The following is a 114087-nucleotide window of genomic DNA, read 5'->3' as shown; positions in this document are numbered from 1 at the left end:
CGCAAAGCTTACGAAGCTGTCCCCGGCCTGCCCGCACCCGATCCGATCATAACCAACGAGCGCGACGTCACACCGAACGAGATGCCCGGCACCGAGGGTCGCTGGTCCACGACGCGGTTCGCCGATCCACAGGATTTGCGCCATGACATGCACGTCAACATCGTCAATTTTGAACCCGGAGGCGTGATTCCCTTTGCCGAAACTCACGTGATGGAGCACGGGCTGTATGTATTGGAAGGCAAAGCGGTCTACCGGCTGAATCAGGATTGGGTCGAGGTCGAAGCCGGTGATTATATGTGGCTGCGCGCCTTTTGCCCGCAGGCTTGTTATGCGGGTGGACCGGGGCGGTTTCGGTACCTGCTGTACAAGGATGTGAACCGGCACATGCCGCTGACGTTGCCCAAACGCTAGGCTTTTAAACGCTTTTTTTCACGCAGGGCTTCACAGAAGCCCCTGAATCTGGTGAAATAACATCGGTTTTTAGCACTGGAGATTGTTCAATGGTACTGCGCGTAACGATGCTGGCACTTGCAGCAGGAATTGGTTTGACAGCATTTGATGCAACGCCTGTCGCCGCAAAGGAAGAAACCAAACAGGTGTTCGTGATGAGCCGCACCTGGGCGGTAACGCAGGTCTCGGACGCTCCGGTCGTGTACCGTGCGACGCGCGACAACAACAACCTGAACCCCTTTGGCCCGCCACCACGTCTGCGTACTCTTCAGGCCATCGCTGCCATTCAGCAGGCGACCGGATGCCGTCCCATTGTGGGCAGCATGTACCAGAATATTTCGGGCCAGTTTTTCTCGCAGGTCAGCTGCAACTGACCACAGGTCACAACGGGCATTGAGCTATTGGCAGCACGCTGCCATAGCTTGCGCATGAAACTTGCAATCAACGGATTCGGCCGCATCGGCCGCACGATCCTGCGGCAGCTGCTGGCTTTGCCGCAGGATACAGATATCGAGCTGGTACTGATCAACGACATCGCCCCGCTTGAGACCTGCGCCTATCTGTTCAAATACGACAGCACGTTTGGCCCCTACCCCGGCACTGTAGATCAGGGCGACGCCGCGCTTGTGGTCGATGGGCGTTCGTTTCCGATGACGCACAGCCCCAATCTGGCGCATGTCGATCTGTCGGGTGTCGACGTTCTAATGGATTGTACAGGCGTCGCACGCACCTCGGATGTGGCCAGCCAAGGGTTGACCGCCGGGGCCGGCAAAGTGCTGATCTCTGGCCCCTCGCCCGCGACGGAAATCACCGTTGTTCTGGGTGCCAACGAAGATCAACTGGGCAACGCGCGCATCGTGTCCAATGCCTCATGCACAACGAACGGGCTTGCGCCTCTGGTCAAAGTGCTGGACCAGATCGGCGGCATCGCCTCAGCGCATATGACGACGATCCACTGCTACACAAACAGTCAACCGATGGTCGACGCGCCCCGCGGTGATCTGGCCCGATCCCGGGCCGGGGCGCTGTCGATGGTGCCGACCACCTCCAGCGCGACGCATCTGATTGATGAAGTGATGCCCCATCTGGCCGGCCGCATTACCGGCGCGGCGGTGCGGGTTCCAACCGCCAGCGTGTCTGCCATCGACCTGGTGGCAACGTTAGAGCGCGGTATGTCAGCCCAATCATTTCAGGCGGAACTGCGGGCAGCTGCTCAAGCATCGCCCATTCTGGGCTGGACCGATCAGCCGCTGGTCTCGACCGACCTGCGAACCCGGCCTGAATCGCTTGTGATCGCTGGCCCAGAAACGCGCATGGTCGAGGACCATCAAGTCCGGGTGTTTGGCTGGTATGACAATGAATGGGGCTTTTCGGCCCGCATGCTGGACGTTGCCCGCCTGATGACCCGGCACTGAAGTTTCGAAGGCGCTGCGTGCGGGCTTGCCTGCGCGCTGCCCGGCCCAACGGGTCACAAGCATCTTTGATGCGCCGGGACCGGGCGGGAGCGCCCTAGCCTTCCGCAACCTCAAACGGGGTTTCGAACCAGTATTCCTCGAGATTGCTGCCCTCTCCGATCCGGTCGATCACGGCAAACAAGCCCGGCCCATGCAACGGCGTCAGCACGCCGTGCCAGGTGCCCCGAAAATAGTTCACGCCCTGTCCGGGCTTAGTGACAAACGCCTTCGGCTGCCCCGGTCTACCGCCCTCATCCGCAGCCACAATGACCAGAAAAGGCTGATACGTCATCGGGATGAACGCCTGACTGCCCTCTGGATGTCGTTCGACCATATCCAATACATAGGGCAGCGCCCTTGGATTGGCGTTGAACAAGCTTATCCCTGCGCGCCCGTCCACGAAATCCAGACGTGCCAGATCGTGATACCGGCCACATTGCCCCTGATTGATGATCTTGTCGGGGTCGCCTGTGACCTCCAGTACATCCCCGAACGGAGAGAATGCCTCAGCCGTCAGGGGCGCGGTCGTGATACAGGCGCTCATGAGGGCAAAATGTCCTGCAATCGGAACGCGGCAATCCGTTCAACCTGACGGCAGGCCTCGGCAAATTCGGTGTCGCGGTCCTGTTCAATCCGGCGCTGAAACGCCTGCAGAATCGACGCCTTGTCGTGATCGCGCACAGCAATGATGAACGGAAAGCCGAACTTCTCGGTATATTTCCGGTTCAAATCGGTGAACGCCGCCCGCTCTTCATCCGTCAGCGCATCCAACCCAGCCGACGCCTGTTCGGACGTGCTTTCCTGCGTCAACCGTTTCGCCTGCGCCAGCTTTCCAGCCAGATCCGGGTGCGCGGTCAACACGCCTAGCCGCTCCTCTTCAGAAGCCGACCGGAACATGCGGGTCAGAGCGTTATGCATTCCACCCGCCGTGTTATGTGCGGGCCCCAACTCCAGATCATAGGCCCTCTCGGCGATCCAGGCCGAGTGCTCAAAGATGCCACCAAAGGTCGCCACAAACTCATCCCGCGCCATCTGCGACGGTTTCGGATGCCGCACAGGTGGATGCGTTTCGGCCCAGTGTTGGGCAATCTGCAACCGCGTCGCAAACCAGACATCGGAAAAGCCGCGCGCATAGTCCAGGAACCGTTTCAAGGCCATCACCCGGCCCGGTCGCCCAATCAGGCGGCAGTGCAAACCGATCGATAGCATCTTGGGCGCGCCCGTCTCTCCTTCGGCATACAGCGCATCGAAACTGTCTTTGAGGTAAGAGAAAAACTGATCGCCCGAGTTGAACCCCTGCGGTGTGGCAAACCGCATATCATTGCAGTCCAGCGTGTAAGGCACGATCAACTGATCGCAACCATCCGTTTGCATCCAATACGGCAGATCATCCGCATACGTGTCGGCGACATAGGCAAAGCCACCCTCTTCGGCCACCAGCCGTACAGTGTTTTCTGAACACCGACCCGTATACCAGCCGCGAGGGCGCTCACCGACGACCTCGGTATGCAGGTGGATTGCCTCAGCGATCTGCGCACGCTCTTCGTCCTCGGGCATATCCTTGTGCTCGACCCATTTCAGCCCGTGGCTGGCAATCTCCCAACCTGCCGATTTCATCGCGGCGACCTGATCGGGCGAACGGGCCAAGGCGGTTGCAACGCCATACACCGTAATCGGAAGGTCGTGCATCAACCGGTGCAATCGCCAGAATCCCGCACGCGCTCCGTATTCATAGATCGATTCCATGTTCCAGTGACGCTGACCGGGCCATTGCGCGGCACCCACGATTTCGGACAGGAACGCTTCAGACGCGGCATCGCCGTGCAACACGCAATTCTCGCCACCCTCTTCGTAGTTCAGCACAATTTGAACAGCCAGCTTGGCACCACCAGGCCATTTTGCGTCAGGCGGGTTGGCACCGTAGCCGATCATGTCACGAGGATAACGAGGGGGCTGCATGGCTTCTTCCATTCTTGAACTTCAGGACAGCTTTAGCCCAGAAGCGCGTCAATGATTATCAAATCAATCCGAACGCTGTTTCCGGTTCTTTCGGCATTTCAACTGTTTCGGACTTTGCGCCAGACTGCGACAAAGCAAAAGACAAATCAAAGGAGACACCCGTGGCTGGCTATCTGACAACCCATGTTCTGGACACAGCGCGCGGCTGCCCGGCTGAAGGGTTGAAAATTTACCTCTACCGCGTGTCCGGGAATTCTCATCGCAAGATCGCCGAGACGGAAACCAATGCGGACGGTCGCACCAACAGCCCGATCCTGCCGCAAGACTCTTTTAAAACCGGCACTTACGAGCTGGTTTTCTTCGCCGGAGACTACCTGCGCGCAACCGGGCAAGTTGACGAAGACCCGCTGTTTTTGGATCAGGTGCCCATCCGCTTTGGCATGTCCGAAACGGACGCGCACTACCATGTGCCGCTGCTGCTATCGCCCTATGGGTATTCGACCTATCGGGGCAGCTGAACCAAGCTGTCAGGGCTCCCGCCCGTCCTTCGCCCCTGACGGGGCTCCTCCGGTTGGGCCAAGCGCCACTCCTATCGGGTGTAGCGCGGTCGCGCGACTATTTCGTTTCGCCTGAAACCCCGCTGACGCACCGCGGCTTTGCCGCGGTGCCCAGCCCAACGTTGTGTAGCGCCCGCAGGGCGCAAACAACGGCGGGAGCTTTAGTTCGTTGAGACTTCTGAACCACGCACCACTTTGCTGATCCGTTCAATCATGAAATCCATGAACAGCCGCGCTTTGGGGTCCTGGTGGCGTCGGTGCGTGTAGAGGCAGGCCATTTGCACGGACACCGGCGGCGTTTCGACCGCCACGGGAACCAGACGCCCTGAGCTGAGATGCTCGGCCACTTCAAACACCGGCTTCATCGCGATCCCCTGCCCGGATAGCGCCCAGTCCGTCAGTACATCGCCGTCGTCGCATTCAAAGCGACCGGACACCGGGAACCTCTTCGGGCCATCCGGCGTCGCCAACTGCCATTGAAACTCGGTCGCGCCGGGAAACCTCAGATTCAAGCATTCGTGCCGTTGCGATATCAAGTCCGCACCCGTTGCTGGCATACCCCTGCGTTCGACATAGGCCGGTGAGGCGCAAAGCACGCGCTGGCAGTCGGCGATTTTGCGAATGCGCAAGGTGCTGTCTTCGGGTTGGCCGATGAAAAAGGCCAGATCCAGACCTTCGGTCGTCAGGTCGACCGATCTGTCTGTCAGTCGCAGGCGCACGTCGATTTCGGGGTATTCCGACAGGAAATCAGGCACATGCGGCGCTAAAACTCTGCGCCCCACACCCAGCGGAGCCGCAACAAACAGCGATCCGCGCGGGGCTTCTGTCAAATGGACGACCTGCGCTTCGGCGTCATCCACGGCATCCAGAACGGCCACTGCACCTGGGTAAAACGCCCGCCCTTGCTCGGTGGGGCTGAGGTTTCGGGTCGTCCTTTGAAACAGACGCACGCCCAAATGATCTTCCAACTGGGAAATGCGCGCCGACGTCACTGCGGGCGAAATACGTAGGTCTCGCCCGGCGGCGGACATGCTGCCCAGATCATAGACACGGACAAAGGTGCGGATATTGTCGAGATAGGACATCTTTTCGTTTTTTTTGATACAGTTTGACAATATCCGGGAATACCGAAGAAAGTGCCCGTTGCCTAGTGTGGCGGCAAGCAACCGGAGAGCTTTCGCATGTACGACTTCGCCGTGTTCTGGGACTGGATGGCTTTTGCCGTGCGCTGGCTGCACGTCATCACCGCCATCGCATGGATCGGATCATCCTTTTACTTTATCGCGCTGGACCTTGGCCTGAATCGCGACATCCCCGGCCCGGCGGATGGCGAGGAATGGCAGGTGCATGGCGGTGGCTTCTACCACATCCAGAAATACCTTGTCGCGCCGGAACGCATGCCGGACCACCTGACCTGGTTCAAATGGGAAAGCTATGCGACATGGCTCAGTGGGGCGGCCCTGTTGATGATCGTGTATTGGGTTGGTGGAGAGCTGTATCTGATTGATGCACAAAAGGCCGATCTGGCACTGTGGCAAGGTATTCTGATCTCGGCGGCCTCGTTGACCATCGGCTGGCTGATCTACGATTTCCTGTGCAAATCAGGGCTTGGCGAGCGCCCCACCCTGCTGATGGTGCTGCTGTTTGTGCTGCTGGTGGCGATGGGTTGGGGGTACAACCAGATCTTCACGGGTCGGGCGATGATGCTGCATCTGGGCGCCTTCACCGCGACGATCATGACCGCCAACGTGTTCTTCATCATCATGCCGAACCAGCGGATTGTGGTGGATGATCTGAAAAACGGCCGCACGCCTGATCCGAAATACGGCAAGATCGCAAAGCTGCGCTCGACCCACAACAACTACCTGACATTACCGGTCGTGTTCCTGATGCTGTCGAACCACTATCCGTTGGCATTTGCCACCGAATACAACTGGATCATCGCAGCGCTGGTCTTCCTGATGGGCGTGACCATCCGGCACTATTTCAACACGCGCCACGCGCGGGCGGGTGATCCGACCTGGACCTGGCTTGTGACAGCGCTGTTGTTCATCGCGATCATGTGGCTGTCGACCGCCCCCATGTACAAACCGCTGGAAGAGGCCGAGGCACAGCCGCTGACGCCTTACGAACAGAAGTTCGCCGCCGCCGATGGGTTCGAAGAGGCGCATGACGTCGTTCTGGGTCGCTGCTCCATGTGCCACGCCCGCGAACCCGTCTGGGAGGGCATCCTGTGGGCACCCAAGGGTGTGCTGCTGGAAACCGAGGGCGATATCGCCCGAAATGCCCAGCAAATCTATCTGCAGGCAGGCGTCAGCCATGCAATGCCGCCCGCGAATGTCACCTACATGGAACCCGAAGACCGCGAAGCCATCATTCGCTGGTTCCGCAACGCCGGATCCTGATCCCGAGACCGATCCACCACACACGCTGCAAAATTCGCCCGGCGCAAGATAATCTCTTTTCCTGCACCATCTCTAATGCTCTAACATGAATATTAGCAGCCGTCGGTTTTCATAAGACGGTCAAAGAGATTTCGACTTGGGGCAGTTGGAGCTATCACATGCCGGGGAGCAGGCCACGCGCCTTATTCAAGACTTGCCTTCTCGGCGCGTTTGCAATGGCCTTGCCAACCGCTTTGGCTGCGCTGGAAACCACGTTGACGGTTCCGGGCGGCTCGAAAGAGGTTGTGGAACGGCTCGAGGAAAACTCATCTGTTGCAACTGCTGAATCCCGGGGTTTGGATACCCCGCTGGAAATCCTGTCAGCCGCGCTGTCGGATTACCGAACAATAGTGCAGATCCTCTATGATGAGGGCTACTTTGGCCCTGTCGTCAGCATCAAGCTGGACGGGACAGAGGCCGCCGAGATCAGTTCGCTCAGCGTACCAGCCCAGATCAACCGCGCGGTGATCACGGTTCAGACCGGCCCTAAATTCACCTTTGGCGAGGCAATCGTTCAGCCGGTCACACCTGAGACAGAGTTGCCCGAAGAGTTCGCGGTTGGGAAAGTGGCCACGACCGGCGCCATTCAGCAGGCCGCATCCGCGGGCGTGCAGGGCTGGCGCAACGCCGGACACGCCAAAGCCGAAGTCGGCAGCCAAAAGGTCATCGCCCGCCACGCACAAGACAAGCTGGATGCCCAAATAGACCTGGCCCCCGGCCCTCGTCTTCGGTTTGGCAAGATGATCATTCAGGGTGATACGGATGTACGCCACAGATCGATTGAGAAAATCGCCGGATTTCCTGAGGGCGAGGTTTATTCACCAGAGAAAATCCAGAAAGTTGGCACCCGATTGCGTCGGACCGGCACGTTTAACGTTGTCGCCCTTGAAGAGCGTGAAACGCCCAACCCGGATGGCACGCTTGATTTCGATGCTACGTTTGAAGACCTTCCCAAACGCCAACTGACCTTCGGGCTTGAACTTGCATCGCGCGATGGGATCGACCTGACCGCAACATGGACCCACCGCAACGTGTTCCGCCGCGCCGAGCGCCTGCGGTTCGAGGCTGCCATCCGCAACATCGGCGGTGCCGAGGATATCGACGGGCGGATTGGCCTGCGACTGGATCAACCCGATCGGCTGGGGCCTGACGACAACACCTTCTGGAACGCCTTGTTAGAGCGGCGAAACACCGAGAACTACAACGTGACCGTGGCCTCGCTGGGCTATGGTGCCCGAAGGACGTTCTCTGACCGCCTGTACGCAGAAGCTTCGGCCGGTTTCCAATGGTCCAGCGCCGATGACGCCTATGGTGACGACCGCCGGTTCCGCTATTTCGTCCTGCCGTTCCGGTCAGAATGGGATCGACGGGACAGCAAGGTCAGTGCCACGCGCGGATTTTACCTCGACTCGCAGGTCACGCCCTTTGCGGGAATATCCGAAACCGAAAGCGGTATCCGACTGTTTTTCGATGGGCGCGGGTATACGCGCGTTGGATCAAGCGACAGGCTGGTTCTGGCTGGCCGCGTCCAGCTTGGGTCGGTTCTTGGCCCCTCGCCCGACGGTGTGACCCCGGACTTTCTGTTTTTCTCAGGCGGTGCTGGTACCGTGCGTGGTCAGCCTTATGAAAGCCTTGGGATTCCGGTTGGCACTGGCGTAGCAGGCGGTAAATCGTTCCTTGGACTGTCCGCCGAGGTTCGAGGCAAAATCACCGAGGCCATATCGCTGGTCGGATTTTACGACTACGGTACGGTCGACACGTCCTCGTTCATCGGCAGCGGGGCAGAATACCATTCGGGTGCCGGGCTTGGGGTCCGGTACGATCTGGGTGGATTTGGCCCACTTCGACTTGACCTTGCCGTCCCAGTTCAGGGCGATACGGGCAACGGGTTGCAGTTCTATATCGGGATCGGGCAGGCATTTTGATTGGACGTCGCGCATATCCTTTCTTGATTTCGGGTCTGGTTGTGACGACCCCCCTGCCGCTTGCTGCGCAGGAAGAGGGCGGCAGCATGCTGGAACGCTTTCTGCAGGATACGCTGTCAGGGGATGACCAGAATGTCACCGTGACCGGTCTGCAAGGTGCCCTGAGCGCCCGCGCGACCATCGCCGAGATCACCGTGGCCGACGATGAAGGCGTATGGTTGACCATCAAGGATGCCGAGCTGGATTGGAACCGATTGGCATTGATCCGGGGTCGGTTCTCGGTCAACGCGCTGACGGCACAGGAAATCGACATCGCCCGCGCCCCGGGCACAACCACCAAGGAAGAGCCGCCTGCATCCGTCGAAACACAACCGTTTCAGTTGCCCGAACTGCCGGTCTCTATCGAAATCGGTGAAATCCGGGTGGATGAACTGTCGTTGGGCGAGCCGTTGATTGGCGTCGCCGCCGACCTCAGCGTGACGGGCAACCTGTCGCTGGCCGATGGTGCGTTGGACACCAATCTGGACATCATCCGATTGGATCGTGCGGGCGATGAAATCAAGCTGACCGCCGGGTTTCAGAACACCTCGCGCGAGATCAATCTGGATTTGCAGGTCAACGAGGCTTCGGGCGGGCTGATTTCCAGCGCGCTGAGCATTCCCGACAGTCCCCCAATTGGCCTGACGGCCCAGGGCGCGGGGCCATTGACGGACTTTACAGCCGATATCGGGCTCAGCAGCGACAACCAGATGCGCGTCACAGGTCAGGTGCGGCTGCAGGCTGCCGAAGGCGGGGCGGCGGATGGCATCGCCTTTACGACAGATTTGAACGGTGATCTGACCCCGTTTCTGGGCCCTGAGATCGATCCGTTCTTTGGCCCCAAATCGCGGCTCTTCGTCGATGGCCAAACCAAACCCGAAGGCGCACTGGATATCTCGGACCTCGAGCTGACGACACAAGCACTGGACCTGAAGGGTGAGCTTCAGCTGGCAGAAGGGGGTACGCTGCAACTGGCGGCCCTGCAGGGGCGCATTACGCCACCGGATGGCGAGGCAGTCGTCCTGCCGGTCGCGGGCGGAGATACCTCGATCCAGTCGGCGCAACTGTCCGCTCTGTTCGATCGCCAGAACGGCAACCTTTGGGATCTGAGCCTGACTGCAAATGATTTTCAGTCCCCGCAGGCCAATCTGGACGACGCAAGGATCACCGCGCAGGGCACATTGGACCAAGGCGAGGTTCTGACGGTTGATGGCGACGTTCAGGTTGCAGCCAATGGCATAGACATGGCGGATCAGGCGCTGACGACCGCGTTGGGTCAGCGCATCACCCTGGACGGCCAGTTCGAATACAGCAGCGACCAGTCGCTTAACCTGTCTGGATTCGAGCTTGTGGGTTCGGATTACACACTGGCATTGGATGCTTTGATCGCCGGATTGAACAGCGGCCTGACAGTCGACGGAACAGCCAAACTGGACGCGACCGATCTGTCGCGCTTTTCGGATCTGGCCAAGCTGGAACTTACCGGACAGGTCTCGGCCAGTGTAACCGGCAAGGGTTCGCCCCTGGAACAGAGCTTTGACGGTAAAGTCATCGTAGAAGGTCGCGATCTGTCCACGGGCCGCGACGATATCGACCCTGTGATCACCGGAGAGACCACGATCACACTGGACGGTAGCCGAGGCACAGACGGCATCACCATCCGCGAGTTTGATCTGGATAGCGAAGCCGCCAAGGCCGTCGCCAGTGGTGTCGTGACCACGCCGGACGGCAATCTGACCATCGACGGCCAAGCTCGGGTCAGCGCGTCGGATTTGTCCGTCTTTTCGGGCCTGGCGAAACGCGAGCTGAGCGGATCGGTTCAGGCCACCGCAAAAGGCAAAGGCAGGGTACAAACGCTGGAGTTTGACGGCACGGCCAGTGTGATTGGCCAGAACATCAAGACCGGACTGGCCGATATCGACCCCCTTTTGACGGGGCGCACCCAGATCGAATGGGACGGGGCCAGAACCGCGGACCGCATCGACATTCGTAATGCCGCGGTCAATGGCCGCGCGCTGACTGCCCAGGTGCAGGCCGTGGTGGACGACCCGACCGGCGACCTGTCCGCCGATGGGCAAGCGCAACTGAACGTGCCGAACCTGTCCCTGTTTTCCGGCTTGGCCGGGCGTGATCTGGCCGGGTCGATCTCGGCCAACGTGCAGGGTAACGGCACGCTGTCCAGCAGGGAATTCGACGTTCAAGGCGATCTGGATGCCAACAACATCCAGACAGGCATCGAGATTGTCGACAAGCTGATCCAAGGCCGCACAACCCTGGACGTCGATGCCGCAAACGAGGCGCAGGTCATCGACATTCGCACCTTCCGCCTGAACGGAACAGCCATTACCGCGACCGCGTCGGGCAAGCTGGACCGTCAATCGGGCGGGCTGGATTACTCGGTCCGGCTGGATGATGTTGCGCGCGTTCTGAACACCCTCTCTGGCCCGCTGACACTAGCCGGTAATGTGGCCCCGACCTCTTCCGGGTTGGAGGGCACTGTGAACCTGAACGGCCCCGACAGCTCTTACGCCAAGCTTGAGGGCACAGTTGACAGCGATGGCTCGGCCGATCTGGACTTTGATGCCAAGTTCAACCGGATCGAACGGTTCGCGCCCGAATTCCCCGGCACCATCGCCGCTACGGGCACGGCCAAGCGCAACAAGGGTGTCTGGACGATCGACACACAAGCCGAAGGCCCTGCAGAGATCAACAGCAACATCACGGGTACCTTCGATGAAGGCAGCGGCGAAGCGGACTTGTCCGCGACCGGTGGCGTCAATCTGGGTATCGCCAATCTGTTCATTACCCCCAACAAAATTGATGGCACTGCCCGCTATGACCTGAAACTGTCCGGCAAACCTGCGCTGGAGTCTCTGTCAGGCTCGATCACGACTTCTGGCACGTCCATGGCCCTGCCGGATGTTGGACAAACGATTACGGGCATCAGCGGCTCGGTCGAGCTGGCCCAAAGCCGCGCCACGATATCGCTCAGTGGCGGTCCCCGTGCCGGCGGCAACTTTACGGTCAGAGGTCCGGTTGACCTTGCGCCGCCATTCAATGCGAACATAGTCGCCGCGCTCAACAGTTTGGTGCTGACGGATAAGCTGCTTTTTGAAACGACGCTGAACGGCGAAGTTGCAATGACCGGCGCACTTGCGGGGAATAGCTCGATTGCCGGTCAGATCACGTTTGACGAAACTAACATCAACCTTGCAGCCGCAACCGGTGCATTGGGGGCCGCGCCTATCCCCGAGATCCAGCACGTGAACGAAACCAGCGCTGGTTTCCTGACCCGTGAACACGCGGGCCTCGTTGAAAAAGAGGGCGGGCAAAAAAGCAACTCGCGCATCGCGCTGGACATCAGTCTTCTGGCCCCCAAGGCCGTGTTCGTGCGCGGGCGGGGGGTGAATGCGGAACTGGGTGGCCGTATCAATATCGGCGGCACCACGGCCTCGGTCATCCCGTCTGGCCAGATCGAATTGATCCGGGGCAACTTCGACATTCTGGGCCGCAGGCTGGCCCTGACCAAGGGTTTGGTGACACTTCAGGGCGACCTGACCCCGTATATCGAGTTCGAATCCACGACCAGCACATCCGACGGGTCGGCCACCATCGAAATCGCAGGACCATTGGACGCGCCCGAGGTCAACGTATTCTCGGATCCGGAACGCCCCGCCGAAGAGGCCCTGGCGATGCTGCTGTTCGGCAACCGCTTCTCGGAATTGTCGCCGTTTGTGATTGCCCAAATGGCGGCCTCACTGGCCCAGCTAAGCGGTGCAGGCGGCGACGCCACAAAAGGCCTGCGCGACTCAACAGGGGTCGACACGGTGGATATCGGCGTGTCCGAAGGCGGCGCGGGCCGGTTCGGGGCCGGGGCCTACCTTAGCGACAACCTCTACACCGACTTTACCGTCAACACCGAAGGCGACACCGAGGTAAACCTGAACCTGGACGTGACCGACAATTTCACCGTCAAAGGCACGGTGGACGGTCGGGGTGAAACCGGGGTCGGGATATTCTTTTCCCGCGACTACTAAGCAGGCTATTTCTTTCGAATGCCGATCTGCTGTCCAACTTCCGTGGCTGGCTCCAGCGCGGCGTGGTCCTGAACCATCTTCTGTAGCCGGGTGACCGCCCAGTCCGGATAGGGAACCGACCGCCCTGTTGTGTGGCTGACATTCATGAAAAGCGCTTCTTGGGTGGCGCAGACGACGCCATCCTTTTCTGAAATCATCTGCGCAAAATAATGACCGCGTTTGTGATCGGCATCCAATAGGCGAAACCGGATGCTGAATGCTTCACCTTCCAACACTTCGCGCAGAAAATTCATGTGGGATTGCAGGATGTAAGGCCCCTGCCCCATCGCGTTGACCTGCGCCTCACCCAGGCCAAGGTGGTCGACCATCAAAAGTTCAAGCGCGTTGTCAAAAGCCACGCCGTAGTAACCAACGTTCATATGGCCGTTGTAGTCGATCCATTCGGGCCGGGCCGTGAACCCGCGAAACTCGACCGGTGCATCATAAGGCCCGTCATGGCCAGCGCGTGTTTCAGGCGTCATTTCCATCGGGGTCTCCTTGTTGACTTTCAAAGATCGCGACGGCGCGGACAAACCCGGCTGAGGCCCCTTTGATCTTGAACGGGAAACAGGAAATCTCGAATCCCGTCGGAGGAAGGGTTTCAAGGTTGGTGAGCTTTTCCATGTGACAATACCCGACCTGCATCGAGGCCCGATGCCCTTCCCAGATTATCGATGCGTCCTGCGTTTCAGCATATTCCTGCGCGGTCAAGGGAAACGGTGCGTCCCAACTCCAGGCATCGGTTCCGGTCACGCGCACGCCGCGTTCGGTCAGATATAAGGTCGCCTCGCGCCCCATGCCGCACCCTTTCATCAGGTAGTCAGGCTGCCCGTATTGCGTTCCGGCCGAGGTATTCACCACCACAATATCCAACGGGCGCAGCTCGTGCCCAATTCGTTTCAACTCTGCCTCAACATCTGCGGCGGTCGCGACATAGCCATCGTCGAAGTGGCGAAAATCCAGTTTCACGCCGGGGTTCATGCACCATTCCAGCGGCACCTCGTCGATAGTAATCGCCCGCTCACCGTTGTTCATCGTCGAATGGTGGTGGTAGGGGGCGTCCAGATGCGTGCCGTTGTGGGTGGCGATTTGCAGACGCTCGATCGCCCAGCCCTCGCCGCCCGGCAAATCGTCTTTCTTGAGGCCCGGAAAGAAGGACATGACCTGCTCGGCCGTCTGGTCATGGGTCAGGTATTCGATTTCGGGCAGCATGATCGGCGGATCGGACACAATCCCGGTTTCCAGCGGAACGGACAAATCGACAAAACGGCGAGCCATGTGCACCTCCTTCAGGACCCGTGACAGGGTTGGCCGCAGGTAAGCGTCTGTCAAGCAAAGAAAAAGGCGGCCACAGAGGCCGCCTTTCTTGCATATCGTCAGTATATTTATTCTGCCACGATGGCGTCTTCGATCTTTTCCACCCGGATCGCCGAGAATTTGAACTCGGGGATTTTACCGTAGGGATCGATGGCCGAATTGGTCAGGATGTTCGCCGCCGCCTCGACATAAGCGAAGGGGATGAACACCATGTCTTCGGCAATGGCCCGGTCCGCGCGAACCATGATCTCGATCGAACCACGACGGGTGGTCAGACGGATCATCTCACCCGGCTCGATACCCATCAGCTTAAGCTTGCGCGGGTTCATCGAACAGTTCGCCTCAGGCTCAACCGCATCCAGCACCTTGGCACGACGGGTCATCGACCCGGTGTGCCAGTGTTCCAGCTGACGACCCGTGGTTGCGATCATCGGGTATTCTTCATCCGGTGCTTCGTCCGGCGGGATGATGCTGGCCGGGGTGAACCGGGCCTTGCCATCCGTGCGCGGGAAGCCATCGCCGAACACGATGGACTGGCCGGGATCGGTTTCGCTGAGCGACGGATAGGTGATCGACTCGGTCTCAAGCCGTTCCCAGGTGATGTTATTCAGCGATTCCATGGTCAGCTTCATCTCGGCAAAGACTTGCGAAACATCGGTGTAATCCCAGTTCAGACCGATACGCTGCGCCAATTCGACCGTGATCGCCCAATCCTCGCGCGCCTCACCCGGAGGTGCCACCGCCGGACGAACCCGCTGAACCTGACGGTTGGTGTTCGACACCGTGCCGTTCTTTTCGTAGAGCGCCGAGGCAGGCAGGATGATATCCGCATAGTTCGCCGTTTCGGTCAGGAAAATGTCCTGTACGATCATCAGATCCAGCTTGGCCAAGGCTTCGCGCGCGTGATTCACATCCGGGTCCGACATAGCCGGGTTTTCGCCCAGAATGTACATACCTTTGATGTTGCGCGCATAGATCTGATCGATGATCTCGGTAACGGTCAGGCCCTTCTCGTTCGAGAAATCGTCCGAACCCCAGACATCCGTGAACTGAGCGCGGATGTTGTCATCCGTGACCGTCTTGTAATCCGGCAGGAACATCGGGATCAGACCCGCATCCGAGGCACCCTGCACGTTGTTCTGACCACGCAGCGGGTGCAGACCCGCGCCGGGCTTTCCAACGTTGCCCGTCATCAGTGCCAGGCTGATCAGGCAGCGCGAGTTGTCGGTGCCGTGGATATGCTGGCTGACACCCATACCCCAGAAGATCAGACCGGCCTTGGCCTGCGCAAAGGTGCGGGCCACACGGCGCAGCTGATCTGGTTCGATGCCACAGATCGGGGCCATCGCCTCGGGCGTGAACTGGCGCAGATGCTCTTTCTCGGCTTCCCAGTTCTCGGTCCACCGGTGGATGTACTGGCTGTCATAGAGCTCCTCTTCCACGATCACGTTCATGATCGCGTTGAGCATCGAGACATCAGCCCCCGGACGGAACTGCAGCATCTCATCGGCGAACTTGCGCATACCGACGCCGCGCGGGTCCATCACGATCAGCTTGCCGCCGCGCTTTGTGAACTGCTTGAAATAGGTCGCTGCGACGGGATGGTTTTCAATCGGGTTGGCCCCGATGATGATCGCCACATCGGCGTTTTCGATCTCGTTGAAGGTCGCCGTTACAGCGCCCGAACCCACGTTCTCGATCAGAGCCGCCACCGACGACGCGTGACACAGACGGGTGCAGTGGTCGACATTGTTGTGCTTGAAGCCCTGACGGATGAACTTCTGGAACAGATAGGCTTCTTCGTTGGTGCATTTGGCCGAGCCAAAGCCTGCAACGCTGCGCGGGTCTTCTTCGCGCAGGGCTTTCAGCTTGGTTGCGGCCAGATCCATCGCCTCTTCCCATGTCGCTTCACGGAAATGGGTCGACAGGTCCGCGGGATCAACGTTCAGGCCTTTGGCAGGCGCATCCTCGCGCCGGATCAGCGGCTTGGTCAGGCGATGCGGATGGTGGATATAGTCAAAGCCAAAGCGACCTTTGACACACAGACGGCCTTCGTTAGCGGGGCCGTTGATCCCCTCAACATACTTGACCTTGCCGTCCTTGACCTTCAGCGAGACTTTGCATCCCACACCGCAGAACGGGCAGACGCTTTCGGTCTCAGAATCATAGTCCTTGCTATCGCCCTTTTGCTGATCATCCAGCACGGTGGCGGGCATCAGGGCGCCGGTCGGGCAGGCCTGAACGCATTCGCCACAGGCCACACAGGTTGAATCACCCATCGGGTCGTTCTGGTCGAATACCACCTGCGCGGTGTGGCCACGACCAGCCATGCCGATCACGTCATTCACCTGCACGTCACGGCACGCGCGAACGCAAAGGTTGCAGTTGATGCAGGCATCCAGATTAACCCGCATTGCAACGTGGCTGTCATCCAACAGCGGAATCTTCTCAGCCTCTTTCGCCGGGAAACGGCTGTCGCTGACATCGTTCAGTTTGGCCATGTCCCAGAAATGGCTGGAGGCATCATGCGGCTGCTCGGGCTGGTCGGCCACCAGCAGTTCCATGACCATCGCACGCGATTTCTCGGCACGGTCGGTGTCGGTCTTCACGACCATCCCCTCAGCAGCAGGACGGATGCACGAGGCGACCAGAGTGCGCTCGCCTTCCACTTCAACCATACAGGCGCGGCAGTTGCCGTCCGGTTTGTAACCAGGTTGCGGCTTGTGGCACAGGTGCGGGATCGTGAACCCCTGGCCCTTGGCGGCTTCCCAGATGGTCCAGCCTTCGGGCACGGTGACATCTTCGCCGTTCAGGTTGAAGGTGACGGTCTTGGTTGGGCTTGCATCAAGCATGGCTCTGTCTCCCTCAGATTTCGTCAGCGAAATGTTTCATGACCAGGCGGATCGGGTTCGGGGCCGCCTGCCCCAGACCGCAGATCGAGGCGTCGCCCATGACCTGACACAGGTCCTCCAGCAGGTCCTGATCCCACTTGTCCGCCTGCATCAGCTTGACCGCCTTTTCGCAGCCCGCCCGGCAGGGGGTGCACTGACCGCAGCTTTCATCCTCGAAGAAGCGCAGCATGTTCAGCGCTGCATCGCGGGCGGTGTCCTGGTCGGACAGGACCACCACGGCGGCGGATCCGATGAACGTGCCATGCGGTTGCAACGTGTCGAAATCCAGCGGGATGTCATCCATCGATGCAGGCAGTAGGCCCGAGGATGGGCCACCGGGCTGATAGGCCTTGAAGGTCTGCCCTTCGACCATGCCTCCGGCAGCCTCGATCACGTCCAGAATGGTCGAGCCTGCAGGCAGCAGGTAAACTCCCGGCTTCGCCACACGGCCCGAGACCGAATAGCTGCGTAGGCCCTTGCGACCGTTTTTTTCAGTGCTGTTGAGGCATTCCGGCCCCTCACGGCACACTTTGGTGACCCAATAGAGCGTCTCGACATTGTGCACCAAGGTCGGACGGTTAAAGACCCCAACTTGCGCCACGAACGGAGGACGGTGGCGCGGCAAGCCTTTCTTGCCCTCAATCGACTCGATCATCGCGGATTCTTCACCGCAGATATAGGCACCAGCACCCCGGCGCAGGTCGATATAACCCTGCTCGACAATCCCCGCTTCTTCCAGCGCGGCAATCTCGCGGCGCAGGACTTCTAGCACCGCCGGATATTCGTCACGCATGTAGATGAAGCAGGTTTCGGCCTCGACCGCCCAAGCGGCGATCAGCATGCCCTCAAGGAAAACATGCGGCGTGCGTTCCAGATAGTAGCGGTCCTTGAACGTACCAGGCTCGCCCTCATCGCCGTTGACAGCCAGATACCGTGGGCCTTCGTTCATGCGCACAAAGCCCCATTTCTTGCCCGACGGGAAGCCAGCGCCACCCAGACCGCGCAAGCCCGAGGACAGGACGTCTTCCTGCACCTTTTCCCAGTCGCCACCGTCGCGCAGCTCTTTCAGCTTGGCGTAGCCGCCGTTTGCCTCATAGGCGGCAAAGGTTTCGTAGTCGGGCAGATGAGCGTGGGTATCACCGGCAGCAATCGCGGCCTGCACCTTTTCGGGGGTCGCGTGGTCGATGTGGTTGTGACCGATTTCAAGCACCGGAGCAGTATCACATCGGCCCATGCAAGGGGCGCGGACAACGCGGACTTCAGCCGGGTCCAGCCCATCTTCCAACGCCTTCTGCAACTGCTGGGCACCGGCCATTTCGCAGGACAGGGAGTCGCAGACACGGATCGTCAGCGCGGGCGGAGGCGCCTCGTCCTCTTTCACAACGTCGAAATGGGCATAAAAGGTCGCGGTTTCGTAAATCTCGGCCTGACCGATCCGCATCTCAACCGCCAAGGCGGCGATGTGGTCGGCACTGATATGGCCGTGAGCGTCCTGAATCAGGTGCAAAAATTCGATCAGCAGGTCGCGGCGGCGTGGGCGATCGCCCAGCAGGCGTGCGATTTCAGCCTGCGCCTCATCCGTGAACTGACGGCCTTTGGGCGTATGCCGCCCTTTGCCTTTACCTGACTTCCAGACGCCCTTTGGTGCGCCTGATGGCTTGGTATCTAATGGTGCCATGATGCCCTCCGATTGAGGCTCCGTGTCTCATCAGAATAGCATATCGTCAAATCGCATATCGCAATCGCACGATAACGACAGTTTATCACCGTAAAGACGTCACCACGGCACGCAAAGCCGCGACCGTGGGCAATTCCGGGTCCCTTGTCAGGGTCGCCAGACAAATCGGTTTGCTGACAACCGGATCGACCAGAGGCAGTACTTTGGTTCCCTTCAAATCGCCCAGCGCACGAACCAACACCCTGGGCACTACGGTGGCCGCTAAGCCCTCTCGCGCCATGACCATCGAGGCGGTAAAGCCGCTGGTCTCGGCCACGACATCCGGGTGCAGACCCTGTTCGGCGAAAATGCGATCCAGAATACGACGGTTCTGCATCTGCGGCTCCAAAAGGCTGAGCGGAAATTCGGCCACGCGCGCCCAGGGGATCGGGCCAGTCTCATCGGTCATATGAGACGGGACCAGCAGCACGTAGGTCTCTTCGTAAAGCGACTGAACCTGGCGCAGATCGGTCCCGATGCTGTCGCCATAGGTGATACCTGCATCCAGACTGCCCTCGTCCAGGCGATGCTGGATTGCCGTCGCGGACATGGTTTCGATCCGTGTGACAATGCGGGGATGCGCATCGCGCAAACGTTTGGTCAAACGCCCGGTGAACGCAATCGCGGTGGGGATTACCCCCAAAATCAATGTGCCCGTGATCTCACCTTTTGAGGCAAGTACCTGCTGCTCAAGCGCCTTCGCGTCATCCAGAATACGCCGCGCGCGCTGGACGATCATTTCGCCTTCTTCGGTCAGGCCCTGGAACCGGTTGGCACGCCGAACGATGGAAACGCCCAACCGATCCTCGAGGTTACGAATGCGCATTGAGAATGCAGGCTGAGAAATCCCGCATTCTTCAGCCGCCTTGGCAAAGTGCTGATGCCGCGCCAGGGCGTTGAGCAATTGAAGGTCGCGGATTTCGATCAAGCGTCACTGTCCTTGGTGCATGTCCGACCCGAACCCTATCCGCATAATCCTAACGCAAAAAGAGGTGCTTTTGCTCTGACAAGGAATTCAGTTAAGAACCGCAATCGCAAGATTGAGCGCTGCGGCAAAGGTGACCCAGCCCAAGTACGGCACCAACGCAAGCGCCGATACCCGGTCCCGACCCCAAAGGCCTGCAACCAAGGCCACTATCACGACAAAAAGCATCGCAATGATGCCGAAAGCGACCCACGGCAGATGGAGGACAAAAAAGACCGGAGACCAAATGAAATTCAGGCCCAACTGCGCCCACCAAAGCTTCATCCGCACGGTACCGCGATCCCATGCGTATAGTCGCCAGCCAACCATGGCGATCAGAATGTACAAAACAGTCCAAACCGGCCCGAAAATCCAGTTCGGAGGATTGAAAACAGGCTTGGTGAGCGCGGCGTACCACGCTCCGGGCGCTGTCAGCGTGCCGATCAGGATGCCCCCGCCCATCACCAGCAAGAGCAACCCAAGCCGCGCAGACCAGGGGATCGGGGACGTGGCCTCGTGGGCATCTGTCATAATGCAAGTCTCCAACAGGCTTTAGGGCAGCCGCGTCGTATAGCTGCCACCCCCAAGACATATAGGCCGAGGCGCATCTGTCCAGACTTCGCCAAACGCAGGTATGGAACCTCTGGGACGCTTTTGGCGTCAGGTATTGAACAAGAAGTGCATCACATCGCCATCCTTGACGATGTAGCCCTTACCCTCAGCCCGCATCTTGCCCGCCTCTTTCGCACCCTGCTCGCCATTGGCGGCGATATAGTCGTCATAGGCGATGGTTTCGGCACGAATGAAGCCCTTTTCGAAGTCACCATGGATCACGCCGGCGGCCTGTGGCGCGGCGGTTCCGGTACGGATCGTCCAAGCGCGGGCCTCTTTCGGGCCGACGGTGAAATAGGTTTCCAGTTTCAGCAGGTCGTAACCAGCGCGGATAAGACGGTCGAGACCGGGCTCTTCGAGACCCATCTCGGTCAAGAACATCTCAGCCTCGTCCTCTTCCAGCAGGCTGATCTCTTCCTCGATCTTGGCGCTGATGATGACGTGGGAATTGCCCTGTGCGGCGGCCATTTCGGCAACCTTTGCAGAGTATTCGTTGCCTTCGGCGGCTTCTTCCTCGGACACGTTGCAGACATAAAGCACCGGCTTGGTGGTCAGCAACTGCAGCATCTTCCAGGCTTTGGCATCTTCATCGGACACTTCGACCAGACGCGCGGGTTTGCCGTTTTCCAGCATCTCTTGCGCTTCGGCCAGTAGGCGGTCCTGCTGTTGCGCCTCTTTGTCATTGCCTTTCAGCTTGCGCACCAGATTGGCGCGGCGCTTTTCGATGCTTTCCAGATCGGCCAACATCAGCTCGGTCTCGATGGTGTCGGCATCGGCTACAGGGTCCACGCGGCCGTCCACATGGGTCACGTCCCCGTCTTCGAAACAGCGCAGCACGTGGGCGATAGCGTCGGTCTCACGGATATTGGCCAGAAACTGGTTGCCCAGCCCTTCGCCTTTCGAGGCCCCCTTCACCAGACCAGCGATATCAACGAAAGTCATACGCGTCGGGATAATCTGCTTGGAACTCGCGATGGCCGCCAGTTTATCCAGCCGGTCGTCCGGCACGGCCACATCGCCCACATTGGGTTCAATCGTGCAGAACGGGAAATTCGCCGCCTGCGCAGCTGCGGTTTTGGTCAGCGCATTGAAAAGGGTCGACTTGCCCACATTCGGCAGACCCACGATTCCCATTTTAAAGCCCATAACGGCCTCCTGCATACCATTCGAGCGCAGCTTCTATGCAGGTCGGGGCCAATGCGCAAGCCAAGGCGCGCCTTGGGAACCCAGAGGCGTTTTGACAACACCGTTTTACTGTCACAGATTTGTGCGCTTGCGCACATTGAAACGTGACCACTAGAATCACCAATTAGCGATTTAGAAGTAATCAATTAGTGAAACACTGCCATGAGATCTTTCATCCTTGCCCTTGGGGTCCTTTTCGCGGCGACAACCGCGCAGGCACAATCCGTTGTATTCGGAGCTGGATATGCGGACTTTTCCGACAGCAACTCAAAAGACCAGGCTGTCTTTGCAGTCGAATACCAACACCGCCCTTTCTATGAGGCAACACGCCTGTCCGCGACATGGGGCGGCGCGTTGACCGTAGACGAATCTGGTGACGTTCACGTGGGTGCAGGTCTGATCGGCATCTACAGTTTTGCCGATCGCTGGTTCGTGGAAGGAAGCGTGATGCCCGGGTATTTCTCGGAATCCGAAGAGCTGAACGATTTGGGCGGCAGCTTCCAAATCCGCAGCCTGATCGGCGTTGGATACACACTGAACAATGGCAACAAAATCTCGCTGGCGATCACGCATAAATCCAATGCCAGCACGCAAGAGGAAAACCCCGGCGTTAACTCTGCGTTGCTCAGGTATCACCTTGCGTTCTGATAGCCCTGCGCCGAACCGGGATTGATTTCCGCGCCAACTTTCTGCACATCAGGCCTGAACCTGATTGCAAGGACTGCCTATGACCCGTATCGACGCCAAGTTCGCCGCTCTGAAGGAACAGGGAAAGAAGGCGTTCGTCGCCTATATCATGGCCGGAGACCCGGATTTCGAAACCTCGCTTGAAATCGTGAAGGGACTGCCCGGCGCAGGTGTCGATGTGATCGAGCTGGGCCTGCCTTTCACCGATCCGATGGCGGACGGCCCGACGATCCAAGCGGCTGGTCAACGTGCGCTGGATGGCGGCATGACATTGCAGCGGACGCTGGATCTGGCCCGTGCGTTTCGCGAAACCGACAACACCACTCCAATTGTGCTGATGGGGTATTACAACCCGATCTACAGCCGCGGCGTCGAAAAGTTCCTCATCGATGCAAAAGAGGCAGGCATCGACGGGCTGATTGTTGTCGACCTGCCGCCGGAAGAAGACGAAGAACTGTGCCTTCCAGCGCAAGCTGCCGGATTGAATTTCATTCGCCTGGCCACGCCGACCACCGATGACAAACGCCTGCCCCGTGTTTTGCAGAACACATCGGGCTTTGTGTACTACGTCTCGATCACCGGCATCACCGGTGCTGCCGAAGCGCAGGCAACCAATGTCGGTCCCGAGGTAGCCCGGATCAAATCCGCGACCGACTTGCCCGTCATCGTCGGCTTCGGGATCAACACGCCGGAAAAATCGCAAGCCATTGCTTCTGTCGCCGATGGTGCCGTGGTCGGTTCGGCCATCGTCAGCCAGATCGCAGCTGGCAAGCCCACGGTTGAAGTTCTGGATTTCGTGAAATCCCTGGCGGACGGCGCGCATTCGGCCTGATCCAGCTTCGCTTTGATCTGAACGCAGTCGGTGCCCTCCGGCTGCGTTTTTTGTTGTCCTTTCCCATATGGGATTGAATTGCGATTTCGCAGCGTTGCGAGCCCCTCAATTGATTGGTAAGCAAATAGAACCAATCCTGGGAAGGCCGAAGCATATGCCCGTTATCACCAATATCGACGACCTGAAACGCATCTACGAACGACGCGTGCCACGCATGTTCTTCGACTACACCGAAAGCGGCAGTTGGACCGAACAGACCTTCCGCGAAAACAGCTCGGATTTCGAACAGATCAGGCTGCGCCAGCGGGTCGCGGTGGACATGGACGGACGCTCGACCGCGTCGCAGATGATTGGCGAGGATGTCGCCATGCCCGTGGCCCTGGCCCCTGTTGGTCTGACCGGCATGCAGCACGCGGACGGTGAGATGAAGGCCGCCAGAGCGGCCGAAGCGTTCGGCGTGCCGTTCACCTTGTCGACCATGTCCATCAACTCGATCGAGGATGTCGCCGGATACACCTCCAAACCCTTCTGGTTTCAGCTCTATACCATGAAGGACCAGGACTACGTCAGCCGTCTGATCCAGCGCGCCAAGGATGCCAAGTGCTCGGCATTGGTCATCACCTTGGACCTGCAAATCCTGGGACAACGCCACAAGGACCTGAAAAACGGTTTGTCGGCCCCGCCGAAACTGACAGCCAAGACAATCGCGAACCTGATGACCAAATGGGCCTGGGGGATCGAGATGCTGGGCGCACACCGGCGCGAATTCGGCAATATCGTGGGCCATGCCGAAGGTGTCTCTGACGCCTCTTCGCTTGGCGCTTGGACTGCTGAACAGTTCGATCCCAGCCTTGACTGGAACAAGGTTGAAAAGCTTATGGAGCAATGGGGCGGAAAGGTGATCCTCAAAGGCATCCTGGACGCCGAGGATGCCAAGATGGCGGCCAAACTGGGTGCGGATGCCATTGTCGTGTCCAACCACGGCGGGCGCCAACTGGACGGCGCGCTCAGTTCGATCCGCGTTCTGCCCGAGATCATGGACGCGGTCGGAGATAACGTCGAAGTGCACTTGGACAGCGGAATCCGCTCGGGTCAGGACGTTCTGAAAGCGTTGGCGCTGGGGGCCAAGGGAACATATATCGGGCGCGCTTTCGTTTATGGGCTGGGCGCGATGGGTCAGAAAGGCGTGACCACCGCGCTGGACGTCATTCAAAAAGAACTGGACACAACAATGGCCCTGTGCGGAGAGAGAAATGTGAATGGTCTGGGCCGTCACAACCTGCTGATCCCCGAGGATTTCGGAGGTCGCTGGCAGGGCTGACCTGACGATTTCACCAGTGAAAGCCCTGTAACGGGGGCTCTGCCCCCACCGCAGCAAGCTGCAGTTCCCCCAGGATATTTTTAGCCAGATGAAGCAGGGGATCCGTACTTCATCTGGCCCAAAATATCCCGGAGCGCGAGGCAGAGCCTCGCAAAAGAACAAGACCGCCAAAAACCCCTTTCCAAACCGGATGAATCAAGCTAAGGACGCGGCTTCACGCGGGCATACAGCCTTGGAGGATGCCCGCCCTAACATTTGGAGATATATCATGGCTGGTGAGATTCCTGATCTCGTAGCTCTGGAACGGACGGGGACAGGCAAGGGCGCCGCTCGTCAAGCACGCCGCGACGGCATGGTTCCGGGCATAGTTTTTGGTGGCGATAAAGAGCCGCTGCCGATCAACATCCCGTTCAACGTCCTGTTCAAGCGCCTGAAAGCAGGCCGGTTCAAGTCGACCCTGTGGAACCTGAAGGTTGAAGGCCACGAAGACGTTCGCGTCATCTGCCGTGACGTTCAGCGTGACGTTGTCAAAGACCTGCCCACCCACCTGGACCTGATGCGCCTGCGTCGGACCACCAAGATCGCGCTGTTCATTCCCGTTGAGTTCATCAACGAAGAAGAAGCACCCGGCATTAAAAAGGGTGGCGTTCTAACCGTTGTTCGCCCGGAAGTCGAACTGATGTGTACCGCAGGCGACATTCCTGAGAAGATCACCGTTGATGTGGCCGGCCTGAACATCAACGACGTTGTCACCATTTCCTCGGTTGACCTGCCCGCAGGCACCAAGCCGACCATCGACCGTGACTTCGTGATCGCCAACATCTCGGCACCGACAGGCCTGTCGACCGACGACGATGAGGAAGAAGGCGAAGAAGTGGCCGCTGACGAAGTAGAAGTCGTTGGTCAGGAAGCTGAAGAATAAGTTCAGTCCTTACTGTTCTGAACGCGAAGCGGGGTCCTCTGGGGCCCCGTTTTTATTGAAAAATGCGAATTTTCGCATTTGACTGCCATCCATGTTAGGCTCTGCATCAGCGGTTCGATCTTTGAACCCTCCGCCCATCGAATATTTCTGTGGAGCCTCCGATCATGACATCTCAAGTTTATTCCCTGCCCGTTTTGCTTTCTGTCATTGGCTGTTTTACTTGCGCCACGACCTCCACCGCTCAGGTCCAGGACACGCTGCCCAGCAAGGATGAGGTCGCTGACAGGTTCACCTCGGATCATTTCTCTCCCTACGCGGGGCGAAACTTCCCGACGCGGCCATTGTGGGGGGACACCCATCTGCATACGGACGTTTCTGTGGATGCAGGAACGATGACACGCCTAAGTCAGGAAGACGCCTTTCGGTTCGCGCGGGGGCACGAAGTTACGACGACGCACGGTTTGCAGGCAAAACTGGCGCGACCGCTAGATTGGCTGGTGATTTCGGACCATGCCGAAATGTACGGTTTGATGCCGCAGCTTTTGGGTGGTGATCAGAACATCCTGTCCACGCCTCAGGGAAAGTCCTGGTACGACGCTCTGACCAGCAATGACACAGATACAGTCTTTGCCACCGCTATGGAAATCGTCGCATCGCTGTCCGGGGACGAGCCCCCAATCGACAACCCAAAAGCCGTTAAAGATGCCTGGCAGGACTACACTACGCTAGCGGATCGGTACAACGAGCCTGGCGTTTTTACAGCTCTGATCGGGTATGAGTGGACATCTGAGGGCGGCGACAACATCCACCGCAACGTGATTTTCCGCGACGGGGCCGCGAGGGCCAATCAGGTGCTTCCGTTTTCACAGTTCGACAGCAAGAACCCCGAAGATCTCTGGGCGCATCTGGCTGAGTACGAAGATCGGACAGGTGGGGACGTGCTGGCCATTCCACATAACGGTAACCTGTCTAACGGCCGTTTGTTCTCGGTCTCGAACTTTGACGGAACGCCGCTGACCGAAGAGAACGCACGCCTGCGTGCCCGGTTCGAGCCGGTCATCGAAACCACCCAGATCAAAGGCGACAGCGAGGCGCACCCGTTCCTCAGCCCGGACGATGAGTTCGCCGATTTCGACACATGGGACGCGTCTAACCTGAACGGAACCGAAGCCAAAACGCAGGACATGCTACAATACGAGTATTCCCGTGAGGCCTACAAAACCGGTTTGATGCTGGAAGAACAGCTGGGCATCAACCCATACAAGGTTGGCCAGATTGGCTCCACCGATGCCCATACAGGGATGGCTGCGGTAGAAGAGGAAAACTTCTTTGGCAAGCACTCCGGGGTGGAGCCGGAACCGAACCGCTGGGAGCATTTGGTGATTGAGGCCCCCGACCCCGAGTTTTCGATCTATGGCTGGAAACAGGCCTCGGGCGGCTATGCGGCAGTCTGGGCGATGGAAAACACACGCGAGGCGATTTTCGACGCGCTTGAGCGGCGCGAGGTCTACGGCACCACCGGGTCCCGGATTCTGGTGCGGTTCTTCGGCGGCTGGGATTTCGCGGAAGAGGATGCGCTGTCCCGCCTGCCTGCTGATCTTGGATACGCAAAAGGCGTTCCCATGGGTTCTGACCTGCCAGCCAGAACCGGTGATGGGGCACCGAACTTCCTGATTGCAGCGCTAAAAGACCCCTACAGTGGCAACCTCGACCGCGTTCAGGTCATCAAAGGGTGGTTGAACGCAGACGGCACGCGCGGAGAGAAAGTCTTTGACGTCGCGTGGGGCGGAGAACGCGCACCCGGAGCGGACGGCAAGTTGCCTGCGGTCGGGAACACGGTGGACGTGGAAAACGCCACTTGGACCAACACGATAGGCGCACCGGAACTGATCACCTATTGGCAGGATCCCGAGTTCGATCCGTCACAACGGGCATTCTACTATGTCCGCGTCATCGAAATCCCAACGCCTCGCTGGACGGCCTATGAAGCCAAGCGTTTCAATGTCCAGATGGACGCTGACGTACCGATGACCACCACTGAACGCGCCTATACGTCGCCCATCTGGTACACACCCGAGGGCTGAGAGCGACCTTCTGCCTCTGCCCCGTCTGGATTTCTGCGTCGTTTCGGGGCATGAGGGAGCAAAGCGAATAAGGACGCGCGGAGCAGAGCCATGAAACTTTTTGTCGGACTGGGGAATCCGGGTCAGAAATACGCCCGGAACCGGCACAATATCGGGTTTATGGCACTGGATCGGATCGCCGCTGACCACGGGTTCGGACCATGGAAATCCAAATTTCAGGCAGAGATTTCCGAAGGTCGGCTGGGCTCGGAAAAGGTACTTTTGGTCAAGCCGCAAACATTCATGAACCGCTCGGGTCAGTCCGTGGGCGAAGCCATGCGGTTCTACAAGCTCGATTCGACCGACGTGACCGTGTTTCATGACGAACTGGATCTTGCCCCGGGGAAGGTTCGCGTCAAAGCGGGCGGCGGACATGCCGGGCACAACGGGCTAAGGTCGATCCATGAACATATCAGCCCGGCCTATGACAGGGTCCGGCTGGGGATCGGGCACCCGGGTCGCAAGGAAATGGTCTCGCCTTACGTGCTGAGTGACTTTGCAAAGGCGGATGCGGACCGGCTGGATGACGTGCTGCGGGGTGTGTCCGACGGTGCCGGGTATCTGGCCGATGGAGACGGCGGTAAGTTTATGAACGCGGTCGCGCTGCGCACAGCACCGCCGCGGTCGTCCAAATCCCCCGCCGCGCCCAAGAAAGCGGCCGCCGAACCTGCGCCGGCCCCCGAAGCCGATAGCAGGACAGCAATGCAAAAACTGCTGGACAAGTTCAAATAGACCCGCTGCAGTTGCCGCCACGTCCTAATTGCGAACACAGGCCCGCCGCGTTCCAATGCGGCAGTCAAACGGGAGGTGACACATGCGAACCCTGATGAAATGGGTGCTGCGCATCGTTTTGATGCTGGTGCTGGCAGCGGTTGTTGTGGGCTTTTGGAAGCGCGAAGAGATTCAACGCCTTATGGCCGTGAACTCTTTGTTTTCCGAGGAAAAGATCGTTCAAAACTTTTCGCATATGGACCAGGCCTTCAAAACAGTCAGCCTGCCCCGCGGCGATGGACCCACCTATGAGCTGACCTATGGCTCTGGTTTTGATCTGCCCGAAGGTACGGATAGCTGGATTGAAGACCGCGCCGTAACCTCTTTGCTGGTGATGCAGGAGGGACAGATCCGGTTCGAAGAATACTATCTGGGAACCTCTCCGGATGATCGCCGGATTTCCTGGTCGGTTGCCAAAAGCTATCTTTCCGCCCTGTTCGGGATCCTGATGGCCGAGGGCGCCATCGACTCGCTGGATGACCCGGTGACCAAATACGCCCCTAAACTGCAGGGCACCGCCTATGACGGCGCGACAATCCGCAATGTGCTGAACATGGCCAGCGGGGTCACGTTCAACGAAGACTATCTGGACTATAACTCAGACATTAACCGCATGGGCCGTGTCGTTGCCTTGGGCGGAGAGTTGGATGACTTCGCCGCCTCTCTGAACGAGACATTCACAGCACCGGGCGACACTTGGCAATATGTCTCGATCGACACCCATGTCATCGGGATGGTGATCCGGGGTGCTACGGGTCGGCCCATAGCCGAACTGTTGACCGAAAAAGTCATCCAACCCTTGGGTCTTGAGCGCGATGGTTACTATGTCACCGACGGCGCTGGTGTGGCTTTCGTTCTGGGCGGGCTGAACTTTACGACGCGCGACTTTGCCCGGTTCGGGCAGATGATTCTGCAAAATGGCGTGCATGACGGCAAGCAGATCGTCCCTGCAGAATGGATCGCAGAGTCGGTCTTTCCCAGCGCCCCGACTGAAACCGGAAAGATTGGCTATGGCTACCAGTGGTGGATTCCCGTCGGCGCACATGAGGGCGAGTTTCTGGCCCGTGGTGTTTATGGACAATACATCTATTTTGATCAGCCACGCGGCGTTCTGATCGTGTCTACGGGTGCAGATCGCAGTTTTCGTGACAAAGGCGTCAACGAAGCTAACATAGAGATGTTCCGAAAGATCGCCCAAAGCCTGTGAGGTGCGGCCATGCAAAAACTGGATAGCGTCAACGTGCTGGGAGGCGTGCTTGCCCCCTGTTCCCGTGATCCGTTGACCGGGTTCTTCAGGGATGGGGCCTGCAACACCTGCGCCGAAGATCAGGGCAGCCACACGGTCTGCGCGGTGATGACGGCAGAGTTTCTGGCCTATTCAAAATATGTCGGAAATGATCTGAGCACCCCGCGCCCCGAGTTCAACTTTCCCGGCCTCAAACCCGGCGACCAATGGTGTCTGTGCGCGGGGCGCTTTCTGCAGGCCCATGACGAGGGCTGCGCGCCCAAGGTGTATCTTGAAGCTACGCATCAGCAAGCGCTGGACATCGTGCCGATTGGTATTCTGCGGGCAAATGCCGCTGAACCTGATTGACCTTTTCGTCAAAAACGCATCAAAGAAACCCGCCAGCCAACACTCAGTTTAGCAAGCGTGCAACCGTCAACAAACGAGGTAGGCTATGAGCTTTATCGCCATGAACCGCTTTAAGGTCCGTCTGGGCAGTGAAGCCGATTTCGAAACCGTATGGAAAGACCGCGAAAGCCGTCTAAAGGAACTGCCGGGCTTTCAAGAGTTCCGTTTGCTGAAAGGCCCCGAAGGCGAGGACTATCGTCTTTATTCCAGTCACGTCATCTGGGACAGTCGCAGCGATTTCGAAGCCTGGACCAAATCGGAACAGTTCCGTGATGTGCACAAGAATGCGGGCAACAGCAAGACCCAGTATGCCCTGATGGGACCACCTCAGTTCGAGGGGTTCGAAACCGTTCTGCACCAGAGCTGATTGATCCCAAGGTCAGATCGATGATCACACAGCGCGCGCGAGATAGCCGCGCGATGTGCGCGAAGGCGGACCGGTTGGGAAACTGTGCTCCGCCTCTAGTTCCCATCCCGCGTTGCCCAGCATCTCGGCCACCTGCCGCGGCCTGTAGGACCGGTGGCGCCATTGAAACCAGATAATCGCGTTGCACCAATGCGGTTTGCTGACGACCAACCATAGCCTTGCCGCGGGCGCGGCCAACGCCCGCAGGTGCCGCAATGCCTCGGTCGGGTTTTCGCAATGTTCAAGGACATGGGCCGCCAGAATACAGTCTTTCAGCTGGGCCGGTCGAAACTCCTCGAGGCGCGATTGCACCGCAGTTGCGGTAACGCCCTTCCTGGCCAAAGCGTGCTCTGCCTGTGCAAGCATTTTCCCGGACGGTTCCAACAAGGTGACTTGACCCTGCGGTTGTATTACCGCGCGGGCTTCGGCAAAGGCACCGGTGCCGCACCCTGCGTCCAGCGCGTTCTGTCCCAGATCCCGTGGCGACCCGATCGAAAGGAATCCCAAATACGCGTCGAAATAGCCCAACAGGCGCATTTTGTCCGCCCAGCCGGGAGCAGCGGCATCGTATTTCTGGTCGAGCTTTTCTGAACCGGAGACGTTCTGCATGCCACGCAGGTTGGCATGAAATACCCGGGGCGCAAAGCCCCGGGCCAGGCCTTAGTCGGCGGTGCGGCCCTCGGTATCGGACATGTCGAAGTTCAGATACTTCGCCACGGTCTGAACGTCCTTGTCGCCGCGACCACACATGTTCATGCAAATCAGGTGATCCTTCGGCAGGTCAGGCGCGATTTTCATCACATGCGCCAGCGCGTGGCTGGGCTCCAGCGCCGGGATGATACCCTCGGTCGCGCAGCACAGTTGGAAGGCTTCCAGCGCCTCTTTATCGGTGATCGAGACATAATTCGCGCGGCCAATGTCGTTCAGCCACGAATGCTCGGGGCCGATACCGGGATAATCCAGACCGGCCGAAATCGAATACCCTTCAAGGATCTGACCGTCATCATCCTGCAGCAGGTAAGTACGGTTTCCGTGCAGCACGCCCGGACGACCACCGGTCAGCGAGGCACAATGCTCCATCTTTTCGTTCACGCCCTTGCCACCGGCCTCAACGCCGATGATGTTGACATCTTTGTCGTCGAGGAACGGATAGAACAGGCCCATCGCGTTCGAGCCACCACCGATGGCGGCGATGATCGTGTCGGGCAAGCGGCCCTCGGCCTTCATCATCTGCTCTTTGGCTTCCTTGCCGATGATCGACTGGAAGTCGCGCACCATCGCCGGGTACGGGTGCGGACCGGCCACGGTGCCAATGCAGTAAAACGTGTCGCGCACATTTGTCACCCAGTCGCGCAGCGCGTCGTTCATCGCGTCTTTCAAAGTGCCACGGCCTGAGGTTACCGGGATAACTTCGGCACCCAGCAGACGCATACGGAATACGTTTGGCGCCTGACGCTGGACGTCATGCGCGCCCATGTAGACGATGCATTTCAGGCCGAACTTGGCGCAGACGGTGGCAGTGGCTACGCCATGCTGCCCTGCCCCGGTTTCTGCGATGATCCGGGTCTTGCCCATGCGGCGCGCCAGAATGATCTGGCCCAGCACGTTGTTGATCTTGTGCGCGCCGGTGTGGTTCAGTTCGTCCCGCTTGAGGTAAATCTTCGCACCGCCCAAATGCTCGGTCAGGCGTTCTGCATAATACAGCGGCGAGGGGCGACCCACATAGTTGGCCCACAGATCATCCATCTCGGCCCAAAAGGTCGGATCATCCTTGGCTTTGTTGTATTCCTCTTCCAGCGACAGGATCAGCGGCATCAGCGTTTCGCTGACAAAGCGCCCACCAAAGATGCCGAAACGCCCCTGCTCGTCAGGGCCGGACATGAAGGAATTGAAAAGATCGTTGGCCATGGGTGTCTCCCTCGTCGTACCCGTTGTTCATAGGAGGTGGCGGCAGGATTTGCCATGGGCAAAACGCATCAATTCGCAGCGTGATACCGTTGCTTCCAAATCCGCAATGCCTGTTCCTCGGTCGGCACGGCAATACACGGAAAATGGTGGAACTCATGGCTGATCGACAACTTCGCCGCGACCGCCATCGCACGCCGATGCGCACCAGAGTGCGCAAAGGTCAGCATCGCCTCGGCGTTCTGCCAGACGCTGAGTGAAAAGTAACGCCCCTCATGCGTAAACAACTGGGCGTGAAGGCACAGCGGATCGCCTTGCGCCTGCTGCAACGCCCGTCCAGCACGCCAGACAAACTCCGGCGCGTAGAACCAGTTTTTTAGGGAAACTCCGCCAATCGCTGCGAGCATCTCCTATCCTCCCCACGGTTATATACGGGGGAAAGCTTTGGATAGATCAACAGGCCGCTTGGATAAATTCAGAAATCTTCATAGGATCTTTAATCCCCGGCGCGCTTTCCACGCCTGAAGACACATCAACCTGCCTCGCACCGGTCATGCGGATCGCCTCGGCAACGTTTTCAGGCGTCAGCCCCCCGGCCAGCATCCATGGTTTTTGCCAGTACTTACGACCAGCCAGAAGCCTCCAATCAAAGGCCAGCCCATTGCCGCCCGGCAGCTCGGATGTCCGCGGTGGTTTGGCGTCGATCAACAGCTGATCGGCCACTTCGGAATATAGATCAATTGCGCTGAGGTCTTCTTCCTCGGCAACGCCAATCGCCTTCATAACCGGCAGACCGAACTTGCCACGAACCTCGGACACCCGCTCGGGCGTTTCCTTGCCGTGCAATTGAAGCATGTCCAAGGGTACCTCGGCCACGATGCGGTCCAGATCCTCATCCGATGCATTAACCGTCAGTGCCACCTTGGCCACCCCAGCAGGGACCAGTTGGGCCAGTTCAGCGGCCTTGTCCAGTTCAAGATGGCGGGGTGATTTCGGAAAGAACACGAACCCAACATACCGCGCCCCGGCCTCGGCCGCAGCGCGCACATGATCGGGCGCAGTCAACCCGCAGATTTTTACAGCGATGTCTGACATTGGAGTGCTTTAGCTGGCTTCGTCCAGCAGAGCCAGCACGTCGTCCTTACCTTCGTTCTGCTTCTTTTTGAGCTTCTTGACCTCACGCTCAAGCTTGCGCACCTCGCCGGTTTTGACAGAGGCATCGCGGCGATGCTTATGCTCGCGCAGCCATTCCCACAGGAATCCGATGATCAAACCGGCCACGACACCGCCCAGAACGACAATGAACAACGGCAGATTAGTCGAAAGGTTGAAGCCCAGCAATTCAGCCAAAGCATCCGGCATCAGCTTGAGTTCGACCATCTGGCGATTGGCCAGCGAGACGGACACAAGGACGATCCCGAGGATCGCCAGAAAAGCATATCGAAGGTAGCGCATCATAGTGTCAGGCTTTACCGTTCAATCGATCCCTTAGCAACTTGCCAGTCTTGAAGAATGGTACACATTTTTCTTCGACCTGTACGGTTTCGCCGGTTCTGGGGTTGCGACCAACGCGCGCATCCCGCTGTTTGACCGAGAACGCGCCAAAACCGCGCAACTCAACCCGGTCACCGCGGGCCATGGCATCCGTCACTTCTTCGAACACGGTATTTACGATCCGTTCGACGTCACGCTGATAGAGATGCGGGTTTTCATCGGCAATTTTCTGAATCAGTTCTGAACGGATCATATGCGTTACCCTCCCAGGCGACCGGTTAACCATGTCTAGTGTTCTGGGCAGTATAGGAAAAAACCGTGATCGGGGGAACGTTTACTCGAGGCGCAATGCCTTCATTTTGCTGCGAAGTCGGGCGATTTTTTGCTTGATCCGGCGGATTCTGCTCCAAAAGCATAAGCGACTCCCGGAACAAACCCAAATTTTGGAAGGTGTTGATTCGCAACAAAAACGGCCCCGCACATGCGTGCGAGGCCGAAATTCGTCTTTAGGATGCGCCTCGGACTTAGTCGCCCGATTTCAGCGCTGCACCCAAGATATCGCCCAGCGATGCGCCCGAGTCCGACGAACCGTACTGTTCCACGGCCTCTTTCTCTTCGGCGATCTCGCGTGCCTTGATCGACAGACCCAGACGGCGGGTTTTGCTGTCGACGTTGGTGACGCGGACGTCGACCTTGTCACCGACCGAGAAACGCTCGGGGCGCTGTTCGGCACGGTCACGCGACAGGTCGGAACGACGGATGAACGACTTCATGCCTTCGTACTCGACCTCGATGCCGCCATCTTCGATCGCGGTGACTTCGACAGTGATGACCGAGCCACGCTTCACGCCGCCCACTGCTTCGGCGAACTTGTCACCGCCCAGGGCTTTGATCGACAGCGAGATACGCTCTTTTTCCACGTCAACTTCCGAGACAACGGCCGAAACCATGTCGCCTTTGCGGTAGTTCTGGATCGCATCTTCGCCACGCTCGTCCCAGGACAAGTCGGACAGGTGAACCATGCCGTCGATGTCGCCTTCGAGGCCAATGAACAGACCGAATTCGGTGATGTTCTTGACTTCGCCTTCGACCTCGGTGCCCTCGGGGTGGGTTTCTGCAAACACTTCCCATGGGTTGCGCTGAGTCTGCTTCAGGCCCAGAGACACGCGACGCTTGGCGCCGTCGATTTCCAGAACCATGACGTCGACTTCCTGGCTGGTCGAAACGATCTTGCCGGGGTGGACGTTTTTCTTGGTCCAGGACATCTCGGACACGTGCACCAGACCTTCGACACCGGCTTCCAGCTCGACGAACGCGCCGTAGTCGGTGATGTTGGTGACGCGACCCTGATGGACCGAGCCCAGCGGGTACTTGGCAGCAACAAGATCCCACGGATCTTCCTGCAACTGCTTCATGCCCAGACTGATGCGGTGGGTTTCTTTGTTGATCTTGATGACCTGAACCTTGATGGTTTCGCCGATCGTCAGGATCTCGGATGGGTGGTTCACACGACGCCATGCCATGTCGGTGACGTGCAGCAGGCCGTCAACGCCGCCCAGGTCAACGAATGCACCGTATTCGGTGATGTTCTTGACAACACCCTCGACGGTCTGACCTTCGGACAGGTTGCCGATAACTTCGGCACGCTGTTCGGCACGCGATTCTTCCAGAATTGCGCGACGCGATACAACGATGTTGCCACGGCGGCGGTCCATTTTCAGGATCTGGAACGGCTGCTTCAGACCCATCAGCGGGCCAGCGTCGCGCACGGGGCGAACGTCAACCTGCGAGCCGGGCAGGAACGCAACTGCGCCACCCAGATCGACGGTGAAGCCACCTTTGACGCGACCAAAGATTGCACCTTCGACGCGCTGGTCGTCGGCATATGCTTTTTCCAGACGGTCCCATGCCTCTTCACGGCGGGCCATCTCACGCGAGATGACGGCTTCGCCACGGGCGTTTTCTGCGGCGCGCAGGTATACTTCGACCTCGTCGCCTACAGCGATTTCAGGGGCTTCGCCGGGATTTGCGAATTCTTTCAGATCAACGCGGCCTTCCATTTTGTAGCCGACGTCGATGATGGCTTGGCCGGCTTCGATCGCCAGAACCTTGCCTTTGACAACAGAACCCTCTTCGGGCGTGTCCATTTCGAAGCTTTCATTCAGGAGGGCTTCGAATTCCTCCATGGATGCGTTAGCCATGTGGCGTTGTTTTCCTTTACATAACGTTTTTGCTGGCCGAGCGGTTGTCTCCGCCGGTCTTGTTTCATGATGTCTTCAGGCGTGACCCGGTGCGCCCCTGAGCAAACAAACACAAAGGGCCGAGGTAACCCGGCCCTGCTCAGAAACGTCATCCGGACGTTGACCGCCCTTGTATCGACAGCGCGCGTATATGCGGATTCCCCAGCAGGTGCAAGTGGAAAGCCCTGAAACACAGGGGTTCGGCGGTCTTTGGGGTTAGCGCGCCGTCTCCCAAACATGTGCATCGCGTTGCAGCATCGACTGCTCAATCGCGTTTAGGCGGGAATAGGCCGTGTCGGGATCACGCGCGCCCCCCACCTTATCCCAAATCCGCAGGGCCGAGGCCGGGCTCCACGGCAGACACGCCGAAGCCAACCAGCGCCGCAACTCGGCGGGCAGTGCGTCGTATGCCTGCATCGGCGATCCCGCACGCCGACGGCGCTTGATCTGGGTGCGCAGGTTTCGGTTCTTTGTGCGGTTGGTCATCGCGCGCTCCGGTCATTTTGGCGCATGAACCTGCCTTGTTCGGTGTGGATATGGGTCGTCATGGTCGCTCGGAAATTTTGCTATATTATTACATTGTCGAAATTAGGCACGCAACCCGAACTCCTGCGCGATATCGGTCAGTTTTTTGGCGAATGTCGCGTTTCGAACAGCAATCCCTTCCCAGACAGCGAGGCTTACGCAAAGCCGGAGGACCCTATGAGCCAGCACCTGAACTTTCTCGTCATCATATCCGACGAACACCGCAAAGACGCGATGGGATGCGCTGGTCATCCCATCGTCAAGACGCCCCACCTGGATGCATTGGCGGAACGTGGCACGCTGTTTCAATCCGCCTACACGCCTTCACCCATGTGTGTGCCCACACGTGCTGCACTGGCGACCGGTGAGTGGGTTCACAAAACGGGAAACTGGGACAGCGCGACGCCGTACAATGGGCATCCGCGCAGTTGGATGCGGCAATTGCGCGATGCTGGACGCGAAGTGGTTTCCATTGGAAAACTGCACTTTCGGTCCGCTAAAGACGACAACGGTTTCTCTCAGGAAGTCCTGCCGATGCATGTGGTCGGCGGTGTTGGCTGGGCCGTGGGCCTATTGCGAGAAAACCCTCCGGCCTACGATTCGGCGTCCGAGCTGGCCGGGGATGTAGGTGTCGGGCCCAGCACCTATACCGATTACGATCTGGATATTACCGCGGCATCCGAGACCTGGCTGACCGATCCTGCGCGTAAAAACCAACCCTGGGCGGCGTTCGTTTCACTGGTCAGCCCGCACTACCCACTGACCTGCCCCAAGGAATGGTATGACCTCTACGATCCTGCTCTGATGGATCTGCCGGTCGGGTACGGCCAAGGGTTGCCCGATCATGAAGAGCTGCGCAATATCGCAGGTTTCTTCAACTATGACGACTACTTCGACGAACAGAAAATGCGAAAGGCCAAGGCCGCATATTATGGTCTGACATCACTGATGGACGATTGTGTGGGGCGCATAGTGAAGGCTTTGAAAGACAGCGGACAGGCCGAGAATACCGTTGTCGTCTATGTCTCGGACCACGGCGACATGATGGGCGATCAGGGGTTCTGGACCAAGCAGGTCATGTATGAGGCCAGTGCAGGTGTTCCCATGATCATCGCCGGTCCGGGCATTCCTGCCGGGCACCGGGTCGCAACGTGCACAAACCTAACCGACATCGCGGCGACGGCGCGGGATGTTTGCGGCGTGCCTGATGACGATGGCAATACCGGGCAGCCTGGCCAGTCTCTGATTGATCTTGCCAATGCGCCGAACGATCCAAATCGAACAGGGTTTAGCGAATACCATGATGGCGGCTCTAAAACCGGCAGCTTTATGGTGCGATGGGGCAATTGGAAATACGTCTACTATGTGGGCCAGCCGCCGCAACTGTTCGACCTGTCAACCGACCCGCATGAGCAAATCAATCGCGCGGTGGACCGGGCGAATGACCCGCACGTTCAGTCGGCATTGATCGAAGGAGAAAGACGGCTGCGTGAAATCTGCGACCCCGAAGAAGTCAACTCCCGCGCCTTTGCCGATCAGCGCAAGAAGATCGAGGAGTTGGGCGGAGAAGAAGCCTGTCGAACGGCATTTGTGTTCAATCACACGCCTACGCCGTCCGAGCAGGAAAAGTTAAGTGAAGGACCAGCGCTGTAGCTCAGATTCTGCGCTTTGGTTGCGTGACGGCCCCACCAACGCAGAGCCCCCACAGTTCTTAAAACAACTGCAAATCCTTGGAACCGCTTTGGATTTCGGCAAAGTTGGGCATGTTCTGGACCATCACAGGTGCCGGAGCGGTGCCCGGCATTGCCACCGTCGGCTGTGCGACCTGAGTCTTGCCAAATGCTGGCCGCTCCAACTCTCCCCGAATATCTCGCAACAGCGTTTTGTGATCCGGCATGGATTTGAGGATCTGCGCAAGGTCTATCTTGGCGCCTTTCCACCACTGGAACCAGATCGGCTTTTTAAGGGGCCGCAAACGGTCGCGGATGCCCTCGCCGTAGCCCGTGTCGTAGACCTGTTTGCCCAGCAGCACCGTCTGGTAGACACGGAAATTGAACAGCGTTGCGAACTCGATATCGTGTTCCATCGGCAAGCGGTGCTGCCACAGCTCAAGGTTCTCGGCCAGCCGGTCCGGTATCTTCATCTCAGTGCGGGCATCGATCCAGTATTGGTCGTCGGTGCGGTTACCCAGCCGATAGTGCAGACAGATAAAGTCCAGAACCTCATCATAAAGCTTGTCCATCTGCCGGTTGTATCTGGCCCGCAAGGCAGGCTCGATGTCTTTGGTCGGCAGATGCTCGGCGAACCAGCGCACCGCGTGGTCGATCATGTGGATCGCGGTACTTTCAAGCGGCTCAATGAAACCGCCGGACAACCCTATGGCAACGCAGTTCTTGACCCAGGCATGGCGCACGCGTCCTACCCGCATCGGGATCACCCTCGGCGTCAGGCCTTTGCCACTGTCGCCTAGCCATTCGAGGTATTCATCCGCAGCCTGATCATCCGTCCTATGCGCCGATGAATACACGTAACCCGTGCCTACCCGGTTATAGAGCGGCACCCGCCACGTCCAACCAGCCCCAAGGGCGGTCGAGCGTGTGACGCTTTCGATCTTCTCTGGGTCCGGGTGTTCGATCTGCAACGCCATGGCGCGGTCGTTGGGCAGATAGTCCGAGTAATCCATGAACGGCTCGCCCAGCGCCTGATTGATGATCAGCCCGCGGAAGCCGGTGCAATCCACGACCATCTCGACATCATGGCGGCCTTTGCGCTCCAGCATCAGGTGACTGACGTTACCCTGCTCATCCAACTCGACAGATTGTACCTCGTCCTGAATATGCTCGACGCCACGCTTGGTACAGACCTTGGTCAGCATGCCAGCGAACTTCACTGCATCCAGATGATAGGCATAGCCAAACCGCTGCTCGAACTCGGGCTGACCCAACTGGCGTGCGCCCTTACACAGGCGGGCCAGATCGTCATGGGGCGATATAGACTGCGTGAAATCCCGGTCCCCATTACCGAACCGCAGGAAGTACTCGGCGCTTTCCAACCCTTCCAACAACTGGCCGTGAGCAAACGGGTTTACATAATCAATGCGGTCGCCCTTGGCGTCCTTGTTCCAATTGCAGAACTTCACACCCAGTTTGAATGACGCATTGGTTTCCCGGAAAAAGTCGCGCTCGGAAATCCCCGCCTGGCGTAACGTAACCGGCATGCGTGGAACTGTGGCTTCACCAACCCCTACGGTCGAGATGTTGGGGCTTTCGATCAGGCAGATGCGCGGGCGATCCTTGGGCGCGGACGTACGTGACAACACCATTTCGAGGATCAGCGCGGTCATCCAACCCGCCGTTCCACCACCGACGATGGTGATCTTGCTCAGACGATTATTCATAATTTCGGTCCCTGTTGGCTCGGGGAATTTTGTAGCTGCCTGCCCCTTTTTCTTTGGGGTCTGTTCAGCTTTCCCTCTTGGCGTGTCAGCGACTATATCAGCTTTCCAGCATCCAGCTAGGGCCTATAAAGGGGCAACTTTTGTGCGATCAGGAAAAGCGCGCCTAACGGCGGCAATCAGATCTCTTCGCCTTTCTTCAAAAGCTCTTCGATCAACGCACGTTGAAGGTCCTGACTGTCGCCTCCACCGAATTCCGCCGCGCCGCCGGTGTAGAGCGTGCCATAGGTGTTGGCGATATTCACCGTCTGAGCCAGCCCCGAGATCAACTGCTCTTTGTTCAATCGCGACAGCGGGTGAATGAACGCCGCCCACAATGTGCCATTGGCAAGCGCGTAACGTGCATCCAGCGTACTGTCGAAATTCGCCTGCATCATGCGCTGCAGGTCGTCGGGCGACAGACCCTCGGCATTTCGGATTGCAACCATCGCACGCATTCGGTCAGCGTTGGTATCGGTTACGACCAGCACGGTTACATCGCCTACCTTCAGTTCGAACCCCGGTCCAAAAGGCTGAGCTTCGGGATCAAGCGCAAAGATGATCTTTCCCAACCGCTCATATGTCATTGGCGGTTCTGGTTCTGCCGCCTCTTGCGCCATCGCGCTGACGGCAAGAAAAATCATCAATAGGGCTAGTCTGATCATGGCATCGCTCCTGCAGGCTATGGATCAACAATAGGGACCCACCGCAGACCTGACCAAACACAGCTTGGTGAACAGCAAGGCCAAGTTGCTCGCAGCTTCGAGCGATCTGCAAGACACTTTGGGCTTCCCGCGATCGCTCGTTCAGAACCTTGATCTTAGCTTTGTGTCAGCGGCGGGCAAACCTGCTGGCCGGCTACTAAACCGGACAGAAAACACGCCATGAAATCTTTTGTTCTGAGCACACTCATTGCAACCTTGCAGTAGGCTCCGCCACCCATGACAGCACGTCCAAAACGGCTGACGACCAGTGGGCAAAGATCAAGGGCATTGCGATCAGTGAGCACTAAGCTGGCACTCGAAGGCCCGCGAAACTAAGGCTTTGCGGGCCGTGATTTTTCGATGATCTCAACCGCTTTTGCCAAAGCGTCTTCGATGCTCAGGTCCGATGTATCCAGCAAAACGGCATCCGCTGCCGGTTTCATAGGGGCCGTGCTGCGATCCGCGTCGCGTGCGTCGCGCTCTTTGACATCCGACAGCACCTGATCGCGGGTGACATCACTACCCTTGGCTTTCAGCTCAAGGAAACGCCTTTCGGCCCGAACCTCGGGGCTGGCGGTGACAAACAACTTCACCTCGGCCTCGGGGCAAATTACCGTACCGATGTCGCGACCATCCAGCACTGCGCCCCCGGTTCGGCGGGCAAAGGCCCGCTGGAAATCGACCAAAGCGGCCCGGACCTCGGGGATAACAGCGACTTTTGAGGCCGCCTGAGCAATCTCGGCTGTACGAAGATCGCCCTGCTCCAACTCTTCTGCCGTAAGTGCCTGCGCCCCCGCGATGGGTTCCATACCTTGTAGCGTTCGGCGCCCGACAGCCCGGTACAGCAGGCCCGTATCCAAATGGGCGAACCCGAATTTGGTAGCGACCGCTTTCGAGATCGTGCCCTTGCCTGCAGCGGCGGGGCCATCAATGGCGACCGTAAAGCTCATGTACGCTCGACCTTGGCGCCCAGCGATGCCATCAGCGGCTCAAAGATCGGAAAGGACGTAGCGATCGGACCGCCGTCGTCCACGGAAACCGGGGATTTTGCACCCATCCCCATCACCATGAAAGACATGGCGATACGGTGATCCAGAAAGCTCTCGCAGGTGCCGCCACCGGGGACGTTACCGATGCCCAGCCCTTCGACCGACCACCATTCGTCGCCCTCATCCACGGTCACACCGTTGGCACGCAGACCGCGCGCCATAGCATCGATCCGGTCGCTTTCCTTGACGCGCAGCTCCTTGACGCCGCCCATCATCGTGGTGCCAGTGGCATTGGCCGCAACAACGGACAGAACCGGATATTCGTCAATCATCGACGCCGCGCGTTCCGACGGTACGTTGATACCCTTCATGTTGGGCGAGTACTTGGCGCGCAGGTCGGCAACAGGCTCACCGCCTTCTTCGCGCTCGTTCTCATAAGTCAGGTCCGCACCCATCTCGCGCAGCGTTGTGAACAACCCGGCGCGGGTTGGGTTGAGGCCGATCCCCGGCACCAGAACGTCCGATCCGGGTGTGACCAGCGCCGCACAGACCGGGAAAGCCGCACTGGACGGATCGCGCGGAACGGCAATGACCTGTGGTTTCAGCTCGGGGCGTCCGGTCAGGGTAATAACGCGGCCATCATCCGTATCCTCGACAGTGATCTCAGCACCAAAACCCGCCAGCATTCGTTCGGAATGGTCGCGGGTGGCTTCTTTCTCGATCACCACGGTTTTGCCCGGTGCGTTGAGGCCGGCCAAGAGCACGGCCGATTTCACCTGTGCAGAAGGCACCGGAACTTCATAGCGGACCGGTGTCGGATCGGCTGCGCCGACAATGGTCATCGGCAAACGACCACCAGAGCGGCCCACCGATTGCGTGCCAAACAGTGCCAACGGATCGGTCACGCGCGCCATCGGGCGTTTGTTCAGGCTGGCATCACCCGTGAAAGTCGCTGTAATCGGAGACGTCGCCATCGCGCCCATGATCAACCGCACACCAGTGCCCGAGTTGCCACAGTCAATCACCTGATCGGGTTCTGCGAACCCACCGACACCCACACCGTGTACGGTCCATTCACCGCCGCCGTGATCCGTGACCTCGGCCCCGAAGGCGCGCATGGCCTTGGCGGTGTCCAGAACGTCTTCGCCTTCCAACAGGCCCGAAATCCGGGTTTCACCCACGGCCATCGCGCCCAGGATCAAAGACCGGTGCGAAATCGACTTGTCGCCGGGCACCTCAGCCGTGCCGGTCAGCGGGCCGCAGGGATGCGAGGTCATCGGGATAGGCGTGCCGTGTCCGGACATAGGGGCTCCTGTTTTCGCTATCAGTCCAAGGCGGATTAGCGAATTGGGGCCGGTTGGTCCAGCGGCAATCAGCCTTTGCGGCGGAAGGTCAGGTAATGCGGTGTTCGGCCTTCGCGCAGCGCCTTCTGCTCGTAACGGGTAGAGATCCAGTCATCCCAAGGCTCGCGCCAGTCTTGGGGGCGCTCGGCCAGCCATTCAAAACCCGCACGGGGAACCTCTTCCAGCGTCTGACGCACATAATCGGGGATGTCCGTTGCAACGCGGAAAATCGATCCCGGCTTCAGCGCTCGGGCCAAGGGTTCCAAGTGTTCGGGCGTCACAAACCGGCGGCGATGGTGCCGCGTTTTGGGCCATGGGTCGGGATACAGAAGAAAGGCGCGCGAGATGCTGGCCTCGGGAAGAACGTCAAATAAATCGCGGGCATCGCCGGGGTGCACCGCCAAGTTTTCGACCCCGGCTTTGCGAATCTTGCCCAGCAGCATGGCGACGCCGTTGATGTAAGGCTCGGCCCCGATGATCCCGATATCTGGATTGCTGGAGGCCTGATGCACCAGATGCTCACCCCCGCCAAAACCGACCTCTAGCCAGACGTCCTTGCCGCCGAACAGCTCATCCAGATTCAGCGGATGGCGTTCTGGGTTTGTCTCCCAATCAACAGCACCCGGAGACAGGGCATCGAGGTCTTCGTCCAGGTACGTCTTCTGACTCTGCTTCAGGGTTTTACCCTTAAAGCGACCATAGAAGTTTCTGCGGGGCCGTTGTGGTGTCTGGGTGCTCATGGCCGTGCCCATACTGTGCGGCAGCCGTCGGTTCAAGAGGGGCGCAGGGATCGTTGGCCAACAAAAAAGCGCGCCGGACCCGGCGCGCTTTGTAAGTTCGTGTCAGACGGCTGCTTTCAGCGCATCTGCCAGATCGGTACGCTCCCAGCTGAACCCGCCATCAGCTTCCGGGTCGCGACCAAAGTGGCCATAGGCTGCGGTACGCTGATAGATTGGCTTGTTCAGCTGCAAGTGTTCGCGAATGCCGCGCGGGGTCAGGTCCATCACCTGACCAACGGCATTCTCGATTGCAGCGTTCGAGATTTCGCCGGTTCCGTGTGCGTCTGCATAGATCGACAACGGTTTGGACACGCCAATTGCATAGCTCAGCTGGATGGTGCAGCGTTCTGCCATACCTGCGGCGACGACGTTCTTGGCCAGGTAACGGGCGGCATAGGCAGCAGACCGGTCCACCTTGGTCGGGTCTTTGCCCGAAAACGCTCCGCCACCGTGCGGCGCGGCGCCACCATAGGTGTCGACAATGATCTTCCGCCCGGTCAGGCCAGCGTCGCCGTCAGGGCCGCCGATCACAAACTTACCCGTTGGGTTCACGTGCCATTCCGTTTCATTGGTCAACCAGCCTTCAGGCAGAGTTTCCCGGATGTAGGGCTCAACAATCGCACGAATATCGGCCGAGCTCAGGGCTTCGTCCAGGTGCTGCGTCGACAGAACGATCGAACTGACACCGACGGGCTTACCATCGCGGTAGACGACAGACAGTTGCGACTTGGCGTCCGGGCCAAGTGCGGGTTCGTTACCATTTTTGCGCACTTCGGCGAGGCGGCGCAGAATCGCGTGTGAATACTGGATCGGAGCCGGCATCAAAGCAGGCGTTTCCGTTGTCGCGTAGCCGAACATGATGCCCTGGTCACCGGCACCTTCGTCCTTGTCAGCGGCCGCATCCACGCCTTGTGCGATATGGGCGGACTGCTCATGCAGCAGATTCGTCACCTCGACGGTTTCGTGGTGGAACTTGTCCTGCTCGTAACCGATATCTTTTACACAAGCGCGGGCGATCTCTTCGATGCGGCCCATGTAGTCGTGCAGCTTGTCCTGATCAGACAGACCTACTTCGCCACCTATGACGACACGATTGGTCGTTGCAAAGGTTTCGCACGCCACGCGCGCTTCGGGTTCTTCATTCAGAAATGCGTCAAGTACGGCGTCGGAAATGCGGTCACAAACCTTATCCGGGTGTCCTTCGGAAACGGATTCCGAAGTAAAAGTGTAGTTCTGTCGGGACATAAATGTGCTCCATTAAGTTTCTCCCATCACGTCAGGAAGCCGTTGTGACGGGCATGCCACCGGATACGCAGCCTGAAACACAGCGTCAATCCGAAACTAGTGTTGCCGCTGTGAAACGTTGCGCCAAAGCAGCAAAAACATGGCGACAAGCAGAACAAAAACAGGGAAATCCCCAATCCGCGCGTAGACGGTCAAAGCCAGAGGCGCGGGTAAATTGGCGTCGACAAAGCCCGCCTGCCCCAACGGCAAGGCATCGGTAATCCGGCCCAGCGGGTCGATCATCGCCGATACCCCCGTATTGGCCGACCGCATCATGGGCAGGCCTTGCTCAATCGCGCGCATCTGCGCTTGCGCGAGGTGCTGATACGGCCCCGAGCGGGTACCGAACCACGCATCATTGGTGATCTGCAGCAGGAAATCAGCCCGGCCGGGGGCCGACAGGACATCCTGTGTGAATACCGCTTCATAACAGATCAGCGGCAGCGCCATGCCCAGTTTCCCCGCATCCAGCAGGGCCGCGCCCGGTCCGGCGCTAAAGCCATTGCCAGTGGTCGCGGCCATTCCGTAGATACCGAACTGAGCCATCACATCGCCAAATGGAACATATTCTCCGAACGGGGCAAGGTGATGCTTGTCGTACAGCTGCTGCATCTGGCCGGTTTCATCGAGGTAGATCATAGAGTTGTAGATCCGTGGCCCGTCACCCCTTTGGATGCCAAGGAAAACTGGTGTGCCTTGGGCCGCTTCGGCCACGGCATCCAGATAGGGCTGCGCGCTGCCCAACCACGCCGGAACAGAGGTTTCAGGCCAGACGATCAGATCAGGCCGTGGGGTCGCCGCCGTGAATTCCAGCTGACGGGCAAAGAACAGCGGAGCATAATCCGGGTCCCATTTCTGATGCTGTGGCGCGTTCGGCTGAACAAGCCGAACAACATGGTCGGTGTCAGTGACAACCGGACGTGACGCGGCATATGCCAGCGAAACGGCGGTCGCCCCGACCGTCAGGGCCAGCGGCAGGACAAATCCGCTACGTTCAGAAAGCGCTGCGCCCAATGGCAAAGTCGCCAGCAGGGTCACAGCGCCTAGACCGTATGGCCCGAACAACGACAAAAGTTGCGCGACCGGCGTATCGACCCAAAGCTGCGCTATGCCAGCCCAGGGAAATCCCGTCAGGACATATCCGCGTGCAAATTCCAGCAGTGAGATTGAGATCGCCAGAAAAACCGCTTGTGTTACAGGCCGCCCGTTGGGTCGCCGTGCGATCCAAAACGCCACCGCCCAAAACAACGCAAGCCCGCCTGCCATGAAAGTCAGCGCAAACGGGGCCATCCAGCCATGGCGTTGTACATCAACAAAAAACGGCTCGACAATCCAGCTGAGCGCGTGGGCGAAGTATCCGGTCGCAAAAGCCCAGCCAAGCCAAGCTGCCCGCCCCCGCGTCTCGGTCGTCAGAAACAGCGGAGACAGCAGGATCAGAGCGGCAACGCTTGCGGGCCAAAACCCAAATGGGGCAAGGCCAAACGCTGCAACCGCGCCCAGCGCTGCCGCAGATAGTAATCGCAACCAAATTGGCCAGCCCCGTGCAGGGTTCATCCAACGCGATCCGGCAGCATGACACGCAGACGCTTGATGCGGCGCGGATCGGCGTCGATCACCTCGAACTCTGGGCCTTCGGGATGCAGGACAACCTCACCTCGGGCTGGAACGCGGCCGGACAGCATGAAGACAAGACCGCCCAATGTGTCGATCTCTTCTTCGTCCACATCTTCATGGCTGGTCAGAGATTGGCCAATCTCGGCCTCGAACTCTTCCAACGGCACACGGGCCTGCACGATGTAACAACCGGGCTTTTCCTGAACCCACAATTGGCTTTCGTCTGCATCATGTTCATCCGCAATCTCGCCGACCACCTGTTCAATCAGGTCCTCGATCGAGACCAGCCCGTCAACGCCACCGTATTCGTCAATCACCAGCGCCATGTGGCGGCGTTCGGTCTGCATTTTCGTCAGCAAAACGCCAATCGGCATCGAAGGTGGTACAAACAGCAACGTCCGCAGCATCGAGACCAAATCAAAATCCGATCCGGTGCCGTTAAAACCATGTGTCAGTGCAAAATCCTTGAGGTGGACGAACCCCAAGGGTGTATCCAGTGTTCCCTCGTACACCGGTATCCGGGACAGACCGCTTTCGCGGAACACCTGCGCCAGTTCATCTTTGCTGATCGTAGAGGGTACCGAGACGATTTCTGCTGTCGGGATGGCGACATCCTCAACCCGCATGCGCCGCAGGTTTATCATGCCCCTGGGCTGCACCTTGTCGACCTCGTGTCCGTTGGCCTCGTGAACCTGTTCCTCGCTCTGAGGCGAGAACGCGTCCACTATTCGAGAAAAGAAGCCCGCTTTTTCGCTGGCATTTTCACCGCTGTCCTTGGGTTGCGCGCTTTGCGCCGCCATAGAACTGCCGTCTGTATCGCCCATAATCCTGTTCCAAATGATCGGCCAATGCGGCCCCTATTACATACTATATGGGTCATCGATACCCAGTTTGCCAAGTATCTCGACCTCGACCCCCTCCATCAAAGTGGCGTCGGGGTCACGGATGTGATCATAACCCAGCAAGTGCAACGTTCCGTGAATAATCAGATGTGCGACGTGATCATCCATGGATTTTCCCGCTTCCGCCGCCTCGCGTATACAAGTGTCATAAGAGATCGCGATATCGCCCAGCGCGATCTCTCCGGTAAAGTCAGGGCTTGGTAGATCCGGAGTATCGCCGGCTTTTTCAGCAGCCAGATCCTCGGCTGGCCAGCTGAGCACATTGGTCGGCGTGGGCTTTTCGCGAAACTCGGCGTTCAGATCGGCGATTCGCGCGTCGTCGCACCCAAGCACACTGACTTCGCACAACTCACTTTGCAGACCGACATAGTCCAACACGGCATTGATTGCGCGTGCGGCCAGCGGTTCCAGGTCCTGCCAGCGCTCATCTTCGATTGTCACTTCAAGGTTCATCGCACCATATCCAAAGCCTTGCGGCGGAGATGGCTATGCAGTCTCGCGCCCCGAGTCGGCCTCATACGCCTCGATAATGGCAGCCACAAGCGGGTGACGCACCACGTCCTTGGAGGTGAAATAGTTGAAGCTGATGTTCGGGATGGTCTTCAGCAACCTTTCAGCATCGGCCAGACCCGACTGTACACCACGCGGCAGGTCAACTTGCGAGCGGTCACCGGTGATCACCATCCGGCTGCCTTCACCCAGACGCGTCAGGAACATCTTCATCTGCATGGTCGTCGCGTTCTGCGCCTCATCCAGCACCACAAACGCATTTGCCAGAGTACGCCCGCGCATAAAGGCCAGCGGAGCGATTTCGATTCGCTTTTCCTCGATCAGCTTCGCCAGTTGCTTGCCCGGCAGAAAATCGTTCAGCGCGTCATAGAGCGGCTGCATGTAAGGATCGACTTTGTCCTTCATGTCACCGGGCAGATACCCCAGCTTTTCACCGGCCTCGACAGCAGGACGGCTGAGGATGATCCGGTCCACGTGCCCCCCGATGAACATCGAGACACCAACGGCCACGGCCAGATAGGTCTTACCCGTACCGGCCGGGCCGATTCCAAAAGCCAGCTCATTATTGAACAGGGATTGCACATAGGCCTTCTGCGCGTCTGTGCGCGGCTCGACCAGCTTTTTGCGCGTTTTGATTTCGACGGTGCCGCCCTTGAACATCTCAAGCTGGTCGCCGTCGCGGGAGCCTGTATCGGTCTCGGACCCGCCCATACGCAACTCGCGATCCACATCGGCCGCTTCGACATCGCGCCCGCCTTCCAGACGGGTATACAGGGCTTGCAAAACCTCAATCGCCTGTTTCTGAGCGTCCTCGTCGCCCATGACTACCAGCTGATTCCCGCGGCGCACAATCTGCACGGATAGCTTGTGCTCAATATCCGTCAGATTGCGGTCATATTCGCCGCAAAGGTCTATTAACAATCGGTTGTCTGGAAACTCAACAAACGCTTCGCGCTGCGGCATTTCATCTTGCGGTGGGGTTAGGGCACCGATGGCCAATCCGCTCTCCTGATCTTGGCGTTTCACCCCGAGCGTAGACAAGAAATCTTGGTGGGCGCAAGCCACAGATTCATTTTTTCCGGACCGGATGGCAAATCCACCCACACGTGGTGGCCGAACGTCATGCCAACGCTCGGCCGGAGAATCAGAAACGGTAATTCAGACCGATCTTCAAACCGTGATATTTCGGCGTGGATCTGGTCGAGGTTCCGTTGTCGAAGCGGACATCCTCGGCGCTGAACTGAACGTATTCGTATTCGCCTGTAATCGACCAGTGTTCGGTCAGGTTATGCTCGGCCCCGATGCTGGCGGAAAAGCCACTGCGACGTCCACTGTCCTCGAAGGATTGGATGGCCGACCGGGTGGCCTGCTGACTTGTGGTTTCGATGTCACCGTTCACGTATCCGGCTGAAACATAATACAGAACAGTGCCACTGCGGTTGGTCAAACCGTTGCGCAGGCGAATCGAGAACACGTTCGAAACTTTGGACCCGCCGCTGACCGCATTGCCGTCCACCTGGCCCGTGGCCGTGTCGTCGAGCGAGCCGAATTCGTATCCAACCTCAAATCCGTAGACATAGTCACGACCACCTTTGGCCGGCAAAACACCGCGCCAGCCCGCACGCAGACCGCCCAGCGTACCACTCAGATCCAGCTCGCCGACCTCAGAGGTTCCGTTTGGCGTGTTCAGGCCAAACCGTTCATTTCCGCCAATGGCATAAAGACCTGTTGTACCAAGATAAAAAGCACTGACGTCGCTTCCGAACCGCTTGGGGTCGACGACAGGTGGATCAGAAAGCCCCTGGTCTAGATTCCCTGCCACTGTCGTTCCGGGAAGAACCGCAAAGGCAACTACAACCGACAGAGCGGATTTCAACAGCAGTCCACTAACACGTTCCAAAGTCTTCACTCGTACCCTTTCCATTGCCCGCACCGAACATCCGGCCCGAACAGATATGGTTCCCGAGAGGCCCAAAACCCTAGGCCCCCAGAAAAGCTGATTTTTCTCGGAACATAGTTCCAAGTGATAAATCAAGGGTTAATTTGGAATTAACAGATCACAATGGTTTCCAAACACCGGATAAATCCAGGGCTACAACAACGCACCGCCAAGTGAATTGGCACCGGACGAGGTGATCTGTACGTCTCTGAGCTCCCCAATGGTCACATCGGCGTCGGACACGTGAACCGAATGAAGATACTCGGATTTTCCGACCATCTGCCCCGGCAAGCGGCCCGCTTTTTCGAACAGAACTTTCACGTTTCGCCCAACCATGGCGTCCTGAATCTCGCGCTGATGGCGGGTGATCAGGGCTTGAAGGCGCTGCAGGCGGTCATCCGCCACCTCAGGATCAACTTGAGACCGCTCGGCAGCCGGTGTTCCGGGCCGGGTCGAGTATTTGAACGAATATGCATACCCGTATTTGACCTCTTCCACCAAATCCATGGTGGCCTGAAAATCCTCTTCGGTCTCTTCCGGGAAGCCCACAATAAAGTCGCCGGACATCACGATATCCGGCCGCGCGGCGCGGATACGTTCGATCAGGCGCAGATAGCTTTCGGCGGTGTGGCTGCGGTTCATTCGCTTGAGAATACGGTCCGAGCCAGACTGAACCGGCAGGTGCAGGTACGGCATCAGCTTTTCGCAGGTCCCGTGCGCCTCGATCAAATCATCGGCCATATCGTTGGGATGTGACGTGGTAAAGCGGATGCGTTCCAGCCCGTCGACCTTATTCAATTCCCAGATCAGACCGGCCAAGGTCATGTCACCGTTTGGCCCAGCCCCGTGATAGGCGTTGACGTTCTGCCCTAGCAGAGTGATCTCGCGCACGCCGCGTTCGACCAGATCCTGCGCTTCGCGCAGAATACGATCGGCGGGACGGCTGACCTCGGCCCCGCGCGTGTAGGGCACCACGCAGAACGCACAGAACTTGTCGCAACCTTCCTGCACGGTCAAAAACGCGGTCGGACCACGCTTGGCCTTGGGACGGCCTTTGAGCTTTTCGAACTTGTCCTCTTCAGGGAAATCCGTGTCCAGCGCCTTGGCCCCGGTGCGGGTCTTCGCCTCCATCTCAGGCAGGCGGTGATAACTTTGCGGACCGACAACCAGATCCACCATCGGCTGACGACGCATGATCTCTTCGCCTTCGGCCTGGGCCACACAACCCGCGACGCCGATCTTAAGGTCGGGTTTTTCGCTTTTTAGCCCCTTGAAACGTCCAAGCTCGGAATAGATTTTCTCGGCCGCTTTTTCCCGAATGTGGCAGGTGTTAAGCAGGATCATATCCGCGTCATCGGGCGTTTTTGTTTCCACATAGCCCTGCCCGCCCAAAGTTTCCGCCATACGCTCACTGTCGTAGACGTTCATCTGGCAACCATAGGTCTTGATGTACAGCTTTTTGGGTTCTGACATGAAAACGGCCTTTGCATTCGCGGGACCGGCGTCGTCTATACCCAACGAACGCCGCTTGCAATGGCGACGCGATTACCCGATTTTGGCCCGAAACTCCAGCAAGGCAGCAGCGGACAGGCAATGCAATACGATTCCCTCGACAGTTTCCTGCAAACAGGCAAGGCGGCGTTGGCCAAAGGGCCCGTTGCACTGGTATTTGTCGAGGATGAGGTCGAAATTGACAGCACGATCCGACATCATCTGAACCTTGGCTTCAAATCGCTGATCGTATTCATGCCGCAGGCCTTTGGACTGAACCCCGAGCTTTCTGACCGCATCCACCGTGTACAGCTCAGTTGCGTCCCCCGCACCGTCGTTTTTGAAGCGATCAACCGAATCATCGACGCGGCCCCGGGTCTTTGGATGTACTACTGCTACAACGCGGAGTACCTGTTTTTCCCGTTCTGCGAGACGCGCACAGTTGGCGAAATGCTGGCGTTCCACACCGAAGAGCGACGGGACGCGATGCTGACCCATGTGGTCGACCTATATGCCGACGATCTCGACGCTTTCCCGAACGCGGTTGCCTCTGAACACGCGATGCTGGATCGCACCGGCTATTTTGCCCAGGCACGGCTGGACGCACAAAAACATCCCAAAGAGCGCCAGTTGGATATGTCCGGCGGTCTACGGTGGCGGTTCGAAGAACACGTGCCCGTCCAAAGCCGGCGGATCGATCGCATCGCCCTGTTCAAATCCAAAGAGGGATTGGCTCTGCGGCCTGATCACACCTTCAGCGACGAGGAATACAATACCTATTCCTGCCCATGGCACCACAACCTGACGGCTGCGGTCTGTTCGTTCCGGGCGGCCAAGGCCCTGAAGACGAATTCCGGCTCGACCTTCGACATTCCGACCTTCCGGTGGCACCACTCGATTCCATTCGAATGGTCATCCAGCCAGTTGCTTGGATTGGGGTTGATCGAAACGGGCCAGTGGTTCTGACCCGCCGATAGGGCGCAAGCTGTCCCAGATCACCGCCGCAGCAAAACCGGGAACCAATCCTCACGCAGGCGCTGACCGGGCATCATGTCGTGCCCCGGAAACGGTGGCGAGGTGCGCCCGGGGCGTTCCACATAGCGTGCATCGTCCCCGACCAGACGCAATGAAAAGGCGCGACGACGGCTATCTGATTGATTTCCCCGCGCGCCGTGCAGCGTACGGTAATTGAAGGCGACGGCGTCGCCCGGCTCCATCGCGAACTCGACCACCCTCATTCCTTCGGCGTCCGGGTCCGGCACGGGGATGTACTGGCCTTCGTCAGGGAAGAATCCTTCTTCCGAAACCCAGCGCGTTGGCAGCACCTCTTTTTCCCACCGGTGCGAGCCAGCGACGCATCGCAACGTCGCCTGCGTGACCGGATCAAGTGGCGACCAGAAACTGATCGTTTGCTGCCCTTCGACAAAGTAATACGGCCCGTCCTGATGCCATGGCGTCGCCATCGAGGTTCCGGGCTCTTTGACCAATACGTGGTCGTGGAACATCTGGACGGTGTCAGACTGCATCAAATCCGCTGCAACTTCGGCTGCTGGAGAGCTCTGAATGACCGTCTGAAATTGCTCAATCCGCGACCAGTTGCAATAATCGTCGAAAAAACGCCCGGTTTCGCCTTCTTTCTTGTTCTCTGAGGCGTAGGGGCCGGGCTCTGCCATGTTCGCGGCGATCCCATCCCGCAGGGCCTCGACATGATCAGCGAAAAGCCGCTTGATCAGGACCACGCCGTCCTGCTGATAAGTGTCGATCATCTCTTGCGTAACCAGAGGATGCGTCATCTGTATCTCCGTGCCGGTGGTTTGCCGATCTGTGCATGGATAACCCCTCTGTTCAAATAATATCTTTCTAAGTTAGGTTTAATTTCATGTTATATATTTCGCTTCGCCAGTACGAATATGTGTGCGCAATTGGGCGTTCTGGCAGCCTGTCTGCGGCTGCACAGCAGTTGAACGTTTCGCAACCAGCCCTGTCCACGGCCCTGACCCGTGTCGAATCGCACCTGGGTTACCCGCTTTTTTCGCGCAAACGCGGAGCGGCAATGGCACTGACACCGCAAGGTCGCAGGTTCATAGAGGATGCTGAGATTCTTCTGGCAAACGCCGCTCGCCTTGAAGGGGCCGATCAGATCAGCGCGAACAAGACCCAGTTGCGACTGGGGTGTTTCGTTGACCTCGCTCCGTTCATCTTGGCTAAGGCTCTGCGTCACTTGCGCGCTGCGCTGCCGGATCTGACGATCATATACAAAGTGGACGGTTTCGAAGGGCTTATCTCGGATCTGGTCGATGGACGTGTCGATCTGGCTTTGACCTATGGCCTCAGCATGGATGCCGGGTTCCAACAACAAATACTTTTTCCCAGTCGCCCCAACGCCATCATGTCCCCGGACCACCCCTTGGTGCGGAACAGCTCTGTTTCGCTGAGTGAACTGGCCGCCTACCCGCTGATCCTGTCCAACGAAGGCCTGTCGGCGCAACACGTGCTGGGGCTTTTTCGCCAGCTTGGATTAAACCCCACCGTTGCCCATCGGGCAGCGTCACTTGAAATTCAGCGGAGCCTGGCCGCTCATCACGAAGGTGTGGCCGTAAGCTATGCCAACCCGCCCTCAGCTCACAGCTATGACGGGATGCCCCTTAACAGTTGTCCAGTCCGGGACGACATCGCCGCAGAGCCGGTTGTTGTAGCGCGCCACGGCACAGGCCCGACTGACCCGGACACAGCACAAGCGGAACAGACTCTGATGAAGCTATTTTCCTAGGTTACTTTTTCCGAAGGCGGATCACCACGTCGACCGAGGCGATCTCGACCCCTTCGGGGGCTTCAGGCAGGCGCTGAATCACCAACTGATCAGAAGGCGCATCGCTCAGGCGGCTTTCGTCTTCCCAGTAGAAATGCGGGTGATCATGCGTGTTGGTGTCAAAATAGCTTTTTGACCCGTCGACCGTGATTTCCTGCAAAACGCCAGCGTCACAAAACGCACGCAGCGTGTTGTAGACTGTCGCCAATGACACCGCATCGCCGTTCTTCTTTGCGGCCTCAAACAGGCTTTCAGCCGTGACGTGCCGGTGCAGGCCATCGCCAACCAGAAGCTCGGCCAGCGCGACACGCTGGCGTGTCGGGCGTAAACCTGCGTCCACCAACCATTCCGTGGCTCTGTTTTGGCTTTGAGGTGTCATTTTACGAAACCTAATTGTTGCTGGTCCATATATAAGTGCGGTGTTTGGGTAATTTCAAATGAAATTCATTCGCAAAGAATACCATCTGAAGAAGAGGATGTGACCTGGTGGTCTTGCAGGACCTTGCATACGGGTGCTAGACGAGGCCAGATATAACGAACGGACCCCTGGCAGGAGAGGCGGCAGAATGGCCCAATTCCCGAGCAGCTTTGACAAGGACGATCTGCTGAAATGCGCCCGTGGCGAATTATTCGGCCCCGGCAATGCGCAGTTGCCTGCTCCGCCGATGCTGATGATGGACCGGATCACAGACATCTCGGCCGACGGTGGCGCACATGGCAAGGGCCATATACTGGCCGAATTTGATATCACCCCAGACCTGTGGTTCTTTGATTGCCATTTCCCCGGCAACCCGATCATGCCGGGCTGTCTGGGCCTGGATGGCCTGTGGCAGCTCACCGGTTTCAACTTGGGCTGGCGCGGCTGGCAGGGGCGCGGGATGGCCGTCGGTGTGGGCGAGGTCAAACTGACCGGCATGGTACGCCCTGACCGCAAGATGCTGACCTATAAAATCGATTTCAAAAAGGCGATCCAAACGCGCCGCCTGACTATGGGCGTGGCGGATGGAATCGTCGAAGCGGACGGTGAAATGATTTACGACGTTAAAGACATGAAAGTCGTTCTGTCCGAAGCCTGAGCCTGACCGGCCTGAAAGTAAGGAGCACGCATATGCGTCGAGTAGTTGTCACCGGTTTGGGGATTGTCTCCTCCATCGGGAACAATGCCGAAGAGGTGCTGGCCTCTCTCAAGGCCGGAAAATCCGGTATCGAGGCCAATGAACAGATGGTCGAACACGGCTTTCGCAGTCAGATTGCCGGTTCGCTCAAGATCGATGTTGCCGAGCATGTAGACAAGCGCACCCTGCGCTTCATGGGCCCCGGTGCCGCCTATGCGCATATCGCGATGACCCAGGCGATCGCCGATGCGGGTTTGAGCGAAGATCAGGTCGTCAATCCTCGTACCGGCCTGGTTGCGGGTTCGGGCGGTCCGTCGACCAGCGCGATGCTGACCGCACACCAAACGGTTCTCAAGACCGGGGCAACCAAACGCATCGGGCCGTTTGCGGTTCCGAAATGCATGTGCTCGACGATCTCGGCCAATTTGGCGACCGCGTTCAAAATCAAGGGCATCAACTACTCGATCACTTCGGCCTGCTCGACGTCGCTGCACTGCATCGGCAACGCGGCCGAACAGATCATGCTGGGCAAGCAGGACGTCATGTTCGCAGGTGGCGGCGAAGAGCTGGACTGGACGCTGTCCTGCCTGTTCGATGCCATGGGCGCGATGTCGTCGAAGTTTAACGACACGCCAGAAAAGGCCTCACGCGCATTCGATCAGGACCGCGACGGGTTTGTCATCTCGGGCGGCGGCGGAATCGTGGTGCTTGAAGACCTTGAACATGCACTCGCGCGCGGCGCAAAAATCTATGCCGAAGTGACAGGCTACGCGGCCACATCGGACGGCCACGACATGGTGGCCCCGTCGGGTGAAGGCGGCGAGCGCGCGATGCGTCTGGCCCTGTCGACCGTGCCCGAAGGCCGCAAGGTCGGTTACATCAACGCCCACGGCACCTCGACCCCGGTCGGAGATGTCGGCGAAGTGGAAGCCGTCCGCCGCATCTTTGGCGAAGGCAATGTGCCGCCTATTTCCTCGACCAAGTCGATGACGGGGCATGCACAAGGCGCGGCCGGTGCGCTCGAGGCGATTTTCTGTCTGCTCATGCTAGACAATGATTTCATTACGCCGTCGATTAACGTCGACACTCTTGCCGAAGGCATCCAGCCCGGTGAAATTGCAACGCAAGTTGTTGAAAACGCAGGATTGGACAGTGTCATGACCAACAGCTTCGGCTTTGGTGGCACGAACGGGTCCATGGTTCTGTCGAAGTATAACGGGTGAGTATGATGTCGGATCTTCTTAAGGGCAAACGCGGCCTAATTATGGGCGTGGCGAACGACCGCTCGATCGCATGGGGCATCGCCAAAGCGATGCACGAGGCTGGCGCCGAACTGGCATTCACCTATCAGGGCGAAGCTTTTGGCAAACGGCTGGAACCGCTGGCACAAAGCCTTGGCAGCGATTTCATGGTTGATGCGGACGTCACGGACGACGCCTCTCTGGATCGCGCGTTCGAAGAGCTGGGTGCACGCTGGCCAACGATTGACTTCGTCGTCCACGCAATCGCCTATTCGGACAAGTCCGAACTGACGGGCCGGTTCCTGAACACCACGCGCGCCAACTTCAAGCACTCGTTGGACGTTTCGGCCTACTCCTTTATCGAGGTTGCGCGCCGCGCCTACCCGCTGATGAAGGACAATGGCGGCACGCTGCTGACCCTGACTTATCAGGGCTCGAACAAGGTTGTTCCGAACTACAACGTGATGGGTGTCGCCAAGGCAGCACTGGAATCAGCGACCCGCTATCTGGCCAACGATCTGGGCCCCGAAGGCATCCGCGTTAACGCGATCTCGCCCGGCCCGATGAAAACACTGGCCGGTGCGGCAATCGGCGGTGCGCGCAAGACCTACAAGTTCTGCGATCAGAACGCGCCGATGCGCTCGAATGCGACCCTTGAAGCCGTGGGCGGTACCGCAGTTTACCTTGCATCTGACGCTGGTGCCTGCACGTCGGGTGAGATCATCCGTGTAGACGGTGGTTTCCACATTCTGGGAATGCCGCAACCCGATCACATGTGACCCGATCTTTCCCTGCCCGTGCCAAGATTTGACCATCTTTCGCAGGCAGGGATAGCGGCATGAGCAAGACCGATCACATAATCTCAAGCAATGCCCGATCACGCAGCCGGTCTGGGTTTCTGGGCAAACGCGGACGCATTGCGCTGCTGGCGCTGACCACGTTGTTGATGCTGTTTGTGTTTTTCACGCAACCGCAGGTACGTGCTACGATTGATGGATGGATCAGCCTTTTCTGAGGCTGACCCAATTCCTTGCGGGTTGGTCTAATTGACCGACACGACCTCGATATCAAAAATCAAATCCTGCCCCGCCAACGGGTGGTTTGCATCCAGCGTCACGGTCGCCTCGTCGGCCTCGACAACGGTAACGGGCACGGCCTGACCGTCCGGAGTTTGCATTTGCAATTGGGTGCCGGGGTCCAGCGGGATGTCATCAGGGATACCTTCGCGCGGGATCTGCTGACGCGCGGCCGGATTGATCGGACCATAGGCATCGACACAGGCAATCTCGACCCGTTTCTTGTCCCCCACAGCCAGCCCCGGCATGGCCGAATCCAACCCCGGAATGATCTGGCCCGAGCCGACGACGAATTCCAGCGGATCGCGTCCTTCGGAACTGTCGAAAACGTTCCCGTCCAACAGCGTTCCTGTATAGTGGATGCGAACCGTGTCGCCTTGTTTGATTTCGGTCATGATGGCCTCCGGCCTGTATAGGGTTGAGCGGCCAAGCCTAGGGGCTGACACGACATTGTAAACCCCGCCCTCTTTCATACCCATCTTTGTTATGCAAACCTGCCGCGGACGCACCGGAGGGGGGCCAAATGCCGATTACAACCTGCATATTCGACGCCTATGGAACTCTGTTCGACGTGGCTGCTGCAGCCCGGCAAGCCGCCGAGGAACCCGGGTTTGAAGCGCTACAGAAGAAATGGCCCGAACTGGCCAATCACTGGCGCCTGAAACAACTGCAATACACCTGGTTACGGGCGATCACGGATGCCCATGCCGACTTTTGGGATGTGACCCAGGACGGTCTGGACTGGGCCCTTGAGGCCACGGGATTGGACGGCGACGACACGATGCGCCAGCGCTTGCTGGATCTGTATTGGGAGTTGCAGGCCTATCCCGAAGTTCCCCAGATGCTACAGACGCTGAAAGAAGGCGGACTGCAAACGGCAATCCTGTCGAACGGGTCGCTGCCAATGCTGGATGGTGCCGTCAAGTCCGCCGCGATCGGGGATGCTCTGGACGACGTTTTGTCGGTAGAAAGCGTTGGTGTCTTCAAGCCGGATTCGCGGGTCTATGATCTGGTGCAAAACAGGTTCCGGTGCGAACGCGACGAAGTTCTGTTTGTCAGCTCAAACGGCTGGGACGCCGCCGGTGCCAGCGGCTATGGCTTTGTCACCGCGTGGGTCAACCGCGCTGGCGAGCCAGTAGACCGCTTGCCATGGCGCCCTGCGCATGTACTGTCCGACCTAACCACGATTCCGCGACTGGCTGGGCTTTAATGGCGTTTTTCACAACATCTGATGACAGGCAGATTTACTTTGAAGATCATGGCACAGGAACACCGGTGCTCTGCCTCGCCGGTTTGACACGCACTTGCAAAGATTTTTCCTTCCTTGCCCCGCATCTGAGCGATATGCGCATGATCGCCATGGACTATCGCGGACGCGGTCGTTCAGACCGTGATCCCGACTACATGAATTACAATATCTTTCGCGAATCGCACGATGCACTCGAGTTGCTGGACCATCTCGGCCTCGACCGTGTGAACGTCATCGGAACCTCACGCGGGGGCCTGATCGCAATGGCCCTTGCGGCCAGCCATCCCGAACGGTTGCTCAGCGTGGTTCTCAATGATGTTGGCCCGGTTCTGGAACCTGCGGGCATTGCCAAGATCATGGAATATGTTGGCAAACCACCCGTCTCGAAAACCTATGAAATGGCAGCGAATGCACTGCAGTTTGTTATGGCCCCGCAGTTTCCGGACGTGCCGCTGGAACGCTGGCAGCAGGTTGCGGAAATTCAATTTGAAAAGACGGCGGATGGGCTTGGCTTGGCATATGATCCGGCTTTGCGCACCGCAATTCTGGAACAGGCCGCCGTCGGCGCGGCCCCGGATCTATGGATGTTCTTTGAAGCGCTCAGAGACATTCCCACCGGCGTTATTCGCGGCGAGAACTCGGACGTTCTGGGCAAGGGGACTTTGACCGAGATGCACAATCGCCATCCTGGCCTCCTGTCGGTCGAGATTCCGGGCCGGGGTCACGTCCCTTTTCTGGACGAACCACAAGCGCTGGAGCTTATCCGCAAAATTCTGGTGGACGCATGAGCAGTTTGGAAATGATCGAAGCTGCCGCACGGCGGCTCAAGGGGCATGTGCGGGAAACACCAATTCTGTCATCGCCTTTTCTGGACGAAATCGCGGGCCGCCGTGTGCTGGTAAAGCCGGAATGCCTGCAACATACGGGCAGCTTCAAGTTCCGCGGTGCCTGGTCGGCGATCTCGGCGCTTGGCGAGGCTGACCGGCAGCGCGGTGTGATCGCCTATTCCTCGGGCAATCACGCGCAGGGTGTGGCATATGCGGCCGCCCGGCACGGCATTTCATCAGTGATCATAATGCCGTCCGATGCGCCGCAGCTAAAGATAGACAATACCCGCGCACTGGGCGGTGAGGTCGTTTTGTACGACCGCGCAAACGAAAGCCGGGAAGAGATTGGCGAGGCACTGGCTTCGGACCGCGGCCTGACCCTGATCCGCCCCTATGACGAACCGCAGGTCATCGCTGGTCAAGGCACCGTCGGGCTGGAGCTGGCGCGTCAGGTTGCTGATCTGGGAGTCGACACGGCCGATGTTCTGGTGTGCTGCGGCGGGGGCGGTTTGACCTCGGGCATCGCTCTGGCGTTGGAAGGCCACGCGCCCGGTCTGCGCGCCCGACCCTGTGAGCCTGAGGGGTTCGATGACGTCAAACGATCCTTGGCCGCCGGCAAGGTCCAAAGCAACACCGCGACGTCGGGCAATATCTGCGACGCAATCCTGACACCGCAGCCCGGTCAGATCACATTTCCGATCCTGAACCGGTTGTGCGGTCCGGGCCTGTCGGTTTCCGAGCAGGAGGCGCTCAGCGCTATGGCGCAGGCATTCCTGCGCCTCAAGATCGTTCTAGAACCGGGCGGGGCGGTGTCGCTGGCAGCGGCACTGTATCGCGCGGAGGAGGTCCAGGGCGAAACCGTGATCGTTGTGGCTTCGGGGGGGAACGCAGACCCCGAAGCCTTTGGAAAAGCGCTGGAATACCTGACCTGACAAGCGGTTCGGGCTGGGGCAAGTTGACATTTTGGGCATATGACGACGGGGATAAAGTCTTGCAAATCGCAGACCTTGGAGGCGTGCAAATTCACTATCGGATAGATGGTGATCCAAACGGTGCACCCATAGTGTTCGCAAATTCGCTGGGAACGGACATGCGGCTTTGGGACGATATGCTGCCGCACCTTCCCCAAGGGCTGCGCATCATACGCTTTGACAAACGCGGTCACGGATTATCGTCGCAACCGCCTGCCCCTTACTCGATGGGCGCGCTGGTGCGCGATGTGGAAGGCCTGCTTGACTTGCTTGAGGTGCGCGATTGCCTGTTTGTCGGTCTGTCTATCGGCGGGCTGATCGGACAAGGGCTGGCGGTCAAACGTCTGGATCAGGTCCGCGCGCTTGTGCTGTCGAATACGGCAGCCAAGATTGGCATCCCGTCGGTCTGGCAAGAGCGCATGGATGCAGTGCGAACGGGCGGGATTGAGGCCCTAGCTGACGCCACAATGGAACGCTGGTTCTCAAAAGCGTATCGCGCCACGCCTGAACATCTGTTGTGGCGCAACATGATGGTGCGTCAGCCGGTCGAGGGGTATCTGGGCTGCTGCGCTGCCATTTCGGGCACCGATTTCTACACCCCGACCAGCGGCCTTCGCCTGCCTACCCTGGGGATTGCCGGAAGCGAAGACGGATCGACCCCGCCCGATCTTGTACGTGAAACGGTCGAGCTGATCCCCGGCGCACGGTTCGAGCTGATGCGCCGCGCCGGGCACTTGCCATGTGTCGAGCAACCGGCAGAATACGCGGCATTGCTGCGGGATTTCATGACTGAAATCGGGCATATCTGAAGGAGCACAGGAATGGCTGATTTTCTGTTCGTCCACGGATCCTGTCATGGCGCTTGGTGCTGGCGCGATCTGATCCCTGCCGTCGAGGCTCTGGGACACAACGCGCGCGCAATTGACCTGCCCAGCCATGGCGCCGACCCGACACCGATTGCCCATGTTACGCTGGACAGCTGCCGCGATGCGGTACTTTCGGCAAGCAAATCGCAGACGATCATCGTCGGGCATTCTTGGGGTGGTTACCCGATCAGCGCCGCGGCCGAGGCTGCGCCGGACGCCATGCGCGCTTTGGTCTACGTGGCAGCCTACGTTCCGCGGGACGGCCTGTCGATGGTCGAGATGCGCAAGCTGTCGCCTCGCCAGACGATCCACGACGCCGTCGAGAAATCCGCCGACGGGCTGTCCTATACCGTCAAACCCGATATGGTGCGGGACCTTTTCTACCATGACTGCCCGCCCGACGTGCTCCCCTATGCCTTTGCGCGATTATGCCCGCAGGCCATCGCGCCACAAGACACCCCCCTGCCCACCAGCGACAGGTTCGCCGAGGTGCCAAAGGCCTATGTCCGCGCCACAGACGATCATACGATCCCGACCGAGTATCAGGCGCAAATGAGCCTGAATGCCCCCAAAACAATGCGCCATACCATCGACAGCTCGCATTCCCCGTTCTTTTCCCAACCTAATAAACTGGCAGAAATATTGGACAAAATCGATAAGGGTCTGGCCGGATCACAAGTCTGAGCGCGTCCCTTTCAACCTGCATCTGCTGCAGGTAAGGTCCGCCCAAATTGTCATCCTTAAGGTTCCAATGCGCCTGCCCTTCTTCTTTGTCCTTCTCACGGTCATGATCGACGCCATGGGCATTGGCCTTGTGTTGCCAATCATGCCCGAGTTGATCGTCGAGGTTCAGGGCGGGTCGTTGGCGACGGCTGCGATCTGGGGCGGTATCCTCAGCACTGCGTTTGCCGCGATGCAGTTCGTTTTCGGACCCATACTGGGTAACCTGTCAGACGCCTACGGCCGGCGGACCGTTCTGTTGGTCTCGTTATTTGTCATGTCCTTGGACTATGTGGTTATGGCGCTTGCCGGCAGCATCTGGCTGCTTTTGGCCGGGCGCATCGTCGGAGGCATAACAGCGGCCACACATGCAACGGCTGCCGCGTTCATGGCAGATGTGTCCAAGCCACACGAAAAGGCGGCCAACTTTGGCTTGCTGGGCGCGGCGTTTGGGGTCGGATTCGTATTTGGGCCGGTCTTGGGTGGATTGCTAAGTGAATACGGAACGCGAGCGCCGTTCTGGGCCGCAGCAGGCCTGTCCGCCCTGACCTTTGCCATCGGCGTGTTTGTCATGCCCGAGACCGTGACAGACAAAACCCGTCGTGTGTTCAGTCTGCGCCGTGCCAATCCGGTGAATTCATTGCGTGCAATCGCATCGTTGCCCGGCATCCAGCCCATGCTCTGGGTCTATTTTCTGTATTCCGTTTCAATCTACGTCTATCCCGCCATCTGGGCGTATTTCACAACGGAACGGTTTGGCTGGTCACCGCAAATGATCGGGCTTTCTCTTGGGGTCTACGGGATCGGCATGGCCGCAGTTCAAGGCGGCCTGATCCGACCCGCGACCAAGTATCTGGGTGAACGGGTCACAATCATTTATGGGATGTTATTCGAGCTTTTCAGCTTTCTCCTTCTGGCTTTTCTGACCAATGGCATCATCGCCCTGATGCTGATCCCCGTCACCGCCATCGGAGCGGTTGTGACCCCCGCCCTGCAAGCCCTGATGTCACGCGCCACACCTGACTCGCAGCAAGGAGAGCTGCAGGGCGTTCTGACGTCTTTACACGCGTTGTCGATGGTCATAGCCCCGCTGGTCATGACCAGCGTTTTCGCGCAGTTCATCAAACCCGGGGCAGCGATCTATCTGCCGGGCGCGCCGTTCCTGCTGGCATTGGTGTTGATGATGGTTGGACTGTTTGTTTTTGTCCGCTCACGTAAGGTCATGGCGTAACAACGACATCGCTTTGGCGGATTCCGCCTTGCAGTGCTTCCCTTAGCGCGCCACCGTGGCGCAAAGGGAGCGAGGGACAGCATGCAAACCATCAAAGCCGCAGTGTGCCGGGCGTTCGGTGAACCTCTGGTTATCGAAGACGTTCAGATCGCGCCGCCCAAAACGGGCGAAGTCGAGGTGACATTGGATGCCGTGGCGATCTGCCATTCGGACATTTCATTCGCCAGCGGCGCGTGGGGCGGTCACCTTCCGGCCGTCTACGGACATGAGGCCGCGGGTGTCATCACCGCTACCGGAGATGCGGCCGGAGAGTTCAAGGTGGGTGATCCGGTCGTGGTTACCCTGATCCGGGCCTGCGGCTCGTGCCCCTCATGCGCCGGGGGCAAGCCAACGATCTGCGAAACGCCTTATGACACAGTGAACGGTCCCCTGCGCACGGCAGATGGCGGGCCGCTGGAACAGGCTATGGCCTGTGGGGCCTTCGCAGAAAAGGTCGTCGTCAGCCACCGGCAGATCGTGAAAATCCCCGATACGCTGCCCAAAGACCTTGCCAGCCTGTTGTCATGCGGCGTGATCACCGGGGTCGGCGCAGCAGTGAACGCCGCCGGGTTGCGCCCTGGACAGGACGCAGTTGTGATCGGCGCAGGCGGTGTCGGGCTGAACGCGATCCAAGGGGCTCGTATTGCGGGTGCGCGCCGTATTGTGGCCGTGGACATGACCGAAGAGAAGCTGGCCATCGCCAAAGAGTTCGGCGCCACACATGGCGTGCTCGCCGACCAGAAAGCCCCTTGGAAAGCCGCCTACAAGGCGCTCGGCGGTCGTGGTGCGGATGCGGTCCTGATCACTGTTGGTGCGATTCCTGCCTATGACCAGGCCCCGCGCTATCTGGGGCGCGGCGGCAAGGCGATCATGATCGGAATGCCTCACTCCGGTGATATGGCCAGCTATGAACCCGTGGTGCTGGCCGCGTTGGGCCAGGGTCTGATCGGTTCGAAAATGGGCGACGTGGTCATTCAACGCGATATCCCCTGGATGATCGACCTGTATGAACAAGGGCGTCTGAAACTGGACGAACTGATCTCGGGCCGGTGGAGCCTGTCGCAAATCAATGATGCGATTGAGGATACAAAGTCCGGTTCCGCCAAACGCAACGTCATCGTTTTCGATCGCAACTAACCCAACAGGGCCGGAGGGCATCAGATGAAACTGCAGGACCTCGACATCATCGTCACCGCGCCGCCCGCGCCGGGATGGGGCGGGCGATATTGGATTTTGGTCAAAGTCACGACCGATACCGGAATCACAGGATGGGGCGAGTGCTATGCGTCGTCGGTTGGCCCCGAGGCGATGCGTCATGTCATCCAGGACGTGTTCGAACGGCACATGCAGGGTGAAAACCCCGAGAATATCGAGCTGATGTTCCGCCGCGCCTATTCCAGCGGGTTCACACAGCGCCCGGATCTAACCGTCATGGGCGCTTTTTCAGGGCTGGAGATCGCGTGTTGGGACATTCTGGGCAAGGATCGCGACCGCCCGGTTTATGCCCTTTTGGGCGGGCTGATGAACGACCGTATCCGGGCCTACACCTATCTGTATCCCCTGCCCCAGCACAATCTGACCGATTTCTGGACATCCCCGGAACAAGCCGGGGAATGCGCCGCTGAAATGGTTCAACGTGGGTTTACGGCTGTCAAATTCGACCCGGCCGGACCTTACACCATGCGCGGTGGGCATATGCCTGCGATGTCCGACATCTCAATGTCCGTGGCGTTCTGCAAAGCGATACGCGAGGCGGTGGGCGATAAGGCAGACCTGCTATTCGGCACACATGGCCAATTCAATACGGCTGGCGCAATCCGACTGGGACAGGCGCTAGAGCCCTATTCGCCGCTCTGGTTCGAGGAGCCGACACCACCCGACATGATCGACGACATGGCCCGTGTCGCGCAAAGTGTCCGCATCCCGGTCGCAACCGGCGAACGCATGACAACCAAGGCCGAGTTTGCTGCGGTCTTACGTGCCGGAGCGGCGGAAATCCTCCAACCCGCACTGGGCCGCGCCGGTGGCATTTGGGAGATGAAGAAGGTCGCCGCCATCGCTGAAGTGTTCAACGCCCAGATGGCCCCGCATCTTTACGCCGGTCCGGTGGAATGGGCCGCCAATATCCACCTGGCCGCCTCAATCCCGAACCTGTTGCTACTTGAGACCATAGAAACGCCGTTTCACGACCAACTGATCAACGGAACACTGCGGGTGGAAAACGGGTTTGTCCCGGCCCCAACCGCGCCCGGTCTTGGGATCGAAGTCCACGAAGAACTGGCCCGTGCGCACCCGTACACTGGCGACGGCCTGCATTTGCAAATGCAGGAAGATCCCTGCGATTACGCCAACGGAAATGCCTTTCAGGGGGGTGCGCCAGCAACCGAGGGGTGACAAACCTATGCATCTTAGGGCACATTGGCCCAACCAAAAGGTGTTAAACAGGCCGCGCGTGACACTTAAAGACGACCAAAACGGGCAATCAGACTCTGCGCTATCCGACATGAAAGAAAGCGCGGCTCGGGCGTCCGCCTTTCTCAAAACCCTCGCACATGAGGGCCGTTTAATGATTCTGTGTCATCTGGCCGACGGCGAAAAGTCCGTGGGTGAGCTTGAGGATTTGTTGCGCATTCGGCAGGCAGCGGTCAGCCAGATGCTGGCCCGCCTGCGCGCCGAGAACCTTGTTGCGACACGCCGAGAGGGCAAGTTGATCTACTACTCTCTGCAAGATGACGGCGCAGCGCAGGTGATTGGCGTTCTCTACGACATGTTCTGCGGTCCGGATAGCGAATAACCCTAGTTGGACACGTAACCTGCGATCACTTGCAACAGTTTGAACGCTGTCGCGGCATCGTTTTCGACAACAGCCAGGAATTCTTCCTCACCGATCCGCAGGCAGGACAGCTCGGTTTCGGCAATCATGCTCAGCGCCCGAGGTTCCTTGCGGATCAGACCCAATTCTCCGACCAGAGCACCAGGGCCAACCTTGGCGATCAACTGATCCACTCCGTCGGGCTGCGGCAGGTACAACCCCGCTTCCCCGCCCAGAACCACATAGGCGCCATCAGTCGGCTGATCATCCTTGAGGAACACAATCTCGCCGGGTTGGGCATCAAACCAACGCGCACCAAAAGCCAGCAGGCGCAGCTGTCTCCGGTCCAGCCCGGAAAACAGCGGTGTCTGCTCGAGCGCGCGAAGCTTGCGCGCAAGGTCAGCCGAGGCGGCGCTGTCTTCCTCCACGTCCGCGGGTCCTTCATCCGAGACCACCCGACCTTGCCGTATTTCGACATACATGTCGAATACGCCGGGATTTTCGAACTGGTCATTCAGATAGATCACGGTCGTATCCGGCAGCAAAGCCCGCAAGTTTTTATAGACCGCCACCTTCGAGGCCATGTCATAGCTGGCCAGCGCATCCTCAAGGATCAGGATGTCGGGTTTCTTGATCGTCGCGCGCGTAAAGGACAAAGGTTCTGCAAAGACCGCAGGCAGGTTCTGCCCGCCCAAAGCGACCGGAACATCATAGATCAGTTCGACCACCAACGGGCGCGCGCCGTTTTCGTTCAGCACATCGACGATCAGCTTGCGCGCCTCATCCGAACGCGCGCCGCCAATCTGGCTGACCTTGCCGAACAGCGCGTTTTCCAAAACCGTCAAACCCGGTGCAAATGCCGTGTTGTCCAGCGGCACGAAAACGTCTAGCAGCCGCTCCAGCAGCTTTTCGGAATGGCTGTGCCGCAACTCAAGAATGCGGTCCTTCAGGTCATCGGTAAAGGCCGGGCCGATCTGTTCTGCCGAAATCACGAAAGGAACGGCCAGTAGATTGGCCAGCTGTTCGTCGTCCAGCCCCGAGACCCCTTCGTTCCGTGTCTTTTCGACCAGTTCAACGGCAGCCTCGTAGGTCTGTGCATCAAGCCCCAGCTTGCGGAACAGCGGGTGGTCGGTGCCATCCAAACCAAAGATCTGGCGCAGCATCTCAATCACATCCCGCGTCAGGCTGACCAGGATTTCATCCAGACCAAAAGCGCGCAGCTGCTGCAGGAACACCGTTTGCTGGGTCAAAAGCTCTTGGGTGACCGGCACTTTCGGAGTGGCAAACAGCAGGTTCTCGGCCACCGGCAATGCCGCGTTGTAGCAGTTGCGGTCGAAGATCAGAGCTTGCTGTCCCAGCCCTGCGTCCATTACCGCCTGCTGCACAAGCGGACGCAATTCCACCAGTTTACGCGCCAGTTCAGGATGCTCCTCCGCATCAAAGCCCTGTTCTGCCCCGCGCAAGAACAACGCCGCGCCAGAACCCATCCCGTCGATCAGTTTCAGCCACCAGTCGCGCACCTCGTCCGCACTTTGCAACCCGGCGGTTGACGGGTCCAGCCAATCTGCCTTGAACGGATCCGGGCTGTTTCCGGCCCGCAGCGTCTCGGCAAAACCGGGATCGTTTGTTTCGTTCGATTGCGGCTTAAACCGCATGGGCATCATCACATTATCGCCCAGCGTGCCCTGGAACATCACCGGTCGGGATGAGGCATAGCCGATCCGCGCGGCCACCACGCCTTGGTGCAGATCCGACAGATTGAGATCGCCGATCCGCACACGGCCCGCACTGGGCAGGATTTCCCGCGTCAAGAGCTCGGCAACAGCGCGCCGGTCCTCTTCGCTGGGGGCCGAGATTCCGATCGTTTGCCCGCTGGCGAAAGTCAGGTTCAGATCGTCCAGCACCTGATTGCCGTCCATGTCACGAACCGAGACATGATCCAGCACGATATCGCCGCTCAGGCGGGGGCGTGTCTCGGGCTCGCCCTCGAACAGCTTTTCGTCCTGCATGCCCGCCGGTGCAAACCGTTCGGTCACCACTTCCCAGCGCAAGCCCATGTCCTGTGTCTGGTTGTAATAGGTCAGCAGTTCCTTCCACGGCGAGCTCAGGTCTTTATATGCCGCCAGAGCAGCGACCAGCGCCCCCAGCGAAACCGAGCCCTGCAGCACTAAAAGGCCACCAACCAGATAAAACATGAATGGCGTCAGCTGCGAGATGAAGTTGTTTATGAACTTCATAAAGAACTTCTTCTGATAGATTTCGAAGCGGATGCCGAACAGACGGCCCAACTGGTCCGAAATCATCGCGCGGCGATACCTCCACCCGCCATTGGTGCGCAGGGTGGACGCGCCCGCGGCGTTCTCGCCAATCTGTGCGGCCAGAACCCGGACCTCCTGAATGCGTTTTTTGTTCAGAAGGTTGATCTGGCGCTGCAGTTTCGGGATCAACCAGGCCTGCAGCGGGATCAGCGCAACCGCGGCCAGTCCGAACCAGAAGCTTTGCAGAAACAGAAAGAACAGGATGGTGATCATCTGCCCGGCTTGCAAGACAGGCTGGCTGATCGCGTCGCCCATCAACCCACCCATCGGTTCACTTTCAGCGGTGACCATGGACACCAGCTCACCCTGGCTGACCCGTTCGAAATAGGGCTGCGGGAAACGCAGAGCGCGACTGATCAGGACATAGCGGAACCGACGCAGCATCCGCTCGCTCAACACACCTTTCATCGTGTTGATGCGCATTTTCATCAAACCATGCGCCAGAACCGCCATCAGGAACGCGACACACAGAATGATCAGAAAGGTCGTCTGCGGCAGGCTGTAGCCCCAGAACTCGACAGTCGGGCTGGTTGCACCGATCGCATCATTGATGATGCGTTTGGGCAGCTCCAGCGTCAGGTACAACAGCGGAAACAGCGTCGAGGTCACGGCCAGCAGGATCAGCTGGTCGCGCTTCGAGTACTTCCAAATGAACTGGAAAATTGAACGTTCTATGGAACCTGCCCCTGTTGCGGATCACCGATCCGATCTTGACGAAACTGTCGCAAATCCAACACCACAAATTTACTGCAATCCAGCCAAAAGACGCAAACGGTTTCCAATTTGATCAGATAATTGCCGAATGTGAACAAGTTCATTTGCGCAAGCTGCCATAAGTGCCTAGAGTCCGGATTGGGACGATATCGGGAGGACGATTTTGACTGCCAGTATAGGCGCAGTGCTATTGATGCTCTGCTTATTGCAGATCAAACATATGTTTGCGGACTTCTTCCTTCAGACCCCGAAAATGTTGGCAGGACGCGGTGAGTATTTTCACCTGGGACGTGCGCAGCATGCGGGCGTGCATGTGGTCGGGTCCGTGCTTGTTTTTTTGATTTTCGGCGCCCCTTGGTCCTTTATTTTGATCATTGCTGCACTGGAATGGATCGTTCATTTCAATATCGATTTTGCCAAGGCCAGCTATTCGGACAAAAAGCAATTGGTCCCGACGCAGGCCGCATTCTGGCGCGCAGCCGGTCTGGATCAGTTCATGCACAACCTGACCTATATTGCGATGGTATGGGCGTGGGTTGAATTCGTCGCCGTACCCGTAAGCTGAGTCACGCTACGTGCTCTAAAGCACTCAGACGATATGCCTGTAGCCATTGCCGGTCCAACTGGTCGATGCGCGCTGTGTCGAACTGGCCCTCTTGCTCCCAATAGCGGCCGGATGGCACAAAATAGTTCAGTGACGCCTCGGTCTGCAAGGCAGACTGCATACCCTGGGTCGATGGCAATCCGGATGACATGAGCGTATCGGGTGTGGCAGACGGATAGACCAGTCGACTGTCTCCTTGCGACAGTCGAACAACCCGACAGCCCTGCGCGGAACCGAACAGACCCAACCGCGCGGACTTCGCCTCGAGCGAGCGCAGCGTGACATCCGCGCGCAACGGATCGGCAGCACCGGTGCCGTAGAAATGGGTCTGGCCGGAGTTCGGATAGATCATATCACAGCCGAAATAGGCCAAAACGGCCGGTTTCAGCGCTGCCAGCGCCCAGTATCCGGCGGTGAACGCCATCGTGCCGCCGGCATACACAAAACCGCCAAACCGGTTTTGCAACGGCACATAGTCGCGCGCCTCGACGATGCGCTGGCCATCCGACATGGCATCCGGTCGGTTCTCTTCCGGAAAATCCTCGGGATGGATCAAGAAATCCCAGTCGGGGCGAATGCGCCAGGCATTGTTGATCGCCACGATATGGGTGAAAGGGGTTCGGGACCATTCACCCGCGGCCATCGCAGCCGGAGCGCTCCCGAGGATCAAAACACGGTTTTTCGGCTCGGCCATCCTGGGTCCTGCCTTTTTTCAGTTCCCAGGAAGGATAGAGCGTTTTGTTCAGTTAACTACCCCAGAACAGAAAAACTGCTTTCTTCGTTGATCGGGCGCTTGCGGGAATAGAACCCAACATCAATCGAGCGCCCGATATAGGGCAGTTCGTATTGCAGCGGTTGCGCATCATGATCCGCGCCGCCCTCGCAGTATTCGATCAAGGCGGTCATCATCTTGCCCGCGATAGGCGCGTTCTTGTACTGATTCCCGCTGGTCCCGCAGGCCATGTAGAACCCCGGAAGGCTGGATTTGTCATAGATCGGAATCCAGTCGGTCGACGCATCATACAGGTCGACAACGCCGCGCGTTTTAGACGGAATGCCAAGGCTGGGCACGCGCTGCGCATACCGCATGGCCTGCGTGGTCCACTGGTCGGTGAAGTCGTGGTTGTAGTGCACGTCATCCTCGCACCACTGATGCGGGTCGCATTCCGGGTCCTCGGAACCGACCAGAATGTGGTTGCCGTGTTCTGGACGGCAGTAGCAGGCAATATCGCTGTCCGAGACAATCGTGCCGTCGTTTTCAAAATCGAACCCCTCAGGCGCGGGAACGTGCACAACCTCTTGGCGCAGTGGGCGTGTCTCGATCGTCATGTCGTCCAGAACGTCGGCCATTTTGTTGATGATGGCCGAGCCGGGCCCGGCGACGTTCACGACAACTTTCGCGCGGATTTCCTCACCCGAAGCCAATTTGACGCCCGAGACCCGGCCCCCATCGGTCAGGATTTCGACCACCTCAGCCCCGGTGCGCACTTCCGCGCCGTGCTGCTTGGCTGCATCCATCAGGTTTTGCGCGGACAGCGCCGGATCGGTGACATAGCCCGCCTGCGGCCAGAACACGCCGCCGTGCATCTTGCGTCCGTTCGGTTGGCCAAACTCCGGGTCGTCCATACGACGTGCAGGTGCGAAACTGTCTTTGGAATAGATCGGCAAACGCTCACTGACCTTGTCCACCGACCATTCTTCGAACGGGCAGTCCAGATCGGCACTGTTCTTCATGTGCTTTTCAAGCATACCGTTCGCGTCGGTCTTCATCACCAGACAACCCGTCTCGCGGAACTGCGCCAGATTGGCGTCTTCGGGCAGGCCCAGATACTCGGCCCAATCGCGCCAATAGTGATAGCCTTCCCAGGCAAAAGCGGTTCCGTCGAAGGTTGAATAGTGCATCCGAATGATCGCGCAGGACCCCGCGGTCGAGCCGTGGCCGACCTGGCTGTTGCGGTCCAAAGACAGGGTTTTCCAGCCTGCCTTGGCCATTTCAAAGGCGATGGCCGCGCCGATCACACCGGTTCCGATGATGATTGCGTCAGGTTGGCTCATGAGGGATCTCCTTTCCAATAGCGCATCGAATAGGCGCTGAATTCTTCGACTTCTTCGGGTTTCGGCTCAACCCCGGTGAAAACGTAAAGGTAATGCGGAGCCATGGCGATCCGCGTCTCCATGGGTTCATTCAACTGCGCCAGATCGTAGCCGATCTGCATGTAGTACAGCACGCGCGCGCGGGTTTCGGCTTCGTACTCGGAATAGCCGTACCGCGCGAACATGGCATGCAGCGCCTCAAGCCTGCGCGCATCAGACTGATCCAGCGCACGCCGTACCTTGCCTGACTTACGCGCCCAGTCGCGGACGGCGAAGTCAAGGGCTGTGTCGAACAATGAGGCGTTCACCACGCATCGATGCACATTGCAGACCGCGCCTGTGATCGTCTCCGCAGGGGCCTCGGCCTGCGCGACCAAAGCGGCGGTGTTCGTGGCCTGCCAACGCGCCAGCAAAGCATCCAGAAGCTCTTGCCGCGACTTGAAGTACCAATAGAACGACGACCGCGATACGGCCATCCGTTCCGCCAGATTCAGCACCTTGATCTGATCCACGCCATCCGAGATCAGAACGTCCATCGCCACGTTCAGCCAATCATCGCGCGTGACCTTGATGTTGCCGACCAAAGGCTCGGCTTCCGGGTCGTCCCGGTGGAGGATAGGCTTCGTGTTCATTCAACTCTCCGGCGGGGCACCGCCTTCGGCAGTGCGGCGCGCGATAAAGTCTTTCATGGCCCCGATGCGCCGGATGTCACTTGGCGGCGCTTTGAACTCGCTCAGGATGCCTTTCCAAACACCCGTCGCGCGATGACTGGCATCCACCGACCCGCGCTCGGTCCAGGTTCCGAAATTGGCATAGTCGTGCACATGAGGCTGGTAGAACTCGGTGTTGTACCGCTCCATCGTTTGGCTGGACGCAAAGAAATGTCCGCTGGGTTCAACCTCGCTTAGCGCTGTGTTGAACCCAATCTCGGCGGTGCCTGCCTGCGCCCCGGCGCAAAGCTCGGCTACCATGTTCAGAACCTCAGCGTCGCAGATCATCTTTTCGAAGGATACGGTCAGGCCACCTTCGAGCCAACCAGCCGAGTGGATGATCACCGTGGCCCCGGCCATCAGACAGCCCCAAAGGCCAAACTGGTTTTCGTTGGCAGCCTGCACATCGTTGATGTTCGAGGCCGATCCGGCGGCAGACCGCCATGGCAAACCCAAGTGCCGCGCCAGTTGCCCCGCCGCCAGCGACGCCTGAAAATGCGAAGGCGTGCCAAATGCTGGCGCGCCCGATTTCATATCCACGTTGCTGGTGAAAGTACCGTAGCAAACCGGCGCACCCGGCTTGGCCAACTGAGTCAGCGTCAGCGCCGCCAGCGCCTCGGCATGCGACAGCGTGATGGCCCCGGCCACAGTGATCGGGGCCATTGCGCCCATCAACGTGAACGGTGTGATGATCGACATCTGACCATTTCGCGCAAAATCAATCAGCCCCTGCGCCATCGGAATGTCCAGCGTGCGCGGGCTGTTGGTGTTGATAATCGTGTAGCAATGCGCGCCCGAGCGGAACTCATCATCCGACAGGCCGCGCGCGATGGAGAGCATTTCAAAGCAATCCATCACCTGCGGGGTGCCGCGCGAGAAGAAGAACGGGAACTTGTCCGTCAGCTCCATCTGCGCCTGCGTCGTGAAGTAATGGCGCAGGTGGGTCGGAACGTCTTGCGGCTCGACCTGGGGCGAGATCATCTGAAAGACGTCGAAGTGATGGGTGAGCTTCAGGAACTCAAGATAGTCCTGTCCGGTCGCGGGGCGGCGCCCCCGCTCCAAATCCGTTGCGTTCGGGGCACCGGCCCCTGGCTGAAAGACAAGGCTGCCCAGTTCAAGGGTAAAGTCTCGGCGACGTGCCCCGGCATGACAGGCAATCGATTTGGGGGCCGAAGCTATGGCCGCCTCAACAATGTCACGTCCGAGAAAAACCATCTCGGCATCTTCATCCACGCGCGCGCCCGCTTTTTCGAAGACGCGCCGCGCCTCGGGCAGCAGGCATTTGACCCCAAGTTCCTGCAAGGTGCGCAGCGCTGTTTCGTGCATGTCGGCGATCTGATCCGCCGGGAAAACCTCCATCTGGGGAAAAGGGTTTTTTAACTGACGATAGTTCACGTCCCGGCTGGGGGCCGGGGCGGCTTCGGCGCTTCGCCCGCGCCGTCGCCGTCCGCGTTCGGATGTTTGACCAATCATATTCAGCCCCTCATCGCTTTGCCCTGCGGGTCATATGGCGATGGGGCGATGATCCGCGCGGGGCGTTCAACGCCGACCACATGCACCGAAAGCTCGGTACCCGGCGAGGCCTTGTCGCGATTGACCAGAGCCATAGCCAGAGATTTGCCGGTATAGTGGCCGTAACCGCCAGAGGTCACAAACCCCACACGTTCTTCGCCCGACCAGACGGGTTCGTACCCGCTCGCGTCGGCGTCGTCGGCGTCCACCTCAAGCGTCACTTGCACCTGTGCCGGGCCATTCCCATCGCGTTCAGCGACTGCGGCCTGTTTGCCGACAAAGTCCTTGTCCCAATCGATCCAGCGGTCCATCCCGGTCATTCCCGGCGTATAAAGCTGCGTGAACTCGGCGGACCAGATGCCAAAACTCTTCTCCAATCGGGTCGAGAGCATCGCGTTGAAGCCGCACTCACGAATACCTTCGTCGGCACCCGCCTCCAGCAGCATCCGACGCAGTTTGATATGATCGCCATAGCGGCAGTTGATCTCGTACCCCTTCTCGCCCGTGACGGACACCCGGGCGACACGTGCACGGACCAACCCGATATCGAAATCGCCGCAGCCCATGAATTTGAGACCCGAGATGTCCTGCTCGGCCAGTTTTTCGACCACAGCCTGCGATTTCGGTCCAACAACAGCGAAGCCGCAGTATTGCTCGCCCAAGTCCCGAATAGTGACCCCGTCGATCATGTGATCGTCGAACCAGCGCATATGCCAGGCGCGCAGGTAGTAACTGCCCATGATCCACCAGGTGCCATCGCCCCAGTTCAAAATGGTCAGGTCACCTTTGAGACGCCCGTTCTCGCCCAGCATCGGAGCCAGCTTCGCCCGGCCCGGCGCGGGCAGTTTCGACGCCATGACCTTGTCGAGCCATACTTCGGCATTCGGGCCCGAAACCTCGAACCGCGAAAAGCCCGAGATATCCAGCAACCCTGCGCCTTCACGGATCACTTTGCATTCTTCAGCCACGATGTCATGCGCGTTAGAGCGTTTCAGCGTTGACGTCTCTTCAAACCCTTTCGGCGCGAAATAGAGCGGCACTTCAAGATCCCAGCTGACGCCCCATTTGCAGCCTGCCTCGGTCATTGCATCATGCGCTGGGGCCATCTTCAACGGACGACCCGCAGGCAATTGCTCGTTCGGATATGTCATCACGAAACGGCGGGAATAGAACTGCCCTGTGGTCTCGCGGATGTAGCGCTTGTTCTGAGCAAAATCGCCATACCGCGCCACGTCCATCGGCCATGCGTCGGCCTCGGGCTCACCATGGATCATCCATTCGGCCAGCGTTTTGCCGACGCCCCCACCTTGAAGGAACCCGGCCATCACGGCACAGGCCGACCAATAGCCGCGCTTGCCCGGCACCGGACCCACCAGTGGGTTGCCATCGGGCGAGAAAGTGAACGCGCCGTTTACCCATGTCTTGATGCCCACGTTCTGGATCGACGGGTAGCGTTCAAAGCCCAGCATCAATTCATTCTCGATCCGGTCGAGCTGTTCCTGAAACAGCTCCTCACCATAGTTCCACGGCGCGCCGTCCATGGCCCAGTGTTCGTGATCGACCTCGTAGATACCGACCAGAACGCCCTTCTGATCCTGCCGCATATAGGTGAACCCTTCGAGGTCCACTGTCATCGGCATCTCAAACTCTGCCGCCGCAACCTCGGGCACCGCGTCGGTGATCAGATAGTGGTGCTTGAGCGGAGAAACCGGCAGTTCGACCCCTGCCATGCGGCCGACCTGTTTCGCCCAGAGGCCCGCGGCGTTGACCACATGCTCACAGGTGATCGTGCCTTTGTCGGTTACAACCTCCCAACCATCGGCCGTCTGTGTCAGGCTTTCGACCTTGGTCTCTTCATAGTATTCGGCGCCGCGCTTTTTGGCGGCCGTTGCATAAGCCTGCACTGTGCCGGTCGTGTCGATATAGCCTTCGCGATCCGCCCACATCGCGCCCAGCACGCCATCGGTGGACATGATTGGACAGCGTTTCTGCGCCTCTTCCGGGGTCAGCAACTCGCAATCGTCAATGCCAATGGACTGGAAAACACGGTAGTTGGCTTGCAGCCACTCCCACCGCTCGGGCGTGCCCGCCAGCGTCAAACCGCCAGTCATGTGCAGGCCGATGTTCTGGCCGGATTCCTTCTCAATCTCGCTGAGCAGGTCGATCGTGTAGGCCTGCAGTGACGCCATGTTCGGGTCGGCGTTCAACGCGTGGATACCGCCCGCCGCGTGCCACGAAGACCCCGATGCCAGCCGCCGCCGTTCTAGCATCACAACATCCGACCAGCCGAACTTGGCCAGGTGATAAAGAACCGAGGCGCCCACGACGCCGCCCCCGATGACCACTACGCGATACTGAGATTTCATCCTGCCCTCCCCTGAATGGCTTGGGCAGGACGCTAGTAGCACTGTTCACATCTGTCTAGACATTTCTGTACAGTTCTGTGCGCGCTGAATGCCCACCCTCGAAAAGGCAGTGGTCAGAGTTGCGCGCTTGGGCGAGATGCGACCTTATCGAACCAAGCCAGAGTGGCAGTATTTTCCTTTGGAATCCGCATCTTGATCACACGGGCGAAGTCGACGAAGACGAAGGTGGAAATGTCTGCGAGGGTGAATTCTGCACCTGCAATAAACGGGCTATCGGCGAGTCTGTCTTCGAGCATCGAGAAGAAACGTCCAACACGCGCAGATCCGCGTTGCGCCAGTTCAGGGATTTGGGCGTGATTCACCGGCCCCGGAATCGCCCGGTCCGCAAAGGCGGGATGGGTGTTTCGCAAAGTCTCGGCGATGGGCATGCCGCCTTGCTGTTCAACGATGCTGTTCCACATCAGAACCTGCCCTTTTTCATCGGGCGTGCGTCCCATAAGGGGCGGTTCGGGGAAACGGGCTTCCAGATATGCCGCAATCCCGAGGTTTTCGGTAAGCGCAGTGCCCTCATCCGTCACCAATACCGGAACTGTCGCGTTCGGGTTCACAGCGCGGAAGTCGTCTGCAAGCTGTTCCCCCTTTGCAATCGAGATGTTGCGAGTCTCGATCTCCAGCCCCTTTTCAGCAATGAACATACGCGCGCGGCGCGGGTTTGGGGCGGTAGAGCAATCATAGAACAGCATCGGACCCTCCGGGCAGATTAGCGGCGATAGATAAAACAGCGACCTTCCACGGCACCCTGGGGCAGCGGAAGTTCGGTCAACGCGTTGAAATACATCCGATCGCTGGACACCATCAAACCGCCTTCGGCCAATAGTGGTTCGATCAGCGGAGAGACAAAGCGGGCGAAGTCGTCGTTCTTTTTGCGGTTGTGACCGCCAAGGTCTGCATGGATCAGGCTGGCAGTCGCGCCAAAGCGATCCAGCGACGCAGGCAACGTTTCCCGCACATCGCCCAAAATCACGCGATCCTCAGGCGGCGTGGAATCCGGATGCGAGGCCACCGCGCGTTCGAACACATACACCGGGCGTTCGTCGATGTACTGCACCATATGGTGATACGTCCGTCCGTTCCCCAGCCCAAGTTCGAACACTGGCCCCTGCATTCCTTTGGTCTGTGCGATGGCGAAATCCAGACAGGCCCGTTGTGACACCATGCGGTCGATGAACAGGTCCAGGCGGCTTTGGTTGTCGGGCACGGGGAAATCTCTCCTTGATATTTGGTCAGCTCATAATCTGCGGCTGACAGTGCATGTGATGACAAATCCTCAAGGTTTTGTGTAGGCGGATTGGCAAAAGTTTCACATTTTCGCGACGATTCAGCCTAAGAACGGGTTTGACTACACGGGCCCAACCGCGCGAAACTGCGTCAAAAAACACAGGGAGTTGAAAACGCCGATGCCGACCTTCGGACAAACGGGTAGTAAACCCGCATGACCGCGTTGTTGTCCGTTAAGGATCTAAGCATCGGATTCGGTGCGGGTGAGGCCGTTGTCAAAGGCGTCAGTTTTGATGTCGAGGCAGGGCAGACACTGGCATTGGTCGGTGAATCCGGATCGGGCAAAACCATCTCATGTCGGGCAGCTTTGCGGATCCTTCCGCGCGCAGCCCAGATTCGCAGCGGCACGATTACCCTGAACGATTCGAAAGGTTTCGAAGATCTGACGCAGATCAGCGAACGGCAGATGCGCGATATTCGCGGCAACCGGGTTTCGATGATTTTTCAAGAGCCGATGCGCTCCCTTTCTCCGCTGCACAAGATCGGCAATCAGGTCAGCGAAGTTCTGTGGTTGCACCGCAACGCGTCCGAGGCGCAGGCCCGCAAAGAGGTTCTGACCCAGTTCGAGCGCGTAGGCTTTCCGGACCCGCAACGCGCCTATGATTCTTATCCGTTTGAGTTGTCAGGCGGGATGCGCCAACGCGCTATGATTGCGATGGCGATGGTATCCAAGCCGGAATTGCTGATCGCGGACGAGCCGACGACCGCACTTGACGTCACGACACAAGCGCAGGTGCTGGGCCTGATCAAGGAATTGCAACGCGAAACGGGCATGGCCCTGATCCTTGTGACCCATGACTTGGGCGTTGTGGCCAACATGGCCGAGCAGGTCGTTGTCATGCACAAAGGCCGCGTGATGGAGGCTGGTGCCGCCGCACCAATCCTCAGCGCACCAGCACACCCTTATACGCAACAACTGTTCAACGCAGCGCCCGCCATCCCTGATGAAGAATCCGTTGGCTTGCCGATGCCGGATGAAAATCTCATCCTGCAGATGAAGGGCGTGTCCAAGACCTATACCATGCGCTCAAGCAAAGGGTGGCAAGAGGACAAGCTGATCCACGCCTGCCGCGGCGTCGACCTGAACCTTGCCCGCGGCAAGACGTTGGCGATCGTCGGCGAAAGCGGATCGGGTAAAACCACGGCTGCGCGGATTGCCCTTGGCGCCGAGCTTCCCGATCCGGGCGGCGAGGTTCTGTTCCGCACCGCGCCGGACGAAGACCCGATACCCGTGCATCAGATGACGCGCGCACAGCGCACCGCGTTCCAGCGCAAGGCGCAGATGGTGTTTCAGGACCCCTACAGCTCGCTCAGCCCGCGGATGCGCATTCAGGACGCGCTGACTGAACCGCTTGAGATCCACTCTATGGGGTCCGCTGCCGAACAGCGGGACAAGGCGGTCGAGATGCTGCAACGCGTCGGCCTTAACGGCGATATGCTGAAACGCTATCCGCACGCGTTTTCTGGCGGCCAGCGACAGCGCCTGTCTATTGCGCGGGCGATGATGCTGGACCCGCAGCTGATCGTCTGTGACGAGCCGACCTCGGCGCTGGACGTATCGGTTCAAGAACAGATCCTCACCTTGCTGGAAAACCTGCAGGATCGCTTGAACCTGTCTTACCTGTTTATCTCGCACGACTTGGCGGTCGTGGCGCGTATTGCCGACGAAGTCGCGGTGATGCGCCGGGGGCTTGTCGTGGAACAGGCCCCGCCAGAAACACTATTTTACAACCCGCGCCACCCTTACACCAAGGCGCTGATCGCCGCTCAACCGGAACCCGACATCAACCGACCCATCGACCTGAAACTGGTTGCTTTGGGCGCAGGTTCACCAGACAGTTGGGATGACACCTTCCGATTTACCGACTCCGTGATACCTTCACTGGTAGAGATGGAGCCCGGACATAAGGTACGATGCCATGTTTAAGACCACTCGCCCACTCATTCTGGCCGCTGCACTGGCCGCCACCTGGATGCTGCCCGCCACGGCAGGCACGCCCACTCCGCAGGAAAGCGCCTTTTGGGCCACCGAAGTGAACGCCGGAAACCTTCCACCGGTCGCCGAACGTTTGCCGGTCGAGCCTTTGGTGGTGGACCTGACAGCCAAGGGCAGAGAGTTTGGGGCGCCGGGCGGAACGCTGCGCACCATGGTGACCCGCTCCAAGGATATTCGTCAGATGGTGGTATATGGCTATGCCAGACTGGTGGGTTTCGACGAGAACTACGAGATCGTTCCGGATTTGTTGGAGTCATTTGAAAACGAAGACAATCGCAAATTCACCCTTAAACTGCGGGATGGCCACAAGTGGTCAGATGGCTCGCCCTTTACCTCAGAAGACTTCCGATACTGGTGGGAGGACGTGGCGAATAACGAACTTCTCAGCCCCTCCGGACCGCCGGATTTCCTGATTGTCGAAGGCAAAACACCAACCGTTTCTTTCCCGGACGAAACCACCGTCGTGTTCGAGTGGGAAGATCCCAACCCCGACTTTTTGCAGTCCCTGGCGCAAGCGCGGCCACCATTTATTTATCGTCCCGCCGCCTTCCTCAAACAGTATCATGAAAAATTTGCGGACGCCGAAGAACTCGCCTTTCTGGTCGAGGACGCACGTGTCAAAAGCTGGGCCGCCCTGCACAACAAGCTGGACAACCTGTACAAGTTCGACAACCACGAATTGCCGACGCTGCAGCCTTGGCTGAACGCCAGTTCTGGTAAGAAAATCCGCCACAACTTTGTTCGAAACCCGTACTACCACCGGATCGACTCCAACGGCGTGCAACTGCCTTATATCGACGTGGTCGAGATGGAGATTGTGGCCCCCGGTCTGGTCGCGGCCAAGGCCAACGCGGGCGAGACTGATTTGCAAGGGCGCGGGTTGGCTTTCCGCGATGCGTCGATCCTGAAAAAGGGCGAAGCAGGCGGTGATTACAAAACCCTGCTGTGGAAGACTGGCGTGGCATCGCAGATCGCCATCTATCCGAACCTGAACTATGCCGACGAGGCCTGGCGCGAGGTGCTGCGCGACGTCCGGGTGCGCCGCGCCCTGTCGCTGGCCATCGACCGCAAGACGATCAACCAGGCACTCTATTTCAAGCTGGCTCATCCCGGCGCGATGTCCGTGTTGCCGGCCTCTCCGTTCTATGACGAGGAAAACGCAAAGGCCTGGGCGCAATATGATGTCGAAATGGCAAACGCCCTTCTGGACGAGGCGGGTCTGGCTGAGCGCGACAAGAACGGCATCCGACTGCTACCCGATGGCCGCCCGATGGAACTGATCATTGAAACCGCCGGTGAACGGCAGGAGGTGGAAAACGCCCTGCAGATCGTCACCGATACATGGCGTGAGATCGGTGTCGACCTTGTCATGCGCCCCCTGGACCGGGACATCCTGCGCAACCGCGTTTTTGCAGGTAATACGATGGCCTCGGTCTGGTTCGGCTGGGATGACGGTATTCCGCAAGCTCACACCTCGCCCGCCTATTTGGCCCCGACCGATCAGGTGTTTCTGGCGTGGCCCAAATGGGGGCAGTATTACCAGACAGGCGGCGATGTCGGCGAAGCCCCGGACATGCCCGAGGCCGAGCGTCTGATGGAGCTTGCCCACGATTGGGAAATCGCCACAACCGACGAAGAGCGCGCCGCCGTTTGGACCGAGATGCTGAGCATTCATGCTGACCAGCTTTATGCCATCGGTATTCTGAATGGCGCGCCGCAGCCCATCGTCGTGTCCAACCGCCTGCGCAACGTGCCCGAGCAAGGCATGTGGGCATGGGAGCCCGGCGCGCATTTCGGCATCCACCGCCCCGACGAATTCTTTTTCGCCGACTGATCAGGAGCAGCTAAATGGTCATGCTGCGCTATGTGGTGTATCGCTTTTTCACGATGCTGCTGACTTTGCTGGTGGTCTCGGTTCTGATCTTCGTGATCATCAACCTGCCCCCAGGCGATTACCTGAGCAACCAGATCGCAGAACTTCAGGCTTCTGGTCAGTCTGCCGGTGTGGCCAAAGCCGAGTTTTTGCGCACCGAATACGCATTGGACCGCCCGATCTGGGAGCAATATCTAATCTGGATGGGCTTCTGGCCCGGCCCGCACGGGTTCGAGGGCCTGGTGCAAGGCAACTACGGTTGGTCCTTTGAATTCGACCGCCCCGTGGCCGAAATCGTCGGCGACACTCTGTGGCTGACAGTCGTCGTGAATCTGGCTGCCATTCTGTTCGTCTACGCAGTCGCCTTGCCCTTGGGAGTGATTGCGGCGGCCCGGTCGCGCACGTGGATCGACTATACTTCGGCCTTTGTGGGTTATCTGGGTCTTGCGACACCGAACTTCCTGCTGGCGCTGATCCTTTTCTACTACGGCCACCGCTATTTCGACCTGCCCATTGGCGGCCTGATGGACCCCTCTTTCGAAGGCCAGCCGATGAGCTGGGAAAAGCTGAAGTCCATTCTCGTGCACCTGATCGTTCCGACATTTGTCATCGGCACTTCCGGCGCGTCGGCCATGATGCAACGCCTGCGCGCCAACATGCTGGATGAGCTGGGCAAGCCATACGTTGAAACCGCCATCGCGAAGGGTATGGCCCCGTCACGGATGCTGACGAAATACCCGTTGCGCGTGGCCTTCAACCCGTTTGTGGCTGATATCGGGAATTTGCTGCCCTCGATGGTGTCCGGCTCGGTTCTGGTTTCGGTCGTTCTGGGCCTGCAGACCATTGGTCCGACCCTGCTGACCGCGCTGAAGACACAGGATCAATTCCTTTCGGCGTTCATCCTGATGTTCGTGGCCTTACTGACCCTGATCGGCACCATGATCTCTGATATTCTGCTGGTCATGCTGGACCCGCGCATTCGCTACGAGGGGCGTGAAGCATGACCAAACATCCAGACGGTCGCTTTGTCGACGATGCTCCTTTCGATCCCGATGCCTCGCTCCAACAGGTTGAACGCGCCGATCTCGACGCGCCCAACTGGCTGTTGGTCTGGCGCAAGTTCAGAACCCACAAGCTGGGCCTGATCTCGGGGATATTCCTGCTGCTGTGCTACCTGATGTTGCCATTTGCGGGCTTCATCGCGCCCTATGGACCGAATGAACGGAATGGCGAACACCTTTATGCCCCGCCCCAAAACGTCAACTGGTTCCACGAGGGCAAGTTCATCGGCCCCTATGTCTATCCGATCGTCGCCGAGGCCGATCTTGAGACGTTCCAGTGGAAATTCGTACCCGACACCGAAGACCCCCGCCCTATTCGCTTTTTCTGTGAGGGGTCCGAATACCGGCTGGCCGGGTTGATCAAGTCTGACACCCACCTGTTTTGCGCGCCCGAAGGGGCGACCCTGTTCCTGTGGGGCTCGGATCGCCTTGGACGCGACGTGTTCAGCCGTATCCTTTACGGCGCGCAGCTGTCTCTGACCGTCGGCCTGATCGGCATTTCCGTGTCTTTCTTTCTGGGCATCCTGTTCGGGTCGATGGCTGGCTACTTTGGCGGCAAGATCGACTGGGTCATCAACCGGGTGATCGAGATTCTGCGATCACTGCCCGAATTGCCACTTTGGCTGGCCCTTTCGGCCGCTGTTCCATCGAACTGGAGCCCGGTCGCCGTGTTCTTCATCATCTCGATTATCCTTGGGATACTCGACTGGCCTGGCCTTGCCCGTTCCGTACGCGCCAAATTCCTATCCCTAAGGGAAGAGGAATACGTCCGCGCCGCCGAGATGATGGGCGCAAGCTCGGGCCGGGTGATACGCAAGCACCTGCTGCCAAACTTTATGTCACACCTGATCGCCTCGGCCACCTTGTCGATCCCGGCTATGATCCTTGGGGAAACCGCACTCAGCTTTCTGGGACTTGGCCTGCGGGCCCCGGCGGTCAGTTGGGGCGTGATGCTGAATGACGCGCAGAACCTCGCCTCGATCGAGATCTATCCGTGGACAGCCATCCCGATGCTGCCGATCATCGTTGTAGTGCTGGCCTTCAACTTCCTGGGGGATGGGTTGCGCGACAGCCTTGACCCGTATCAGCAATGAGCCTGTTGTCCGCCCTGCCTTCAACCGACAGTTATCGGACGACGGGTAAAGGTGCCCTATCCAGCGCGTTCGCTGTATCCGAACTGGCAACGGCTACCTTCGGCGCTGTCGGACAGGAACTGGCGCGGCTGACAGCGGCCCTCAACCTGTCGTCTGACATGCCTGAGGCAACTGTAGATCACAGGTTGGCCTCGCTTTGGTATGGCTTTTCCTTCAAACCTGACGGGTGGGAAATGCCCAGCCTTTGGGACGCGGTCGCAGGCGATTACCAGACCGCCGACGGCTGGATCCGGCTACACACCAACCTGCCGCGCCACCGGGCCGCGGCGTTGAAAGTGCTAGAGGTCAAGGCAGACAAGACAGCGGTGGCGCAGGCGGTCCGCACATGGGCGGCCAGCGAATTGGAGTCTGCGGTCGTAGCGCAAGGGGGCGTTGCTGCGGCCATGCGCAGCCGGTCGGACTGGTTGGATCATCCCCAGGGCCGCGCCGTATCCCGCGATCCACTCATCGGATGGCACAGCCCGCGCCAGATCACCCTGCGCGACCGGCCCGAGGCCTCGGCAGCGCGTCCGCTGGCGGGGTTGCGCGTCCTCGACCTGACGCGTGTACTGGCGGGTCCCGTCTCGACCCGCACGTTGGCCGCGTTCGGCGCCAAAGTTCTACGTATTGACCCCCCCGATTGGGACGAACCCGGCGTTATTCCTGACATCTCACTGGGTAAATCCTGCGCCTATCTTGATCTGAAATCACCCGCTGGTTTGGAAAAGCTGCAAGACCTGCTTTCACAAGCCGACGTCTTCATCCATGGCTATCGCCCCGGTGCTCTGGACGGGCTGGGGCTGACCAAGGCCAAACGCGATGAACTTGCCCCGAACCGGGTCGAGGTCACGCTGGATGCCTATGGCTGGCAGGGCCCATGGGCCAGCCGACGCGGGTTCGACAGCCTTGTGCAGATGAGCGCCGGGATCGCCGATGCGGGCCGGGATTGGGCAAAGGCGGACAAACCTACGCCCCTGCCTGTGCAAGCGTTGGATCACGCGACCGGCTACCTGATGGCCGCAGCCACCCTTTCCGCCATGGTCGAGGCCGCGTCAGGGAATGCCACCATGATGGGCCAGCTTTCCTTGGCGCGCACCGCCGAGCTGCTGGCCGTTCTCAGTAAGTCCGAAACGCAAGAGACCATTTCCAACGCGACGCCTGAGGATTACGACACCCGGCCCGAGGCTTCGGGCTGGGGGGCCGGGCGCCGCTTGAAACCAGCCTTGACCGTGGGCGCGGCCAAGATGGTTTGGGACCGGCCCGCGTCAAAGCTTGGGACTTCGGCCCCTGCTTGGCCTTAGCTGAACGCCTGAAACGACCGCCGCGCGGAACGCGCGGCGCGGCCCAACGCTTTGGGTCTCGTCTCGTCAGAGACACGACCCAAAGGGGCGGGAGCACCCCTAGCGGTCGTCGCCGCCCGGGCCGATATCGTCCAGGTAATCCTCGTCAATCGCCGCCTGCACTGCGCCAGTCACGGCCTCGCGCTGTTTGGGTGTCAGATCCTCAGCTTCCTTGCCATCTGCAAGGCGCACCGTAACCTCGCGGTGTGCGAATTTGATACCTTCGCGCGCGAACAGCTCACGAATTTCCTGATAAACCTTCTTGCGCACCAGCCATTGATCGCCGGGTTTGGTCATGAACTTGACCCGGATAATCATCGCAGAATCCTGCATCTCGATCACGCCCTGCGATTTCAGCGGTTGGATGAAGTTGTCCCCAATCACCGGATCACTCAGCAATTGCTGCCCCAGTTTCTTGATCAGCTTGCGCACCTTTTCGACATCCGTGTCGTAGGTCACCCGCAAGGGCAGTTTCATGATCACCCAATCGCGGGAATAGTTGGTCAGCACTTTGATTTCACCAAAGGGAATGGTGTTCAAAGCGCCCAGATGGTGGCGCAACTGGAACGACCGGACCGAGATCTTTTCGACTGTTCCCTTCACATCCCCGATGTCGATGTACTCACCCTTGCGGAAGGCGTCATCCATCAGGAAAAACGCACCCGAGAAGATATCCCGCACCAAAGTCTGCGAGCCGAAGCCAACCGCCAGACCTACAACACCAGCACCCGCAAACAGAGGACTGACATTGATGCCCATCTCCATCAGGGCGATCAGGGCAATCGTAACTACGACCACCGCCAGAATGGCCCCGCGGAACAGCGGCAACAGGGTCGCAAGCCGGCTCTGCCCGCCTTCCCCGCCTTCGTCGCCCAACTCGGCCTCACCGCCGCCATCGTCGATTTCCTGCGCGATTTTCGAGTCGATCCAGATGCGGAAAAAGTTGAACAGGACATAGCCGATAAACAGGATCACCATAACGTCCAGCGCACGTTCAATCGGCAGATCTTCGCTCCAGCTTGCGTCAGGGTTCCAGATGACCACCAACGCATAGAGACCAACAACAAAGGCCAGAATACCCGCAACCCGTCGCGCCAGATCTTCGTAGGTCACGATGGAATGCTTGCGCATCTCGGCCTGCGGTGTCTCAATCACCTCTTCCTCGGTGTCGTCTTCGACGTCGTCCGAGCTCGTATTCAACTCTTCCATCTGCCGGTTGCGATCGAAATAACGCTCAAGCAGATAGTTCATCGCACCATAGGCAACCACGACCGACATGAAGATCGCATAGCTGCTTGCCACAATCGGGATCGAGTTCTGGTTTTCCAGCACAAGGTCGACCGCCAGCTTGAACCAGCTGAACACCATGTACAGAATCAATACCGGTGCCCAGGCGAATGAGATAAAGCGCAGTATCCACGACACCTGATCCGGTGTCCGCCCGCCACGAATGGCGTTGGAAATAGCGCGTGCGTTGAACAGGATCATCAGGACATTGCCCAACGCGCCCAGCATTGTCAGACTGCCATACACCATGGCGTAGACGTTATAATTCAGCCCGAAATCCGCGACCCAGGTCGCAAAAAGCACAACGGTAATGTCATATGTGGCCAGCGCGGATGCCCAGATGTACAGCCGTTTTGCGTCACGGTCCGAAAAAGGCGGCAGGCGGTATTGGCTCAGATACGGGGACAGCACCATCCGCCATAGATCGGATACTGTTCGAGACAGGAAAAACGCCGTAAATATAGCCGTGACCGTGAACTGGATCGAGATGTCTTCGGCCTCGCCAAAAAACAAAAACCCGACAATCAACGCCATAAGCATCGCAAAGACGGTGGCGCCGATCCCCATGAAGAAACGGAACACCAGGAAAGGCATCTTATCGCGATAACCTTGCGGGTTCTCTTTGGAACGGGCGACCACAAACCCTTTGGCAATGCGCTTGCCGTAAATCTCGATCGACAACCAGCGACCAATCAACAGGAACAGGACGTTCCAGAACAGAACTTCGACATAAGTCTGAATGCGCCCATCCGGGCTGGTTTGACGCAAAATGTACTGAACTTCAAAGATCGAATAGGGCAGCGCCTCAAGCCGCGAATTCATCGACTCGCGAAACTTGGAGAACCGCTCCTGTGCTTTCATCAGTTGCGATCCGTCGGCCATCGGATCCGACGGCCCTTCGGGCCCCGGCGTCGCGCTCTGCCCTCCGGTGGACACGATTTGCCCAGTGCTGTCGATAACGATGACGCTGGCCCCGGATTCGGTTGCGGACTTGATTGCTGTGGCCAGATCGCTGTCACTGGCGGGTTCAGCGCTGCTGCTGTTGGAACCCGTCGGGTAACCCGGAATTAGCGAGGTCTGCGCCGCGGCCCCACCCACCAGCACCAGCGTAAGGGACCAGAGTATCAGCGTTAATCCGACCAGAAATGTACGTTTCATCCGGTTTTTTTCCAATTCATTCTTCGCAAGGCAGAGTATCGAAGCCTTTCGACCGGTTCAAACACACAACCCGGTATGTCGCAACATCGTGTCACGGCGTGTTCCTGGGACCATGCTTGGAAAGGAAGTGTTTGCAACCTTGTAAAAACGGAATATGACCGGGCAAAGACGGTTAATATGGCGGGCAAGCTGACAATTTGATGTAGAACAGGGCGCGAATGTAAAATCTTCGGTCAAATACGTCGCAAACCGAAGCAGGCAGATTCAAATCCTTGGTTTTGCTCAAAACCGGAAAAATATATACGTTACGGGTGCAAGCGCGCGGAGTTGCACCAAGACAGTGAAATAGGCGAAGGCATGAGCCTGAAAAGACAAGAAAAAACAATCGGCCGTGCGCCACGCATTCTGCTCTACAGCCACGATACGTTCGGCTTGGGCCATTTGCGCCGGTCCCGGGCATTGGCGAGTGCAATAACGCAGGCGGACCCTTCTGCGTCGGCTCTGATCCTGACGGGCTCGCCCGTTGCCGGTCGCTTCACATTTCCACGCCGCGTTGACCACGTGCGCCTGCCCGGTGTGACCAAACGAGCCGACGGAACGTATGCCTCGCAAACGATTGGCATGGGGATCGAAGAGGTTACCGAGTTGCGCGCTGGGCTCATCCAGACGTCCGTTCAGCAATTCGATCCCGACGTCCTGATCGTCGACAAAGAACCCACAGGGTTTCGCGGAGAACTGGTGCCGACGCTGGAAACCATGATGCGCACCCGGCGCACCAAGATCGTTCTGGGTTTGCGCGACGTTCTCGACGAGCCTGATGTTCTGGCAGCCGAATGGGCGCGAAAAGAGGCCATCGAAGCGACTGAGAAATTCTATGACGAAATCTGGGTCTACGGGCTGCGTTCGGTCTATGACCCGACCAAGGGCCTGCCCCTCAGCACTGCCGCACAGTCGCGGATCCACTGGACGGGCTATCTGCGCCGTGATCTGGGACCCCTCGGTGAACCGCCGGAACAGCCTTACATCCTGATCACGCCCGGCGGGGGCGGCGATGGCAAGGCCATGGTGAACCTGGTTCTCTCCGCCTATGAGCAAGACCCCACCCTGTCACCCCGGGCCGTTCTGGTGTACGGCCCCTTCCTGGCAGGTGAACTGCGAGATGAATTCGAGGCGCGCGTTGCAGCCCTGAATGGTCGCGTCACAGCAGTAGGTTTTGAATCGCAAATCGAAACTCTGTTTGCAGGGGCCGCCGGCGTCGTCTGCATGGGCGGTTACAACACTTTTTGCGAGGTGCTGTCTTTTGACAAACGCGCCGTCATCGTTCCGCGCACGACCCCACGCCTGGAGCAATGGATCCGCGCCTCTCGGGCCGAGAACCTGGGCCTGGTGCGGATGCTGGACGATAATCGCGACGCGCTGACGACCGAGTCCATGATCGGGGCCATCCGCAATTTGCCGCATCAAGATCTGCCGTCGCAGGCGATCCGGGAAGGCCTGCTGGATGGGCTGGACTATGTAACAAGCCGCGTCGACGCGCTGCTTGGTGGAGAACGGGAACGGGCCACCGGATGACTTCCAAACAACCCAAGCTCGCGGTGCTGGTCAAAGGTTGGCCGCGCCTGTCAGAGACGTTTATCGCACAGGAACTGGTCGCCTTGCAGGATGCAGGCCACCGGTTCGACATCTGGTCCCTGAGACACCCAACGGACGTCAAGCGCCACCCGCTGCACGACCGTTTCAAGGGCCAGGTGCATTACCTGCCGGAATATCTGTACGAGGAACCTGACCGCGTCTGGGCGGCGCGCGGCGTTGCGAAATCCCTGCCCGGCTATGCCGAAGCCTACACGGTCTGGCGCGCGGATCTGCGTCGCGACCCGACGCATAACCGCATTCGGCGGTTTGGGCAGGCATGCGTTCTGGCCGCCGAGCTGCCTGCAGAAACACACGTGATGTACGCGCATTTCATGCACACTCCGTCCTCGGTCGCACGCTATGCTGCCATCATGCGCGGCCTGCCGTGGAGTTTTTCGGCTCATGCCAAGGACATCTGGACGTCACCCGATTGGGAAAAGGCCGAGAAACTGCAGGCCAGCACTCACGGGGCAGCCTTCGGAGCGACCTGCACCGCAATCGGGGCCGAACACCTGCGCGGTCTGGCGGACGATCCCGCGCGGGTCGACCTGATCTATCACGGGCTGGACCTGAACCGCTTTCCTGAACCGCCGAACCGGGCAGCACGTGCCCCGGACGGGCCGTTTCACATGCTCTCGGTTGGTCGTTTGGTCGAGAAAAAGGGTTTCGATCGCCTGATTGATGCCTTTGCCATGCTGCCAACCGCCTTGGACTGGCACTGGACCCATATTGGCGGCGGCACGCTGTCCCAGGCGCTGAGCGAGCGTGCCAAGGCGGCCGGTATCGCGGATCGGATCACCTGGCGCGGGGCCTGCGATCAGCCCGAGGTGATCGCCGCCATGCGCGCATCGGACCTGTTCGTCCTGCCCAGCCGCATCGCGGAAGACGGGGACCGCGACGGGCTGCCGAATGTGTTGATGGAGGCCGCATCTCAACTGTTGCCGATCTTGTCGACACCTGTGTCGGCCATCCCCGAGTTTATCGACACCGGCACCCATGGGCTGTTGTCCGATGACAATCCGGCCGCGCTGGCCGAGGCGATCACCGAGATGGCCACCAACCCGGACCGCACGACAGCCATGGCAAACGCGGCCCGCACTCGCCTGCTGGCCGAGTTCCGCATGGACCCCGGCATTGCCCTACTGTCCAAACGGCTTAGCGCGTTGGGCGCGAGCAAAGACTGATGGCCCGCGTCGCCTTTTTCTCACCGATGAAATCACCGGACAGCCTGGTGCCGTCGGGCGACAGGGAAATGGCGCGCAATCTGATCCAAGCTATCGGGGCGCAAGGGGATCAGATCGATCTCATCTCGCAGCTGCGCATCTACGATAAAACCGGAGATTCTGACATACAGCAGAACCTCCGAGCTGCGGCCGAGGCCGAAGCGCAGCGGTTAATAGCGGATATGCCTGCGGACACAGATCTGTGGGTGACATACCACAATTACTACAAGGCACCGGACCTTTTGGGGCCCAAAGTCAGTGCCGCCCGAAATATCCCCTATGTCCAACTGGAAAGCACCCGAGCCACCAGTCGGTTGAATGGGCCATGGTCCGGGTTCGCTCGGTCCGCGCATGACGCCTGTGATGCGGCAGCCGTGATCTACTACCACACAGCCAACGATCTGATCACGCTGAAGCGTGAGCGATATGGCAATCAGGATCTGGTCGAGTTGCCGCCCTTTCTGCCGATCACAACGCTGCCGCCCGCTTCTTCGGTCAACGGGCCGATGCTGACGGTGGGGATGATGCGGAAGGGCGACAAGCTGGCCTCGTACCACGTGCTGGCGCAAGCCCTGTCGCACCTGAACGGCGACTGGACCCTGAACATCGCGGGCGACGGACCAGCGAGAGCCGATGTCGAAGCAGTGATGGCGCCGTTTGGCGCGAGGGTCCAGTTTCTTGGACAGATGGACCGCGACGCCTTGCAGGACGCATACGCTGACGCGTCCGTTATGGCGTGGCCCGGCGTGAATGAAGCCTACGGCATGGTTTATCTGGAAGCGCAGGCATGCGGGCTACCCGTTGTGGCGCAGGACAGGCCGGGTGTGTGCGACGTATTGGTCCCGACCGACTATCCGTCCGTCGACAGCGGAGCCAAAGGGTTTGCCGCACGGTTGCAAAAGCTGTTGGATGACCCCGCGCTGCGCCGGTCGATCGGAGCGAAGGCGCGCGCTTATGTAGCGGACCGCCACCTCATGCCGGCTGCAACCGAAAGGTTCTGGCGGGCGGCAAGACCCCTGATCGGAGGCACCGAATGAGCCGACTTGCCCTTTTGCGCCACGGTCATACCCACTGGAATCGCGCGGGCCGCATTCAGGGGCGCAGCGATATCCCCCTGGACGACGACGCCCGCGCCGAACTGGCCGGATATGAACTGCCTGCGCCGTGGGACAAAGCAGCGCTTTGGTCCAGCCCTTTGCAGCGCGCCAGCGAAACAGCGCGGTTGGTCGCAGGGCAAGATCCCAGGGTCGCCGAGGCCCTGATCGAAATGAACTGGGGCGACTGGGAAGGTCTGCGCGGCGTTGATCTAATCGCGGATACGGGCAGCGGTTACCGCCATATCGAAGATTGGGGCTGGGACTATCGGCCCCCGAACGGAGAAAGCCCGGCCGAAGTTCGGGCCCGGTTACAACCCTGGCTGGGTGCGTTGCAAGGCGACACGGTCGCCGTCTGCCACATCGGCATCATGCGCGTCATACTGGCGGGGGCCTGGGGATGGAATTTCGAGGGCGAGGCCCCATTCAAAATCAAACGCAACCGACTGTATGTCATCGATCTGGAAAACTTCCGCGCGCAACCAGAGCCGATCCGTCTGATCCGGCAGGAGACCCCGGAATGAAGGTCATGATCGTTGTCACCCACTTGCTGGGCACCGGCCACCTCAGCCGTGCTTTGACGCTGGGGCGGGCCTTTGTGGCGGATGGTCACGAGACGTTTGTCGTCTCAGGTGGGATGCCGGCGCCGCAGCTGGACAGTACCGGAATAACGTTGTTGGGCCTGCCACCGCTGCGTTCCGATGGCACCGATTTCACGCGTCTGTTGACACAAGACGGATCGGTTGCGGACGAGGCCTATCTGACGGCTCGCAAGATCGCGCTGGTCGAGGCTGTACGCAGTTTTTCCCCCGACATACTGATCACCGAACTGTTTCCGTTCGGCCGTCGATCCATGGCGGAAGAGTTTTTGGCCGCACTGGACGCCGCCCAAGACCTAAGCCCGCGCCCGGTGGTTCTGGGATCGGTGCGGGACATTCTGGCTCCGCCATCCAAACCCTCAAAAGCAACGCGGGCCGAAGAGATCGTGGTCGGTTACTATGACGGTATTCTGGTTCATGCGGATCAGGACGTCGTGCCGCTGAACATCAGTTGGCCCGTTTCCGATCAACTGGCACAGCGCCTCTGCTATACGGGTTTTGTGGCTCCGCCCGCTCCGGTTCCGCACAAAGACGCAATCGGCAAAGAAGAGGTCCTGGTCAGCGCCGGTGGCGGTTCAGTCGGGCAGCCGATCTTTCGGGCCGCCATCGAGGCCGCTCGAAAGATGCCCAACAGGCGCTGGCGCCTGTTGGTTGGCGGACAGGATGCCAAAGCGCGCATTGAAGAACTTCGGCAGCTTGCGGCAGATGCTCCGGTCACGCTGGAACCGGTACGTCCCGATTTTCGGCAGATGCTGCCGCATGCAGCGGCCTCGGTCAGCATGTGCGGTTACAACACTGCACTGGACCTTTTGCAAAGTGGTACACCCTCAGTTTTCATTCCCTTTGATGACGGCAATGAAGTTGAACAGAGCCTGCGTGCGCGCACTCTGGCAGAAATGCCTGCCATCGATGTGATCCCAAGCAAGGACCTGAATGGCGATATGCTAGCCCGGGCCGTGGATCGGGTCATCTCGGAAGGGCCGCGCGAGGTTTCGGATCAAGGCTTCGACGGTGCGGCGCAAGCCGTTCGGATCGCCAAAACGCTTCTGGAGCAACGAGAATGATGGCCGATTGGAACGTCTTGACGGATGAGCTGGCGCTTTGGCAGCAGCAAGGGCTGATCTTGCCGCTGTGGTGGCGCGATGACGATGCGGTTTCAAAAACACCGCAGCTAGAGCGGCTGTCGGCCATGTCCGAGGACCTTGGCGTACCGGTTCATCTGGCCATCATTCCGCGCGAGGCCGAGGACAGCCTGGCTGACTATGTCAACGCGCGGTCGCACCTAATCCCGGTTGTGCATGGCTGGGCGCATCAGAACCACGCACCACAGGGTGAGAAGAAATCCGAGTTTCGGCTGCATCGGCCCATGGCGGATATCCAGAGCGACGCCCAAGCCGGCATGTCGCGCCTGCAGGCGCTGTTTGGGAACCGGTTGTGCCCCATGTTCGTGCCGCCATGGAATCGTATTGCGCCCGAAGTGGCGCCAGAGCTTCCGAAAGCAGGATATCGCATCCTGTCGACCGCGACGCCGCGATCCAGCGCGCAGGCGGCACCTGGGTTGGACCAGATCAACACCCACCTGGACCCGATTGACTGGCGCGGGTCACGCGGATTGGCCAACCCGGACACGTTGATCGCCAAGACCGTGCACCTACTGAAAGACCGCCGTGAGGGTCGCGCTGACAACGCCGAGCCCTTCGGCGTTCTGACCCATCACCTGGTCCATGATGAGGACATCTGGACCTTTACCCACGACCTGCTGCTAAGACTTCTGGACGGGCCGAGCGTTATCTGGTCAGCCCCAACAGCCGAATGAAAACGGAGATCTGAATGAGCCGACTGGATTCCATGCTGCGCCGCCTGACCGCCCAACGCGACGGTCTGAACTGGTCGGTCGAACAGATCGCCGACATGCCCGGCGATGTGCTGGACATGGGCCTTGGGAACGGGCGCACCTATGACCACCTTCGGGAAATCCTACCGGATCGCAGAATCTGGGTCATGGACCGCGTGTTGCAATGCCATCCGTCCAGCACACCTCCGGCAGAGGATTTTCTGCAGGGCGAGGCTGAACCGATGCTGCAGAAGCTGGCCGAGGGCGGACCGAAGATCGCGCTGGCGCATTATGATTTCGGGCGCGGCGTCAAGGAAGAGGACGTGGCCGAGGCCGCCCGGCTCAGCCCATTGATCGCGAAAGTGATGTTGCCCGGTGGACTGCTGATCTCGGGTCAGCCCTTGGTTGGGTTTGACCAAATCAACGGCCCGGACACCATCGCGCCGGACCGTTACTTGTTCTACAGGGCCTGATCAGGCGACGCGACGCCCGCGCGACCAGACACCGTTCAGCGCGGGTGCGCCTTCGCGCATACGGAACCGGATGACATCCGCGCGCGCGCCTGCGCGCAGCTCGCCGCGGTCATCCAGCCCGACAACCTCGGCCGGGGTCTTTGTCACGGTTTTCAGGCCACGGGCGAAATCGCCCCACATCTCTCCCAACCGCGCGGCAGACAACAGCAGCGCTGACGGGACGTAATCCGACGACAGGATGTCGAGATGGCCCAATTCCGCCAGTTCATGCGCAGCGACGTTGCCGGAATGCGACCCACCACGGATCACGTTGGGCGCCCCCATCATCACCTTGATTCCATGATCATGGCAGGCCCGCGCCGCCTCAACAGTCGTTGGAAACTCGGCCAGTGTTATTCCATGACCGGCAGAGACTCGCACCTGCCCTTCGGTGGTATCATCATGGCTGGCCAGCATTGCGCCAAAGCGGCTGGCGGCTTTGACGGTTTCAACCTCATGCTTGTCACCGAACCGGTTCCGGAGCGCCTTGAGCGTCGCAACATGCTGCAGGAACTCATCATCGTTCATCCCGTGTTTGCCCTTCATATAGGCTTCCAGCTGCGTCATATCGCGGAACTGCCGCTGTCCGGGCGTATGATCCATCAGTGATACAAGCCCCACCCGATCTTCGGGACCGAACTCATCCAATTCGTCCACCAGCGTTTCCGAGCACACCTCGGCGCGCAAGTGCAGAAAGTGGCTGATCTTCAGGGCGTCCTGTTCGCGCAGGTCCCACAGCTCTTTCGACAGGCCGCGCGCATATTTCTTGTATCGGCTGCCCGATGGGATCGAGCCGATGCGCATCGCATCAAAAACGGTTGTGATCCCGGTGCTGGCCAGTTCCGCATCGTGTGCGAGAATGGCTGCAGAATGGGGCCAATCAACCTTGGGCCGCGGTTGGATGTGACGCTCAAGATTATCTGTGTGAAGTTCGACCAGGCCGGGGCAAACGTAATCGCCTTCGCAGTCTACCGCGCCCGCTGGCACGACAGGGCCAGTTGCGACTTCGGCAATGGTTTCTCCGACGATGTGAACGCTGCCGGTAACCGTCTCATCCGGAAGAACAAGTGTGGCATTGGCAAGTATCATTTCTTCTGTCATCTGAACTTCACAAACTCTGAGCTATTGGGAAGGCCACGCATAGGAGGCCAATGTGACATTCACGCGATACGCGATCTATTTTGCGCCACCGGCCAAGGCCGAATGGACGAAATTTGCGACCCGATGGCTGGGTTGGGACATGGAAGCGGGGGCAGAGGTTGCCCACCCGGATATTGAGGGCATCGATGTCGCTGCCGTAACGCAGGTTCCGCGCAAGTACGGGCTTCACGCAACGATGAAGCCGCCGTTTCGCCTGAATGACGGCCAGTCTCTGGCTGATCTGCAATCCGCTTGCGAACGTTTGGCTACAACGCAACCCATCGTTACGCTCGACGGTTTGGACATCGCGCGCCTGGGCCGGTTTCTGGCGCTGCGGCCTCGGGGGGATACGGGCGGGCTGAACACGCTTGCAGCGGCTTGCGTGCGCGAGTTGGACAGCTTTCGCGCCCCTGCCCCTGCGGCCGAGCTGGAACGTCGCCGCGCTGCGGGTCTGACGCCGGAACAGGACGCCAATCTGACCCGCTGGGGCTATCCCTACGTGTTGGACACATTCCGCTTTCACATCACCCTCAGTGGCAAGCTGGAAAAGCCCACATTGGCAACGGTTAAGGTCGCCCTTGACGCGCAGCTGGTGCCGCTGCTGCCCAGCCCGTTTGCCATCAATGATCTGGCGCTGATGGGCGAGGCCGGGGATGGGCGGTTTCACCTGATCCAACGTTACGCCCTTTCCGGTTGAAGCGCGGCGAGGATCGCGTCAATCGTGGCGTCCAAAGCCCCGGAGTTGTCAACCTCAATCACCCGGTTCAACCCGTCCGACAGCGGCAGGCTGGCCCGCCCAAGACGCCGTGCCTGCTCGTTGGCGCTTTCACGCCCGCGCGCTGACAACCGTTGCGCCAGAACCTTCGCGTCCGCGGTCAGAGAGATCACGATCAGATCGCCAAAGACGTCCTGCGCCTGCCGCAATACCGAGCGGGACAGGTTGACCAGCACACCATCAGCCGTGTGTCGCAGCTCATCAATGTCCACCGGCACGCCGTAGTGCAGCCCATGCGCCGTCCAATGCAGCGCGAAGGCGCCGTCCAGCGCCATCTGCTCGAAAGTTTCAACAGATACCCGCTCGAAATCCTCACCCTCTTCCCCCTCAGGCCGGGTAATCACACGGCGCACCCGATGGATACCGGGCACCCGGGCGACAAGCGCCTCCATCACGCTGTCCTTGCCGACACCAGACGGACCGACAACCGCTATGACCGGCGCTAGGCTCATGCGGCCAGTCCCGGGGTGAATGCGGATACGTCAATCTCTCGATCACAGACCCGAGCGCGCGCCTCGACATCGTGGAAAATGCCGACGATGGCCGCACCGCGCGATTTGGCTTCTTCGATCAGCGACAACACCGTTTCGCGATTCTGCGCATCTAGCGACGCGGTCGGTTCATCCAACAGCATCGCGGGATACTCATGTGCAAATCCACGCGCGATATTAACGCGCTGTTGTTCGCCACCAGAAAAGGTCGTTGGGCTAAGTGTCCACAACCGTTCGGGAATGTTCAGCCGCGCCAGCAAACCTGCCGCCTTGTCCAGCGCTGCCTGCTTGCCGCACCCAACCGCCAGCAGCGGTTCGGCCACCACTTCAAGTGTCGGCACCCTGGGCACCACCCGCAGGAACTGACTGACATAGCCCAGCGTCTCACGCCGCAGCGCCAAAATCTCGCGTGGTTCAGCCTTGGCAACGTCCAGATCGCCCACCAAGACCTGCCCGGACGCCGCCAGATAGTTGCCATAGATCACACGCATCAGCGTTGATTTCCCTGCGCCCGACGCGCCGGTCAGGGCAACACACTCGCCGGGCACGACGTTCAGCGAAGCGCCCTCCATCACAGGAATGACCGTGCTACCCTGATTATGCAGGGTAAAGCTCTTGCTGACGTTGATAAGCTCAATCATGACACTTCATCTTTTCAAAAATACTCAAACCTGCAGAACGCTGGAAACCAGCAACTGCGTGTAGGCATGCTGTGGGTCGTCCAGAACCTGATCGGTCAGCCCGGCCTCGACCACATGGCCGTCCTTCATCACCATCAGCCGATCCGCCAAAAGGCGTACAACGGCCAGATCATGCGTGACGATAATCGCGCTCAGCCCCATCTCGCGCACCAGTCCCCGCAGCAGATCCAGCAAACGTGCCTGAACCGAGACATCCAGACCGCCCGTTGGCTCATCCATGAACACCAGCCTCGGCCCGGTCACCAGATTGCGCGCGATCTGCAGGCGCTGCTGCATCCCACCGGAAAACGCTGACGGGCGATCATCGACACGAGATGCGTCGATCTCGACCCGACCCAGCCAGTCAACGGCGCGGTCCCGAATGTCACCATAGTGGCGATCACCCACAGCCATCAGACGTTCGCCAATATTGCCGCCAGCACTGACCGACATACGCAAACCATCGCGCGCATGCTGGTGCACAAAAGCCCAGTCCGTGCGGCTGAGCATCCGACGCTCAGGCTCAGACATGGTCACCGTATCGACCGGCCCATCAGCGCGGGTGTCAAAAATGACCTGCCCCGCATCCGGTTCCAGATGACCGGCCATGCAGTTCAACAGGGTCGACTTGCCAGAGCCACTTTCGCCCACAATCCCCATCACCTCACCGGGGTAGAGATCGAAGCTCACATCCATGCAACCGATCCGCGCGCCATAGCGCTTTTCGATGCCTTTGACCTGCAACAGGGGGGTCATGCTGCGTTCTCCTCGGCCAGTCGGCCCTTGTGGCCCGCCTCGCGGCGCGACCGGCAGTAATCGGTGTCCGAGCAGACAAACATCCGGTTGCCTGCATCATCCATGATGACTTCGTCCAGATAGCTGTCTTCGGCCCCACACAGGTCACAGGGATGGTCTGCTTTGGTGGCCTCAAACGGGTAGTCCTCGAAATCCAGGCTGACGACCTTGGTGTGCGGCGGCACCGCGTAAATACGCTGTTCCCGCCCCGCTCCAAACAGCTGGATCGCGTCCATCTCAAGCTTTGGGTTGTCGAATTTCGGAATCGGGGACGGGTCCATCACGTAGCGGTCGGATACCATCACCGGATAGGCATATGAGGTCGAGATCGCCCCGTGCTGGCTGATGTCTTCGTACAGCTTCACATGCATCAGCCCGTATTCCTCGAGGCTGTGCATCTTGCGGGTCTCGGTCTCGCGTGGTTCCAGAAAGCGCAGTGGTTCCGGGATCGGAACCTGATACACGATGATCTGATCCTCGCGCAGCTTGGCCTCGGGGATACGGTGGCGCGTCTGGATGACCGTAGCTTTCTCGGTTTCCTCCGTCGTCTCAACACCTGCCGTGTTCTCAAAGAACTTGCGGATCGACACCGCATTGGTGGTGTCATCGGCACCCTGGTCGATCACTTTAAACGTGTCATCGGGCGTCAGTGTTGCGGCTGAAACCTGCACGCCACCTGTGCCCCAACCATAAGGCATCGGCATCTCTCGGCTGGCAAAAGGAACCTGATATCCGGGCACCGCCAGCCCTTTCAGAATAGCACGGCGGATCATTCGCTTGGTTTGTTCGTCCAAATATGCGAAGTTATACTCATTCATTTTGATGTATCACTTTGTTTTTTGGTGTATTTGTGGACGTATTTTGGTTAGGTGCGCTGTTATTGGCGCTTTTGCTTTATCTTTTCTTGCACTCTCGTCATTCGAAGCGGCGGCATCGCGCGCTAAAGCGGGACCTGAAGGGCGAATGGAGCTCGGTCGGATCCTGCGTAGACCCTCCGGGCGAGTGAAGTCTGCAACACCCCGTGGGTTGATCGGTCGGGTGATCCACCGGGATTTCCCGCTTGGGCATGTGTTCCGGATCATAGGAATCCCCGCTCAGACAGTGCGGCCTCCAACGCTTGCGGCGAGGTGAAATGGATTCCATCCATGCCCACTGCCTGCGCGCCTTGGACGTTGTGCAAACCGTCGTCGATGAACACACAGTCATGCGGAGCTATCCCTGCCCGTTCGCAGAGCATTTTGAAGATGCGTGCGTCAGGCTTCATGACACCTTCCCGCCCTGACACGACTAGCGTTCCGAAGACCTCCCCCAACCGGGGATGGACCTTTAGCCCTTCGGGCCAGGTTTCCGCCGACCAGTTTGTGATCGCATGGACCGGAGTACCCTGCGCCTTGAGCCGGTCCAGAATTTCCCAAGTTCCGTGGATCGGGGTTTCAACGGTACGGGTATAAAGCTCGACATAGGCTGCGAACAGGGATTGATCCTGCGGATCGTCCAGCTCTTTCGCCATGTCGGCAAAGCGCTCGCCATTGTCGCCGCGGGCATTGCGTTCGCGAAACCCGGTGCGTTCGATAAACGCGTGTGCGGCATCCTCAGACCCCAGCGCCTCGACCCAGGCCAAATGAGGCTGCCAGTCGATCAGCACGCCTCCGATGTCAAAGACCACAGCCTTCATTCTGCTGCCTCCTTCGGAGTGATCCGCTCTTCCGCTTCGCGGCGCAGTTTGCGGACCAGTTCCAGCTCGGACTGGAAATCCACGTAGTGGGGCAATTTGATATGTTCTAGGAACCCGGTGGCCTGAATGTTGTCTGCATGGCTGAGGACGAACTCTTCGTCCTGCGCCGGAGCGCCCAGATTGTCCTCGCCCAATTCCTCCCAACGCAACGCGCGATCGACCAGCGCCATGGCGATGGATTTCCGTTCAGACTGACCATAGACCAGGCCGTACCCACGCGTGAACTGCGGCGGCTCGGTTTTCGAGCCTTTGAATTGGTTAACCGTTTCGCATTCGGTCAGCTCAACCTCGCCGATGTCGATGGCAAACCCTAGCTCAGGGATGTCCATCTCAACCGCGACCTTGCCGATCCGCAGCTCGCCCACAAAAGCGTGGTTACGGGCATAGCCGCGCTGGGTCGAATAGGCCATGCCCAGCACAAACCCCTCATCCCCTCGGGTCAGGGACTGCAGGCGCAAGGGGCGGGTCGAGGGAAACTCCATCGGTTCGCGCGTCAGATCGCCCGGCGTATCTTCGTTGGCGGGTTCGTCCTGAATGATGTCCTCACCTTTCAGGAATTCGGTAATGTGGGGCGTGGTCTCAGTGCGAGGCTGCCCTGCTGGCGCGGCAGGAGCCTCGCCCTCTGCAGCCAGTTTGAAGTCCAAAAGGCGGTGCGTATAGTCGAATGTCGGTCCTAGGACCTGCCCACCCGGTGCATCCTTGAACGTCGCCGAGATGCGCCGATCACAGGCCATCTCACCGGTTTCGACCGGGTTCGAATATCCAAATCGCGGCAGGGTCGTGCGATAAGCCCGGATCAGAAAAATCGCCTCGATCAGATCGCCGCGCGCCTGTTTGATCGCAAGCGCTGCAAGATCAGGGTCATACAGAGACCCCTCGGCCATTACGCGGTTGACTGCAAGGCTCAACTGTTCGCGGATTTGCGCGATGCTCAGCTCGGCAATATCCGTTGGACCGCGCCGTTCTTCTGCCAACCAGGCGTGCGCGTTTTCGATAGCCTTTTCACCACCTTTGACTGCTACGTACATTGCTTAGGCCCCCGCACTGATCTGCGTGCTACGCGGCAGGGCTGCCACTTGGTCGCCGCAGGTGAAAAAGAAGTCACGCCCCAAAGGGTACAACGCCGCGTTGGCCTGTAGCGCCGGGACATCCGGCAGGTTCAGCCTTGCGGTGCCCTTGATCCCCGGCCCGCGCAGTTCGGCACCGGTCTGCTGCAGGTCGTCGCATTCGACAATCAGGGTCGCCGACCGGTCCGGGTATTCCGCCGTACCAATACGGTAAGTTCTCAACGACCCCAGTTCCGCCCACGTACCAACGGCAAAATCTGCCTCGGGCGCCTGCGCAAGATGCGCCCCGGTGTGGAATGTCAGCCACTCGCGCACGGCGTCCGTATTGGTCGCTCCGGCCAAATGAACTTTGGTGTCCGGATCACATAGCGTCAAAAGCAACGTACCCGCCGCGACAGACAGCGGTTCTGGTGGTTGACCACCGTTCAACTCACGAATCTCACCCGGTCGGGCCATCACGGTCATTGCAGCGCGGAATGCATGTGCGGCCTGGACCGGAGCATTCTGAAACCCGCCTGAAAACTGAGTTTGCACGGACATCAATCCTCTCCCCGTACCATGGTGAAAAACTCGACCTTGGTTGCGGCAGCTTTGGCCGCGCGGTCGGATTTGACGGCCTGCATCTGATCCTTGAGTGGGGTGATGACCTGGTCGCGCACTTCGTCCGCAGCAGCTGTTTGCATCAACGCGTCGATCAGCGCCGCCGCCTCGGCCTTAGACCTGGACCGGCCCTGCACATATGCGTGCCCAACCGTTCCATCCTCGAGCACCAACGAACAGCGCGTAACCGTCATTTCGCCGACATTGAACGGAGCACCCGTACCTCCGGCGCGTCCGCGCACCATCACGCCGCCCACTTCGGGACGACGTAGCCACTCAAAACGGGGATGCGCTTTGTATTCTTCCCATAGCGCCATCAATGCACCTTCGGGCGCGCGCGCCATCAGACCCATCCAGCCCTGCCGCGCCACATTCGAAATTTCTGTTTGATCTGCCATCAAAGCCTCTTGGCCAGGTTGTCTATTTTAACTATACAACTAGACAAATATTACCTGCGACCGCAGTGACTCGCAATCCGTAACCTTGTGAAGTTTTGATGACATGAGAAAAACACCCGTCTGGAAAGGCATCGCCCTGAGCCTGACCTCGGACATCGCCGAAGGCCGTTACAACACCGGTGACCGCCTGCCGACCGAGGCGCAACTGGCGGCAAAACACGGGGTTAATCGCCATACGGTGCGGCGCGCCCTGTCTGATCTGTCAGAGCAGGGTTTGGTCCATGCGCGCCGCGGGGCTGGCGTTTTCGTGGCGGCTCAACCCACGGACTACGCGATCGGCAAACGCGTGCGGTATCACAAAAGTATCTCTGCCAGCGGCAAGATCCCGGGAAAGAGAATCCTGACCCTGACGACCCGCGCGGCAGATGAGGCCGAGGCTGAGGCGTTGCAGATCAATGCAGGCGATCAGGTTCATGTTTATGACGGGTTGTCTTTGGCGGATGGGCAGCCCATCGGTTTGTTCCAAAGTGTTTTTCCCGCGGATCGCCTGCCTGACATCCTTGATGCACTGTCAGAAACCCAGTCAGTCACCAAAGCCTTGCAAAGATGCGGGGTCGAGGACTACACACGTGTTTCAACGCGACTGACAGCGCGTGCCGCAACAGCAACCCAGGCCCTACACTTGCGACTGACCGAAGGCGCGCCGGTTCTGTTTTCCGTAGGCGTAAACGCTGACCCGAACGGACTGCCCGTCGAGTATGGTCGGACCGTGTTCGCCGGAGACCGTGTCACACTGACCCTGAACGAGGGTTAAGTTTCGCCGGCACTCCCGCACGTCTTCGACCTCCTGACGGAGGTCTCATCCCGTTGGGCCCGGCGCCGCGCACAGCGCGGCGCCGGGCCCAAGACCGCCAGACCGTATCGGCAAAGCCGATGCAGACGCGGGCGCGGGAGCTTTCGTTTGATAGGCACTCACGCCGTTTCGTATTTTTCCAGAAATGCCTCGGCATTCAGCGCACGAAAATCCGGCAGGGCGGCACGCAGACGGTCGTTGTCCCAATCCCACCAAGCCAATTCTATCATGCGCTCGGCTACCCCCGGTGAGTATCGGTCGCGAATGGGTTCAGCGGTTACGCCGCCGACAATGGTATAGGGCGCAACATCTTTGGTGACGATCGCCCCCGAAGCGATCACCGCGCCGTGGCTAATGGTGACTTCGGGCTTGATAATCGCTGCATGTCCGATCCATGTGTCGTGGCCGATCACAGTCACGCGGCTTGCGCGATGTTTGAACCACTCGGCGTCGTCCTCGGCGTCATCCCAATAATCCGCCGAGCGGTACAGGAAATGGTGCAGCGAAGCTTTCTCCATCGGATGATCCGTTGCACCAATCCGCGAGAAGCTGGCTATGTTTGCGAATTTACCGATCCGCGCATTCGCGATGTCACAGGTCCGGTCGCAATAGGAATAATCCCCGAACTCTGAATTCGCCACACGTGTTCCCGCGCCGATTTCTACGAACGCGCCAAACGCGCTGTTGGTGATACTGCAATCAGGATGAACAAACGGCTGATCGGAGCGCAGTCGCGGCATGGTCTTGATGTCCTGGTTCACGGCAGCGGGAAAGATTTCGCTTTAGGGTCCTTAGCCTTCCGCTTTTTGCCGGTCTCGCCCTGGATCAGCCGCCGACGCAGCCAGCCCGAGAACCAATCCATCAGCATCACCATCAGGATAATCAGGACGATGTAATAGGCGACCTCTTCCCAATCCTTCTGCGTGATGATTGCCTGCGTCAGCAGCAGGCCAATACCACCGCCCGTAATCGCACCAATCACCGTGGCGCTGCGGGTGTTGGACTCAAGGAAGTAAAGCAGCTGGCTCAGCAACACTGGCGTCACTTGCGGGATCACACCAAAGCGATAACGCTGCGGTGCATTCGCGCCTGTGGACTGAACCCCTTCGATCTGCTTCTGATCGACGTTTTCCAACGCTTCCGAGAATATCTTGCCGAAAGTGCCCGTATCCGTCACCAGCATGGCCAACGCGCCGGTCAATGGTCCGGGTCCGAATGCCCGCGCCAGAATAACTGTCCAGATCAGTGCATCCACGCCGCGCACAAAATCAAAGATGCGGCGTGTAGCAAACCTCAGCGATCTCAGCGGGTTGAAGTTGCGGGCCGCCATAAAGGCCAATGGCAACGCCACCATGGCTGCACCAAACGTGCCAAGGAACGCCATCAGGATGGTTTCAAAAATCGCCCAAGCGACGTCCTGATGCCGCCACATCTTGTTGGTCCAGAAATCGTTGAAGATCTCTCCGGCCTCACCTTGGGCCGCCTTGCCGGCCAATTCCGAGAAGGACTTGCCGTAATACGGGCTGTCGAGTGTGAACCAGAACAGCTCCCAGCCATTGAAATAGCGAAACACCTCGGACCTGTTGCGGGTCACCGTCAGGCGGCCAGCATCAGTGGTGATCGCCATCCGGTTCTTCGAGACATTGATCCATTCGGGGATTTCGCCCGCCGGCAGTTCGGCCTGGACACCCGCGGAACGGGTTGGGGTGGCGCGGACAGTGCCATAGCCAGGGATGTCATATTCCACGGTCTCAGGGCCAAAGCGCACGACATGCCCGTCTTCCAGGTCGATCACTGTGGTCTCGCCCAGGCTCACCCAATCTGGGGCCTGCCCGTCCGGGTAGCGACCTTTGCGTTCGCCTTCGACGGCCGCCGAAACCTCGCCTGTGCGGTTATCGCGCTCGATATGGGTTTTGTAGCTGTAGCTGTCCGCAATCAACGTCTTCCCGTTTTGCCAGTTTGCGCGCTCGGCCAGTCCGGGCACATCGAAGGCGAAGAACACATAGACCAGATAGGCCAGAACCAGCGCGGGCAGGCCAAAGTTGGTCAGGCGTTTGCGGTTGAACAGACGATCAGCCTCGGCCTTCAGCTCGTCAATGGACAGGTCGGTGGCGAAGGTGCTCATGCCCGCGCTCCTTTTTCGGAACCGTGGGTCAAACGCTCGCGCAGCAGACCCGAGATTTGATCGACGACAACGATTGTGACGAACAGCAGAAGAAAGATCGCGGCGGCCTCGTCATAGCGACCCTGCCCCCAGGACATCGAGTTCCGCAGCTCATAGCCCAGACCACCCGCACCAACGAAACCCAGAATGGCTGAAGCGCGAATGTTAATCTCGAACCGCAACAGCGCATAGCTGACATAGTTCGGACCAACCTGAGGGATCACACCCAGATACATCCGCTGTGACCAGTTGGCACCCACCGAGTGCAGTCCCTCGACCGGTTTCAGCGAGGCGTTCTCGTTCACCTCGGAAAATAGTTTGCCCAGCGCACCTGCGGTATGGATAGCGATGGCGATCATCGCAGGAACCGGGCCGCCGCCCAAAACAAAGATCAACACCAGCGCGATCACGATCTCAGGCACCGCGCGGCAGATATCGGCGATGCGGCGGAACAGTGGGATCAGCGACGGCCACAGCGCCATGCCGCGGGTCGACATCAGCGCAAGAAACGTGCCGACAATCGTTCCGATCAGGGTTGAGGCTGCAGCGATGTTGATGGTCTCGACCAGCGCCGGAAAGAACTTGACCAGATTGGCGGGCAGCAAGTCGATCTTTTCCCACGCCTCGGATAACACCTCGGCCGGGTAGTCAAAGATCCGATGCCAGCCATCGGCAAAGCTGCCCGCGTTGCGGCTGTCGGCGGTGCGGAACCCGGCGGCCATCAGGGCCACGAATACGATCAGAAGGATACCACCATAGACCCGCTTGCGTCGTGTCATCTCGGTATAGTCGGACCGGATCTGGTCGACGCTGGGGGACCCTGCGGTCAGGTCTGTCATGGAATGCTCCTGAGTGGAAAAACGGGGCCCGGTTTTCCACCGGACCCCGATCATTGGATATGCAGGCTTAGTTGGACTTCAGCTTGCGCGCTTCGATGATGATTTCGTAAGCGTCATGCGTGATCGGCTCGAACGCACGGGCCTCGCCCGCCGCAACGCCGTAGAAGCAATCACGGTCTTTGTCAGCCAGACCAGCCATCAGGGCCGTCATCTTTTCTTTGACGTCTGCGGGCAGAGCTTTGCGCAGAACGATGGGACCTTCGGGGATCGGCTTGGATTTCCAAATCTCGACCATGTCGTTCATGTCGACCAGACCGGCATCCACGGCACGGCGCAGAGCACCCGACTGATAGCCATCTTCCCAGTCGCCCAGACCGTCGGCCCAGGTGACGCCACCATCAACGTCGCCGTTGTTCACGGCAACGATGGTCTGTTCGTGACCGCCGGTGAATTTCACTTCACCAAAGTAGTCGCCCGAGTCCATGGTCGCGCCGGTGGCCTGCGGAATTTCAATCGACGGGATCAGGTAGCCCGAAGTCGAGTTGGGATCGCCGAAGCCAAAGGTCTTGCCCTTCATGTCATCCAGCGAGGTGATGCCGCTGTCTTTGCGGGCAAATCCGATCGAGTAATAGCCATAACCGCCATCGGTGTTGACCTTGACCAGTACCGGCTCAACCGCTTCGGCGTCGCTCAGGTAGGTTTTTGCGTAGCTCGATGCGCCCAGCCACGCCATGTCGATGGTGCCGCCCAGCAGGCCCTGGATCACACCGTCATAATCGGCAGGCGCGAACAGCTTGGTTTCGACGCCCAGCGCCTCTTGGGTGTATTCGCGCAGGCATTCGTTGTTGTTCAAACGGTCCTGAGCGTTCTCGCCGCCCAGAATACCGATGCGGAATTCGTTGATTTCCTGAGCCATGGCCGGTGCGGCCAGTGCAGTTGTGGCCACCAGGGCAGCAATCAGTTTTTTCATCTGTCTCTCTCTCCGGGTTGATGTGCCGGCCTTTCATCGGCCGGTCGATGAAAGGGGTGAAAGGGGCTTAGATGGTGGCCTCGGCTTCCATCAGCGCCTTCTGGGTCGCGTCCAGCGTATCGATCTCGGTCGAGGTCGCCTCTTCCGAGAAGCTGGCATCGGCCCCATAGATTTCGCGGGCCACACCGGTTGTCAGCTGCTCGGGCAAGCCGTCGAACACGACACGTCCATCGCGCATGCCGACCACGCGGTCACAATAGCGCCGGGCGGTGTCCAGCGTGTGCAGGTTGGCAATGACGGTGCGACCGTCCTCTTCGTGGATGCGGCGCAGTGCCTGCATCACGACCTGCGCGTTCATCGGGTCGAGCGACGCGATGGGTTCGTCCGCCAGAATAATGCTGGGGTCCTGCATCAGGGCGCGTGCAATGGCGACCCGCTGTTGCTGACCACCCGACAGGGCTTCGGCCCGTTTGGGCGCGTGCTCGGCGATGCCAAGGCGATCAAGAATGTCGATCGCGCGGTGGATGTCTTCCATCGGGAACAGGTTGAACATGGTCGCCAGCGTCGAGTGGCGGTTCAGCGTGCCATGCAGCACGTTCGAGACCACATCCATGCGGGGCACAAGATTGAACTGCTGAAAGATCATCGCGCAATCGGCCTGCCATGCGCGTTTGTCACGGCCCTTCAGCTTGGTAACATCGCGGCCCTCGAACAGAATCTCACCGTTGCTTGCATCGGTCAGGCGATTGATCATCCGCAACAGGGTCGACTTACCCGCGCCGGACCGACCGATGATGCCTATCATACAGGGCTTGTCCACATCCAGCGTCGCTGCGTCAACGGCGACATTCTCGCCGAAGCGTTTCGTCAGATTCTCAATGCGCAGCACTTGCCACCCCCAATTCGTGTTGGCGGTCAGCTACAGATGCGATTCAACGGTTGTGTGTCGATTGGGTGAAAGTTTTGTAAACGCCGCTGCGACCCAATGGGCCTACCCATCGCCGCATATCGCCGCTATATGCGGTGCCAACACGCTATCTACATGAGGCCAGCCATGAGCTTTGACCGCAGCATCAAGATCGCCCCGTCGATCCTGTCCGCCGATTTTGCCAATTTCGGAGCCGAGATTCAGGCCATCGAAGCGCAGGGGGCTGATTGGGTCCATGTCGACGTGATGGATGGCCATTTTGTGCCTAACCTGACCTTTGGCCCCCCGGCCGTTAAGGCGTTCCGCCCGCATGTCAAAACGGTCATGGACGTGCATTTGATGATAACACCGGTTGATCCCTATATTCAGGCCTATGCCGACGCCGGGGCGGACATCCTGACCGCCCATGTCGAGGCTGGGCCACACACGCACCGCACGATGCAGGCCATCCGCGCAGCTGGCCTGAAAGCCGGCGTGGCGCTGAACCCGGGCACGCCAGCTGAGGCGGTCGAGCACCTTTTGGACCTGACCGATCTGGTCTGTGTGATGACCGTGAACCCCGGCTTTGGAGGTCAGAAGTTCATCGACATGACTGACAAGGTCCGCAAGCTGCGCGCGATGATCGGCGATCGTCCCGTTCACATCGAAATTGATGGCGGCGTTGATCCCAAGACCGCACCGCTGGTTGCCGCAGCGGGTGCGGACGTGCTGGTCGCCGGATCAGCGGTGTTCAAAGGCGGCTCGGTCCAGAACCCTGATGTCTATGGCCAGAACATCACAGCGGTACGCAACGCAGCGGAATCAGCGCTGGGATAAGTCGCACGGACAGTAACGTGGCGCGCTAGTTCGAGCGCGGCACGTCGCGCAGGCCCTCATTGCCATACCGGGCGCGCATCATGATGGCCTGCAGAAATCGCCCCTCGGCCACCAGCGCCGAGAGGAAGTCGCCAAGGTAATCCTCCGGCAAACCTGCCTGGCTGGCTGCATCGAAAGCTGCCTCTGCTTCATCGAACCTGCCCTCGGCGACCATCACCAAAGCGTTTGTGTATTGTTCAAACTCGCCGCCGGGGTACAGATCTAACGCGCGCTCAATGGCCGCGCGCGCCTCCTCGGTGTGTTCTAACCACAAGGCAATATCTGCGTGCAGGCGATGGTCAAAGCGATCCGCGCCCTCGAGCGCCACGCTGCGCCGGATGTGAAACAGTGCGGCCGGATAATCGAGGTCATCCGCGAACAGACTGGCCCGCCAGTACAGCAGATAAGACCCCGGTCCGGCCCGGTTCTCAGCCTCTTCCAAAACCAAGTGCGCCTTCGCGCGTTGCCCCAGATCGGACAGCGCCCGCGCCTTGCGCACATAGCCATCCGCGTCGTTGGGTTTGGCGGCGATCACTGCTTCGGCATCCTTGAGCGCCTGTTTAGGCCGATCCAGCATCAGCAAGATCAGGGACCGCCGCGACAGGGCAGAAACAAAATCCGGCTTCAGGTCCAAAGTCCGGCTGATCGGATCAAACGCGGCTTCCCACTTATCCTGCTCGGTCAGGACAAAGGCCATGCCATAGGCAGCGTAAGGGTCATAGGGGTCAAGATCGCTGGCCTTTTGAAACAGCTCAAACGCCTCGTCCAACCGATGTTGATCCACAAGCCTCCAGGCCAGTTCACGCATCGCCCAAGTGTATTCGGGGTTCAGCGCCAGCGCGGTCTGCATCATCTGATCGAATTCCGCAAAATCCACCTGCCCGGCCCGTCGCGCGCTGGCCGCGAGCCCAGCCATGTTGCCGGCGCTCGGCTTGCGCGACGCCGCCTTCCGGAACAGGTTGGCCGCCTCTGGGAAAGCGTCTTTGCTATACAGAACCCATGCCCGCCCCTGCAGCCCGACCTCAGCATTCGGATCCAGGTTCAGGATTTCGGCAAACGCCTCCTCAGCTTTGTCCAGGGCATCAAGATCGTAGTAAGCCCAGCCCAGCTTATCCAACATTTCGATGCGCTGTCGGTCAGACGCACCTATGCCGCCCAGCCCGTGCTGGCAGATCTCGATCATCCGCTCTGGCGTGTCGCTTTGTTCCAGACAGGCCGACACATAAGTGGACTGAGAATCTGTCAGCAACGGCTTCGCGACTCCCGCGCTGGCGATCAGGCCAAACACTGCTGAAAGGGCGAATTTAGGTAACGATCTGATCATGCTGCTGCGCTTCTTTGTTTCCACAAAGAACATACCGACAAATGTGATCATAAAAAGGCCGCTTGGCGCGAAGCGGCCTAAAACACTAGACAAGCTCGACACTCATAAAGCGTCGAATAGGTCTGGTGTCACTGCACCTTGCCTTGATCAATCGCCAACCAAGGCTGTTCCACCTGCATTCCCTGATAAATCGCATGCAGAAACACATGCGCCAAAACCGGGTCATTCGAAAATGGCGAGTGGTTGAGCCTGCCCTCTCGGACACCTTCTTCAGCCTGATATACGACAGCATCCTCCTTGATCGTCGACAGCACCTTCAACTGCGCAAGTGTTTCGGGGTTTATCGCCGTCGGGTCGTCGGACAGGATGACAAAATCGGCAACCTTGCCGACCTCGATCGACCCCTTGTCATCTTCCTCAAAATGCTGCCACGCGGGCCAGAGCGTCATCGCCTTGAGCGCTGTCATGACATCGACGCGCTGATGTGGCCCCAGAATATCCCCCGACCGGGTTCTGCGCGTAACAGTTGCGGCCAGCACGCGCATACTGTCCGGCAGCGCGACTGGCGCGTCATGATGGGTGCCAAACATCATGTCTCTTTCGCGAATCCAGCCCGCGGGTGAGATGTTTTCGGCGTTCACCGGACCGACCGTGTGGTCGCGATGCCAATCTCCCCAATAGAAAGTATGCATTGGGAATATCGACGGAAACACACCCAGACGTTTGAAACTCGCCACCTGATCCTCGCGCAGGAACTGGCCGTGGATCAACACGGGTCGATTACCTGGGTCGCCATACTTCATCTGGGCGACCTCAAGCGCCGCGATGAGCATATCCGACGCGCCCTCGCCGTTCGAGTGGACCAGAATCTGGATGCTGTTCTCGTAACACCAGTTCACGGCATCCTGCAGCTGATCCATCGTGATCGCTGCATAGCCAGCATACCCCGCCGGATACGCGCCGACCGGATCATAATATGGGCGATCTCTAAGCGCCGTGAACCCCTGCGGTGATCCATCAATGGTCAGCTTGCAGCCGCCGACCCGCACCCGGTCCTGATAGTCGCGCGACACGTTTGCGCCAATAAAATCACGCGATTCCAGAACATCCGGGAAGGCGACGATATCAATGGGCAGACCGTCTTCGGCTCCTACCTTCTGCAAGGCCTGAACAATCTGACCGGAAGACCGCCCCTCTTGCCCGGTTGTGTACCCGTATTTCGCCCACAGGTCGCTGCCGGCACGCGCAAAGGCAATCATGCCCTCTTCGCCCAGATTGCTCAGCATCGGTACCAGAACTGCGAAAAAGGCATATTCTTCAAGCACCCCATTGAGCCGCCCGCTTTCATCCCGCTGGATGACCCCACCCGGAGGGGCCTCAGAGCTTTCCGTGATACCCGCGATTTCCAGAGCTTTCGAATTTGCCACGCCGAGGTGGCCGGACTGATGAACGATCACGATGGGCAAGTCGGCGGAAACCGCGTCTAATTCATCGCGAGTTGGATGGCGCAGCTCTTTCAGTTGCGCGTTATCATAGCCGAACCCGATGATCATCTGCACCTGGTCTACAACCTCGGCGTTATCCGCGACCCACTCGGACAGCGCGGCCTGCAAGCTGGCAATGTCGGTGACTTCCCCATCAGGTGGTGCCAGCAGGTTGGCGGACAAAGCCTGAAGACCACCCATCACCACATGACCGTGACTATCCACAAAGCCCGGAAGCATGGCGCGCCCGGCCAAATCAAAGGCGCGCGTGTCATCGCCCCGCAGGTCCGCGATCTCCTCAAGGGAGCCTACGGCCAGAATACGGCCGTCCCTGACGGCAACGGCCTCAGCCGTGGGTTGATCATCATTGATCGTCAGAATAGGCCCGCCAGAATAGATCGTGTCCGCAGTTTGTTGAGCGAGGGCGGAACCGGCAGAGATAGCCGCACAAGCCGTCACCAGAACTGAGAGCGATGAAATGTTCATTTTACGACCTCTTTCCTGCTTAAAATGCAATGAATTCACTTTAACCCAGTTTTCCGAACCTGCAGAGAATGCACGACTGCGACCCGGGGTTCAGCGGGTCGGGAAAAGCTCTCTGAACTCCTCTCGCATACGCAAACGTTCCGGATACTCTTCAAGAAACTGCTGCGGAGGTTTCCCTTCCCAGACCTGAGCGAAAACACGCATTTTGTTGCCGCCATAGATCTTGGCGAGATCTTCGTTGGAGTATCCACGCGCCCACAAGTCATCCGTTACGGCAGCCAATATCTTGGCCAACTCGCCGTTGCCCGTGGCCCCTTTGTTGAACGCATCAATCATGTAACCACCGTCGTCATACATGCTGGCATTTGCCGTCGCGAATTGGACGACAAGTTCGGTCGAGAACATGTCATCCGTCGCTATGCCAACATGGTCCACGCCAACCAGCTGCACATAGTAATCAATCATGTCAGCAGCTTGTTTGGGCGAAATATCCTCTGGCCAAACGCCGTCCATCATCCATTCCGTGAATGTCGGAGAGACATAGCCACCCGATTTGGCCGCCCGCAACGCTTCATCGTCGGGAATGGCCCGGTAACACCCTTTTGTCGTCGCATTGGGCTCGTTCGCGTACAGCCCCGCAGGAACCGAGTGTGTATACACGTAAGGCACACCTGGATAGTTCTCATCCATATAGTCCATGGCATCGTTGGCCGTTTTGGAACCCGTGTGGCTTAGGTCCAACAGGATGCCGAACCGTACCATTTCATCGATCACTGACTCACCCCAGGGTGTCAGACCGATGTCGCGCCCGTTATAGGCCGCCAACTGCCCCGAGCCGGTACGGAAAATGTCGTTATAGGCCAGGATCATACTCTTGATCCCCATATCCTTGAGCAATGCCATCTTTTTGAGATCACCGTTCAGGATTGTGGCCGTTTGGCTGTTCCAGATGACAGCTGTCTTGCCTTGAATATGGGCGGCTTCGATATCGCGTGTTTCGTTTACGATCAGAAAGTTCTCAGGTTGCTCTGCCATAGCCGCGCGATAGTGGTAGTGCTGCTCGAGCAGGGTTTCAAAGGACATGTCCGCCGCAGCCAAGGTCATCTCATGCCCGGTAATGCCGTTTTCCCGAGCGAGTTCAAAATAGTCATGAAGCTGATCGTACTCAGTCCAGCCGGTACCGTAGGGGCTGGCCAACATGCCAAGGACGATCGTGTCCTTCACAAACTGCTTCGCCTCGTCGGACGCGTCCCACGTCTTGCTTTCTTCGCTGGCCCATACCGGAGTTGTGCTGGCCAAAACGAGGCTCAAGATGATCGCGGTTACCTTCATGACGGAGCTCCTCAACACTAACTTGCTTTAGGAATAATGCATGCGCCTCGGCCGTGATGATAGTACGAAATGTAATTCATGAATTTATAGGTAACAAAAAAGGCCGCCCCAGATTGAGACGGCCTTCTTGAGTTCAACGGGGTGGGCTCTCATTGCTCTGTCAGAGCAACTGCCGCCCACCAGTCGGCAAAGCCGACTTACTCGATGATTTTCGACACAGTCTTTATTGGGCCTCTCGGGATTATTAAATTCAAACAAAAAGGGCGTCCCGAGGGACGCCCTTTTCGTTCGATCATTCGCTTGCGCGAATTATTCAATAATCTTCGACACAACGCCGGCGCCGACGGTGCGGCCGCCTTCGCGGATGGCGAAACGCAGGC

Annotated in this window: 108 protein-coding genes and 1 riboswitch (1 of these 109 only partly in view); of the genes, 48 read left to right on the top strand and 60 right to left on the bottom strand. The window is 59.0% G+C overall.

Annotated features, from left to right (window positions below):
• From J7416_RS00540 to J7416_RS00530, 3 genes are all read left to right on the top strand, one after another.
• A protein-coding gene (locus tag J7416_RS00540) for a bifunctional allantoicase/(S)-ureidoglycine aminohydrolase (protein WP_209222103.1) crosses the window boundary here: on the top strand, positions 1-411 show its 3' end. Its footprint begins 423 nt before the window's first position; 411 of the gene's 834 nt are visible here — the last part of the coding sequence; its start codon lies off the left edge, out of view; the stop codon is at positions 409-411.
• An 89-nt stretch (positions 412-500) separates the two neighbouring features.
• On the top strand, positions 501-824 hold the full coding sequence (locus J7416_RS00535; protein ID WP_209222101.1) for a hypothetical protein: 324 nt from the start codon (positions 501-503) through the stop codon (positions 822-824).
• 54 nt (positions 825-878) lie between these two features.
• Positions 879-1865 carry a glyceraldehyde 3-phosphate dehydrogenase NAD-binding domain-containing protein gene (locus J7416_RS00530; RefSeq protein ID WP_209222100.1) on the top strand — a complete coding sequence of 329 codons (987 nt, stop codon included), beginning with the start codon at positions 879-881 and terminating at the stop codon, positions 1863-1865.
• Between the two features lie 94 nt (positions 1866-1959).
• Here the strand turns inward: J7416_RS00530 and J7416_RS00525 are convergent, their stop codons facing one another.
• Both J7416_RS00525 and puuE read right to left on the bottom strand, forming a co-directional pair.
• A complete protein-coding gene (locus J7416_RS00525; protein WP_209222098.1) occupies positions 1960-2448 on the bottom strand; it encodes an ureidoglycolate lyase in 489 nt (162 codons plus the stop codon).
• Positions 2445-3863 (bottom strand): allantoinase PuuE, encoded by a 1419-nt coding sequence (gene puuE / locus J7416_RS00520; protein ID WP_209222096.1) that lies wholly within the window; start codon positions 3861-3863, stop codon positions 2445-2447. Before puuE ends, J7416_RS00525 begins: the two co-directional genes overlap by 4 nt.
• Before the next feature lie 161 nt (positions 3864-4024).
• Between puuE and uraH the strand changes: the two genes are divergently transcribed.
• Complete coding sequence (uraH, locus tag J7416_RS00515; RefSeq protein WP_209222094.1) at positions 4025-4381, top strand: hydroxyisourate hydrolase; 357 nt, start codon at positions 4025-4027, stop codon at positions 4379-4381.
• A 200-nt stretch (positions 4382-4581) separates the two neighbouring features.
• Here uraH and J7416_RS00510 read toward each other — a convergent pair whose 3' ends face one another.
• A complete protein-coding gene (locus J7416_RS00510) occupies positions 4582-5505 on the bottom strand; it encodes a LysR family transcriptional regulator (protein ID WP_209222093.1) in 924 nt (307 codons plus the stop codon).
• 96 nt (positions 5506-5601) lie between these two features.
• On the opposite strand from J7416_RS00510, the gene J7416_RS00505 reads away from it, so the two are divergent.
• From J7416_RS00505 to J7416_RS00495, 3 genes are all read left to right on the top strand, one after another.
• On the top strand, positions 5602-6825 hold the full coding sequence (locus J7416_RS00505; RefSeq protein ID WP_209222092.1) for a urate hydroxylase PuuD: 1224 nt from the start codon (positions 5602-5604) through the stop codon (positions 6823-6825).
• A 215-nt stretch (positions 6826-7040) separates the two neighbouring features.
• Complete coding sequence (locus J7416_RS00500; protein WP_247744067.1) at positions 7041-8789, top strand: BamA/TamA family outer membrane protein; 1749 nt, start codon at positions 7041-7043, stop codon at positions 8787-8789.
• Positions 8790-8830: 41 nt separating this feature from the next.
• Complete coding sequence (locus J7416_RS00495; protein WP_348540237.1) at positions 8831-12865, top strand: translocation/assembly module TamB domain-containing protein; 4035 nt, start codon at positions 8831-8833, stop codon at positions 12863-12865.
• A gap of 5 nt (positions 12866-12870) precedes the next feature.
• Here the strand turns inward: J7416_RS00495 and J7416_RS00490 are convergent, their stop codons facing one another.
• The 7 genes from J7416_RS00490 to ychF all read right to left on the bottom strand — a co-directional run bounded on the left by J7416_RS00490 (position 12871) and on the right by ychF (position 21551).
• Complete coding sequence (locus J7416_RS00490; protein WP_247744066.1) at positions 12871-13392, bottom strand: thioesterase family protein; 522 nt, start codon at positions 13390-13392, stop codon at positions 12871-12873.
• Complete coding sequence (locus tag J7416_RS00485; RefSeq protein ID WP_209222090.1) at positions 13376-14182, bottom strand: cyclase family protein; 807 nt, start codon at positions 14180-14182, stop codon at positions 13376-13378. Before J7416_RS00485 ends, J7416_RS00490 begins: the two co-directional genes overlap by 17 nt.
• 107 nt (positions 14183-14289) lie before the next feature.
• Positions 14290-17073, bottom strand: coding sequence for a formate dehydrogenase subunit alpha (fdhF, locus tag J7416_RS00480; RefSeq protein ID WP_209222089.1), 2784 nt, complete (start codon positions 17071-17073; stop codon positions 14290-14292).
• 13 nt (positions 17074-17086) lie between these two features.
• Entirely contained in the window at positions 17087-18790 is a 1704-nt protein-coding gene (locus J7416_RS00475; protein WP_209222088.1) for an NAD(P)H-dependent oxidoreductase subunit E, read from the bottom strand.
• Between the two features lie 85 nt (positions 18791-18875).
• A complete protein-coding gene (locus J7416_RS00470; RefSeq protein ID WP_209222086.1) occupies positions 18876-19757 on the bottom strand; it encodes a LysR family transcriptional regulator in 882 nt (293 codons plus the stop codon).
• Positions 19758-19844: 87 nt separating this feature from the next.
• Complete coding sequence (locus J7416_RS00465) at positions 19845-20324, bottom strand: TspO/MBR family protein (protein ID WP_209222084.1); 480 nt, start codon at positions 20322-20324, stop codon at positions 19845-19847.
• A gap of 129 nt (positions 20325-20453) precedes the next feature.
• Positions 20454-21551: a redox-regulated ATPase YchF gene (gene ychF, locus J7416_RS00460; RefSeq protein ID WP_209222082.1), complete on the bottom strand. Its 1098-nt coding sequence runs from the start codon at positions 21549-21551 to the stop codon at positions 20454-20456.
• Positions 21552-21752: 201 nt separating this feature from the next.
• Here ychF and J7416_RS00455 point away from each other — a divergent pair, with 201 nt between their 5' ends.
• The 9 genes from J7416_RS00455 to J7416_RS00415 all read left to right on the top strand — a co-directional run bounded on the left by J7416_RS00455 (position 21753) and on the right by J7416_RS00415 (position 30246).
• Positions 21753-22238: an acyloxyacyl hydrolase gene (locus tag J7416_RS00455; RefSeq protein ID WP_209222079.1), complete on the top strand. Its 486-nt coding sequence runs from the start codon at positions 21753-21755 to the stop codon at positions 22236-22238.
• Positions 22239-22317: 79 nt separating this feature from the next.
• Positions 22318-23109, top strand: a complete 792-nt coding sequence (trpA, locus tag J7416_RS00450; RefSeq protein ID WP_209222078.1) for a tryptophan synthase subunit alpha — start codon at positions 22318-22320, stop codon at positions 23107-23109.
• 154 nt (positions 23110-23263) lie between these two features.
• Positions 23264-24430, top strand: a complete 1167-nt coding sequence (locus tag J7416_RS00445; protein WP_209222076.1) for an alpha-hydroxy acid oxidase — start codon at positions 23264-23266, stop codon at positions 24428-24430.
• Positions 24431-24698: 268 nt separating this feature from the next.
• Complete coding sequence (locus tag J7416_RS00440) at positions 24699-25352, top strand: 50S ribosomal protein L25/general stress protein Ctc (protein WP_209222074.1); 654 nt, start codon at positions 24699-24701, stop codon at positions 25350-25352.
• 164 nt (positions 25353-25516) lie between these two features.
• Positions 25517-27436, top strand: a complete 1920-nt coding sequence (locus J7416_RS00435) for a DUF3604 domain-containing protein (protein WP_209222072.1) — start codon at positions 25517-25519, stop codon at positions 27434-27436.
• Positions 27437-27526: 90 nt separating this feature from the next.
• On the top strand, positions 27527-28207 hold the full coding sequence (gene pth / locus J7416_RS00430) for an aminoacyl-tRNA hydrolase (protein ID WP_209222070.1): 681 nt from the start codon (positions 27527-27529) through the stop codon (positions 28205-28207).
• A gap of 82 nt (positions 28208-28289) precedes the next feature.
• Positions 28290-29453, top strand: a complete 1164-nt coding sequence (locus J7416_RS00425; RefSeq protein WP_209222068.1) for a serine hydrolase — start codon at positions 28290-28292, stop codon at positions 29451-29453.
• A 9-nt stretch (positions 29454-29462) separates the two neighbouring features.
• Positions 29463-29840 carry a DUF2237 domain-containing protein gene (locus J7416_RS00420; protein WP_170426771.1) on the top strand — a complete coding sequence of 126 codons (378 nt, stop codon included), beginning with the start codon at positions 29463-29465 and terminating at the stop codon, positions 29838-29840.
• Between the two features lie 85 nt (positions 29841-29925).
• Entirely contained in the window at positions 29926-30246 is a 321-nt protein-coding gene (locus J7416_RS00415; protein ID WP_209222067.1) for an antibiotic biosynthesis monooxygenase, read from the top strand.
• Between the two features lie 24 nt (positions 30247-30270).
• On the opposite strand, the gene J7416_RS00410 is transcribed toward J7416_RS00415, so the two are convergent.
• The 8 genes from J7416_RS00410 to J7416_RS00375 all read right to left on the bottom strand — a co-directional run bounded on the left by J7416_RS00410 (position 30271) and on the right by J7416_RS00375 (position 36410).
• The gene (locus J7416_RS00410; protein ID WP_247744065.1) at positions 30271-30894 is read right to left on the bottom strand and encodes a class I SAM-dependent methyltransferase; all 624 of its coding nucleotides are present in this window, start codon (positions 30892-30894) and stop codon (positions 30271-30273) included.
• Positions 30895-30945: 51 nt separating this feature from the next.
• Positions 30946-32193, bottom strand: coding sequence for a tryptophan synthase subunit beta (gene trpB / locus J7416_RS00405; protein WP_171669326.1), 1248 nt, complete (start codon positions 32191-32193; stop codon positions 30946-30948).
• A gap of 68 nt (positions 32194-32261) precedes the next feature.
• Positions 32262-32597 carry a DUF3291 domain-containing protein gene (locus J7416_RS00400; protein WP_209222066.1) on the bottom strand — a complete coding sequence of 112 codons (336 nt, stop codon included), beginning with the start codon at positions 32595-32597 and terminating at the stop codon, positions 32262-32264.
• Positions 32598-32643: 46 nt separating this feature from the next.
• On the bottom strand, positions 32644-33285 hold the full coding sequence (locus J7416_RS00395) for a phosphoribosylanthranilate isomerase (protein WP_209222065.1): 642 nt from the start codon (positions 33283-33285) through the stop codon (positions 32644-32646).
• Positions 33286-33294: 9 nt separating this feature from the next.
• On the bottom strand, positions 33295-33645 hold the full coding sequence (locus J7416_RS00390) for a LapA family protein (protein WP_209222064.1): 351 nt from the start codon (positions 33643-33645) through the stop codon (positions 33295-33297).
• A 7-nt stretch (positions 33646-33652) separates the two neighbouring features.
• Positions 33653-33937, bottom strand: coding sequence for an integration host factor subunit beta (gene ihfB, locus J7416_RS00385; protein WP_037310872.1), 285 nt, complete (start codon positions 33935-33937; stop codon positions 33653-33655).
• 271 nt (positions 33938-34208) lie between these two features.
• Entirely contained in the window at positions 34209-35885 is a 1677-nt protein-coding gene (gene rpsA, locus J7416_RS00380; RefSeq protein ID WP_039532111.1) for a 30S ribosomal protein S1, read from the bottom strand.
• Between the two features lie 255 nt (positions 35886-36140).
• Positions 36141-36410 carry a DUF6525 family protein gene (locus tag J7416_RS00375; protein WP_247744064.1) on the bottom strand — a complete coding sequence of 90 codons (270 nt, stop codon included), beginning with the start codon at positions 36408-36410 and terminating at the stop codon, positions 36141-36143.
• Positions 36411-36626: 216 nt separating this feature from the next.
• On the opposite strand from J7416_RS00375, the gene J7416_RS00370 reads away from it, so the two are divergent.
• Complete coding sequence (locus tag J7416_RS00370) at positions 36627-38102, top strand: sulfatase-like hydrolase/transferase (RefSeq protein ID WP_209222063.1); 1476 nt, start codon at positions 36627-36629, stop codon at positions 38100-38102.
• Between the two features lie 58 nt (positions 38103-38160).
• Here the strand turns inward: J7416_RS00370 and J7416_RS00365 are convergent, their stop codons facing one another.
• The 12 genes from J7416_RS00365 to miaB form a co-directional block, all read right to left on the bottom strand.
• Positions 38161-39846: a tryptophan halogenase family protein gene (locus J7416_RS00365; RefSeq protein ID WP_209222062.1), complete on the bottom strand. Its 1686-nt coding sequence runs from the start codon at positions 39844-39846 to the stop codon at positions 38161-38163.
• Positions 39847-40022: 176 nt separating this feature from the next.
• On the bottom strand, positions 40023-40547 hold the full coding sequence (locus tag J7416_RS00360; RefSeq protein ID WP_209222061.1) for a hypothetical protein: 525 nt from the start codon (positions 40545-40547) through the stop codon (positions 40023-40025).
• Positions 40548-40918: 371 nt separating this feature from the next.
• Complete coding sequence (gene cmk, locus J7416_RS00355) at positions 40919-41536, bottom strand: (d)CMP kinase (protein WP_209222060.1); 618 nt, start codon at positions 41534-41536, stop codon at positions 40919-40921.
• Positions 41533-42879: a 3-phosphoshikimate 1-carboxyvinyltransferase gene (aroA, locus tag J7416_RS00350; protein ID WP_209222059.1), complete on the bottom strand. Its 1347-nt coding sequence runs from the start codon at positions 42877-42879 to the stop codon at positions 41533-41535. Before aroA ends, cmk begins: the two co-directional genes overlap by 4 nt.
• A gap of 68 nt (positions 42880-42947) precedes the next feature.
• Positions 42948-43658 (bottom strand): tRNA (guanine(46)-N(7))-methyltransferase TrmB, encoded by a 711-nt coding sequence (locus J7416_RS00345; RefSeq protein WP_209222057.1) that lies wholly within the window; start codon positions 43656-43658, stop codon positions 42948-42950.
• A 102-nt stretch (positions 43659-43760) separates the two neighbouring features.
• The gene (metK, locus tag J7416_RS00340; protein WP_209222055.1) at positions 43761-44942 is read right to left on the bottom strand and encodes a methionine adenosyltransferase; all 1182 of its coding nucleotides are present in this window, start codon (positions 44940-44942) and stop codon (positions 43761-43763) included.
• Positions 44943-44947: 5 nt separating this feature from the next.
• A riboswitch (SAM-SAH riboswitch) is annotated at positions 44948-44996 on the bottom strand.
• A gap of 42 nt (positions 44997-45038) precedes the next feature.
• Complete coding sequence (gene lnt / locus J7416_RS00335) at positions 45039-46535, bottom strand: apolipoprotein N-acyltransferase (RefSeq protein ID WP_209222053.1); 1497 nt, start codon at positions 46533-46535, stop codon at positions 45039-45041.
• Positions 46532-47419 carry a hemolysin family protein gene (locus J7416_RS00330; protein ID WP_209222051.1) on the bottom strand — a complete coding sequence of 296 codons (888 nt, stop codon included), beginning with the start codon at positions 47417-47419 and terminating at the stop codon, positions 46532-46534. Before J7416_RS00330 ends, lnt begins: the two co-directional genes overlap by 4 nt.
• Before the next feature lie 36 nt (positions 47420-47455).
• Positions 47456-47950: an rRNA maturation RNase YbeY gene (gene ybeY / locus J7416_RS00325; protein ID WP_209222049.1), complete on the bottom strand. Its 495-nt coding sequence runs from the start codon at positions 47948-47950 to the stop codon at positions 47456-47458.
• Positions 47951-47983: 33 nt separating this feature from the next.
• A complete protein-coding gene (locus tag J7416_RS00320; protein ID WP_209222047.1) occupies positions 47984-49006 on the bottom strand; it encodes a PhoH family protein in 1023 nt (340 codons plus the stop codon).
• 145 nt (positions 49007-49151) lie between these two features.
• On the bottom strand, positions 49152-49931 hold the full coding sequence (locus J7416_RS00315) for an outer membrane beta-barrel protein (RefSeq protein WP_209222045.1): 780 nt from the start codon (positions 49929-49931) through the stop codon (positions 49152-49154).
• Between the two features lie 168 nt (positions 49932-50099).
• The gene (miaB, locus tag J7416_RS00310; RefSeq protein ID WP_209222044.1) at positions 50100-51419 is read right to left on the bottom strand and encodes a tRNA (N6-isopentenyl adenosine(37)-C2)-methylthiotransferase MiaB; all 1320 of its coding nucleotides are present in this window, start codon (positions 51417-51419) and stop codon (positions 50100-50102) included.
• Between the two features lie 120 nt (positions 51420-51539).
• On the opposite strand from miaB, the gene J7416_RS00305 reads away from it, so the two are divergent.
• Positions 51540-52403 carry a hypothetical protein gene (locus tag J7416_RS00305; protein ID WP_209222043.1) on the top strand — a complete coding sequence of 288 codons (864 nt, stop codon included), beginning with the start codon at positions 51540-51542 and terminating at the stop codon, positions 52401-52403.
• Between the two features lie 29 nt (positions 52404-52432).
• Here J7416_RS00305 and J7416_RS00300 read toward each other — a convergent pair whose 3' ends face one another.
• Positions 52433-53230, bottom strand: a complete 798-nt coding sequence (locus J7416_RS00300; RefSeq protein ID WP_209222042.1) for a phytanoyl-CoA dioxygenase family protein — start codon at positions 53228-53230, stop codon at positions 52433-52435.
• Positions 53231-53316: 86 nt separating this feature from the next.
• Here J7416_RS00300 and J7416_RS00295 point away from each other — a divergent pair, with 86 nt between their 5' ends.
• A complete protein-coding gene (locus tag J7416_RS00295; protein WP_209222041.1) occupies positions 53317-54207 on the top strand; it encodes a LysR family transcriptional regulator in 891 nt (296 codons plus the stop codon).
• A 1-nt stretch (position 54208) separates the two neighbouring features.
• Here the strand turns inward: J7416_RS00295 and irrA are convergent, their stop codons facing one another.
• The gene (irrA, locus tag J7416_RS00290; RefSeq protein ID WP_209222040.1) at positions 54209-54625 is read right to left on the bottom strand and encodes an iron response transcriptional regulator IrrA; all 417 of its coding nucleotides are present in this window, start codon (positions 54623-54625) and stop codon (positions 54209-54211) included.
• A 187-nt stretch (positions 54626-54812) separates the two neighbouring features.
• Between irrA and fabA the strand changes: the two genes are divergently transcribed.
• The 4 genes from fabA to J7416_RS00270 are packed head-to-tail and all read left to right on the top strand — an operon-like array spanning position 54813 to position 57617.
• Positions 54813-55322 carry a bifunctional 3-hydroxydecanoyl-ACP dehydratase/trans-2-decenoyl-ACP isomerase gene (fabA, locus tag J7416_RS00285; protein WP_058279458.1) on the top strand — a complete coding sequence of 170 codons (510 nt, stop codon included), beginning with the start codon at positions 54813-54815 and terminating at the stop codon, positions 55320-55322.
• Positions 55323-55354: 32 nt separating this feature from the next.
• Positions 55355-56584: a beta-ketoacyl-ACP synthase I gene (gene fabB / locus J7416_RS00280; RefSeq protein ID WP_209222039.1), complete on the top strand. Its 1230-nt coding sequence runs from the start codon at positions 55355-55357 to the stop codon at positions 56582-56584.
• A gap of 5 nt (positions 56585-56589) precedes the next feature.
• The gene (locus tag J7416_RS00275; protein ID WP_209222038.1) at positions 56590-57381 is read left to right on the top strand and encodes an enoyl-ACP reductase; all 792 of its coding nucleotides are present in this window, start codon (positions 56590-56592) and stop codon (positions 57379-57381) included.
• A 59-nt stretch (positions 57382-57440) separates the two neighbouring features.
• On the top strand, positions 57441-57617 hold the full coding sequence (locus J7416_RS00270) for a hypothetical protein (protein WP_209222036.1): 177 nt from the start codon (positions 57441-57443) through the stop codon (positions 57615-57617).
• Between the two features lie 27 nt (positions 57618-57644).
• Here J7416_RS00270 and J7416_RS00265 read toward each other — a convergent pair whose 3' ends face one another.
• Complete coding sequence (locus tag J7416_RS00265; RefSeq protein WP_209222034.1) at positions 57645-58073, bottom strand: peptidylprolyl isomerase; 429 nt, start codon at positions 58071-58073, stop codon at positions 57645-57647.
• 128 nt (positions 58074-58201) lie between these two features.
• On the opposite strand from J7416_RS00265, the gene J7416_RS00260 reads away from it, so the two are divergent.
• From J7416_RS00260 to J7416_RS00220, 9 genes are all read left to right on the top strand, one after another.
• Positions 58202-58888 carry a haloacid dehalogenase type II gene (locus J7416_RS00260; RefSeq protein WP_209222032.1) on the top strand — a complete coding sequence of 229 codons (687 nt, stop codon included), beginning with the start codon at positions 58202-58204 and terminating at the stop codon, positions 58886-58888.
• Positions 58888-59715, top strand: coding sequence for an alpha/beta hydrolase (locus tag J7416_RS00255; protein WP_209222030.1), 828 nt, complete (start codon positions 58888-58890; stop codon positions 59713-59715). Before J7416_RS00260 ends, J7416_RS00255 begins: the two co-directional genes overlap by 1 nt.
• Positions 59712-60686 (top strand): threonine/serine dehydratase, encoded by a 975-nt coding sequence (locus J7416_RS00250; protein WP_209222028.1) that lies wholly within the window; start codon positions 59712-59714, stop codon positions 60684-60686. Before J7416_RS00255 ends, J7416_RS00250 begins: the two co-directional genes overlap by 4 nt.
• Before the next feature lie 59 nt (positions 60687-60745).
• Positions 60746-61534: a 3-oxoadipate enol-lactonase gene (pcaD, locus tag J7416_RS00245; protein WP_209222026.1), complete on the top strand. Its 789-nt coding sequence runs from the start codon at positions 60746-60748 to the stop codon at positions 61532-61534.
• 12 nt (positions 61535-61546) lie between these two features.
• Positions 61547-62275 carry an alpha/beta fold hydrolase gene (locus J7416_RS00240; protein WP_209222024.1) on the top strand — a complete coding sequence of 243 codons (729 nt, stop codon included), beginning with the start codon at positions 61547-61549 and terminating at the stop codon, positions 62273-62275.
• A 67-nt stretch (positions 62276-62342) separates the two neighbouring features.
• Positions 62343-63542, top strand: a complete 1200-nt coding sequence (locus J7416_RS00235) for a TCR/Tet family MFS transporter (protein ID WP_209222022.1) — start codon at positions 62343-62345, stop codon at positions 63540-63542.
• 81 nt (positions 63543-63623) lie between these two features.
• Complete coding sequence (locus J7416_RS00230; protein WP_209222021.1) at positions 63624-64718, top strand: Zn-dependent alcohol dehydrogenase; 1095 nt, start codon at positions 63624-63626, stop codon at positions 64716-64718.
• Positions 64719-64742: 24 nt separating this feature from the next.
• Entirely contained in the window at positions 64743-65975 is a 1233-nt protein-coding gene (locus tag J7416_RS00225) for a mandelate racemase/muconate lactonizing enzyme family protein (RefSeq protein WP_209222018.1), read from the top strand.
• 109 nt (positions 65976-66084) lie between these two features.
• The gene (locus J7416_RS00220) at positions 66085-66375 is read left to right on the top strand and encodes a metalloregulator ArsR/SmtB family transcription factor (RefSeq protein ID WP_209223784.1); all 291 of its coding nucleotides are present in this window, start codon (positions 66085-66087) and stop codon (positions 66373-66375) included.
• Between the two features lie 2 nt (positions 66376-66377).
• Here J7416_RS00220 and J7416_RS00215 read toward each other — a convergent pair whose 3' ends face one another.
• Entirely contained in the window at positions 66378-69374 is a 2997-nt protein-coding gene (locus J7416_RS00215; RefSeq protein ID WP_209223783.1) for a cyclic nucleotide-binding domain-containing protein, read from the bottom strand.
• 214 nt (positions 69375-69588) lie between these two features.
• Here J7416_RS00215 and J7416_RS00210 point away from each other — a divergent pair, with 214 nt between their 5' ends.
• Positions 69589-69990 (top strand): DUF3307 domain-containing protein, encoded by a 402-nt coding sequence (locus J7416_RS00210; RefSeq protein WP_209222016.1) that lies wholly within the window; start codon positions 69589-69591, stop codon positions 69988-69990.
• Position 69991: 1 nt separating this feature from the next.
• On the opposite strand, the gene J7416_RS00205 is transcribed toward J7416_RS00210, so the two are convergent.
• The 7 genes from J7416_RS00205 to J7416_RS00175 form a co-directional block, all read right to left on the bottom strand.
• On the bottom strand, positions 69992-70723 hold the full coding sequence (locus J7416_RS00205; RefSeq protein WP_209222014.1) for a hypothetical protein: 732 nt from the start codon (positions 70721-70723) through the stop codon (positions 69992-69994).
• Between the two features lie 56 nt (positions 70724-70779).
• Positions 70780-72084 (bottom strand): FAD-dependent oxidoreductase, encoded by a 1305-nt coding sequence (locus J7416_RS00200; RefSeq protein WP_209222012.1) that lies wholly within the window; start codon positions 72082-72084, stop codon positions 70780-70782.
• The gene (locus tag J7416_RS00195) at positions 72081-72755 is read right to left on the bottom strand and encodes a TetR/AcrR family transcriptional regulator (protein WP_209222010.1); all 675 of its coding nucleotides are present in this window, start codon (positions 72753-72755) and stop codon (positions 72081-72083) included. Before J7416_RS00195 ends, J7416_RS00200 begins: the two co-directional genes overlap by 4 nt.
• On the bottom strand, positions 72756-74306 hold the full coding sequence (locus J7416_RS00190) for a trimethylamine methyltransferase family protein (RefSeq protein WP_209222008.1): 1551 nt from the start codon (positions 74304-74306) through the stop codon (positions 72756-72758).
• Positions 74307-74308: 2 nt separating this feature from the next.
• Positions 74309-76711 (bottom strand): FAD-dependent oxidoreductase, encoded by a 2403-nt coding sequence (locus tag J7416_RS00185; RefSeq protein ID WP_209222006.1) that lies wholly within the window; start codon positions 76709-76711, stop codon positions 74309-74311.
• A 113-nt stretch (positions 76712-76824) separates the two neighbouring features.
• Positions 76825-77454 carry a glutathione S-transferase gene (locus J7416_RS00180; protein WP_209222004.1) on the bottom strand — a complete coding sequence of 210 codons (630 nt, stop codon included), beginning with the start codon at positions 77452-77454 and terminating at the stop codon, positions 76825-76827.
• Between the two features lie 17 nt (positions 77455-77471).
• Positions 77472-77969, bottom strand: a complete 498-nt coding sequence (locus J7416_RS00175) for a class I SAM-dependent methyltransferase (RefSeq protein ID WP_209222002.1) — start codon at positions 77967-77969, stop codon at positions 77472-77474.
• Between the two features lie 234 nt (positions 77970-78203).
• Here J7416_RS00175 and J7416_RS00170 point away from each other — a divergent pair, with 234 nt between their 5' ends.
• The 5 genes from J7416_RS00170 to J7416_RS00150 are packed head-to-tail and all read left to right on the top strand — an operon-like array spanning position 78204 to position 85413.
• On the top strand, positions 78204-79976 hold the full coding sequence (locus tag J7416_RS00170) for an ABC transporter ATP-binding protein (protein WP_209222000.1): 1773 nt from the start codon (positions 78204-78206) through the stop codon (positions 79974-79976).
• A complete protein-coding gene (locus tag J7416_RS00165) occupies positions 79969-81879 on the top strand; it encodes an ABC transporter substrate-binding protein (protein ID WP_209221998.1) in 1911 nt (636 codons plus the stop codon). Before J7416_RS00170 ends, J7416_RS00165 begins: the two co-directional genes overlap by 8 nt.
• Positions 81880-81893: 14 nt before the next feature.
• Positions 81894-82922, top strand: a complete 1029-nt coding sequence (locus J7416_RS00160; protein ID WP_209221996.1) for an ABC transporter permease — start codon at positions 81894-81896, stop codon at positions 82920-82922.
• Positions 82919-84073, top strand: a complete 1155-nt coding sequence (locus J7416_RS00155; RefSeq protein WP_209221994.1) for an ABC transporter permease — start codon at positions 82919-82921, stop codon at positions 84071-84073. The genes J7416_RS00160 and J7416_RS00155 overlap by 4 nt, the downstream gene beginning before the upstream one ends.
• Complete coding sequence (locus J7416_RS00150) at positions 84070-85413, top strand: CoA transferase (protein ID WP_209221992.1); 1344 nt, start codon at positions 84070-84072, stop codon at positions 85411-85413. Before J7416_RS00155 ends, J7416_RS00150 begins: the two co-directional genes overlap by 4 nt.
• Before the next feature lie 99 nt (positions 85414-85512).
• Here J7416_RS00150 and J7416_RS00145 read toward each other — a convergent pair whose 3' ends face one another.
• On the bottom strand, positions 85513-87897 hold the full coding sequence (locus tag J7416_RS00145; RefSeq protein WP_209221990.1) for a mechanosensitive ion channel domain-containing protein: 2385 nt from the start codon (positions 87895-87897) through the stop codon (positions 85513-85515).
• Positions 87898-88254: 357 nt separating this feature from the next.
• Between J7416_RS00145 and J7416_RS00140 the strand changes: the two genes are divergently transcribed.
• The 7 genes from J7416_RS00140 to J7416_RS00110 are packed head-to-tail and all read left to right on the top strand — an operon-like array spanning position 88255 to position 94752.
• Positions 88255-89469, top strand: a complete 1215-nt coding sequence (locus tag J7416_RS00140) for a glycosyltransferase (protein WP_209221988.1) — start codon at positions 88255-88257, stop codon at positions 89467-89469.
• Complete coding sequence (locus tag J7416_RS00135) at positions 89466-90713, top strand: glycosyltransferase family 4 protein (RefSeq protein WP_209221986.1); 1248 nt, start codon at positions 89466-89468, stop codon at positions 90711-90713. The genes J7416_RS00140 and J7416_RS00135 overlap by 4 nt, the downstream gene beginning before the upstream one ends.
• Positions 90713-91789, top strand: a complete 1077-nt coding sequence (locus tag J7416_RS00130) for a glycosyltransferase family 4 protein (RefSeq protein ID WP_209221984.1) — start codon at positions 90713-90715, stop codon at positions 91787-91789. Before J7416_RS00135 ends, J7416_RS00130 begins: the two co-directional genes overlap by 1 nt.
• Positions 91786-92370, top strand: a complete 585-nt coding sequence (locus J7416_RS00125) for a histidine phosphatase family protein (RefSeq protein WP_209221982.1) — start codon at positions 91786-91788, stop codon at positions 92368-92370. The genes J7416_RS00130 and J7416_RS00125 overlap by 4 nt, the downstream gene beginning before the upstream one ends.
• The gene (locus J7416_RS00120; RefSeq protein WP_209221981.1) at positions 92367-93509 is read left to right on the top strand and encodes a glycosyltransferase; all 1143 of its coding nucleotides are present in this window, start codon (positions 92367-92369) and stop codon (positions 93507-93509) included. Before J7416_RS00125 ends, J7416_RS00120 begins: the two co-directional genes overlap by 4 nt.
• The gene (locus tag J7416_RS00115; protein WP_209221980.1) at positions 93506-94261 is read left to right on the top strand and encodes a polysaccharide deacetylase family protein; all 756 of its coding nucleotides are present in this window, start codon (positions 93506-93508) and stop codon (positions 94259-94261) included. Before J7416_RS00120 ends, J7416_RS00115 begins: the two co-directional genes overlap by 4 nt.
• 14 nt (positions 94262-94275) lie before the next feature.
• Positions 94276-94752, top strand: coding sequence for a class I SAM-dependent methyltransferase (locus J7416_RS00110; RefSeq protein WP_209221979.1), 477 nt, complete (start codon positions 94276-94278; stop codon positions 94750-94752).
• Here J7416_RS00110 and J7416_RS00105 read toward each other — a convergent pair whose 3' ends face one another.
• Positions 94753-95892: an alpha-D-ribose 1-methylphosphonate 5-triphosphate diphosphatase gene (locus J7416_RS00105; RefSeq protein WP_209221978.1), complete on the bottom strand. Its 1140-nt coding sequence runs from the start codon at positions 95890-95892 to the stop codon at positions 94753-94755. It abuts the gene before it with no gap.
• Between the two features lie 52 nt (positions 95893-95944).
• Between J7416_RS00105 and J7416_RS00100 the strand changes: the two genes are divergently transcribed.
• Entirely contained in the window at positions 95945-96628 is a 684-nt protein-coding gene (locus J7416_RS00100) for a DUF1045 domain-containing protein (protein ID WP_209221977.1), read from the top strand.
• Here J7416_RS00100 and phnN read toward each other — a convergent pair.
• The 8 genes from phnN to phnG form a co-directional block, all read right to left on the bottom strand.
• Entirely contained in the window at positions 96610-97158 is a 549-nt protein-coding gene (gene phnN / locus J7416_RS00095; protein WP_209221976.1) for a phosphonate metabolism protein/1,5-bisphosphokinase (PRPP-forming) PhnN, read from the bottom strand. The two genes, J7416_RS00100 and phnN, sit on opposite strands and share 19 nt — an antisense overlap.
• Positions 97155-97838, bottom strand: coding sequence for a phosphonate C-P lyase system protein PhnL (gene phnL / locus J7416_RS00090; RefSeq protein WP_209221975.1), 684 nt, complete (start codon positions 97836-97838; stop codon positions 97155-97157). The genes phnN and phnL overlap by 4 nt, the downstream gene beginning before the upstream one ends.
• Positions 97839-97862: 24 nt before the next feature.
• Complete coding sequence (gene phnK / locus J7416_RS00085; RefSeq protein WP_209221974.1) at positions 97863-98633, bottom strand: phosphonate C-P lyase system protein PhnK; 771 nt, start codon at positions 98631-98633, stop codon at positions 97863-97865.
• Positions 98630-99490, bottom strand: a complete 861-nt coding sequence (locus tag J7416_RS00080; RefSeq protein ID WP_209221973.1) for an alpha-D-ribose 1-methylphosphonate 5-phosphate C-P-lyase PhnJ — start codon at positions 99488-99490, stop codon at positions 98630-98632. Before J7416_RS00080 ends, phnK begins: the two co-directional genes overlap by 4 nt.
• A gap of 260 nt (positions 99491-99750) precedes the next feature.
• Complete coding sequence (locus J7416_RS00075) at positions 99751-100347, bottom strand: HAD family phosphatase (RefSeq protein ID WP_209221972.1); 597 nt, start codon at positions 100345-100347, stop codon at positions 99751-99753.
• Positions 100344-101435: a carbon-phosphorus lyase complex subunit PhnI gene (locus tag J7416_RS00070; RefSeq protein WP_209221971.1), complete on the bottom strand. Its 1092-nt coding sequence runs from the start codon at positions 101433-101435 to the stop codon at positions 100344-100346. Before J7416_RS00070 ends, J7416_RS00075 begins: the two co-directional genes overlap by 4 nt.
• A 3-nt stretch (positions 101436-101438) precedes the next feature.
• Positions 101439-102014, bottom strand: a complete 576-nt coding sequence (gene phnH, locus J7416_RS00065) for a phosphonate C-P lyase system protein PhnH (protein WP_209221970.1) — start codon at positions 102012-102014, stop codon at positions 101439-101441.
• Complete coding sequence (phnG, locus tag J7416_RS00060; protein ID WP_209221969.1) at positions 102014-102472, bottom strand: phosphonate C-P lyase system protein PhnG; 459 nt, start codon at positions 102470-102472, stop codon at positions 102014-102016. Before phnG ends, phnH begins: the two co-directional genes overlap by 1 nt.
• A gap of 103 nt (positions 102473-102575) precedes the next feature.
• Here phnG and phnF point away from each other — a divergent pair, with 103 nt between their 5' ends.
• Positions 102576-103286 carry a phosphonate metabolism transcriptional regulator PhnF gene (gene phnF / locus J7416_RS00055; protein ID WP_209221968.1) on the top strand — a complete coding sequence of 237 codons (711 nt, stop codon included), beginning with the start codon at positions 102576-102578 and terminating at the stop codon, positions 103284-103286.
• 158 nt (positions 103287-103444) lie between these two features.
• Here the strand turns inward: phnF and J7416_RS00050 are convergent, their stop codons facing one another.
• The 5 genes from J7416_RS00050 to phnC all read right to left on the bottom strand — a co-directional run bounded on the left by J7416_RS00050 (position 103445) and on the right by phnC (position 108187).
• Positions 103445-104065 (bottom strand): chloramphenicol acetyltransferase, encoded by a 621-nt coding sequence (locus tag J7416_RS00050; RefSeq protein WP_209221967.1) that lies wholly within the window; start codon positions 104063-104065, stop codon positions 103445-103447.
• Positions 104066-104082: 17 nt separating this feature from the next.
• Entirely contained in the window at positions 104083-105450 is a 1368-nt protein-coding gene (phnE, locus tag J7416_RS00045) for a phosphonate ABC transporter, permease protein PhnE (RefSeq protein ID WP_209221966.1), read from the bottom strand.
• Entirely contained in the window at positions 105447-106328 is an 882-nt protein-coding gene (phnE, locus tag J7416_RS00040; protein WP_209221965.1) for a phosphonate ABC transporter, permease protein PhnE, read from the bottom strand. The genes phnE (J7416_RS00045) and phnE (J7416_RS00040) overlap by 4 nt, the downstream gene beginning before the upstream one ends.
• A 67-nt stretch (positions 106329-106395) precedes the next feature.
• On the bottom strand, positions 106396-107298 hold the full coding sequence (gene phnD / locus J7416_RS00035) for a phosphonate ABC transporter substrate-binding protein (protein WP_209221964.1): 903 nt from the start codon (positions 107296-107298) through the stop codon (positions 106396-106398).
• A 67-nt stretch (positions 107299-107365) separates the two neighbouring features.
• Positions 107366-108187: a phosphonate ABC transporter ATP-binding protein gene (phnC, locus tag J7416_RS00030; RefSeq protein ID WP_209221963.1), complete on the bottom strand. Its 822-nt coding sequence runs from the start codon at positions 108185-108187 to the stop codon at positions 107366-107368.
• A gap of 165 nt (positions 108188-108352) precedes the next feature.
• On the opposite strand from phnC, the gene rpe reads away from it, so the two are divergent.
• Complete coding sequence (gene rpe, locus J7416_RS00025) at positions 108353-109042, top strand: ribulose-phosphate 3-epimerase (protein WP_209221962.1); 690 nt, start codon at positions 108353-108355, stop codon at positions 109040-109042.
• A gap of 25 nt (positions 109043-109067) precedes the next feature.
• On the opposite strand, the gene J7416_RS00020 is transcribed toward rpe, so the two are convergent.
• The 4 genes from J7416_RS00020 to J7416_RS00005 all read right to left on the bottom strand — a co-directional run.
• Positions 109068-110405 (bottom strand): tetratricopeptide repeat protein, encoded by a 1338-nt coding sequence (locus tag J7416_RS00020; RefSeq protein WP_209221960.1) that lies wholly within the window; start codon positions 110403-110405, stop codon positions 109068-109070.
• A 128-nt stretch (positions 110406-110533) separates the two neighbouring features.
• The gene (locus tag J7416_RS00015) at positions 110534-112375 is read right to left on the bottom strand and encodes an amidohydrolase (RefSeq protein WP_209221958.1); all 1842 of its coding nucleotides are present in this window, start codon (positions 112373-112375) and stop codon (positions 110534-110536) included.
• Between the two features lie 90 nt (positions 112376-112465).
• Positions 112466-113707 (bottom strand): membrane dipeptidase, encoded by a 1242-nt coding sequence (locus J7416_RS00010; RefSeq protein ID WP_209221956.1) that lies wholly within the window; start codon positions 113705-113707, stop codon positions 112466-112468.
• Positions 113708-114016: 309 nt separating this feature from the next.
• On the bottom strand, positions 114017-114087 hold a 71-nt coding region (locus tag J7416_RS00005), incomplete at its 5' end, for a hypothetical protein (RefSeq protein ID WP_209223782.1).

The sequence above is a fragment of the Ruegeria sp. R14_0 genome (genome assembly GCF_017743975.1).
Classification (GTDB): Bacteria; Pseudomonadota; Alphaproteobacteria; order Rhodobacterales; family Rhodobacteraceae; genus Ruegeria.
Note: the sequence above shows the minus strand (reverse complement) of the source record. Positions and strands in the feature narration are given on the sequence as shown.

What these genes read in the sequence shown, in the direction of transcription:
- J7416_RS00535 (WP_209222101.1), top strand. Translation starts at nt 501, where the DNA reads ATGGTACTGCGCGTAACGATGCTGGCACTTGCAGCAGGAATTGGTTTG.
- J7416_RS00530 (WP_209222100.1), top strand. Translation starts at nt 879, where the DNA reads ATGAAACTTGCAATCAACGGATTCGGCCGCATCGGCCGCACGATCCTG.
- J7416_RS00525 (WP_209222098.1), bottom strand. Translation starts at nt 2,448, where the DNA reads ATGAGCGCCTGTATCACGACCGCGCCCCTGACGGCTGAGGCATTCTCT.
- puuE (WP_209222096.1), bottom strand. Translation starts at nt 3,863, where the DNA reads ATGCAGCCCCCTCGTTATCCTCGTGACATGATCGGCTACGGTGCCAAC.
- J7416_RS00510 (WP_209222093.1), bottom strand. Translation starts at nt 5,505, where the DNA reads ATGTCCTATCTCGACAATATCCGCACCTTTGTCCGTGTCTATGATCTG.
- J7416_RS00505 (WP_209222092.1), top strand. Translation starts at nt 5,602, where the DNA reads ATGTACGACTTCGCCGTGTTCTGGGACTGGATGGCTTTTGCCGTGCGC.
- J7416_RS00500 (WP_247744067.1), top strand. Translation starts at nt 7,041, where the DNA reads ATGGCCTTGCCAACCGCTTTGGCTGCGCTGGAAACCACGTTGACGGTT.
- J7416_RS00490 (WP_247744066.1), bottom strand. Translation starts at nt 13,392, where the DNA reads ATGGAAATGACGCCTGAAACACGCGCTGGCCATGACGGGCCTTATGAT.
- J7416_RS00485 (WP_209222090.1), bottom strand. Translation starts at nt 14,182, where the DNA reads ATGGCTCGCCGTTTTGTCGATTTGTCCGTTCCGCTGGAAACCGGGATT.
- fdhF (WP_209222089.1), bottom strand. Translation starts at nt 17,073, where the DNA reads ATGCTTGATGCAAGCCCAACCAAGACCGTCACCTTCAACCTGAACGGC.
- J7416_RS00475 (WP_209222088.1), bottom strand. Translation starts at nt 18,790, where the DNA reads ATGGCACCATTAGATACCAAGCCATCAGGCGCACCAAAGGGCGTCTGG.
- J7416_RS00465 (WP_209222084.1), bottom strand. Translation starts at nt 20,324, where the DNA reads ATGACAGATGCCCACGAGGCCACGTCCCCGATCCCCTGGTCTGCGCGG.
- ychF (WP_209222082.1), bottom strand. Translation starts at nt 21,551, where the DNA reads ATGGGCTTTAAAATGGGAATCGTGGGTCTGCCGAATGTGGGCAAGTCG.
- J7416_RS00455 (WP_209222079.1), top strand. Translation starts at nt 21,753, where the DNA reads ATGAGATCTTTCATCCTTGCCCTTGGGGTCCTTTTCGCGGCGACAACC.
- trpA (WP_209222078.1), top strand. Translation starts at nt 22,318, where the DNA reads ATGACCCGTATCGACGCCAAGTTCGCCGCTCTGAAGGAACAGGGAAAG.
- J7416_RS00445 (WP_209222076.1), top strand. Translation starts at nt 23,264, where the DNA reads ATGCCCGTTATCACCAATATCGACGACCTGAAACGCATCTACGAACGA.
- J7416_RS00440 (WP_209222074.1), top strand. Translation starts at nt 24,699, where the DNA reads ATGGCTGGTGAGATTCCTGATCTCGTAGCTCTGGAACGGACGGGGACA.
- J7416_RS00435 (WP_209222072.1), top strand. Translation starts at nt 25,517, where the DNA reads ATGACATCTCAAGTTTATTCCCTGCCCGTTTTGCTTTCTGTCATTGGC.
- pth (WP_209222070.1), top strand. Translation starts at nt 27,527, where the DNA reads ATGAAACTTTTTGTCGGACTGGGGAATCCGGGTCAGAAATACGCCCGG.
- J7416_RS00425 (WP_209222068.1), top strand. Translation starts at nt 28,290, where the DNA reads ATGCGAACCCTGATGAAATGGGTGCTGCGCATCGTTTTGATGCTGGTG.
- J7416_RS00420 (WP_170426771.1), top strand. Translation starts at nt 29,463, where the DNA reads ATGCAAAAACTGGATAGCGTCAACGTGCTGGGAGGCGTGCTTGCCCCC.
- J7416_RS00415 (WP_209222067.1), top strand. Translation starts at nt 29,926, where the DNA reads ATGAGCTTTATCGCCATGAACCGCTTTAAGGTCCGTCTGGGCAGTGAA.
- J7416_RS00410 (WP_247744065.1), bottom strand. Translation starts at nt 30,894, where the DNA reads ATGCAGAACGTCTCCGGTTCAGAAAAGCTCGACCAGAAATACGATGCC.
- trpB (WP_171669326.1), bottom strand. Translation starts at nt 32,193, where the DNA reads ATGGCCAACGATCTTTTCAATTCCTTCATGTCCGGCCCTGACGAGCAG.
- J7416_RS00400 (WP_209222066.1), bottom strand. Translation starts at nt 32,597, where the DNA reads ATGCTCGCAGCGATTGGCGGAGTTTCCCTAAAAAACTGGTTCTACGCG.
- J7416_RS00395 (WP_209222065.1), bottom strand. Translation starts at nt 33,285, where the DNA reads ATGTCAGACATCGCTGTAAAAATCTGCGGGTTGACTGCGCCCGATCAT.
- J7416_RS00390 (WP_209222064.1), bottom strand. Translation starts at nt 33,645, where the DNA reads ATGCGCTACCTTCGATATGCTTTTCTGGCGATCCTCGGGATCGTCCTT.
- ihfB (WP_037310872.1), bottom strand. Translation starts at nt 33,937, where the DNA reads ATGATCCGTTCAGAACTGATTCAGAAAATTGCCGATGAAAACCCGCAT.
- rpsA (WP_039532111.1), bottom strand. Translation starts at nt 35,885, where the DNA reads ATGGCTAACGCATCCATGGAGGAATTCGAAGCCCTCCTGAATGAAAGC.
- J7416_RS00375 (WP_247744064.1), bottom strand. Translation starts at nt 36,410, where the DNA reads ATGACCAACCGCACAAAGAACCGAAACCTGCGCACCCAGATCAAGCGC.
- J7416_RS00370 (WP_209222063.1), top strand. Translation starts at nt 36,627, where the DNA reads ATGAGCCAGCACCTGAACTTTCTCGTCATCATATCCGACGAACACCGC.
- J7416_RS00365 (WP_209222062.1), bottom strand. Translation starts at nt 39,846, where the DNA reads ATGAATAATCGTCTGAGCAAGATCACCATCGTCGGTGGTGGAACGGCG.
- J7416_RS00360 (WP_209222061.1), bottom strand. Translation starts at nt 40,547, where the DNA reads ATGATCAGACTAGCCCTATTGATGATTTTTCTTGCCGTCAGCGCGATG.
- cmk (WP_209222060.1), bottom strand. Translation starts at nt 41,536, where the DNA reads ATGAGCTTTACGGTCGCCATTGATGGCCCCGCCGCTGCAGGCAAGGGC.
- aroA (WP_209222059.1), bottom strand. Translation starts at nt 42,879, where the DNA reads ATGTCCGGACACGGCACGCCTATCCCGATGACCTCGCATCCCTGCGGC.
- J7416_RS00345 (WP_209222057.1), bottom strand. Translation starts at nt 43,658, where the DNA reads ATGAGCACCCAGACACCACAACGGCCCCGCAGAAACTTCTATGGTCGC.
- metK (WP_209222055.1), bottom strand. Translation starts at nt 44,942, where the DNA reads ATGTCCCGACAGAACTACACTTTTACTTCGGAATCCGTTTCCGAAGGA.
- lnt (WP_209222053.1), bottom strand. Translation starts at nt 46,535, where the DNA reads ATGAACCCTGCACGGGGCTGGCCAATTTGGTTGCGATTACTATCTGCG.
- J7416_RS00330 (WP_209222051.1), bottom strand. Translation starts at nt 47,419, where the DNA reads ATGGGCGATACAGACGGCAGTTCTATGGCGGCGCAAAGCGCGCAACCC.
- ybeY (WP_209222049.1), bottom strand. Translation starts at nt 47,950, where the DNA reads ATGAACCTTGAAGTGACAATCGAAGATGAGCGCTGGCAGGACCTGGAA.
- J7416_RS00315 (WP_209222045.1), bottom strand. Translation starts at nt 49,931, where the DNA reads ATGGAAAGGGTACGAGTGAAGACTTTGGAACGTGTTAGTGGACTGCTG.
- miaB (WP_209222044.1), bottom strand. Translation starts at nt 51,419, where the DNA reads ATGTCAGAACCCAAAAAGCTGTACATCAAGACCTATGGTTGCCAGATG.
- J7416_RS00305 (WP_209222043.1), top strand. Translation starts at nt 51,540, where the DNA reads ATGCAATACGATTCCCTCGACAGTTTCCTGCAAACAGGCAAGGCGGCG.
- J7416_RS00300 (WP_209222042.1), bottom strand. Translation starts at nt 53,230, where the DNA reads ATGACGCATCCTCTGGTTACGCAAGAGATGATCGACACTTATCAGCAG.
- J7416_RS00295 (WP_209222041.1), top strand. Translation starts at nt 53,317, where the DNA reads ATGTTATATATTTCGCTTCGCCAGTACGAATATGTGTGCGCAATTGGG.
- irrA (WP_209222040.1), bottom strand. Translation starts at nt 54,625, where the DNA reads ATGACACCTCAAAGCCAAAACAGAGCCACGGAATGGTTGGTGGACGCA.
- fabA (WP_058279458.1), top strand. Translation starts at nt 54,813, where the DNA reads ATGGCCCAATTCCCGAGCAGCTTTGACAAGGACGATCTGCTGAAATGC.
- fabB (WP_209222039.1), top strand. Translation starts at nt 55,355, where the DNA reads ATGCGTCGAGTAGTTGTCACCGGTTTGGGGATTGTCTCCTCCATCGGG.
- J7416_RS00275 (WP_209222038.1), top strand. Translation starts at nt 56,590, where the DNA reads ATGTCGGATCTTCTTAAGGGCAAACGCGGCCTAATTATGGGCGTGGCG.
- J7416_RS00270 (WP_209222036.1), top strand. Translation starts at nt 57,441, where the DNA reads ATGAGCAAGACCGATCACATAATCTCAAGCAATGCCCGATCACGCAGC.
- J7416_RS00265 (WP_209222034.1), bottom strand. Translation starts at nt 58,073, where the DNA reads ATGACCGAAATCAAACAAGGCGACACGGTTCGCATCCACTATACAGGA.
- J7416_RS00260 (WP_209222032.1), top strand. Translation starts at nt 58,202, where the DNA reads ATGCCGATTACAACCTGCATATTCGACGCCTATGGAACTCTGTTCGAC.
- J7416_RS00255 (WP_209222030.1), top strand. Translation starts at nt 58,888, where the DNA reads ATGGCGTTTTTCACAACATCTGATGACAGGCAGATTTACTTTGAAGAT.
- J7416_RS00250 (WP_209222028.1), top strand. Translation starts at nt 59,712, where the DNA reads ATGAGCAGTTTGGAAATGATCGAAGCTGCCGCACGGCGGCTCAAGGGG.
- J7416_RS00240 (WP_209222024.1), top strand. Translation starts at nt 61,547, where the DNA reads ATGGCTGATTTTCTGTTCGTCCACGGATCCTGTCATGGCGCTTGGTGC.
- J7416_RS00235 (WP_209222022.1), top strand. Translation starts at nt 62,343, where the DNA reads ATGCGCCTGCCCTTCTTCTTTGTCCTTCTCACGGTCATGATCGACGCC.
- J7416_RS00230 (WP_209222021.1), top strand. Translation starts at nt 63,624, where the DNA reads ATGCAAACCATCAAAGCCGCAGTGTGCCGGGCGTTCGGTGAACCTCTG.
- J7416_RS00225 (WP_209222018.1), top strand. Translation starts at nt 64,743, where the DNA reads ATGAAACTGCAGGACCTCGACATCATCGTCACCGCGCCGCCCGCGCCG.
- J7416_RS00220 (WP_209223784.1), top strand. Translation starts at nt 66,085, where the DNA reads ATGAAAGAAAGCGCGGCTCGGGCGTCCGCCTTTCTCAAAACCCTCGCA.
- J7416_RS00205 (WP_209222014.1), bottom strand. Translation starts at nt 70,723, where the DNA reads ATGGCCGAGCCGAAAAACCGTGTTTTGATCCTCGGGAGCGCTCCGGCT.
- J7416_RS00200 (WP_209222012.1), bottom strand. Translation starts at nt 72,084, where the DNA reads ATGAGCCAACCTGACGCAATCATCATCGGAACCGGTGTGATCGGCGCG.
- J7416_RS00195 (WP_209222010.1), bottom strand. Translation starts at nt 72,755, where the DNA reads ATGAACACGAAGCCTATCCTCCACCGGGACGACCCGGAAGCCGAGCCT.
- J7416_RS00190 (WP_209222008.1), bottom strand. Translation starts at nt 74,306, where the DNA reads ATGATTGGTCAAACATCCGAACGCGGACGGCGACGGCGCGGGCGAAGC.
- J7416_RS00185 (WP_209222006.1), bottom strand. Translation starts at nt 76,711, where the DNA reads ATGAAATCTCAGTATCGCGTAGTGGTCATCGGGGGCGGCGTCGTGGGC.
- J7416_RS00180 (WP_209222004.1), bottom strand. Translation starts at nt 77,454, where the DNA reads ATGCTGTTCTATGATTGCTCTACCGCCCCAAACCCGCGCCGCGCGCGT.
- J7416_RS00170 (WP_209222000.1), top strand. Translation starts at nt 78,204, where the DNA reads ATGACCGCGTTGTTGTCCGTTAAGGATCTAAGCATCGGATTCGGTGCG.
- J7416_RS00165 (WP_209221998.1), top strand. Translation starts at nt 79,969, where the DNA reads ATGTTTAAGACCACTCGCCCACTCATTCTGGCCGCTGCACTGGCCGCC.
- J7416_RS00160 (WP_209221996.1), top strand. Translation starts at nt 81,894, where the DNA reads ATGGTCATGCTGCGCTATGTGGTGTATCGCTTTTTCACGATGCTGCTG.
- J7416_RS00155 (WP_209221994.1), top strand. Translation starts at nt 82,919, where the DNA reads ATGACCAAACATCCAGACGGTCGCTTTGTCGACGATGCTCCTTTCGAT.
- J7416_RS00150 (WP_209221992.1), top strand. Translation starts at nt 84,070, where the DNA reads ATGAGCCTGTTGTCCGCCCTGCCTTCAACCGACAGTTATCGGACGACG.
- J7416_RS00145 (WP_209221990.1), bottom strand. Translation starts at nt 87,897, where the DNA reads ATGAAACGTACATTTCTGGTCGGATTAACGCTGATACTCTGGTCCCTT.
- J7416_RS00140 (WP_209221988.1), top strand. Translation starts at nt 88,255, where the DNA reads ATGAGCCTGAAAAGACAAGAAAAAACAATCGGCCGTGCGCCACGCATT.
- J7416_RS00135 (WP_209221986.1), top strand. Translation starts at nt 89,466, where the DNA reads ATGACTTCCAAACAACCCAAGCTCGCGGTGCTGGTCAAAGGTTGGCCG.
- J7416_RS00130 (WP_209221984.1), top strand. Translation starts at nt 90,713, where the DNA reads ATGGCCCGCGTCGCCTTTTTCTCACCGATGAAATCACCGGACAGCCTG.
- J7416_RS00125 (WP_209221982.1), top strand. Translation starts at nt 91,786, where the DNA reads ATGAGCCGACTTGCCCTTTTGCGCCACGGTCATACCCACTGGAATCGC.
- J7416_RS00120 (WP_209221981.1), top strand. Translation starts at nt 92,367, where the DNA reads ATGAAGGTCATGATCGTTGTCACCCACTTGCTGGGCACCGGCCACCTC.
- J7416_RS00115 (WP_209221980.1), top strand. Translation starts at nt 93,506, where the DNA reads ATGATGGCCGATTGGAACGTCTTGACGGATGAGCTGGCGCTTTGGCAG.
- J7416_RS00110 (WP_209221979.1), top strand. Translation starts at nt 94,276, where the DNA reads ATGAGCCGACTGGATTCCATGCTGCGCCGCCTGACCGCCCAACGCGAC.
- J7416_RS00105 (WP_209221978.1), bottom strand. Translation starts at nt 95,892, where the DNA reads ATGACAGAAGAAATGATACTTGCCAATGCCACACTTGTTCTTCCGGAT.
- phnN (WP_209221976.1), bottom strand. Translation starts at nt 97,158, where the DNA reads ATGAGCCTAGCGCCGGTCATAGCGGTTGTCGGTCCGTCTGGTGTCGGC.
- phnL (WP_209221975.1), bottom strand. Translation starts at nt 97,838, where the DNA reads ATGATTGAGCTTATCAACGTCAGCAAGAGCTTTACCCTGCATAATCAG.
- phnK (WP_209221974.1), bottom strand. Translation starts at nt 98,633, where the DNA reads ATGACCCCCCTGTTGCAGGTCAAAGGCATCGAAAAGCGCTATGGCGCG.
- J7416_RS00080 (WP_209221973.1), bottom strand. Translation starts at nt 99,490, where the DNA reads ATGAATGAGTATAACTTCGCATATTTGGACGAACAAACCAAGCGAATG.
- J7416_RS00075 (WP_209221972.1), bottom strand. Translation starts at nt 100,347, where the DNA reads ATGAAGGCTGTGGTCTTTGACATCGGAGGCGTGCTGATCGACTGGCAG.
- J7416_RS00070 (WP_209221971.1), bottom strand. Translation starts at nt 101,435, where the DNA reads ATGTACGTAGCAGTCAAAGGTGGTGAAAAGGCTATCGAAAACGCGCAC.
- phnH (WP_209221970.1), bottom strand. Translation starts at nt 102,014, where the DNA reads ATGTCCGTGCAAACTCAGTTTTCAGGCGGGTTTCAGAATGCTCCGGTC.
- phnG (WP_209221969.1), bottom strand. Translation starts at nt 102,472, where the DNA reads ATGGCAGATCAAACAGAAATTTCGAATGTGGCGCGGCAGGGCTGGATG.
- phnF (WP_209221968.1), top strand. Translation starts at nt 102,576, where the DNA reads ATGAGAAAAACACCCGTCTGGAAAGGCATCGCCCTGAGCCTGACCTCG.
- J7416_RS00050 (WP_209221967.1), bottom strand. Translation starts at nt 104,065, where the DNA reads ATGCCGCGACTGCGCTCCGATCAGCCGTTTGTTCATCCTGATTGCAGT.
- phnE (WP_209221966.1), bottom strand. Translation starts at nt 105,450, where the DNA reads ATGAGCACCTTCGCCACCGACCTGTCCATTGACGAGCTGAAGGCCGAG.
- phnE (WP_209221965.1), bottom strand. Translation starts at nt 106,328, where the DNA reads ATGACAGACCTGACCGCAGGGTCCCCCAGCGTCGACCAGATCCGGTCC.
- phnD (WP_209221964.1), bottom strand. Translation starts at nt 107,298, where the DNA reads ATGAAAAAACTGATTGCTGCCCTGGTGGCCACAACTGCACTGGCCGCA.
- rpe (WP_209221962.1), top strand. Translation starts at nt 108,353, where the DNA reads ATGAGCTTTGACCGCAGCATCAAGATCGCCCCGTCGATCCTGTCCGCC.
- J7416_RS00020 (WP_209221960.1), bottom strand. Translation starts at nt 110,405, where the DNA reads ATGATCAGATCGTTACCTAAATTCGCCCTTTCAGCAGTGTTTGGCCTG.
- J7416_RS00015 (WP_209221958.1), bottom strand. Translation starts at nt 112,375, where the DNA reads ATGAACATTTCATCGCTCTCAGTTCTGGTGACGGCTTGTGCGGCTATC.
- J7416_RS00010 (WP_209221956.1), bottom strand. Translation starts at nt 113,707, where the DNA reads ATGAAGGTAACCGCGATCATCTTGAGCCTCGTTTTGGCCAGCACAACT.